Here is a 114304-nt window from a genome sequence, read left to right as displayed (position 1 = left end):
GTTCTTGGAATCCGGATCGACAAAGATTGGCGCAACGCCGCTGGACGTACCGGGCACTTTAACGGTATATTCCGTATCGATGCCATACTTCTCGAGGTTATTGATCGTGTTGTCGGCAAACAAATCATCCCCGACTTTTGTCACCATCATGACGCCGGAACCGAGCTTGGCCGCGGCTACCGCCTGGTTGCACCCTTTTCCTCCGCAGCCGATTTCAAAGTCCGGCGCTTCCAGTGTTTCTCCTTCTTTTGGCATTTTATCAATATACGAAATCAAATCCACCATGTTGGATCCAATCACTGCAATATCCATTGTTCTTCCTCCCTATTTCTTTCCGGTAACGACGGTAAAGGAACGTTCCTCTCCTGCACCAAGCTTGATCTGAGTTCCTGCCTTTTCTGCCGCTTTAAACCCTTCCGGCCGGCAGGTGGCTGGGAGCACGAAAGCTCCTACCTGCTGATCGCTGTTGTACAGAAGCCAGCGTGTGGCATAGTTAAGCTCGGCTGTTGAAAATCTCGTGAAAAAGGCCGTGCCGTCGGGGGATTGCATTTCAAATTCCACTTCTTCCCCGTATTGATCCAGTCGGTCAGCAAAAAAGACAATCTCCGGATCATACATGTCCGGCTGGTTCAGTACATTGAGCGTTTCTTCCCCGCTCAACAGCTTTTTGTTATATCCGAGCCATTGTTCCGTCGGCTTCACATGGGCTGGAATCGATTCCCGAAGTACGAATGCGTCATCTGGAATGCTTTGCTTCATAACCCCATTTTCCACATATGCATAGTTGGTATGACACATGTACTGCAGGGGCATCTCGCCACAGGAGAGGTTTTTCACCGTCATTCCGATCTCGATGAATGATTCTCCTCTGCCCATTTTAACACTCGGTGATGCCAAATAGTGATGGCCGAATCCTTTTACATATTCGGTTTCGCCGCCAACCTTGATTCCCTGGTGATTAATTTCAAGCCATGCACGGTCCATTTCGGCACATGCCATTTCCCCGTGCAGCTCGTGATCATCCTCCGGTCCCGGACAGCCATTGGCAATTAACCCTGAATGAAACGAAAAGCATCCGTACGTATCCACGATCTCTCGCACGTTCTTTGGCTGCGAAAACATATTTTTCATCTTCAGATCGATGCCATCAAACGCAAGGTCCCAGATGATCTGTCCCATATACGGCAGCACGACCATTACACCACGCGAGTTTGTCAGCTCGATGGCTTCCACTCCCGACGGATAGCGGAACAGGCTTACCGTAAACTCATCGTCACGATAGATCACTTTTTTGTTTTCTTTAAAAAATCCCCGCTGAAGTTCAATGATTCCACTCATGTCTAAGCATCCCTTTCCTGCTGATTAACCTCATCAAGGCAGCCAGGAAAAGGCTGCCTGTCAAGGTTTAATGGTTTATTGTGCCAACTCGATCGTTTTGTCTGTTTTTCTCACCACAGACTTTTTCATTTCGCCATAGAAGTAGATGCCGACATAGACGAAGCAAGCCATGGAAACCAGGAATGCCGTTTGCATGGAGCCGAACGCGTCCGACGCATAGCCTTGCAGAGCCGGAATTACCGCACCGCCGACAATCGCCATAACAAGGATTGCACCAGCAGTTTCGGTGTACTTCTTATCGACCACTTCAAGCGTTTCAGCATAAATCGTCGGCCAGCAAGGACCAAACAGCATGCTTACTCCAATTGCTGCATAAACCGCCGTCATGTTCGGTACGAGCACGACATACGCCAATAACGCGGATCCGATGATGGCATAGCTGAACAGAATCTTGGACGGAGAGAAGCGTGTCATCAGGAAGTTCGCAATGAATTTCCCAACGAAAAAGGCGATAAAGCTGTACACCATAAAGTTAGAGGCCGTACGTTCGTTAAAGTCCGGGTTCAAATCAAGCGCAAGACGGATGGTGAACGACCAGACCGTAACCTGCATGCCCACATATAAAAACTGAGCTGCAATTCCTTTTTTGAATCGTTTGTTGCCCGCCAAATACTTGAGCGTCTGACCGATTCCCGGAGCTTTTTCTCCTCCTTTAGCACGGTTGGTCACCGGCTTACAAATCGGAAACTTCGTAATCGCAAACAGAATAAACATGGCGATCAGAACAAATATGATGTACTTATAAGGCTGAAGGGTATGCTGAAGCATTTTCAATCCAAACGCCTGAGCTTCTGCCGGTGACATTTTGGCCATTTGTGACTCCAGGCTTGCCCCCTCTTGGAACACAAGATATTTTCCTAGCAGGATACCCGCGATGGATCCCAGTGGATAAAACGTCTGGGAAATGTTCAAACGAAGAATGCCGTATTTTTTCGGTCCAATCATTGAGCTGTAGGTGTTGGCCGCTGTTTCGAGAAAGCTCAGGCCAATCGCAATGGCAAAAATCGCGAACAGGAACATCGTGTACGTCCCCATGTGTGACGCCGGGTAAAACAACGAGCAGCCCACGATATAAAACAGAAGCCCTGTCATGATCGCAAACTTGTAGCTCATTTTCTTAATGACCATCGAGGCCGGAATCGCAACAACAAAGTAGCCGCCGTAAAACGCACTTTGCACGAAAGCGCTTGCGAAATCGCTGAGTTCAAACACATGTTTAAATTGCGCAATCAGAATGTCGTTCAGACTCGCCGCCACGGCCCATAATGGAAAAAGCAATGAGACCAGGATAAATTGAAAAATTGGTGTTTTGTTCAAATAGCCATCAGGCAGCTGAATCAGGTTGCTGTTCTTCATGTGTACATCCCCTTTTTTTAAATAGATTAGTAGTAAAGCGCTTACATATCGCGTTCCAGAAGAGGTACAGAATGACCAGTTCTGTACCTTGTTTACTTTTTAAGAGATTGTCCGTCAGGTGAATTCTTCGGATAGCGCAGCCGGCAGGATTCCCGGATGATGAGCTCCGGAGACAGCTTGTACTCGCGCTTCGGCACCGGATCTTTAAACTGGATCCGTTCATGCAGCAGCTGAAAGGCAAGCTCCCCTAACGCGTGCATGGGCCGTGAAACCACGCTGAGCTTTGGGTTCAAGAAGGTCGCAATGTCCACGTCATCAAACCCGAAAAACGAAATTTCCTCCCCGAGCTTCCAGTCCAGATCGCCAATCGCCTTCACACACCCGATGGTCATCAAGTTGTTGGATGAAAAAATGGCCGTCGGACGGTCGTCCAGTGAATACAGCTGGTGTGCCCCCTGATACCCGCTGCGCTCACCAAAGTCTCCCTGAAAAATGTAGCGCTCGTCCAGCTTCAGGTTGTAATCCTCGAGCGCTTTTTTGTAGCCGATAAAACGCTCACGACCCGGTGTGGTATTCTGCGGTCCGCAGATAATCGCAATCTTCTCATGCCCCTGCAAAATCATGTGCTGAACGGCCTGATAAGAGCCCTTTACGTTATCGACGAGCACCGTATCCACGTCATAGTACTGAATGCTCCGGTCGACCGCGACCATCGGAATGCCCTGCTCATGAACCTGCTTCAGGTGATCGCCATTTTCGTTGGCTGTCGTGATGATGACCCCGTCCACTCCCCGCTCGATGAAATTCTTCAGAATCTCCTGCTCGACCACCGGTGATTCGTTCGTGCTGCTCAGAATCGCGAAGTATCCTGTTTCCCGGGCCTTCTGTTCAATTCCGGCCATTACGGATGGAAAAAACGGGTTGTTGATGTCTGGCACAATGACACCGATCGTCTTCGTATCCTTGCTTTTCATCGTACGTGCTGCGGCATTACGGATATAGCCGAGCTCCTGAATGGCTTTCAGGATCCGCTCCTCCGTCTGCTTGCGCACGCCGCCCTGGTTATTGATGACCCGGGAGACTGTCGCAATCGATACATTCGCCCGTTTAGCCACATCCTGAATGTTTGCTTTCCCTTCCATTGGACAAAACTCCTAAAATGTAAACGTTTAGATTTTCTTACAAAAAAATAGATTTATGCCTGAAATCCCTGAGTCTGTTCTGAACAATTAATGTAAACGTTTAGATTTTTGTTCTTGGATATAATCTAGCATGAGAAAATAGAAAATGCAAGAAGTTTTTTGAAACCGCTTTCCTTACCCTTGCTTACCCCATTCAGAAGCCAGGATTCCCATAAAGTACGTATCGAGGTATTGACCGTCCACATAAGCGTGCTGCCTCAGTTTTCCCTCTATTGTAAAACCAATTTTTTTATAGAGTCCAATCGCTTGTTCATTGGTTCCTCTCGTTGTTAAGTAGATTTTGTTCAAACGCAGCTGTTTAAAGCCAACATCAATCATCTGCTCCATGGCAATTTTCCCATAGCCCTTCCCTCTGGCTTCAGGAGCGAGAAGGATTCCGATGCTCGCGCGCCCATGGCCATGATCGATATCTTTCAGAAATACCCATCCGACCAGCTGCTGTTCTTCATTTTCAATCCCCAGCAATAAATCGTTATTCCTTCGCTTCCCTTCTACTTCCTGGAGGACCTGTTCATACGTCAGCGGTGTTCTGCCCACCATTAAGATGGACCGGGAATCATTGGACCAGCGGTGAAGTTCCTTGATATCGGCTGTTTCGAATGATCTGAGTTTTATCATGGTTATCAACCTTTCTTTCAGAAATATTTACTTAATTCCCAATGGTTCTTATTCTTGTCTCGTCCCGGCTTTATACAAACATTATGGTCTCCAATCCACTTTCTACTTTCTTTTAATCCTGATTCTTCTTCAAGCTGGTTCGTAACAGGATTCAGTCTATACATTTATCCACCTCAATTTTAGAGTTTTAGTTCATATGTATATCTTACCTAACTATTTTAACACTCTCAGAAGGGGATTTAATCCATATCTTGAACTGTTATACTAACAACTTTTGAGGGGGATTCAGAATTGGATTTATACTCTATAAGAATAGAAGGTTATAGAAGACACATTGATACAACAGTTTTATTTTCAGATGCGACTTTTTTAATAGGAGAAAATAACAAAGGAAAAAGTTCCATTTTGCATGCTTTAAAGGTGTTATTAAATGATGAAAAGAAAATTCCAGAGGATGAGTTTTGCCATAAGCTTTCAGATGATGAAACACAGAATGAAAGAATATGTAATCAAGTCACACTCACAGCGGAGTTTAGAAATGTTCCGCCTGAAGCATTAAACTGGAAAGGATTTAAAGGAAGAGTATTAAAATATTCTACTAATGAGCAAGGACAAACTGGATATAAAATTCTCTACAGAAAAATTTTTGAACCAAATGTAAATTATAGAGTTCAAATGCGTGAATATAGAAAGAAAATAAAATCCATTTTTTCTGATTGTAATACCATAAACGACTTTATTGAAAAAGGCTTACCAATTGAGCTGATAAAGAATCTACTACCGAATGAGGAAAATAATAATAAAAAACTAACTGTTAGGCAACTTACACTATTACATCAATCAGAAGAAGTAAACGACATTGATGAGAGCGAAGAAATTTGGTTTGATAATCCCGGTGGAATACCAGCTATAGTATTACAAAAACTACCTAAGTTTTTACTAATACCAGCACAAGACAGAGCATCTGATCTTTCAGGCACTTCTGGAGCCCTATATGATACTTTAAATGAATTATTTAAAGACGTGAGAGACAATTCGAGCTATTTTACCAAAGCTCAAGAGTACTTAAACTTATTAGCTGCAGAACTAGATCCCGCAGATTCAAAGAGTGAATTTGGAAAGATGATGAATGATTTAAACAATGTTTTAGGAAACATTTTCCCTGACATAGGAATAAGAGCAGAGACAAAGCTTTCTGACGCAGATAAAACGATAAAGCCCAACTTTAAAATTAGTATGCAAAGCAATGTTTTAACATCTGTAAATTTACAAGGAACTGGTGTAATAAGGTCAGCTGTTTTTGCATTATTAAGATATAGAACTATGCGGGAAAACAAAAAGATAGGAACTGAAGAGAATGTACGCCCTTTAATTATTGGCTTTGAAGAGCCTGAAATCTATCTACATCCGAACGCTGCTAATCAAATGAGAAGTACAATTTATGAACTTGCAAGTTACAATTTCAATCAAATCGTATGCACGACACATTCCCCATACATGATAGACCTTAGCAAAAAACCGGCACAAACGCTAAATAACCTACTCATTGAAAAAACTAATATAAAAATCAAAGACAAGCATATTGAGGTTGATAAAATAATTTGTAATCCATTTAACACATCCCTGGCTTTCAAGAAGTTGCAAGGTGACGATAAGGATTATGTAAAAATGTTGTTAAAAATGGATGATTACATATCAAGGGCATTTTTTTCTAAGAACGTATTAATTGTTGAAGGAGATACAGAAGACATAGTATTAAGAGAAACCATTTCTTTAATGCCTGATAAAATAAGAGATGACATACTACACAATTGGCAAATTATTAAAGCTAGGGGTAAAGCATCAATAGTTTCTTTAGTAAAATACCTAAGTGCTGCAGGGATAGTTCCATACATTTTACACGATCGAGATCTTGGTACAGAAAGAGCTGAAATATTTAATGAACCTATTTTAAATTCTATCGGATTTCCTGAAAGAGTGTTCACATTAAATGAATGTATTGAGGACGTATTAGGGTATAATCCTCCTTCTTATGAAAAGCCATCTAAAGCGTATACCTTTATACAGCAGACGTGGAAAGGAGATTGGAATAACATTAGAGAGGAGTGGAGGAGAACTGTTGAATTAATATTTAAAACTTCATTTAACAAAGATATAAATTCAACCAACATACCTCTTGAAGAAATCTTAAAAGAACCAAAATAGTTCGTTTAAAAAATATTATTCATAAGGCTTATTTACCTTTAATTTTTTTATTAAATAATTAAATTTACTCTATTCATGCTTGAATGCAAATCTTAATAGGAGATACTCTATGCACATTGAGACACAGCAACTTATTATACGAAAATTGGAGGAAACCGATTGGCCGTCCTTACATGAATATACATCCAATCCTGCAGTGATGGAATACATTCCTGAAGGTATTTTTACAGAAGACGACGCCAAAGCATTTATTAAAGAAAATAGCGGAGACCTTCCTGAGAAATATGCAGTGGTGCTGCGGGACGAGAATCAATTAATCGGCCATATGGTATTTCACAAATACTTTGGCAATCATACCTACGAAATCGGCTGGGTGTTCAATCCGGCGTACCACAATAAGGGGTATGCTTCCGAAGCCGCACAAGCCGTCTTGGATTATGGTTTTAAAACCTTAAAGCTTCACCGAATTATCGCCACATGCCAGCCTGAAAACCCGGCGTCCTACCGGGTGATGGAGAAGATCGGGATGCGAAGAGAAGGCTATTTCAAAAAGTGTATCCCTCATGGAGACGGCTGGTGGGATGAATACTATTACGCCATTTTGGAGGAGGAGTGGCAAAATCAAAAAGGCATCTGAGCAGATGCCTTTTTTAATCGATTATATTTCATTGTTACCAGCCAATCTAATTACTACTTTTGCAATCTTAATTCATATGCTTTATCAATATAGCTAGTTATTTGGTTCAAAGAATCTACCCACTCTAACCTAATGTACACTTCACCAGGAGTTAGTTTCACTTGATCAGTTTCTTCGTATACATGGCCAAGCATTTCATCAATCTCTCTCTGCAATACCCTCGCTGTTTCTGTGTGCAGCTTTTTTCCCAGATGAAGAACAAAGCATACTTTCCTAGCTAAAGTTGTGGTTGCAAATTTATATGAACCTTTCTTACTTATATAACCTATGCAATCTGTTCGAATGCCATTTTTATAACGACCGTGGTAGTCCTCAACCTCGTCTTTGTACGAACTTTTTTTATAAATATAATTATCGATTTCTTTTGCCAGCACTCTGGCTTTCTCTGTTTTGAACAGGTTATAAAAGTACTCTTTTGATTTTACTCCTAACCTCTCATTAACCCATCCAAAATATAAATTTACTCCACTTAAATTTACTGGTCCGACAATCTCATCCTTTAGAGGAGATAGATTAAAAAGTTGAACAAAATCAGCATAGTCTTCAAACCATTTTCCCGTCTGACTAAATGAATGAACGAGCATTAATGAATGGTTAGCCATGACATTCTTTGCTTCGATTAGAGCAGATGCGGTTCTATGTATTAATTGATATCTTTTATCCAGGATGTCATCCTTCTCTAAACCTAGTAGCTTAAGTAAGTATTCCAATCTTTCTCCTTTGCCGCTACTTGGGTTTTCACCCAGCCAAGATGCCACAGTTTCTCCAAAGGGTTCAGACACTTTTCCTTCCACTATAATGGGTAAAAGCCCATTATTTGTTTTTGCCAAGACATAAAGATCGTTTTGTGAGCTTTTATTTCCTCCTGGTAAAGCAACTTTGTACTCTGGGAATCCATACAAAATTCTTACATCATTAAACAAAGGCAACTTACTCTGTTTTAAAATCCTTTCTACACTTAATGGGAAATTCTCAGCCTCTTCCCAACAATTAGCTAATTCATATGCAGAAAATCTTTCCTTCCATTGCTTTTTAGGATCTGCAAGGAATTCTTGCCATGATAAAGCTCCCTTTGAAGGAATAAAGAATTTACTCATTTTCTTCGCCCCTTAAGATATTTGTATAATGTACTCTACTACAGTGGCTCAATTAATAATTTTTTGAAGATAGATAGTGATCAATCGTCTTTAAATAAGTTTTCCAATCCCGATAGCTGTCTTGAACTCTCTGTTTCAAAGAAAAATCAATTTGTTGTTCTTCGACATAGATCCCATTCCGCCGCATGTTTTCTAACCTATTTAAATACTGTTTAACTGAAATATCCTTTAATTTTCTCTCACCTTTTTTTAACATGTGTTTCTGCTTTAAGTATTCTTCAAATTCCATTAATATCAGCCCTCCCCCTGCTTATCCTCTTCAATATGTAAACCCTTCGCCAAAATATCATTTCTTTTAATGATATCAGGAATTTATTGTAAATTAAACGTAAAAATATTGAATTAGATGTAACTGTTCTGTCTATAAAAAGTACAAATCTACATTGCAAAGCAACAATTATTCGAACCATGGGTTACAGCAGTGCTTTGATGGGTATTTCTTAAAAGAAAAATTTTTTCCATATCAAGCAGATGAATACAATTAAATCTTTTATTATGGTACAAAATGTAGAGGAAAGGAGTTGCGCATGGAATTTTTTCTCGTTATTTTGGTTCTGCTGGCCTTGATCGGCCTGGCCAGTTTCATCAATCATTTTATTCCATACATACCTGTTCCACTGATCCAAATTGCGCTTGGCGTGACGCTTTCAGTCCTGCCACTGGGCATAAAAGTCCCGATGAATCCGGAGCTGTTTTTTATCCTCTTTATCGCGCCGCTTCTCTTCCATGACGGACGGCATGCTTCAAGAGAAGAATTATGGAAGCTTCGAAAACCGATCCTTCTGCTTGCTCTTGGCCTTGTCTTTATGACCGTATTTGCCATCGGCAGTTTGATACATTGGCTCATCCCGTCCATTCCTTGGCCGGCAGCCTTTGCGCTTGCCGCGATCCTCTCGCCTACGGACGTGGTTGCCGTCAGTTCCATTTCCAGCCGGGTAAAAATGCCAGAACAAATCATGCACGTTCTTGAAGGCGAAGGGCTGATGAATGATGCCTCCGGATTGGTCGCATTTAAATTTGCGGTGGCTGCTACCGTAACCGGCGCCTTTTCCATTACAGAGGCAAGCGGAAGCTTCTTTATCATTTCAGTTGGCGGTTTTCTCGGCGGTGCCCTTTTGGCCCTGATTGTGATTCAACTGCGAACCTTTATTCGGCGTCTTGGCATGGATGATGTTACGATTCATATGCTTATCCAGCTTTTGACCCCATTTGTTATTTTTTTCGTGACTGAACATCTGGGCCTCTCCGGCATCCTTTCAGTAGTTGCCGCTGGAATTGTGCATGCCATTCACCAGGATCGCAAACGAATTCCCGCCGGATCACTTGAAATCGTTTCACGAAGTACATGGACTGTCCTCATTTATATTCTAAACGGTCTGGTGTTTGTCATTCTCGGATTACAGGTCCCTGGTGTACTCAATGAAATTTTCAAAAATCCGTTGTTTGATAATTGGCAGGTTACCCAGTATATCCTGATCATCTCAGTTGCTCTTCTGGTGCTTCGTTTTCTGTGGATTTCGGTCACCTGGCGAAAATGGAAAGAAAAAGGAATGCCCCATATGAAATCCCAAAGAGCCATTGCCATCCTGACAGTCTCAGGAGTGCGTGGTGCGGTTACTCTCGCTGGTGCATTTACCATTCCATTTGTCAATGAGGGCGGTGGCCCCTTTCCGGATCGTTCGCTTATCATTTTCATCGCAGCCGGCGTCATTCTGGTGACCTTGTTCCTCGCAAGCATTTTCTTGCCGATCCTGGCAAAAAGCGAAAACACCAATGCCCAGGAGCTAAGAGATGAAATGGAACGGAAGGCCAAACTGCGTACATTCGAGGCCGCTATCCATTCCGTTCAGAATTCCATGACAGAGGAGAACCGGGAAGCTGCCGTATCCATCATCAGCACCTACAACAATATGCGAAATGAGTTCAGTTCCAAAAGTTCCGAAAAAATTGAACGCCAGGAAAATGCGGTCAGGATGAAGGCGATTGAAGCCGAAAGCCTTTACTATACGAACTTGAAGAAAGCTGGGAAAGTGGATCGGGATACCGCCATTCTGGTCGAGGAACATCTGCAGCGAAGGCGTCTTGCTCAAACGAATCGCATACAATACCGCCGGCTGTTTGTTTGGATCCTTTTCAAGCGGAGTGCGTTTGCCCTGTTGCAGCTACTCCTGCCAAGGAACAGCAAACAGCGCAAACAAAACCGAACGCGAAGAAAGCGGCTGGTCGGCCTAAAGGTGAACATGGCCAAGGCTGCCATTCACTATTTAAAAACACACATGACACCTGAAAACCGGCACCTGTTTCTCGATGTCATGGGAGAATATAATCAGTTAATTGTCAAATACAACCTGGCTAAAAAAAGTGATGAATCCACTCACTTCGCCCGCATGCAGCGAGACCTTCAGATCCAGGCTTTCCAGGCGGAACGCGATGAAGTGCAGGATCTGTACGAAAAAGGCGATGTGACCATTGATGTGATCCGGGACATCCGCCGGCAGATTAATATTAGAGAAGCCTATTGGATGGAAGAGAACAGTGTGCATTTTCATTAATAAAAAGGAGTATGAGAACATAAATGCCTCTTACTCCTTTTTGAAATATAGTTATAAACTTTTGTAATAGTTGCGGATTTTTTGTGCCATAAGGCGCCTACGAATTAATAAGAATTCATCAAAATTGGTAAAATCCATTGTAAATATTGAAATTGGAATACAATTCACTTCTAGGTTTATCTCTAATTCCTGTTTGTTTGTTATTTCTCCTATTTTACTAGTCGTATTTAATTCACATTGTTCGCGAACTTGTCCCATATATATATTAGGTGCTTTTTGATTAATAGCTAAATTTACAATTTGTTCGGTATACACATAATTTGCAATTTGATTATACTTACCTCTGTTTTTAATACCACATTTCTGCAAATATTTTTTTGGAAATATATGATGTATATCTCCTCGCTCTTCAATTAGATGACTAACCTTTACAGACTTAGATAAAAAGGCATTATCGTTCCCATAAATCTGTGACATAACATACAGATTAAAATAAGGACTACTCGTCACAGATGTATCTAAATTATTTACTAAAATATTGGTCCAATAAGCTTCCGAAAGTTCACCCTCTTCAACATTGTTTAAATAATTTTCTGGATTACCATGTATATTGAACCTGCGAATATCAAATTCAAACATTGTTTCAGGAGATCCAGAATACCGTTCTGTTAGTATAGATAAAACCAACCACTTTCGAACAATATGATTAATTTTATTACCTTCTAAATTTTTATCTCTTAACAGTAAAAATAAAGTATATGCAAAATTTATTGCATTCTTTGATCTTATTAACTTAGGGGAAATAATCCCGGCTGATTTAACAATCATAATAAATCGTTTGAAATTTGTCTGATCGATAAATTGTAATACCCCATCGTTCAGCTTGGAAAAAGACGCCTCCGTTATCTCCTCTTTATATTCTCTAGTTTCAAAATCTCGTCCAGACAATAAACTAACTAAATTTGAAATTTTACCTCGCAAAAATTTATATGTGAAGGCCACTCTTAATAAATCAGAATAACTCGGTTCATAAATCGATGAGTTATAATCCTTAACCCATTTAATTCTGTTAAAGCTAGCCGAAGATGAAAAATCACTGTCATTATTTTTAATGTTGTCATAATCTGAAGGATTTTTTATCAGGTGACAAAAGTAATCAATTGTCTTGCGTATATTTGGTCCTTGATAAGATTCGTTGACCGTAATTTTTGACATGGCGAAATCAGCTTGGCTTAAAACAACGCCTTTTGAATTTATTCGTATAAAAATTTCAGTGACTGTTTCAATATCTAGATTGTGTGATAACTCAATCATCCCGATACTACTGTATTTTATCTGCTGTAATTTTTGAAGAATACGATTCAATTCATCCTGTTTAATCTCAGGGTTCCTCTCACAGTACTCATTGATATAAGTAAATAAATTAAATTCTGGAGAAAAGACTTCAGAAATATCATGTATCCATCTTGAATTTTTTAATATAGCAGGGTTCCTAACCTCAAATTTCTCTTCTATTGGATTAAAAGCAATTCTTATTCTCTTTTTTTTATAATTTGAATCTATTATTTCTTGACCTGTTATGGCAGCTGTTAAAGCCGTAATCCTCTGCTGTCCATCTATTAATATTTTCTTACCTGATGATACAGATCCATCTTTTAATTTTGTATCAGGATTTTGCCAAGTAATAATATAACCAACTGGGTAATTTTTATAAAGGGAATCTAATAAGTCCCTTACTTTAGTTGCATCCCATACAAATGGCCTTTGAATTTCAGGAATAGCAATCATTTTATTTTTTATCCAACTGATTATCGATTCTACGGTGCTATTATTCACATTATAATTTGACACTTAGACACTTCCTTTAACTTCGGTTTTTGGTCGTGTTAATTATACTGAATACTATTAATATTGTTAATTAAACTTTAATAATCCATTTCCCAAAAATAAAAGAAGGCAACCCTCCTTTCAAAGGAGTAGCTGCCTTCGTCATTCAACAGTTAATTGTTTTCCATCACCGCAAAATAATTCTCTTCATCATCCGAGAAGTTAAACACCCTGCCCGAAGGCATTTCTACAATTTCGCCGACTTTCACATTTTTGCTGGATAAGTTCTTGTATAATTCATCGAGATTTTCTGTGAAGAACATTAAGGAAGGTGTGCCGAGGTTTAGCTCAGGTGACATTTTCGCTACAACTTCCTTGTTGAACAAAACGATTGTAGTTTCTGAGTCTTTACTGGGAGCAATTGCAATCCATCTCATTGGACCACTTTCTCCCTCAGAGATGACAGTGAATCCTGCTTTTTCCGTCCAAAACTTCACTGCTTGATCCTGGTCATTGACATACAGCATCACTTCGCCTAATTTACCGAACATCGTCTTTTCCTCTCTCCCTTAGTTATTCATCATTAACAAGTTATTTATCTCTTCATCTTCCTCCCTTTTTCACAGACATAACTGATTTTTAGATTCAACTTATATCAAAGAAATCCTTTAAAAAATACAAAAAACACCCGAATCATCGGGTGTCAGTGCTGCATGCTTTCGCTGCGGATATGGCGTCTGACTTTCTTTCCATTCTGTGCAATTTTTGAGACAGCAGCCCAAAGCATTACACCCATCACAAGGAAGCCGGCGGTCATGCTGATGACGCCTCCCCAGCCAAAATCGCTCCAGAAGAATCCGGCGAGTGTTCCCCCTACGCTTGAGCCGGTGTAGTAAAGAAACAGATAGAGTGATGAGGCTTGTGCTCTATCATGAGTCGCTCGCTGTCCGACCCAGCTGCTGGCGATGGCATGGCTGCCAAAGAAACCGTACGTAAAGAATCCAAGTCCCAAAACTTTAACGAGCAAGTGAGAGTCCAGTGTCATCGCCACACCGACCAACGCAAGAACTAAATTGATGAAGAGTATTCGCTGCCTTCCATGACGGTCTACCCATTTTCCTGTCCAGACGGAACTGAACATTCCGATGATCATGATCAAAAAGATCCAGCCTACAATCGTTTGGCTGAGCGAATACGGCTTGCCGAGCAATACGTAGGCGATATAGTTAAACAGCGCCACATTGCTTCCCAATAGTAAAAATCCCATAAAGAACAGGCAAACTAATCCGGGATCTTTCAAATGGTCAACCATGGATTTCCCCAGCTTTCCAACCTGCAGCTTGCGGGCATTAAAGTTTTGTGATGCGGGGAGACTCTTCCAGAAAATAAGAGTGGCAACTAAACTGATGATGCCGATTCCTGCTATCGCTACATGCCAGCCAAAGAAATCGCTCATCAAACCAGAATAGACCCGGCCGAAAACCGCTCCGATGGAGTTACCGCAAATATAAAGCCCCATTGCTGCCCCAAGGCTCCTCGGTTCAATCTCTTCCCCAAGATACGCCATGGCAATGGAAGGCAATCCGGCCAAAGCGATTCCTTCCAGTGTTCGTAAAATCAAGAGAAAGTGAAAATTAGGACTAAAAGCGGTAAGAATACAAAACACAGAAGCCGCAAGCATGGAAATGACCATGATCGGTTTTCGTCCCCATACTTCCGACAACGAACCGAAAATAAGCATGCTTATAGCTAATACGATCGTGGTTACCGAAAGTGACAGACTTGCGGTTGTCGGTGAAATGCTGAACTCCTTAGAGAATTCGGGCATTAACGGTTGTACGCAATAAAGTATCGCAAATGTATTAAAACCAGCGGCAAAGAACGCCATACTGGTTTTTCGAAAAAGCGGTGTTCCTTTTTGAATGTAGCTCATTGTGTCATCATCCCATTAGCAGGACATTCATCTTGTTGCATCTCCATCATCCCTTAGAATCTATATTTTTCATATATCTATAGTACCACCGCCATCTTATGTTGTATAATTCATTATAATCATGTCTTTCATGCATATATGTAATAGAAAAACCAGAAGAAATGTGGTGCGGTCCATGGAATGGCAGCAATTTGAATATTTTAAAACACTGGCACAGATGCAGCACGTAACCCGTGCTTCAGAAGCGTTATCGATTACCCAGCCCGCTCTCAGCCGTTCGATTACCCGGTTCGAAAAGGAAATCGGGGTGCCTTTATTTGAACGTCAGGGGCGATCCATCCGTCTGAATAAATACGGCCAGCTCTTTTTACAACGTGTGGAAAATATCATGAGAGAATTTGAAGAAGGAAAACAGGAAATTCAGGATCTGCTTGATCCCAACCAGGGTGAAGTCTCCATCGGATTTTTACATACGTTAAGCACCGGCCGTATTCCCGACCTGCTTTCCGCTTTTCGCCAATCCTACCCAAAGGTAAATTTCCGGCTCGGACAAGGTCCTTCACATCAGCTCATTGCCAAGCTGCTGGCAGGAGAATTCGACCTTTGCCTCATCGCCTCCATGGAAAGCAAATCACCGATCGTATGGAAGCCGCTCTGGGATGAGGAACTGTATGTTATCGTGCCGAAAGACCACAAATATGCCAATCATGAATCCATCACGTTGGAACAGATCGCGGATGAATCATTTATCCACTTAAAAGAAGGATTTTCCCTGCGGATCACGGTCGAGCAGTTGTTTAAGGAAGCCGGCCTCACACCGAACATTACCTTTGAAGGCGAAGAGGCGGACACCGCTGCCGCACTGGTTGCTGCAGGTCTTGGCATCTCCATTCTACCTAACTTAAAAGGAACCGATCAAAGCAAGATCGCAAAGATCCCCATTCAAAACCCGCACTGTCAGCGGACCATCGGAATTGCCTGGGTGGAAGGCAGATATGTTTCTCCTGCCACGCAGAAATTTAAGCAGTTTGTGTTGGAGCATCCATAATGAAGAAACACGACCTCTATCATAAAAGTCGTGTTCTTCATTGTATATATTCCCGTTATGTATAAATAAGTTTACTTACGGTCATTAAAATAAATAGTATGAACAGCACAAGCCCTGCAAACCACAGAAAGACAGACCAGGCTCTAAAAGTTGTAAGGATGGGAAGTTCGAACAAAACAATGTCCCCCACTGTTTCAATAAAGGCCTGCCAGAATGATTCCCGTGCGTTTCCTTTTCTCCATAGGTAAATCCCCAATGAAATCAAAGCCACTGAGACCGTTAATATTATTCCTTCTTCTTTCAATACTATCTTCCTGTCCATTAGTTATTGAACTACTCCGTTCGCTTCATCATACCACTTTTTCCATATTATTGGAATATAACATAAACGTCAGCATAAAATGGGATGACTATGCTGGGGAGGCACATTATGAAGAAAAAGATTCTTTTTTTCTGTGACCCGGGAATTGATGATTCGCTGGCCATTATTTATAGCCTTTTGCATCCTGATCTTGAGCTTGTCGGGATTGTCACCAGCTACGGGAACGTGACAAAAGAAACGGCAACGGCAAACGCCTACTATTTAATTCAGTTGGCCGGCCATAAGAATATCCCCATTATTCCGGGTGCAGCCAATCCGGTTCAGCAGGAAGAAGTGACCTACTATCCCGAGATTCATGGCAAAGAGGGCATCGGTCCCATCCACCCGCCTAGTGATATGCAGTATCAGATTTATCCTTTTGATATGATCCGCTATCTGCTCAATCAGTATGGCAAAGACCTTATTATTGTGGATACCGGGCGATCCACCAGTTTGGCTACTGCATTTATTTTATTTAATCAGGAAATAAAAAAGGCGGGTGCTTTTTACCTCATGGGCGGGGCCTTTTTTGTTCCAGGCAATGTCACTGCACTGGCTGAAGCGAATTTTTATGGGGACCCCACTTCAAGCAATTACCTTCTAAAATTCTGCCACAATTTAACGATTACTCCTCTGAATGTCACAAAATACGCTATAATTACCGAATCCATGATTAAACGAATCATCCAGGAGGCAGACTCACCGTATGAATTTTTGCTGTCCCCAATATTTGAATATTATTTTGAGGCCTACAAAAAGTTGGTGCCCGGCATTCAAGGCGCTCCTATACACGACTTGCTTACCGTCATGGTTGTGGCCAATCCCTCCATTGTTGATTTTATCTATTACGATGCCAAGGTCATTGATGGAACCGTAGAAGGAAAAGGGTTATCGTATATCGATTTGAGGCCCAAAAGCCAAAAAGGAAAAACCCGCATCGCCATAAAGCTTCACTATGACCGGTTTGTTGAAGAATTTTTCAGAGTGATGCTGAATAAATAAACAAAAGGAGTTCAACTTACTGAACTCCTTTTACGTATTCTTTATAATTTTACTTTGCGTTTTGATCTGGTTGATGAATACCAAAGATATTCCCTTCAGGATCAAGGTAGTATCCTTGCCACGCCATTCCTGGAAGGGCATATTTAGGCAAGGCCACCCTACCGCCATTCTCCAGAATCTTCGCTTCGGTAGAATCGTAATCCGCTATTCCCATCGTACAAACAGACCCATTCAACGCCTGATTCGGCTCTGGCGGGGGGCCTTGCCGCTGCATTAACGCACCATTAATCCCCATTTCATCACTGTTGCCTGTCGTCGCTCCAAAGTAAGGCATTCCCGCGTATTCGCTCCAATCCTCGAACGTCCAGCCGAACACCTCTCCATAAAACTTCTTCGCCTGTTCCATGTCACTTACATGAACTTCGAAATGAACCACTTTTCCCATAATACCCTCCTTGTTTCTAAAAGAAATCAATCAAGAACTTATTCGGCGGGAACCTTATATTTTCCTATTAAATACGATAAAGAGAATACTAGTTTCTGTTTGTGGATAGATTGTCATCGGCCTTATGAATGTCCCTTTCCCCAAAGGGGGTAATTTAAAGCCCTTCAATCCATTCAGGAAATTAAAAGGGTTAGATATCAATAAAAATAACCCCTCCCATCTTTTGACCGGGAGGGGTTAAACAACCGTTTAAACAGATTTAGTGTATTGTTCCAAGCAGCTTGAATGCCTCTTCCTTGGAGGTTACCTTAATGAGATCCTCTCTAAATCCGTCATCCATTAGTTTTCGTGACAGCATTTGCAGGATCTTTAAATGTGCATCACCGGCTGCATGTTCAGGCACAGCGATCATAAAGATCAATTTTGCATCCGTCCCGTCCAGGCTGTTCCAGTCTACTCCGTCCCGCTTAATCCCGAAGGCTACTGCTGGCCGAGTGACCGCATTGGTTTTTCCGTGAGGGATTGCAATGTTCATTCCAAGTCCTGTTGAGCTTTGTTCTTCTCGTTTGAGAATCGCTTGTCTATACGTTTCTTTCGAGGATAGAATCCCCGCTCCATCAAGCTTCGCAATCAACTCATCAATGACATCGTCTCGTGTGCTGCCTGATAGATCTGTCTCAATCAATTCGAGGGTGGTAATATCGGTGAGTTGGCGAATTTCTTCGGCAGCAACCTCTTCCAATTTCTCCTTGCTTACAGGTGAAACTGCAGGCTGAGCAACCGTCTCTGCACCGGCTTTAAGCGTTGTACCTTCTACATTCTTCTTCAATAGCGTTACCAATAATGCTGTTACCGCGACACCAACAACCACAGCCACAAAGAACATCGCTACATTGTCAACTGCACCGAGTACAGCGACAATCGGTCCGCCGTGCGCCACCTTGTCTCCTACTCCAGACATCATGGCAATAACGGAACCTGTCATCGAACCGACAACGATACTCGGAATGACGCGCAGCGGATCTTGTGCCGCGAATGGTATGGCTCCTTCTGTAATCCCGAAGAGCCCCATCGTAAAGGATGCTTTTCCTGTTTCTCTTTCCATTTGCGAAAATTTACGCTTGCTGATAAACGTTGCCACTCCAAGTCCAATTGGTGGAATACAGATGGCAGCAGCAATTGGCCCCATAATCTCGTAGTTACCTTCTCCAATCATGGCTGATCCGAACAAGAACGCCACCTTGTTGAACGGACCGCCCATATCCACGGCAATCATCGCACCCAAGATCATCGCTAATACGATGGAACTTCCGCCTTGCATACCTGCAAGCCAGCTCGTTAAGGCTTCGAACACACCCGCAACAGGCTTTCCGATAACATATATGAATAGCAAGCCGACAATGGCACTTGATAATATCGGAATAAAAATGATAGGCATCACGGGCTGAACGGCTTTTGGCACCTTGATTTTCTTAATTCCAAGAGCTACATATCCAGCGAGAAATCCCGCAATAATTCCACCGATGAATCCTGCTCCAGCATCACTTCCATAAAAGCTTCCCGTAGCTGCGATATAACCACCGATCATACCTGGAACCAATCCCGGCCGATCGGCAATACTTACGGCAATAAAGCCGGATAGAATGGGAACCATAAACATGAAGGCAGTGCCGCCAAGACTTTCAATCTGCTTCCAGATGGTCCCGTCTGGAACCTTGATTCCGCCAGGTGTCTGCTCCCCGCCAAGTGTCAAAGCAATAGCGATCAATAATCCCCCGACAACAATGAAAGGAATCATGTACGAGACCCCGTTCATCAGATGCTTATAAATTTGGTTTTCTTTGGACGTACTCTTTTTCGAACTCTGATTGGAAGCAGATCCCGCTTTATAAACCGGTACATCCCCGCTCTTGACGCGCTTGATGAGCTCTTCCGGTTTGCGAATGCCATCTTGGACACCCGTGATCAAGACACGTTTTCCCGCAAAACGGTCTTTCGGCACCTCTTTGTCCGCGGCGATAATAATGCCGTCCGCTTCGGCAATATCTTGTTCAGTCAAAGCATTTTCTACCCCGATCGAACCTTGTGTTTCTACTTTTATATCAACACCCAGCGCTGCGCCCGCCTTTTGAAGATTTTCGGCGGCCATATACGTATGGGCAATTCCAACCGGGCAAGCTGTAATCGCTAAAATTTTCCCCATGCTGTTTCCTCCTGTTTAATGTAATCGCTTACCTATATAATAACGCTTACATTTCAGGTTAATCTCTTCAATTTTTACCGCAGCTTGTGGTAAAAAGAGAGGATTGAGTAAAAAAAAGCAGAACATGCTGTAAGCACATACTGCCTTTTACTTTACTTTCCGCTTTCAAGTATTCCGACAAACTCCTGATAATCTCTTGCTCCTGATAGCGCATAGACAGCAATCGGGTTCTCGCTTAATGAAGCGATCTCCCCCATGATTCCGCGGATGGCTCCATGATCTTTTTTGGCTATAGCCAGCATAAAGATGAGCGATACCTGTTCGTTTCCCCATTCCATTGGCTTGTCAAGAACAGCTACGGCAAGCACTGATTGCTTAACCGTTTCCGGGTTTCCGTGGGGGATGGCCACTCCCCCGCCAATAGCGGTAGCCGATTTCCGCTCTCTGTTCACCGCGCTATGAATATATTCCTTGCTCACATACTCGTGTTTGTAAAGAGCCCGTGCCATGGATTCTACCATCTCATATCGGTGTTCTTTTCGTACATTAAAAAATACAAGATCCTCATGCAAGAAAGGAGAAAAGGCGGAAGGGCCTGGATGGTCTGTTTTATTAGTTTCTAGCTCTTTAACAAATTGGCTTACCTTTTTCTTGTCCTCCTGCCCAAACAGCGGCGAAACAACAATGTGCTTCACTGCTATTTTTTCAAGTGGAATGGTCGAAATAATAAAATCAGGCTGCTCCTTATTTAAATAGTTGTCCAGCTCACCTTTGCCCACACAGGCAAGCACTTCGATGTCCTGATACTGCTGCTCTATTTTTGCCTCCAGCAGATGCGACATGCCAATCCCCATATGGCAGACAATGATGACCCTTTTCTTCGTTTCGCTTTTCTGCTCCAGCCTTTGGACCGCGGCCTGGAAGTGAAGTACAAGATAAGCAGCCTCGTCCTCCGGAACCTCAACGTCAAAAGGCTCCTTCATCTCCTCGAGCGCAAGCATGACCATATGAAACATATAAGGATACATCTTTTTAATATTCGCAAGCAGGGGATTGGTAATCGGGAAACCGAAGCTGAGGCGATTCAGCACTGAATGCAGATGAAGAGCAAGGCCATTCATGAGGATGTCATCATTCTCAAAGTGATAAGAAGTCAACCTCTCCATCTTTGCAGTCAAGGATGCAGCCAGATTTGAAGCTGCAGAATTCACTTGCAGATCTTGGTCGCTTCCCTCTTCCAACCGTTTACTGCTCATAAGGTGCCATGTAAAATACACCCGTTCCTCTTCCGGAAAAGACAAGCCGAATTCATTCTTCAGCAGATCAAATAAATAGCTCGTATACTCATATTCCCGCTGGCCAGCCGTCTCTTCCATTTCCGTTTCATGAACAAAAACGCGCGATCTCTGCCGTGTCCGTTTGATCATAATCAAGGCATGAACCAGCAGGCTTTCCATCGTTTCATCTGTAAAAGCAAAGGAAAACTTGGAGCTCATGCTTTGGAGCGCTTTTCTGACCAACATGATTTCATAAGGCAGAAACAGATCGAGCACCGCGTTCTTCCCATCCTGTTTCGACGAATCAAGCTGTGACAAGTGGGCAAGCGCATTTCGTTTCTTCAATTCGGTTCCTTCTATAACATGGCCAATCCTGGGTCTCGAAACGAGTTCCAGTTCATAACGCTGCAGCCAGTCCGTAATGATTTCCAGATCTTTTTTTACCGCCGCTTTTGGGACATAATAGCGATCAGCAAAATACTGCAGAGTCATCGCCTTTTCACTCATTAACAAAGCATAAGCGATCTCAAACAACCGCTCTTCATTCGTTTTCGATTCCGCCGACAGGAGTGTGCTTAACAATGCAGCACGGTCTTCCTCTGTACTCTCAATCGCAATGCCTAAGCCTGGCTTCCGTATCAGACGAGAATCAGCATATTCAGCACGTAAATACTCTTCGATTTTGTCCAGATCGTTCCGTACCGTTTTCTCTGAACACGACAATTGTTCCGCTAAATCCTTAATATGGAGGACTCCATCATGTTCAATGAGCAATACCTTAAGTAGTTCCTTTTGCCTAGCATTCATCTTCCGCACCTGCTCCATTATACTTATAGAGCTAGTTTAACGATATTTAGAGTGCGAATCAAATCACCATAAACGCAGTTGCATATTTGCTTTCGAATGCTTTCTGCTTATGATCTATAATTCATTTCCCGCAGCACTTCTTATACTTTTTCCCGCTCCCGCACGGACAAGGTTCATTTCGGCCTGTTTTGTCAGGGGCACGAAATGGGATCACATTTGAGCCATAATTTACATCCGCAGCAGCATCGGATGTTTCATGGCCCCTTCGCAGTCCTGCAGGAGAATTCCCCTTTAGGGCCCACTGAGGAGTCGTGTTGTATAGGTTCACAGCTTTATCAGCCATCTCCTGAAAAGCTATTTTATTCGGAAATTCGAATTCCCCTTGGATAAAATGAATGATATCGTTCAGGCTGCCGCCACTTTTAATCTCATCGCTCAGATCTCCAAGAATAACATCTGCTTCATCGGACGGGATATCATAATTGTATTGTATAAACCGCTTCATATCGTTCATTGCAGGTGTCCGCTCTATATATTCAGGCACTCCCGCCTTCAACAGTTGCTGTTTCGTATAGGGACAGAAATCAAGATCGGGACGCATTTCTTGCAGTTTTATCACTTCATCAGCATCTTCTATCACAAGGTCCTTAACTCCAAAGGACGTCATTTCAAGTTCTCCATAATAATCCTCTGAAGCACCCAAAACCCCAAAGTAGTCATCCACTTCCACTTCTTTTCCTGTAAGCTTCCGTAGGCTGTCGATAACATCCTTATGCGCCATAACACCGTAATAATAAAGTATGCCTTGAGTAAGGGTGATCCATTCCGTATTTCTTCGGATACACTCCTGTAATTCTGTTCCGTCCAATTCTTGAAAACGGTCCATCAGTTCGGCAGGCATAATAATAAACCTTTCGCCATCTTCCTCGATCGGAAAAGCCAGTCCGCGCTCCTTTAGCGAGGTCAGTTTATCAATCTCATACGGTGGTGCTGCCGGAATCCAACCGCCACTATTAATCAATTTTTTTAGAAAACTGTACCTCTCCTCATCCATCTTGTACAACATTTCGTCAAGATGAGCCGGAATCAGCTGTGCGAGTTCATGGGCAAGCTTTGTTTTATTCAGAGAGCTTAAGCCTTTAAAATCATAGAACTTACGAATCCTGTCCAGCTCCGCTTTCGTTAAAGCACTCAGCACCTTTTCGAGCGTACCGGTGTCCTCAATCTCTTTCCAAATGGCATTTCCTCTTTTTACTTCATACTGAATTAACTCCTCCAGTAACTTCTCCGGATCTTTTTTCATAGTTATCCCTTCTTTCCTTACGAACAGTCTCTTTGTTGTTGCCATTATAACATTGTGGATCAGGTACATTTTGATAGCATTGGAATTAAACAAAGATACAGCAAAAAAGACAACGTAACCGTGGTTAGTTGTCTTTTACAAGAATCTATTATACGGTCCTAAAACCCAACCTTCTCCAAATACAATCCTTCTGCTTCTGCCATTCGGCCAGTTTGAATTCTTTCTTTTGATTGAAGAATAGATGGTATGGAAGCCGCCTCGATTTCTCCTAGCCCCACTTCGATTAGCGTTCCCACGATTTTTCTTACCATATTGTAAAGGAACCCATTACCGCGGATCTTAATTTCAATGAAGCCTTCTTTTTCTTTAATATCGAGTGAGTAGATTTCACGCACCATGGACTTTTTCTTCCCCTTGGCATTGGAATAGGACGTAAAGTCATGCTCCCCTAAAAAGTGTTTAGCGGCTTCTTTCATCTTTTTCTGATCCAGCTTTTCTTCTACATGCATGCTGTATTTTCGCATGAACGGGTTTGGAAATGGCTTATTCCAGATTTTATAGGAGTAGGTTTTATCCTTCGCATTATAACGCGCATGGAAACGGTCTTGAACGAGCGCAACGTTCACCACGCTGATATCCTGAGGAAGGTATCGGTTTAAATACTTCATCACTTCCTCTTCGGTCATACGCTTTCGCATCTTGAAATTAGCGATTTGAGCAAGCGCGTGGGCACCCGCATCCGTTCTTCCCGATCCAATGATTTCAATCTCTTCTCCTGCCATTTCAGTTAGTACTTTCTCGATTTTACCCTGAATGGTATTTTCGGTATTCCCAAGTCGTTGCCAACCCTTGTATCGGCCGCCATCATATTGGATGGTTAATTTATAATTGTTCATGTTTATCTCCTTGTTTGCTTACTAAAAAAAATTTACCACTTAGATAGTGTAACGGTAATCATGCAGTGAATCAAACCGAACCAAAATAAACTGCACTAATAGGGATGAAAAGAACTCTACGATGGAACAAGTTGCATTGTAATCAAACTTTAACACTTCTCCCCATCTAGAACTGCCCTAGATATCGAAATATATAACTGAGCAAGCAAACACAACCTTTTTCAATCTCTAAAAAGGAATCCACAACCTAAACTCATGTAAAAAAGGCTCAGCGCACTAAGCTCTGAAGCCTTTTTTGCTTTATAAATATAAATTCTCCCTTGATCAAAAGAATGAGCCCCGAACCACCACCTTAAAGCATTCTGCTTTTCGGACGCAACGCCCACGAGGCAATATTTAGCGCAGCATATGAAAGTGGAAGGATAATATTAAAGCCGTAATTACCATAATCGCTAGCAAACGCATGAGATAAAGCAGCACCAGTCATCAAAAAGAAGATACCCGCGTGAACCCATTCTTTAAGCCGTGGAAAACCTGGCAAGACGAGAGCAATGGATCCAAGTACTTTCCATATCCCGAGGATGGTCAAGATGTACAATGGGTAACCAATTTTCTTCACGAGCTCGACGTTGCCCCCAAATTGCATCAGTTGACCGATACCACTTAACATAACAGCTGCAGCAAGTAGTAATGTGACTGACCAATAAGAAATTATTTTCCCCTGGGGCGATGATTCTACTTTCGCGGTTGTTTCCGTACCGATACTTTTACTCATTTGTTACCTCCTTAATATGGCATGGGATTACCTCAATGATCATCCAACTACTTTAGGCTTTATTTCTTTTAATATTCTCCCTTAATGACAAAGAACGAGCCCCGAATGGTTCCAGCGAGTTTAGACTTCTGTCTGGCAAACTTAAATTTACCTTCTAACTCCTTTGGTATCTCCATCCCTTCAGAAAGTTTAAAACCTACGGCCCGTTTCTTAGGGTTATCTACCGTATACATAACGTTGACCGAAAGACCATCCTCGTAAAAGACGTAGGCGAATTGGATGTTTTCCACTTGAAACCTTGAAGTTTCCAGCGGTTTGGCCGCAAACTCAATATCACGTTCTTCTTTTAGAATCCGGTTCACATAATCCAGAGTCTCCTGGCTTTCGCTCGCTGGTACGACCGTAAATTCGTGTTTGTATTTGTTCATAAAATAACGGGCTTCATTCGCACGTAAACCGGCAAGCGCTTCTGCTGCAGGGGAAGACTCCAGACCTGCTTCAGACACATTTTTAAAATCAACGGTATAGCTCATTGCCTTTCCTCCCTCTCTTTATTTGCGGATAACAGGAATCCACATTTCACCATAGATCAAGCCGTTGCGCTGCCCCATCTCAACCGATGCATTGGGCCCCCCAACATAGGCAACATTCGTTGCTTCTGGCAGGACTTCTCCAAAGGCTACGGCCGCAAGCTTGTTATTCAGATCATCAGCCGATTCCCCTTCCCCTTTGACCACGACGTATTCTCCTTTAGGAAATTGAATCACTCTTGCTTCTTCTGGCGCCTGTTCCTCTGTCATCACGCCGGCATAATGCATCATCTTGTTGTTCACCGCTTCATTCACCGCAAAAATGTAATCATTGGACGCCATGGATTTTAACGTATCCAGCCTTCCATCCTGATCAACCGCCTGCCAAAAGTCTGCCTTTTCCTTGTGAATGCCCGCATAGTCTGAGTAATCGCTCTTTAGCTCCGTTCCAAGTCCAATCACAGTAAAGCCTTCTTTTTCTTCCAAAGTGTAATTTGCCATGTTCAATACCTCTCTTCTCCATTTTTTTAATGAGTTGTATTCATCGCTTGATAGGTATATCATATCCTTAAATCATGTCAAAAAATGATACTGTTTAGGAGCCCCGATGAAAAAAGTTGAGCGGATCAATGTCATTATGCGTTACATCAACAATCGTGCCCACTTTACCATTTCTGAAATCATGCGGGAGTTTAACATCTCCCGTTCGACCGCCATTCGAGACATACGAGAAATTGAAGCCATGGGAATGCCCCTTGTCGCTGAGGTCGGAAGAGATGGGGGTTATTTTGTCATGCACAACTCTGTCCTGCCTGACGTCCGCTTTACTCATCATGAAGTCAAAGCCCTTTTTATTGCCTTTATGGCCACAAGAAATCAACAGCTCCCCTACCTGAAGAGCCGTCAATCTTTAGCTGAAAAATTACTGGGCCTGATATCTGAAAACCAACAGGATGACCTTGTTCTTTTAAATCAGATCTTGCTGTTTGAAGGAACCAACCCGCATAATCCTGATTTGCTTGATCTCTCTGACCTTCCCCATCCCATGTTGGAAACACTCATCCAAACCCTGCTTGTGGACCGCTATTTATCGATTACTATCAAGGAAGAAAAAATAAATAAGTCTTATTCAATTTATATCTTGCACCTTTACCGTGAAAAAAGCGCCTGGCTGATTGAAGGCTTTGATTTAAAGGAAGAAAGGAAAAAGATTATTCCTGTTGACCATCTCTCGGATGTTAAGCCCTACCCGGCGAAGAAAAGAGTCAGCAGGAAAAAGATTCTGGAAAAGTTGAGTAAGCAAGAGGAAGCGATCAACCTTGTCCTTGAACTAGGCCCAAAAGCCATAGCCCAGTTCAAAAAATACCACCCTTTAAAGGTGTCTATTTCCTATACCAATCCTTATCAGACGACAGCTTTACTACAGACTTTTATCGATGTTAATATGCCGGAAGAACTGACCGAGGTTACCAATTGGCTGTTATTTTTGGGTACAGATGTGAAAGTGAGGGAAATGCCAGGAAAAGTTTTGGAAGGTTTACAAGAAAGGCTATATTTATACCGACCATAACAGTTGCTATGGTTTTAGAATCCGAATGTACGCATGCCAAAATTAGCTTTTAATGATTTATATGTTTAGGTGTATCACACTGTTTTAATGCCTTCCTTTTTGAGTTGTTCCATTAGCTAAAATTCGTTCGTACCCGGTTAGGGTATGGCCATCAATTTTCTCTTCAATAATTCTGGGTATGGCAACTTATCCTTACTAATTTCTATTCCTATAATTTCACGTATCAATGGTAACTTTTTTGTTTTTTTATATTATATTGAAATCTTTCCATTCGCTTCTATAATTCCTAACTTAACGACGGAAATATCAAAAACATCTTTTCTCTAAGCATTTGAAGAATATTATCTAGAGAATAATGGATCTTGCGCTAATCCATTGGGTTCAATAATAGCCCTTATTGTATTTTTTCTACAATAGGTTGAACGATAATGGTATCTATAGAAATCATTATAACCGTTTAAGCAAGGGTCATTTGGGAAATGGACTATCTTCCAGGTATTCATCTGAGTTCATCAAAAGTAAATCCCTGAGAACGTTTCTGTTCTCAAGGAAAGTTTAGAGCCGCTTGTTTATATAGTTCATGGTTCCACCATTAAATTAGCGACTGCTTCAAAATTTATGTTCGGCTTCGTAACCTATCAAGCAGCACGGCAATAACAATAACTACCCCTTTTACAACTTGTTGCCAGTAATAATCGACGTTAAGCAAAGTCATTCCATTGGTTAATACAGCCACAATCAAAACGCCAATAATAGTTCCTTGTATACGGCCACGGCCTCCTACAAAACTAGTACCACCTAGTACGACAGCTGCTATCGCATCTAGCTCAAATGCGATTCCTACCATAGGCTGCCCTGAGAACAAACGGCCTGCCATCACAACGCCACTAACACCGGCCAATAAGCCACTGATGGAATATACATGAATCAGGGTGCGATTAACTTTAATCCCTGTAAGATGTGCAGCTTCTTCATTACCGCCAATAGCATAAACATGTCGTCCGAACATCGTATACTTTAAGACGATGAACATGATGATATAAACAATGGCCATGACATAGATAGGAGTAGGAATCCCCAGAATTTTTCCTGCTCCAATGAACTTGAACTGCTTTGAAGCCAAAACGACAGGATATCCACTAGTTAATACATAAGCCAATCCCCTTAGGTAGGTCATACTTCCAAGCGTCACGATAAAGGCAGGCAACTTAGGTACAGCCGTTAAAAATCCATTAACAGCTCCAGCAACATATCCTACAGCAGCTCCTGCTAACATAGCAATAACCGGGGGAGTTCCGGCATTAGAAAGTAAAACAGATATAACACCGCTCAACGCAAGGATTGAGCCTACCGATAAATCAATTCCTCCTGTTAAAATCACTACGGTCATCCCAGCTGCCAGGATGGCAGTGATTGAACTCTGCTTTAGTACATTTAAGATATTACTTGAGTCCGTGAAATTTGGTGCAACAATCATCATCACTATGATTAATAAGACAAGAATTATTAGCATGCCCAGTTGATTAAAAAACTGTTTTGACCGTTCCTTGAATGAAACTGCGGATGGAGTTGACATTTGTAAGTTTGTATTCATTGTTTAACCTCTCCTGTAGCATAGTACATAATTTTTTCCTGTGTAGCTTCATCACGAGATAGTTCCGCGCTTAATTTTCCCTCATGGATCACCAAAATCCGATCACTAACGGCTAATATTTCTGGTAATTCAGAAGAAATCATCAACACTGCAAGCCCTTGCTCTGCTAACTTACTTATGATTTTATGAATTTCAGTCTTTGCACCTATGTCTACACCACGGGTTGGTTCGTCAAGCAACAGAATTTTAGGGCCAATAGATAACCATTTAGCAATAACAACCTTTTGTTGATTACCTCCGCTAAGCCCCATAACATTTTGTTCCTTTGATGCTGCTTTTACTCCAAGTTCTTTAATGTATCGATCCGCATCACAATTCATTTGCTTATACTGCAATAGTTTAAATTTACGATAGGTTGGCAATTGTGCCATCAGTATATTTTCTTTTATTGATAAATTTGGTAATAAACCTTGTTCCTTCCTATTTTCAGGGACATGTGCAATGCCAAGTTTTATTGCGTCGATAGGACTTTTTATATGAACCTGCTGACCATCTAAAATTATTTGACCTTCTGACACTTCGGTTAGTCCAAAGATTGTTCTTACCAGCTCAGTCCGTCCCGCACCGACAAGACCGGCTAAGCCCACAATTTCACCGGGGTAGATTTTCAGGGATATCCCCTTTACAACCTTCTTGTCAGAGACATTGTTCAACTCAAGGACTGGTTTTTGTTCAGACCTAACAGCACTTTCGATTCTTTCTCTTACAAATAGCTCATTTAACTCTCTTCCTACCATAAGTTTTACGAGATTTTCAGGATTTGTATCCGAAATTGGTCCACTTGTAATCCAATGACCGTCTCTAAGAACTGTAAAGCGATTTGATATTTTAAAAATCTCATCCATTCGATGAGAAATATACACAATAGCTACTCCTTTTCTTCTTAATTCTTCAATAATGCCAAATAGCTTTTCTATTTCTTTTTCTGTCAGAGATGCTGTCGGTTCATCCATAATAAGAATCTCAGAATTAAGTGTTAAAGCTCGAGCAATTTCTACCATTTGTTGTTGGGCCACACTTAAGGTGGAAACATCCGCCCGGGGATCCAAGGACGATCCTATGGATTTTAAAACTCGGGCAGCCTTTTCATAAATATCATTCCATTTTATTAGGCCTACCCTATTTTTCTTAAATGATGTCCCCATCATAATATTCTCGCCAATGGACAAATTGGGTGAAAGGCTTATTTCTTGGTGAATTACACTGATCCCTTTATTTCTTGCTTCCATTGGATTATTCCAATGTACTTCTTGACTTTTATATTCAATCGTTCCTCCATCAGGCTGATACACGCCAGCCATGATTTTCATTAAAGTAGATTTTCCCGCACCATTTTCCCCCATCAAGGCATGAACTTCTCCTTTATGGAGTTCGATATTAACGTTTTGCAACACTTTGACACCGGAAAATCTCTTCGTAACCGCCTTCATCCTTAGGATGGGTAGCTGATTCTCTGGTGATCGACGATTTATTTGTTCTTGTACCTGAAATACTGCCATCAGTGCCACTCTCCTAATTCACCATATTGTTTTACCTCTTCTATAGGGGAACTAATTACCAGCCACTATAAGAATCAACATTATCTTTAGTGATGAATTTAGTTGGAATGAGAACTTTGGAGTCAACTTTCTTTCCATCAATGATTTTTAATGCTAAGGCCACGCCATCAATAACCATTTGATTCGGGAATTGTGCTGAAGTACCAGCAAAGCTTCCACCTTTTTTCAGCGCCTTAACTGCAGAAGGTGCACCGTCGACACTTACGACAAAGAATTCATTTTGTCTGCTAGCTTGCTCTTGAGCAATTTGTACTCCAACAGCCTCTTCATCATTTATTGTAAAAACTGCATCGATTTTCTTGTTGGCTGTTAGTGTACCTTCCATTACGGTAAGGGCCTTTTCACGATTACCCTCACCATTTTGTTTGGCAACCACCTTGATATTTGGATATTTTTTAATTACTTCGTTAAAACCTTTAATTCGGTCTGTTACTGCTGAAACAGGAGGTCCATCGATAATAGCAATATTACCTTTTCCATGGAGTTGTTTTACAAGGTGCTCGGCAGCTAGTTTACCTGCTTGAACGTTATCCGACATAACTACTGTATCGATACCACCTTCTGCAAATCCATCAAGAGCAATAACAGGAATACCTGCTGCTTTTGCCTCACTTACTGCACCGGCAATACCCGAAGAATCAAATGGACTTAATAATATTAAATCAACATTTTTTGTGATAAAGTCTTCAATTTGTGCTGTTTGTTTCGAAAGATCTTGATCCGCGCTTACAGTTGTTACTTCAGCATTATACTTAGAAGCCACTTCTTTAGCTCCTTTAGACATCGCTACAAAGAATGGATTACTTAAATTTGGAACTGTTAAACCAATCTTTAGCTTTTTTTCCGTATTAGCCTTTCCGCCCCCTCCGGAAGCGCTTTCATTATTGTTGCAAGCACTTAAAAAACATAAAGTTAAAATTAATAATACTATGTGAAACATTTTAAAGTTTTTCATGGTATGTAATTCCTCCCAAATATAGTTTTGTAAAGTAATCGATACTTCTAGCAAAACACAATACTTGTAAAAAAATCCGTAAGACCGTAGTATAAAAATGAGTGCTAAAATTTAGTATTAATTTTAGCTATACTCAGGCAGGGTTATGATTCTGGGCTTTTTCCATTTGGTCGTGGTTGCCCTGAATCGTAACCTTTTTTTAGTGTTTCTTTTCATTTTTCTCCCACAAAGAACAAGTTAATGAAAACGATAGAAATCTCTTCAATTTTTTTACAACTATAAGCATCACCTCCTATAAATGAAATTGGTATTTGTATAAAACGCTTTCATTTAAAACCTTAATTTTTTTGACTAAATCAGACTACGTTAACAAAAACTCCTGATTCCCCAATTCTGTTAAGGACGTTTTCTTGTGCGGCTCTATCAGTTATTAAATAATCTATCTCATGAATATCCCCAAACCTCGCAAAGCTTACCTGACCTATTTTGGTATGATCCGTCACGAGAATAACCTTTTCCGCGCATTCAATCATCTTTCTTTTGGTTGATGCCTCAATTAAATTTGGAGTGGTTAAGCCGTTTTCTATATCAACGCCATTCGTAGCAATAAACGATTTGTCTACACAAATTTGATTAAAGCTTAATTCAGCCAAAGGACCTACTAACGCAAGTGTTTCCCAACGCAGAGAACCACCGCACAATAAGACGTCAATTCCAGATACATCCTTTAATTCGTTGGCACACAATATTGAATTGGTAACCACCTGTAAGCTCGAAAAGTTTCTTAGTTCTTGAGCAAGGTAATAAGTTGTCGTACCCGAATCGAGCAAGATACTTTCACCGTTCTTAATAAGCTTAGCTGCCTCCTTTGCAATAGCCCTTTTCTCTTTTTGAAACTGCACCTCTTTCTCAATGTAAGTCGGTTCAAAGGTCACACTTTTGAACAATACAGCCCCCCCATGCGTTCTTTTTAACAACTGCGCTTCCTCTAGTTCCTTTAAGTCCCTACGAATTGTTGACTCAGACAAATCGAAGTGTTCACTTAATTCTTGTACATCCACTCTAGCATTCTTCTTTAGTAACTCTAATATGGCTGACTTTCTTTCTATACCGTACACAGAATCGTTTCCCTCCAATACATCTGGAATGAGATGACCGTTTTAGCTCATTTTTGATCGAATTTGTTTTTTTATGCTCATTTTTGATTATATGTGCTATTTTACCAATTTACAATATAAGTTTTAAGATAATTAGTAAAATTTAAAATAATGGCTAAATAAAGAACTATCGAAGATAAGAGAGAAATAGAAGTATCTTAAAAGTAAAACTAAATAAGAAAAAGGAGTTACTCCATTAGGGAGCAACTCCGAAAACTGAAATAGACGCTGCTTATTTGGTTGGTTTCTGCTTTTAGTTGTGTTTTTTCTTATAGGCCAATAATGAAATAAATAAGCAAAAACGTATTTTGCCTTTACAGTTCCCCTATTACATCAAGATTCTTTGAAACAAAGTGATCGAGCAAGGCCCGCACTTCATCTGTTGATTTTGTGTGGAATAATTGATTTCTTAATTCACCTGCTCCTCGGAATCCTTTGACATAGATCTTAAAAAAGCGATGAATAGCTGTGAACGGGCGCAGCTCCAACTCGGAGTATTGATCAAGAAGATCCAGATGCAATCTTAAGAGATCCAGCAATTCTTTACTGCTATGCTCTTTCGGCTCCTTTTCAAAGGCAAATGGATTATGGAAAATCCCACGCCCGATCATAACTCCATCCACACCATATTGTTCAGCGAGCTTCAAGCCCGTTTGACGGTCAGGAATGTCCCCATTGATCGTCAAAAGTGTATCAGGTGCTACCTCGTCACGGAGTTTCTTAATCTCCGGGATCAGTTCCCAATGCGCATCTACTTTGCTCATTTCATCCCTTGTACGCAGATGAATGGATAGATTGACAACGTCTTGTTTCAAGATGTGTGTCAGCCAATCCTTCCATTCATCTAGATCAGAAAATCCAAGCCTTGTTTTTACACTGACAGGTAATCCTCCTGCTTTTGCGGCTTGTATTAATTCTGCCGCCACTTCCGGACGACGGATCAGGCCGCTTCCCTTCCCATTCTGTGTCACATTCGGTACAGGACAGCCCATATTGATATCGATACCTTGAAAGCCCATTTCCGCCATACCGATACTCATTTGCCGAAAATTTTCTGGACTGTCTCCCCATATATGGGCCACCATCGGCTGTTCATCCTCAGTAAACGTCAAACGCCCCTTCACACTCTGAATCCCTTGTGGGTGACAATAACTATCACTGTTTGTGAACTCTGTAAAAAACACATCCGGTCTGCCTGCTTCACTCACTACATGACGGAAAACAACATCCGTCACTTCTTCCATTGGTGCTAATATAAAAAATGGTCGTGGTAACTCACGCCAAAAATTGTCTTTCATAATTCAAATCCAAATCCTCTCATGATGGGAAACTTCATGAACTCTTATCCCAAAATTAAAAAGCAAGATGTCCCTGCTTCCTTTACATTTATACCATGCTTAAACCCTTATTATCAAACGGATTCGTTCTACCTCTATTAACCAGTATTCCACTTTTTAAGGTAAAATAAAGATTTACCAGAAAAAGACCCCGAAATCGCAAAAGAATTTTTCGCGAAATCAGGGCCGGACCACAAGGTTTATTTTATTTAGATTGTTACAACTCCAAATTCGCCATACACTTCTCGTGCACCATTAGTAAGATCATGGCGTGAACAATTTCCACTGCCCTTCAGATACAACTTCGACCTCTCCATCAATCACTTTGATGGCGGTCTGATCATCCATTGCATACGCCGGCCCCTGCATCCCGGCTGCCCATTTCTCTGCATTAGCCATCGTGTTGTACGGCAGCATCTCGTGCTCCAGATGCGGAAACATTGCAAAATCGACCAGGTTCAGTGTTTCATCACCGCCGCTGGGTGGAGTCCAGTTAACGAAGAATTCTCCGATGTTCGGTGCCATCACCATGCTCCCGGCACTGAGTCCTACATAGACTGAATCCAGCGACGGCAAGAGTTCTGCCAGCCCGGACTGCTTCATCCAGTAATTCAAATACAATGGGTCACCGCCATCCACTAACAGAACGTCAGTCTCCTTGACCATCGGAACCCAATGCTCTTTACCGAGGCTTGGCAGCGCCGAGAGTTCCAGCACCCCCATAGACTTCCAGCCCACCTCACACATCGGTGCCCCGGATTGTCCATTCAAGAACTTCCATGCGTTCCATGCACCTCCGGGTATGGCGTACACCGCAGTGGGTATACAGAGAGCGTTGGACTCTTCAATCGGCTTGTCCAGCATGTCAACCAGCGCATCACGAATGCTTTTGTTACTAATGCCCCCAGATGTAAGAAGTAATTTCATAACACATCTCCCTCGTCTTTATGTGTCTTTAATTCTTCTGACTTATATTATGGGTATGCAGATTCATGTTCTATCTTAATGTTTATATGAGGGTGTAATCAGAGTCAAGGGATAATAGATTCAATTCAAATCTATTCAGCTTTACAAGAAACAAAAAGAAGGCAACACCCACTAGGGTTAGTTGCCTTCTTTTACTATAAGTTGCGCCACACACTCCACATATCTGGACTGTATGTGGCAACAATTGGGATGTTGGTGATTCATAAAAAACAAACGGATCCAGTGTCGCCTGCTTCTGTTGACGATATTTAATTTAGAATTCTGGAGCAATGCCGCACTTCATCTGTTGACTTTGCCGTCATTAATTAATTTCTTAATTCTTATCTTCACTGCTTTAAACGGTATTCAGCTGTTGTTTTCATTAATTGATCGGAACGGTTGACTGGTCTTATTTCACTAACAAATGTAGAGCCTAGTAGAAGTAAACCACCAAGCATCTGAACAAATGTCATCTTTTCTTGCAGGATTACTACAGAAATTAATATAGCTACAAATGGATCCACATAACTCAGCATAGCTATACTCTGTCCTTTTAAACCCTCCATACCAGAGAAAAATAACCAAAACCCAATCCCGGTATTTATAATCCCTAAAATTAAGATAAAAGGAATGGAAAAGCTTGATACTTCAAAGATACGAAAGCTGGAAGTCATGAAAATATAGAGAATTAAAAGCAAAGTGGATACTCCCAACTGAATGATGGTCAACTCTAACTTGCTCGTATCTTTAATAAATTTATTTAGAAGCAATAACGCAGCATAAAATCCAGCTGCAATTAATCCAAACAAAAGTCCAAGAAAATCATCTGTGCTGGATGCTTTCAGGCCAACTCCTACAGTCATTAACATTCCTATGATCGCTGCACCAATACACACAATTTTCTTGATAGGTAATGGTTCCCCAAGTACAACTGGTGAAAGAATCATCACAAAAACAGGCGCAAAGTAATAACCTAGCGTTGCATTAGCAATTGTTGTATGGTCATAAGATTGGTAAAGAAAAATCCAATTACCTCCCAATGCAATGCTTGAAAGGATCAAAATTAAAGCATTTGATCTAACTGGATTCCATGATATTTTTTTCTTAGTTGCGAAGAATATTAACAATAAAAATAAGCAGCCTATGGAACTGCCTAGTAAAGCTCTCTCGCTCGAACTTAGATCAATGTTTCGTGCAACTAAACCAATGGTACTGAAAATAACCATTGATAATATAAACTGAATTTTGGATTTCATCATTTACTCCTACGGATCCACGAAACAGCTTATCTTCGCAGATGCTTAATTAGTTTATATTTTGCATTTCGATTACTTTCGGAATGTGCTTTGCATAGGTTAGGAAGTTATTGACGATGAGCTCAGTTTTTACCTTCATATATCCGGTTGTCATTCCATCACTACATCCATACCACTCTTCTAAAAGAACATCCTTATCGAAAACCACTTGCACAAGATTTTTCTTGTCCATTAAAACACTGAATACAGTGGCTGCTCCAATTTTCACGCCAAGAATTTTTTCCATTAGTTCCGCAGGAGCAAAAGAAACACGTGATATGCCGAGCGTATTGCTGAAATTCTTTGCTTTGAACAGTTTATCTGCGGTGGTTATATATAAATAAAATTCAGTTTTTTTACTATTACAGAGAAACAGCGTTTTTACCATTTTCATATTCAATTTGTGATTAATCTCAATGCAGTCCTCCATTGAAATGGCTTCATCTGTATTCACACGCTCAAATGGAATCTGTAACTCTGCCAATGATTCATAGACCTTTTCTTGAAGATAAGACTTGTAGCTGTCCGGTGCTTTTCCCATAATATCACTCACAAAAAACATCGTTATACACCACTCCTTTCCTAACTTGAATAATGAATAGCAATAATGTATCATACCCACATCCATTACAAAAACGAATGTTTATCATGATGTCCATGATAAAACCAGATGGAATGAGGAAAGAGCTATGAATATCCAAAAATATATGGCATTTGTCAAAGCAGTAGAATTGGGCAGTTTTACAAAAGCTGCCGAAATATTGGACTATTCACAGTCCGGGATTAGCCGTATGATTAATGATTTAGAAAAGGAATGGGAGATTTTTCTTTTTGAAAGAGGACGTACGGGTATCAATTTAACCTCAGAGGGTTTAAAATTATTGCCTCAATTAAAGAGAATTTGCAATGAATACGAAATCTTAATGAAGCAAATTGGAGACTTGCATAATTTGGAATCCGGTATCATTCGCATTGGGACATTTTCCAGCGTAGCCTCTCATTGGCTTCCTAACATTCTTAATATTTTCAAGAAGGATTACCCAATGATTGATTTTGAATTTCTTCTTGGTGATTACACGGAAATTGAAAGCTGGATCCTTAATGGGCGTGTTGACTTTGGATTTGTGCGGCTGCCGACAACAGCAGAACTTGAAACTGTATTTTTGGAACAAGACCGTTTGCTGGTAGTGATCCCACACGATCATCCTCTTTCCAATTGCGAAAAGTTTCCCATCAACGGCTTACTGAACAGTCCATTTATGCTATTGGAAAAGGGAGCGAAAACAGAGATTTCCGAAATTTTTGAGAGACACCAAATCGCACCGCATGTTAATTTTACAACATGGGATGACTATGCCATTATGTCTATGGTGGAAAATGGGCTGGGAATCAGTATATTACCAGAATTGATATTACAGCGTATTCCCCACAAAATTATTGCTAAAGAGCTTGAAGTTCCTGCTTTTAGAAATATTGGTGTTGCTATGAGGGAACAAAAATCCCTTTCCCTTGCGTCCAATAAATTTTTAGAATATTTGTCATATAGGAACAGAGAGTAAATGAGTATGATGATTCAAAAACCAATGCGCAAATGAAATTTTGTTCTCAATCTTGGAGATAAGCTAAAAGAAGTCCCCAAACTCAAGGAACTCCCCAAGTTCCACATTCTCATTTATTAGTTGATAAAGTTACCTGTAAACAAGACGGCAGCATTTGTATCCAATACAGCTTCGTTAACCCATTCAAGAAACATAAAAAAAGGCAACGCCCATAAGGGTTAGTTGCCTTCTTTTACTATAAGTTGCGCGACACACTCCACATGGGTTGAGTGTTGGTCGCAGACACGTTTGATGTAGTGGTGTTTACCTTCAACCATTATGCTCGACTGTTAAATAGATTTTTTCTATCGAAAAGTATTGTTGTACTGTACTCTGCAAAAAATAGATCTGTTGTTTTTTCATAGTTCTTATTCAACATCGAACGTTATTTTGGCACTCTAATACTTTTGAATTTCATAAAGTTTCTTATGATTGGCATGACTGATGCACGCATCGTTATATCTCGAATCATTAATTTCCATTTGGACTCGGGGAAAAAGAAGCTTGCGAATTTACGAGCTGATTTCTGGATTTTAGTTACTTGGGGAACCATTAATGCGTTATACTCAGCTAGAGCTCCTTTAATATTACTTTTTGACTCACCTAAACAACGGGCTAATGAGTAGGCTCCTGCCATAGCTAACGATGAGCCTTGTCCTGCAACTAAAGATACACAACCGCAAGCGTCACCTACAAGTGCCACACGTCCTTTTGTCCATGTTGTCATTTCAGTTTGAGCAACGTCGTCAAAATAAAAGTCAGTTACCTTCTCACTTTCCTGAAGAATATCGGGGACTACCCAGCCCATATCTCCAAAGTGTTTCTTTAATTCTTTTATTCCCTCTTCATGTGAGTGGTGTTTTAGTGAGCCATCCTTATTTGAAAAAAGGAAAAATGCTGCTATTCGATTTCCCATTATAGGATATATACTTACTTGTCGCCCAGGCTCTGTAATCGTATCAAAAGTATGATCGGTTTTATTGTATTTAGATGTTTTATCAAATGTAAAAGCCACCGTTTGATAACCCATTGAATGAACATAATTTTCTTCTTCACCAAAAACAAGTTTTCGAACTTTTGAATGTATGCCGTCTGCTCCAACCAACAAATCACAGTTGAGTTTTGTTTCATTTGAAAGCTCTACAAGGATGCCCTCCTCATCTTGTTGCAGTGATTCAATTGTTGTACTGTATGTTACTGGTACTCGATCTTTTATGCGTTCATAAAGCACACGTTCGAGATCTCCCCGCATAAAATTAAAGTGGCGGTCATTTAATAATTGTCGTAGCGATTGATAGTTGAGTGAATATTTGGTTGTTCCGTCAGCTCGTTTTACTTTTAGAGCTTCAATTGGATAATGAATCTTTTCTAGTTCTTTGAGTAGACCCATTTTTTCAGCAACATCGTATCCGGCTCCAAAAAAGTCCATCATGTATCCCTCTGTTCTTAGTCCAGGAGCCTTCTCAATAATTTGAACGGAGTAGCCTTCACGATCTAATTGATCAGCTAATGTTAAGCCTGCAATACCCGCGCCTACAATAAGAATTTTCATTTTATATCCTCTTTTTTTATTATTCAAGTTTTAACCTTCTAATAATTTTCCTAAAAAAATAAATTCAATCTGATTTTCAAGTTGAATGAGAAATTGGTCATACGTCATTTGATCATCGTAAATATAAAGCATCACGAGCGTCATCGCAGCGCCATAGATAGCGGTGCTCGCTTCCTTACGGTCAACAGATACTCGAAAGCAATCCGAATGCGCTACAATGATGGTTTCTACCCAACTTATTATTTCCTGATCAAATCCAAATAAGCTTTTGCGAAGATGGCGTGTTTCATCCGTTTCTTCAGTCATAACATGAAAAATCTCTCGCCAAAAGGTTTTGGGAAATTGCTCAAAAACGAGTGTTGTTCTTTTCATAAACCCAGTGAGGAGTTCAATAATGTTCCCTTTGTTTACTTCAATTTCTTGATGACCTTCATCCTTTAATCGCTCCATAAAGTTTGAAAACACCGCGAGTAAAAGTACCCCTTTAGAGGAGTAGTAATTATAGATCGTTCCGACTCCCACTTGAGCTTGTTTAGCTATTTCAGAAATAGTCGTCTGTTGATAGCCTTTATTAGAAAAGAAATCACTCGCTACTTCAATAATCTTTTTTTGATTTTCGATCTTCCTTTGCTCTCTAAGATTTACCATCTTTTAACCTCCTTGCACATATGAATGCATTCATAATTGAATTCGCAAAAAATGAACGTATTCATATATGAACACGTTCATTTTAAATTTACATTTATTTATTGTCAAGAACTACTCTTGATGGACTAACAATCTAGATTTCATTAGACGTACAAAAAATACCTTAAAATAGATTGCTTTCTAATAAAAAGCACTACCCTTTAAGAAAGGAATAGCGCTGTTAACATTCTTTTTGAAAAATAGTATTGCGATTTTTTTAAAAAGAGTACATTCTTCAAAATGAATTTATTTGTTACACAGTATACGTCTACTATGTAATAAAAGAGTTACCCACAATCTGACGAAATTTTAGTTTACAAAAAAACAGAGACCATTATCTGTTCTCTGCATCCTTACTATTCAACTCTATCCTCGCGACCGCCTCGCAATGCGTCGTCTGCGGGAACATGTCTACTGGCTGCACTTCTAGCGTCTTGAACCCGCCATCCTCTAAAATCCTTAAATCCCTCGCCAGTGTGGATGGATTACAGCTCACATACACCACACGCTTTGGCTTCATTTCAATAATGGTTTGAAGCAGGGCTTCGTCACAGCCTTTGCGCGGCGGATCGACGACGATGACGTCTGGGGTGATTCCTTGCTCTTTCCATTTTGGAATGACGACTTCGGATTCTCCGACGGCGAACTCGGCGTTATCGAGGCCATTCAGTTCAGCATTTCGTTTCGCGTCTTCAATGGCTTCCGGCACGATTTCCACACCGTATACCTTTTTCGCTTTTTGCGCCAGGAAAAGAGAAATCGTCCCGATGCCGCAATAGGCATCAATTACGGTTTCGTCTCCTGTCAGCTCCGCATATTTCAGCGCCTGATCATACAGGACCTTTGTTTGCTCTGGGTTGATCTGGTAGAACGAACGGGCCGAGATGGCGAATTGGATGTCACCGATATAATCGTAGATGTATTCCGAGCCCCAGAGGACCTTCGTTTCATTGCCAAAAATAACGTTGGTTTTCTTCGTGTTAACGTTTTGCACTACCGACTTGAGCTGCGGCAGAGCGTTCACGATGTCTTCCACGATTTTTTTGCGGTTCGGCAGATCTTTTCCGTTGGTCACGAGGACTATCATAAGCTCGTTCGTTGTTTTTCCGAAACGGGCAATCACATGGCGGACCATGCCTTTATGGCGTTGTTCGTCATACGGCGTGATGCCATATTTGTTCAGGATCTCTTTGACCACCTGGATCGCTTCATCCGCGGTATCCCCTGTGATAATGCAGGTGTCCATTTCCACAATTTCATGACTGCGCTTTTGGTAGAACCCTGTGATGAGACGGCCTTCACGTTCACCAACTGGCACCTGGGCTTTGTTTCGGTAGCGCCACGGCTCGTCTCCCATGCCAAGTGTCGGGAGCACCGGCACGTTTTCGATCTTGCCGATGCGCTGAAGTACGTCTTTCACCTGCTTGCGCTTGAACTCGAGCTGTCCCGGATAGGACAGGTGCTGAATCTGGCAGCCGCCGCAGCCCTTTTTATAAACCGGGCATGGCGGGTCCACCCTGTCCGGACTCTCTTCTATCACTTCCATCAACCGGCCGAAGCCGTAACCTTTTTTCACACCGACCACCTTGACCATCGCACGCTCGCCCGGCAGGCCGTTTGGAACAAACATCGGAAATCCTTCTACCTTCGCCACACCGGAACCGTCATGGGTCAGGTCGGAGAATTCCACTTCATAGATTTCATTTTTTGAGACCGGCGCATTCGCCTTTGCCATTGTACATCGTTCCTTTTCCTTCAGTTCTTTCCTGATTGTAGCATACCTGGCTCTTCTTAAACGATCGTTTAAATGAAACGTTTGTTTAACTTACTCTCAAGTATACCCTTATGCCAAGTACCGTAACGGGCAAAAAGAAAAGATGAGACCCTCTTATAGAGTCCCATCCTCTGCAATTTGAACGCGTTCTTTTGGCACGAGCATCTGGAAGTGATGGCGAAGGTTAACGAATTCGCCCGGCAGAAGTCCGCCGAATTCACCATCCAGGTTAAGCTGCATTTTATCGGTTGGCCGAACCTTGACCCGGTTCGCTTTTGTGTAGATGACATGGTCGTCATTCACGTGCTCACCGCGCAGGGCAAGGGTTGCAATACGAACAAATTCAGCCAGGTTCGTTTTCTTCAAAATGATAAGATCAAACATACCGTCATTGAACTCCGACGTTGGCGCAAGTTTTTCAAAACCGCCGATGGAGTTTGTGTTAGCCACGAGAAACAGCATGATTTCACCCTGAAACAGCTTGCCGTCATATTCGATCTCAGCGTAGGTCGGACGGATGGATGGCAGCATCTCGATCCCTTTTAAGAAATACGCGAGCTGCCCGATCATCGTCTTCAGCCTGCTTGGCACTTCATACGTGAGCTCGGTAATGCGGCCGCCGCCGGCGATGTTGATAAAAAACTTATCATTCACTTTTCCGATATCCACAGGAATTTCCGCACCCTGGCAGAGAACGTCGCATGCGCCCTCAATCGTACGCGGAACACCCAGCGCACGGGCAAAGTCATTCGTCGTTCCAGCCGGAATAATGCCCAGCTTCGGACGCTCTTCCAGGTCCGCAAGACCGTTGACCACTTCATAGATGGTTCCGTCACCGCCAGCGGCAATGACAAGGTCGAATCCACGCTCACCGGCAAGCCTGGCCGCTTTTGTGGCAGAGCCTTCCTCGGGTGTCGTGGCATGGGTGGACGTTTCATAGCCTGCGATCTCCAAACGTTCTAAAATATACGGAAGCTGTTTTTTGATCGCTTCTCTTCCGGATGTGGGATTGTATATAAGTCGAGCACGTTTCATAGTTTCACCTGATTTGTTTTTTTCTAATGGTTTGTTTATTAACATGATATGCCTGAACCAGAAAAAACAGCCCATACTTGGACTGCTTAATACCATCTCTTATTATAGTGATTCCCCTTCAAAAAAGCAAAACCGAAAATAGGAAATATTTATGAAATAACTTTCAGCCCAATAGCTGCAGCAACGACCATCGCCATGAATAAAATCCGCTTCCAGTCCCGGGATTCTCCATAGAGAAACATGCCGACGAGCACTCCGCCAACTGTGCCGATCCCTGTCCAGACCGCATAGGCCGTTCCCATGGACAGACTTTGCATCGCCATTGAAAGAAACGAGAAACTGCACACGAATCCGAGGATAAGAACAAGGATGGACACGACGTTTTTCTTCTTGGCGATCCGGTTCATACCAATTACGCCCAGCACTTCAAACGATCCGGCAATAATGACATAGAGCCAGCCCATTACACTTCACTCCCTTTTGCTTCAGGTTCTCCGGTGACGGCTTTTAAGCCCATCACTCCCACAAGCAACAGCGCGATCAGTGAAACCTTCGCCCAGCTGAACGGCACGCCAAAGAACAGCATTTCTGCCAGCACGGTTCCCGCTGTCCCGAGACCGGTAAATACGGCATAAACCGTTCCGACCGGCAATTTATTTAAACAGGGAATCAATAGAAAGAAGCTGACAACGATCACAAGACCAGTTGCCGTCCACTCCAGCGGTGTGTCGGCATGCTTCAGTCCGCTGACCCAGAGCACTTCAAGCAATCCTCCCATTATCACCAAAAACCAATATCGATTCATTTTCCTTCACCTCTTAGTTGAATAACGCACGTTCATACATATACCACGACGACCGCAGCCGCTCTTCAGCCCGGTCGTTTCCGCCGTACAGCATCTCGACAAACACACCGTCTAAAAGCGCAATATACGCTTTTGCGGCCCGTTTGATGTCCAGGTTTTGCATTTTGGGATGCTGTGCCTTCGCTTCCACAAACTCCTGAAGCAGTAAGTCTTCCATCTGATCCAGATAGCGGTATACGTATTCAATGATCTGCTGCTGCAAATGTTCGGGCGGAAAAAATGACGTCCGGAGCCAGAACTTGGCCCGTTCATCTTGTTCGTAGCTTTCCTTTTGCAGCTTCAGGTAACCATACAGCCTTTCCTTAAAGGATTGGCCGCCCTTTTTTATATAATCGACCGCCTGCTCCCACTCGTTCTGGACTGCCTCTTCCGTTACCGCCAAAAACAATTCATCCTTGTTTTTAAAATGAGCATAGATGGAGGGTTTCTTGATTCCCACATCGGCCGCAATCATGGCGAGCGATGCCCCGCTGTATCCGTGATTGGCAAAATGAGTGAGCGCCACGGCTTTAATTTTATCTGCTGTCACATTTAGCACCTACCTACCGTTCGTTAGGTAAAATTTTCTCACAAACCTTCATTGGTGTCAAAGGAATCGGCTTCAGGAAGGTTTTAACAAAATAAGATAGAACATAAAGAAGGGAACTTAGTAAAGGAGAGAAAAATAATGACCACTATACATCTTACCTATCGTTTTTCCAACCGCTATGACTTTCCGCAGCTGACGGAGCTTGAAAACCTGGTATGGAACACAGAGAACACACCGGCCGAGATTCGCTACACCTCCACCGAAGAATATGCGCAGCACTGTCCGGAAGGCAGCCAGCTACTGGCGCTATCCGGTGACCGGGTGTGCGGGGCTTTTTCCTACCGCATCCCCACGCACCTTGAAAGCAACCAGCATGTCGCGGAGCTGGCTCTTGCCATCCACCCGGACTTTCAGGGTCAAGGCGTGGCCCTGGCACTCATGAAGGAAGGTGAAGAATGGATGAAACGCCTTGGCAAATCCAAGCTTTCGCTTCGGGTCATGGCTACCAACCCACGAGCGATCCGTTTTTATGAAAAATGCGGATTTATCCGTCAGGGAGTACTGGTGAACGAATTTCGCATTAACGGACAATATGTGGATGACGTCATGATGTATAAAATGCTCGATGACTAGGGCAGAACTGAATGTACAGCCGCCTGGTAGAGAAAAGAGTCTGTTTCTGAAGCTGCTCTGGCTGTATCCTGTTGTGTTTCTTATTCATGATGCCGAGGAAATTTTATCGATTAATCCGTTTCTGAACGTTCATAAAAACGAGGCTCCTTTCAACAGGCTGCCGGTCGAGCGCATTACTACGGGAACGTTTGCGGTCAGTGTGGGATTGATTTTCCTTGTGATTTTGGCGCTGTGCTTATATATCAGCAAAAACACAGGGGAACGACGGCCCGTTTTCCGACTGCTCGCTGCCGTACTGTTTATGAATGGAATCACCCATGTGCTGCAGGCGATTTATTTTACCGGGTACACACCCGGTGTGGTAACTTCAGTGCTTTTGATTTTTCCATATGCCTATTTCGTCTGGAAAAAAGATTCCGTAAAGGGCCGGATACTCGCGAAGTATCTCCTGGCGGGTTTTGTCGTTCAGATTCCGCTCGCGCTTGGTGCCGTCATTGCCGGCACGCTGCTTTTCCAATCGTGAACAATTTGCGGATGTTGAAGGCTTCCCCTTGTTTTAACAATAGGTAACCGATACTATTAATAGGTGAAAAGGCACTTATTTGGTTTTTTTGAAAAGGAGGAAATTTCGTTGTTCAATATTTTGTTGCAATCGCATTCCGGCTCATGGGCAATTCTGGTCATCTTATTTTTGATTACATATTTCACACGACAAAAGATCACACTCATGCTGCAGCGCCTCTTTTACCTCATCATGATCGTGACCGGCGTGGGGATGCTCGTACAGCTTCACTTCCCGCTTCATTACGTGTTAAAAGGAATCCTCGCCATTGTGCTGATCGGCGTCATGGAAATGATGGTTGCCCGCAAACGCAAAGGCAATCCGATGGCAGCGATGTGGATCGTCCTCATCATCCTGCTCGCGCTCGTTCTATTGCTTGCCTATAACGTTATTGGATAATCACAAAAAAATCCGGCTTCCTCTTACAGAGGGCCGGATTTTTGTTTGTAACTAAGCTTATCTTTTCAATTTTGTGATTTAATTATACCATCCCATCTTTTTGCATCCGACATATGAATGCCAAACTGATCCAATGCCCGGTATACAATATGATTCACTACATCATCAATGGTTTCTGGATGGTTATAAAATGCAGGCATTGGCGGGAAAATGATCGTTCCCATACGTGATAGGGACAGCATATTTTCAAGATGAATATCATTCAGAGGAGTCTCACGCGTTAACAGTAACAGCTTTTTTCGCTCCTTTAAAATGACGTCCGCTGCGCGTGTCACCAGGTTATCTGCCAGCCCCATACGGATTGACGCTAATGTTTTCATACTGCAAGGCGCCACAATCATCCCATCTACTTGAAAGGAGCCACTGGAAATTTTGGCTCCCAGATCTTTATATGAATACGTATAATCCGCCAGCTTCTCCACTTCCTGCGATGTATACGGCGTTTCTACCTTGATTGTCGCAGCTGCCCATGAAGACATAACCAAATGCGTTTCGACTTCTGTATCTTTAAGAAGCTCCAAGAGCCGGATTCCAAAAATGGCTCCTGTCGCTCCGGACATTCCCACAATTAACTTCATCTATAGTTCTCCTTCTTCTATTAGCGAGTCTATATATACCTTATCATGATCATTATACACACAGGCTTATTATAGTCATAATTGCGGGCAAATGACACCCCGTTTTAAAATGCAAAAAAGAGCGCATGCAGCGCCCTTTTTTAAAATTCAATCTGAAATCGGAAATTTACTGGCCAAGCCGTCATTAAACATATCTTATGGTCAAATTCCCAATGAAATTCCGAGTCGCTCCATTTTGAACACGAACGGTTTGTCCATTAGAAGGAACCGTAGTTTTAAATACATAATTAATGCGCTGATTAGGAAGTCCTCTCGTAACTGTTGGTCGTGGTCTCAATTGGAAAGTTGTAGTGTTAATCGTATAATCTGAGTACGTAATCGTTCTCAGAGATTGGAGATTTGTGCTTGAAGCACGTTCGTCCAGAATGCAGTGCCTTCTTTGGCCCGTCCAATAAAGATATCTTCCATTCCTGATGAACCATTGGTTTCCTTGTCTGTACCTAATACCCACGCATTCCCCGGGATAAATGATAGTAGGATTATTAGAATGGGGTGTATTTGGACAAGGTCCGGCATTCGGTATTAATCTCACATCCAGAAGACGGCTTCTTCTGAACCAAAGATACTGCTGGTTGACCTGTCCTGTAGTCCTGTTGATCGCCCAGTGACTAATAAGGATTCCGTCATAGGCACCTAAATTTGTATTAGAAATATTTCTTCTTACATTTAACGTATTCCCACTTCTGCTGACCACACCGCCAATAAACCTGCCATTATGAACACAATGACCTCCTGCACAATCAGCACCTTGGGAAGCTCTGTAGAGAACACCAACACATGAACCATTTTGAATGATTGCCAATCAAATCTTACCTCTTTTCTTCCTTTTTAACCCCTGAATTAACGGATTATAGAATGACTGCCGAGCCTGTTTTAAAGAATGACAGATTTGATTTATAGTATGTGAAGGAACTTATGTGAGTGAGGGCTTGTCACAAAAGAGGCTATAAGGGGAGCAATCATTCTTCGAAGGCGGCTCATATTATGTAAAAGCGGATTTTGGTATGTGTAATTCTAATAGGGGGGAAGTTTTTATTTCGGAGGGTAACAATTAAAGGGGTGGTTAGATAGATTACTGGGGCAATGTGCGTTATAAAAAAAACCATTCCAGTTAGGAGGACTTATTCGCTATTCTGTTTCTTTGCGGGACGTCTTCACTAATTTTTCCGATTGGTGGTGAAAAAGTTCACTTTTTAGATACAAAAAAAGGCATATATGCCCCTCATTGTCCTTTGAACTTTCTCATATTGGTTAATAAGGATTGAAACCTTTCATCTTCAAACACTTTCTCTCGACCGTTTTCAGGAATCTTCACATACTCATCTGTTATAATATCGTATAGCTTGTCCTCTTCATGGTCGAAGAAAAGCGTGTATAGAAGAAAATCTTTAATGTTCCCCGTCACAAGGATGCCGTCATTAAGATAAGTATGGATGAAATTCTCGCGTCTGATGACCTCAAATAATCCATTTTTCGCCCTTGAGGAACAATTAATCTGCCAAATTTACTTCGGGCATAATTACTAAAATCCCTAAGTTGGTACTCCAAGTCGACTGGAATTTCTGTTTCTTCTTTCTCAATGATTGAAAGCAGCCTATCAATGGGTTTATTTTCCTTCTTCATCTAATGTATGGGATTGAATCTTTAGCTCCTGTTCGACTTCATAACTGATCAATATCTCTGAACATTGGTTGTTTGCGTCCTCAAGTATTCTGTTCCACCTTGTTTGTACGCTCTCTTTAGCGCTTGTTCATCGTTTTCTACTTCCCCGTCCTCCATCTTCTTTACGATGTACGACCTATACCTAAAACAATTGGTATCGGGCATGTAAATTGGTATGCTTTTCTCCACCATCCGATTCTCCCCAAAATTTGATTAGATTTCTTCGTCAGCGATTTCCTCATTAATCATTTCTTTAGCAAGTCGAGCCACTTCTTTTGTTCTCTCGAATTTTTCTTGCCTTTTAGTTATGAATTCCATAAAGTTCGGCAGGTCACTGAATTGTTCTGTCTCTACATGCCAAGTTCCATTTTCGCTGGTTTGATACCCTTTGTATTTTTTATTGGCGCAGTGCCGTCTTACAATTTGCTGTGATTTACCTGTCAGAGCTGCAACCTCTCTGACATTAAGGTACTTAGGAACATTGAAATATTCGGATATCGATTGGATCTCATCTTTTTCAAGTCTTTGAGAGTACAATTCAATCTCTTTGTCTAGCTCTTGCTTCAGCTTAAGCATTTTCAAATAAGCCCTTGCAGCTTCGGATTTGACCATTTGCTTTTCCTTCTCCTCGAGCTGTACTTGGTCTAGTACATGACTCATATTAATCACCATCCTTACCACCACCTTACCACAAAATAGAAACTTTCGAAACATTTTAATAGCAACTTTCGCAACCTTTGTAACCATTCTATTCATCGGCGCGGATTTTAAACCTCCCTATAAAAAAGAGACGGTCAGGAACGTGTCCTGCCGCCTTCTTTTATTGGCTGAAATCGAAACTTTACTGGCCATCCTTCCTCTATTTGGAATCCAGTCGCTCCCCATTAGAGGCGATCACATCTTTATACCAGAAGAATGACTTCTTCCTTTTCCGTTCAAGGGTGCCGCTGCCGTCGTCCTGCTTGTCGACGTAAATCATTCCGTACCGCTTGGAAAACTCGCCGGAGGACGCACTCACCAGGTCGATGCAGCCCCAGCTCGTGTAGCCCATAACCTCGGCACCGTCTTCAATTGCTTCCCCCATCGCTTTGATGTGTTCCCGCAGGTAGTCGATGCGGTAGTCATCTTGGATGGAGCCGTCTTCTTCCACCTTGTCATAGGCACCCAAGCCGTTTTCCACAACGAACAGAGGAACCTGATAGCGGTCATAGAGTTTGTTCAGACTGATGCGAAGTCCTTCAGGGTCGATCTCCCATCCCCAGTCACTCGCTTTCAGGAATGGATTTTTCACGCCGCCAATGATGTTTCCTTCTGATGATTCCCCTCCGGTCTTCTCCTTCTTTTCCGTGCGGGACATGTAATAGCTGAAACCAATATAGTCCACGGTCCCTTCTTTTATGAGCTCAAGGTCGCCTTCCTGGATGTCCAGCTCGATGCCGTGATCTTTAAAATAACGCTTCATGTAGGAGGGATATTCCCCGCGTACCTGAACGTCTGCACAGAAGTAGTTAAACAAACGCTCTTCCTCATAGGCATACATCACATTTTCCGGGTTGCTGTCATAGGAATAGACCGGTGCAAATAGGATCATGTTGCCGATTTTGGCTTCCGGAATGATTTCGTGGCAGGCTTTAACCGCAATTGCGCTCGCCACAAACTGATGATGAAACGCCTGGAATGTCGGCAGGTATTTGTCCTCTTCCTTTTGGATCGCGAAACCAAGTCCCTGGATCGGCATGAACAGACCGCTGTTGATCTCGTTAAACGTCATCCAGTACTTCACTTTATTTTTATAACGGTTGAAAATTTCATTTACGTACCGCTCAAAGAAAGTGACGACTTGCCGGTTTCTCCAGCCGCCGTATTCAGTTACGAGATGAAGCGGCATCTCATAATGCGAGATGGTGACAACGGGTTCAATTCCATGCTTATGAAGCTCATCAAACACACGGTCATAGAACGCCAATCCTTCCTCATTAGGCTCAAACTCATTACCGTTTGGAAAAATGCGGGTCCAGGCAATCGACAGACGGAATACCTTGAAACCCATCTCGGCAAACAGCGCAATATCTTCCTTATAACGATGATAAAAATCAATCGCCTCATGGTTCGGATAGCTGTATTTAACCTGATGAACCTTAAAATCAAAACCGGGATTAAGCAAAATATCATACCGTTCTTTTCCGCCCGGAAGAACGTCCGCAATATTTAACCCTTTTCCGCCTTCACCAAAACCGCCTTCAATCTGATTGGCAGCTGTTGCTCCTCCCCATAAAAAACCTTCACGAAACGTGTATGTTTTCAAATGGATGACCTCCGTATCTATGGTTAACACTTGTTATGATGTGTTTTTTGCAGTCTTCAATACGCTTTATTAAAATCGTAACGTGATACGGCATGAAAATAAACGGGTGTTGGCTATTTGGTTTTGTTTCACATGGAGAGTCACTTGTGACCAGAATGTCACACAGTGTTACATAAGAAGCTATTGTGGTAGGATGTGGATAAAGGACATAAGGAGATTGGAAGCCATGTTATTTTCAAATGAAATGATTGCTTCGTTTAATGAGCTGGAAATGGCTCTGTATAACTATATTCCTCAGCACAGCGAAAAAGTGGTGTATATGCGAATCCGTGAGCTCGCGGATGAAACGCATGTCTCAACCGCCACTATTCTGCGCTTTTGCAAAAAATTAAACTGTGCGGGTTTTTCCGAGTTCAAAGTTAAGCTAAAAATGGAGTTGGACCAGACGAAAGCAACGAGGATCAATTGTCCCCAGCAATCCGTCGTGGAGTTTTTCGAGCGCACATTAAAGGGAGATCTCGATGAGAAAATAAAAGAGGCGGCAGAACTCGTGCTCGAGGCAGCTAATGTGATATTCATCGGAATCGGAAGTTCGGGAATTCTTGCCGAATACGGTGCACGCTACTTCTCCAGCCTGGGGAAATTTTCACTATACATCAAGGATCCCCACTTTCCCATTCATTCGAAGCTTACAGCTAACAGTGTAGCCATCGCCCTTTCCGTTTCTGGAGAGAACCCGTTTACGGTCACTCATCTTCACCAGTTGAAGCAAGAAGGCAGCAAAATCATCAGTATTACCAATCAAAAGCTCTCAACCGTGGCCAAACTCTCAGACCTCAACATTCCGTATTATGTCACCGAGGAATTTGTGGAGCAGTCCAATGTCACTACACAAGTGCCGGTAATCTATATCCTTGAATCGATCGCCCGCAAAATCCATAAACAGATCACATAAAGACAGCCTTACAAACCTTGCAAATGTGAAGTGCTGTTTGCAAATTTAATAATCTTCTTGTCTCGGTAATAATCAAGAAAGTGAATCCCCGTATAGTCCGTGTGAAACCATATATTATTTTCCATGGGCAAATCCAGAAAGCTTTCAATAATTTGAGTAATCATGCCGCCATGAGTAACTATCGCAATCCGGCCGAAATCCTCACTATTCCGGATATAGGATAAGACCTCTTGACCGCGCTTTCTGAATACCAATCTATTTTCCGTCTCCTGCATTTCAATTAGGTCGTCTAAATATTCCACCGAACACCCAGTGGTCTGAGATAACATTTTTGCCTGTCTTGCGCGTTTCAGCGTACTGCTCCATATTAATTCCGGAGGAAAATCGTTTAATACCCTTTGGGCCATTTTCTGTACTTGTAAGACTCCAAGTTCGGTTAAAGGTAAATCCGTGGAACCCTCATAATCCTCTTCTAAAAAGTCATCTTCAGCTTCCCCATGTCGAATTAATAGAATATGCATAAGAGGCCCTCCCTTTTCACCTACTAGTTTCTCTAACTATGGAAAGAAACCTTTTTTCACAGGCCCTAATCCAACGTCATAACAAACAACACCCTGTCGTGGTTTGGACCATCGTAATTCGAAAAGACGGATACACCATCCACTTCCTTGTCACCATGTTCAATATGAAATCCCATTTTCGTGTGATAAGCAATGGATGTCTTGTTGACCGGGGAAGTTACAGCACGAGCGACCTTCCTGCCATTCTTTTTTACCACCTTAAAAAATTCATGATAAAGTTGCTTTCCTACATTATTTTTACGATGCCGAGGATCTACTCCAACAAAATGGATGTATGCTGCATCCGGATAAGATTGAGACAAAAAACCGATCAAGAAACCGATGATCTTACCCTCTTTTTCAGCAATAAAACTGGTAGTGGTAAAATGGTCAAAGAATAGCTTAGGCAGCATATCGGACATTTGTCTACCACCCCACCATTCATTAATCAAAGGGGAAATCACGTAATAATCGGAACTTCTAACATTGAGTATTTCCACAACTCTACATCCTTTCTTTATAGGAATAAAACCATATGATCACGAGGAAAGAACCGCTCCTTATAAAGCAGTTCTTTTTCCCTTATCAATTTGCTTTCTTCTCCAGCAACATATCAACATGCGGAATGCCATCTTCCATATATACATCCGAAATCGTCTGGAATCCGAACGATCCATAAAACTTCTCCAGATAGTGTTGCCCCTGAATTTTGATCGTATCTTCCTTCAGTTCGTTCAATGTAAAATCAATGCCTCTTAGCAGAAGTTCCTGTGCAAGCCCCTGTCCTCTGTACTCTTTTTTAACGATGACTCGACCGAGAGAAGCTTCTTGGTAGGAAACACCCGCCGGCAAAATCCTCAAATAGGCGGCAATATCGCCATCCACTTCTTTATACAAATGATAGGAAGACAGATCTTTGCCATCTACTTCAAGGTAAGGACAGTTTTGCTCGACAACAAAGATTTCCGTCCGCTCTTTTAAAATGCTGTACAATTCACGGGTCGTTAACTCATCAAATGTTTTTAGTTTCCAGCTCATGATGCGTCTCCTTTATTGATTAATTAGTGAGGTTCCGAGATAAATGGCCGTCCCCCACATAACGAGGGCAGAGATTTTGTTCAGCAGCGCCATGACTCTCCCCGACTTGTCGATCTTCCCGAGCGCATTTCCGGCAATGCCGAGCCCCAAGAACCACAGCCAGGAAACCACGATACAGGACAGGCCGAACGCCAATTTTGCGGTTCCTCCATAGTTTAAAGAGCTTGTTCCGATTACGCCTACCGTGTCCAGAATCGCGTGCGGATTCAGCAGGGATACCGAGAGCGCGAAGGCCATTTGCTTTTTCGGTGTCAGTACGTTGATTTCCTCATCCTTCACCGGCCGTGGGTTGCTTCGCCATGTCACAACTCCCATATAGAGTAAAAAAAGGATTCCAAGGATGAACAAAACGGTTTTGATCCAAAAGGAACCGAGAACAACAACCGAAACCCCCGCAACAGCCAACGTGATCAATAGGGTATCACAAACAGAAGCTGTCAAAATGACCGGCAGCACCCGGCTAAATCTGGGCTGAACCGCCCCTTGGTTGAATACAAATATATTTTGCACGCCGAGCGGCAGAATGAGGCCAAATGCCAAAATAAAGCCATGAAGTGCTGCCTGTAACATTGCTCTCCTCCTAAAATAAGGTTACCTTTACTTTATAGGAAGTGGAGGCATTCGTCTCCAACCAATTGGAACGGTTTAGAACCAACCAATTTGCAACACACGACAAGGAGAAGTTAAACATGAGGGAAACACGCTGGCTGCCGGTGAAAGAATCGGGGACTCCCCTTCATCAGCAGATCTATGATCATATCAAACAAAAAATCGAAAACGGCGAGTGGTCCGTCGGTACCCGAATTCCGACACAAAGAGTACTCGCTGCCCAATTCAAGGTGAACCGGAGCACAATCGTCTATGCGCTGGATGAACTGACCGCCGACGGTCTGATCGAATCCAAAGTCGGAAAAGGGACCTTCGTCATCAACAACACGTGGAGTTTGCTCGCCTCTGCCCCACCACCCGATTGGAACAGCTATGTTAAATCCGGAGCGTATCAGCCGAACATCCAGACCATCCAGGATATCAACCAGGCGGAAGCAAATCCCCATATGATCCGGCTCGGCACCGGGGAATTGTCTCCTGACTTATTACCTGTTGAGCAGACAAAAGCCCTCTTTCAGAAAGAATCCACTTCTCCTTTTTCCATGGGATATCCGGAGCCAAAAGGCGATCCTTATTTAAGGCAATTAGTGAGTGAGTATTTAAGGAATAAGGGCATTGAAGTTTCACCATCATCCATCTTAATTGTATCCGGCGGACTTCAGGGACTGCAGCTGATTTCGTTAGGTTTGCTGCACCGAGGCTCCACCATTTTTCATGAAAACCCTTCGTATCTGAATTCTGTCCACGTCTTCCAGTCGGCGGGCATGAACCTGCATGGCATACCGGTGGATCATCAGGGAATGGTGAGCAGTTCAATCTCCCGGCTGAAAAAGATGTACAATGGGGCGCTGCTTTACACCACTCCTTCTTTTCATAATCCCACAGGAGTTCTGATGTCTGAAACCCGGCGAAACGAAGTGCTGAACATCTGTACGAGTGAAAAGCTGCCGATCATTGAGGATGATGTGTACGGAGATTTATATTTTGAAGAACCGCCACCCCCGCCGCTAAAATCGAAAGACAGTCAGGGACTGGTTGTATATATGGGCAGCATGTCCAAAACCTTGGGGCCAGGTCTTCGAATCGGATGGGTGGTCGGACCGGAGCCCGTAATTAACCGGCTGGCTGATATCAAAATGCAGACCGATTACGGTTCCTCCTCCCTCTCGCAATATGCGGTATCCCAGTGGCTCGCGAGCGGGCAGTATGAAGGCTACATCAAAGACATCCGCCAAAAACTGAAAAACCGACGGGATTTTACGCTCGAGATTTTAAACTTCCATTTCAAGGACATCGCCACCTGGACGGTTCCAACGGGAGGGTTCTTTATATGGCTGAGGCTGACGGCAAGCCTCTCAACGGAAAAACTATTTAAAAAGGCCCTGCAGGGGGGCATTTTGCTGAACCCCGGAAATGTGTATGACCGAAGTGACCAGCAGCACCTTCGCCTGTCGTATGCCTATGCTTCTCTTCCCCAATTGGAAAAGGGATTGGTGCGGGTGGCGGAGATGATCAAAGAAGGATAGGGAGCGATTGAATGATTCATGATTTAAAAGGTAAGCCTGAAATGGGGCCTGTTGTAGGAATGCTTTACGCCATGGTAGAGGGCAACTATCAACGGTTAACGTCCATTGTTGCCGGAATGACCCAGGAAGAACTGAATTACAAAGGACCAAAAAACGAGTATAACAGTACAGCCCAACTGCTAAAACATTTGGCTTATGTTGACCTGAACTGGATTTTTAGAATAAAGGGTGAAGCTATTCCATTGGAACTCGAAGAGCACTATGGACCTATGCTGGACGAGAACCGCCAATTGCCGCAAGTAAAAGGCATTGCCCTTGATGTACTAATTCGTAATTATGATGATGTAATGGCTATGATGAAATCCTTATGCTATGAGCTGACAGACAAAGGATTAACTCAAAGGGTTGAGTATGAAAATGCCAACGAAGCCACGATTAAATGGGGTATTTGGCACATTGCAGATCATAGCAGATATCATCAGGCACATATTAACCAATTGCGGAAATGGTTTAAAGAGAGTAGTAGGGTAAAATAAAAGGATTGCGGCTGCAATCCTTTTATCGTTTCTTTTACTTTAAGTTAAACATACCTTTTCCTGTGTTCATGTCTATTGGCAGCGAGGAATGTTCATGGGTGATTAACCAAGAGTCCTTTTCTTTTCGTAAGCCGAAGGTAAAGCGATTGGTGATTTGACGAAGCTTCTCTCCTGACTCCTCCTGGTGAGCCGCAAAAGTAACCGTACAATGGATGAATGCTAGATTAGAATTTTCCTCCACAACCAGATCGTTAAAATCAACGTTGAGGTAAACTCCATCAGCTGCTAAACCATTGAACCACTCGGTGACGCTTTCTTTCCATGGAGCAATCCCTCTGCTCTCCCATTTTCCCCAGCAATCATAAATAAGAACGTCTGGATCATAGCTGGATAGAAACCTCTCCACATCTTTTTCATAAACCGCCGATTTGTAATTGTCGAGAACGTCCTGAACAACACTCATACTCACTGTCATACATTCATCTCCTAAAAAGGCTATATTTATGTAATACTTTCGATATACTATCCTATAATCCTTTTGCCTATTGTTGACCTGTAGGCATCCTGTAAATCTTTAGCGACCCGCCGTCCGGTCCAAAAACTTCCCCATGTTGGGACCATCCATATCGTTCATAATAATATTGAAGATCCGTCGCGAGATAAAGATGAGAATAACCCTTTCGGCGCGTTTCTTTAACGCCGTGTTCAAGAAGCTGTGCGCCTAATTCTTTTCCTCTATATTCTGGTGATACATATAAACAAGCCAGCCAAGGGGTTAAATCCTGGCGGCTGTTGAGATCATTCCGCAGTAAAGCAACTGTCCCGACGATCTGATCATCGACTAACCCTATGTAGAATCTCGGCAAATCTTCCTCCGTCTTGCAGGAATGTTTGATGCAGTCCTGATAAAAAACAAAATTATCTTGATTGCCCCACTGCCCCCAATACGTGTTGACTGCACGATCAAACAAGTCCATCCGTTTTTGGACGTTAACGATTTCCATGGAACCACCTCCCAGCCATTTACATTCTGGAAAGTTGTTCAAATCCCTGCCATTTTCTCCTTTTGCAATTCAAGCGAAAATGCTATACGTTATGAATAGCTATTTACATAACAGGAAAGGGCGAAGCATCATTGAACGCGAAAAGAATTACAACAAATCAAGAGTTGGAGCAGGCATTCTCCATCCGAAAAAAGGTGTTTGTTGAAGAACAATGTGTTCCGTTGACGGACGAGTTTGATGAGTTTGACCAGTTGGACGGCCGCTGCGAGCATATCCTGGCTTACTATGAAGACCAGCCGGCAGGTACGGGACGCATCCGGTGGGTAGAAGGCGTCGGAAAGCTCGAGAGAATCTGCATTCTGGAATCCTTCCGTAAATTTGGACTAGGAAAAGTCATCATTAAGGCATTGGAAGATATCGCAGCTGAACAAGGATCCAGCCGGGTCAAGCTGCACGGCCAAACACAGGCCGAGGGCTTTTACCACAAACTCGGCTATCAGACGTCTTCTGATGTTTTTATGGAAGACGGCATTCCCCATCTTTTGATGACAAAGGAATTGATTTCAGGAGGTTCATTTGAGGGATAGAGGTTAATTGAAAGGAGGAAATGTATTGTGAGTGAGAAAGAAAAGATTATTTATGAACGCGGAACTGAGGAACTGAAATTAAAAACGACGGTTGCTCAAAAACTGGTACGGGAATTGAATCATTGTAACATCGAAGACGAGGAAAAGAAAGACGAAATCATAAGGGAATTGTTTGGCAGTGTCGGCGAGAAACCCAGCCTTGAAGCTAATTTTCAATGTGACCTTGGCTACAATATTCACGTTGGTGACCACTTCTATGCCGGTTATAACTGTACCATTCTAGATATGGCAGAAGTCAGAGTTGGCGACAACTGCATGATTGGTCCCAATGTGGGAATTTATACAGCAGGTCATTCCATAACACCCAAGGATCGGAACAAGACCGGCTTTGCCATTCCCATTACCATAGGGAATGATGTATGGATTGGCGGAAGCTGTGTGATCCTGGCTGGAGTGACGATTGGTGACCATTCCGTTGTGGCAGCAGGTTCTGTTGTGACAAAAGATGTTCGCCCAGATACGGTTGTAGCTGGTAATCCGGCAAGAGTAATTAAATCTATATAACAAAAAAGGCAGCGAAACGGCTGCCCTTTCCTTTAGTTTATTCACATTGAAATTCTTCTCTCAACAATCCCATCACGACAGTATCGTAATATTTCCCGTCAATATAGGAATGGTTCCTCAAGCGCCCTTCCACTTCAAAACCGCACTTCTCATAAGAGCGGATGGCTCTTGTGTTTCCGCTCCAGGTGTCCAGTTGAATGCGTTCCAAATTCATCGTTTGGAATAAGAAGCGGATCAGGATTTTCATCGCATCCGTCCCATATCCTTTGCCCCAGTATTCTTTGTGACCGACCCCGATCCCCACCGTGCAGCGCCTGGCAATCATGTTCAGTTCCCGGTAGCTAACGGATCCAATATGTTCCGGTATTTCTTCCAGAGTATAAATGGAAAACTCCCCAGTCTCCCGTTTATCCAATTTAATGATCGATTGCTCGTAGTCTGCTTCAATTTTTTCCATTGGCACATTGCTGAGGCGAAAGAAACCTGTACCTGCTTCGAACCTTGCCGTCTCCTCATCATTCCGCCAATCATAGGTTCGTTTATAATCGTCGAGTGACACCGGCCGCAGTTCGGCCTTTTGTCCAGTCATCATAAATAACATCCCGTCCTCTTAATTGTTTTTTACAAATGGTGATCGGGTCATAAACACAATACATGCGTACCATAAGCATCACATCCCTTCAGAAAAATAACTTTCCTATTTCTCATTCTAATTTCAGTAAAGATTCCCTGCTGTTTCTAAAAAGCGACTTCAAATTCATCCACTCTGACAGCTGTTCCGGTGATTTGGATTTCCATTCGGTCGGCCGTTTTCGTCACTTGCACCTTCACTCGGCCGTCCCTTTCGATTTCCTGTCCCTGTTCCACTAGCAGATGTAAAGGGCTTTCCGCTCTTTGATCTATGAAAGTTGCATAATAAGCTCCCATGACACCCGAAGCTGTTCCGGTCACAGGATCTTCAACCGTCCCGGAGTAAGGAGATGAAAAATGCCGGCCGTGCATGTCTGCGTCTGGATTAAAGGTCTCCAGGCAAAACGGGTGTACCGAGGCACGGGGCATTTCTTTTAAAATGGAAGGAAATCTTTCATTGTCCGGCTTCATTCTCTTGAATGCATCCAAGCGTTTGATCGGGACCAAAAGCGTCCAGTTCCCGGTGCTTCCGTATGTAACCGGCAGATTGGAGTCAATATCCTCACGTTCAATCCCCAGTGAATGGGCCAGCTCCTCGATCGAGCCGTTAAAATCCCTGAACTCAGGTGACGCTTGCTGCATCGTAATTGTAATGTCCTGCCCGTCAGAACTGAGTTGGAGCGCTAAAACACCCACATTCGTTTCCATCGCCAGATCGGTCTTGTCACCAAGCAGCCCCCTGGTTTTCAACGCAAAAAGAGTCGCCATCGTCGCATGGCCGCAAAGATCCGCTTCATGTCCCGGTGTAAAGAACCGCAGTTTCAAGTCTGCACTCTTTGAACGGACGGGAAAGGCGGTTTCGTTAAATCCTACTTTGTGTGCAATTTCCTGCATCTCTTCCTCAGTCAGCTCATCGCCGTTCAGTACAACGCCTGCCGGATTGCCTTTATATGGCACCTTGCTGAACGCTTCGTAATGATACACCTTAACTGTCTTCATGTTTTCGGTCCTCCTCTTAGTCCATAAACGAGCCGCAGGTCAAATTGGCAATGGTTCCGGTCATCGCACTGGCATGGTTGGAGGCCATCAAACAAGCAGCATTGGCTACTTCATTCAACTGTGGCAACCGCCCAAGTACTGTTCCGTCTTCCATATAGGCCTTCACGTTGGCTACATCACCGCTCCATGTTTCCGGGATGGCATCCGGCCGCAGACAAACAACACGCACACCCGCCGGGCCAACTTCTCCTGCCAGGCTGCGGGAAAATGCTTCTATCGCAGCACACGCGGTAGAGAAGCCTCCGGTCAAATGGTATCTGCGGTCGCGTCCTGACAGTACAGATGACGAAGAAGAAAGCGTCAAAATAACCCCGGATTTTTGCTGTACCATGTGGCGGGCCGCCGCTGTTCCTGTAAGGAAATGCGTTTTGATTCCTGTCAGAACAGGCACCGTAAAATCCTCCGCAGGCATATCCAGCAGCGGTGTCCCCTGCAGGTCGCCCCGAATCCATACGGCGTTAAATGAAATGTCAATCCGCCCTGCTTTTTGTACAACCTCATTCAAATGCTTCTCGATAGCCTCCTGATTCAGCGCATCAACTTGTGCCGCTTCAGCTGTTCCGCCTTCGCTTTTCATTTCTTCTGCCACTTTTTGAAGAGAACTGAGGGTTCGTCCGGCCAAAAATACTTGTGCTCCTTCCCTCGCAAAAGCCCTGGCAACCGCACGACCGATCGATCCGGCTGCCCCGTAAACCACTGCATTCTTGTTTTCGAGCAACATAATTAATCCTCCCGTTCAAACTTTTTCACATGAAGGTTAATCCTGATGTAATGAAGAAGAAAGCAAAGACAATAATGATGAAGAGATTGATAGGTGAAGTAAGGAAAGGAATCTCATGGGGTTAAAAGATCTAAGATTAGTATATCACTCCCGACAGGCTGCGGTAATGTGATGAAAGGTATTCTACGATTTCCATCGAACCTATACAGGAGGATACAAAAGGAGGCGGTAATATGTTAGTTGGCCACATCAAAGAACTGGTTCGCCATCCTGTGAAATCGTTCTTCGGCGAAAGCGTGCAGGAGACGCAGATCATGGATTATGGGTTGTATGGTGACCGCAGCCACGCCTTTTTGGATGAAACACGAAAGAACAAGTTTTTAACGATCACGCAATTTCCCGAGATGGTCCGGTACAAAGCAAGATTTTCAGGGGAAGGGTTCTTGGACCGCTATCCGAATGTCGAGATCACTACACCGGAGGGCAGGGTGACAGCGTGGGGAGATGAGAAGCTTATAAAGGAACTGGAAGAACGATCACAACGAAAGCTGTTACCCGTTTCCTATACTCCAACGCATGTCCCTTTAGGTCCGATTGAGGAAGAACATCTGCAATTGGTAACCGACGCTTCCCTGGACAAATTGAAGGAACTGGCTGGAAAACAGGAGGTAGAGCATCGGCGGTTTCGACCCAATCTATACCTATCACTAATAGAAAAAAATCCATTCGTTGAGGAAACCTGGTTTGGAAAACGAATGAAAATCGGAGACGACGTAGAAATTCAGTTACTGCGGCATTGTGAACGGTGTTCCATCATCACGTATCATCCTGAAAATGCCAAACGGGATGCTTCTTTACTAAAAACAGTAGCGAAAGAACGACAGAATCACTTTGGTGTTTATGCTTCTGTTATCAAAACTGGTAAAGTCCGTGTGGGTGATGGGGTTTATCTATTGGAGTTGTAAAGAGGGAATTTCTTAACCCTCCCTCTTTTACTCTGCTGTATTTTGAACTGATTTAAATTGATTCCATATCTGAGTGGAAATAAACATAATGAGAACAAAAGTTATGATATATAAAGCAACAGTTATTGAGGAGTGGCTTAAACTTTCACTCATAAAACTGTAGATTTCCACTAATGGCAAGTTGGCAAGCAACAGGGTAATCATATAACTCCCGTACTTAATGCCCGCTGTAGCGGATAAATAACAAACGGCATCACTTGGTGCAATCGGGCAGATGACACCCAAAATCAAAAATTTGACTTTATATTGTTCTACTAATCCTTTGATTTCAGGATTGGCATGATTTAAATAACGAGTAATAAATCCGAACGGAAACTTTTTTGCCACCATAAAAATCATACTTTCACTTAAAAGAATTCCTGTCATGGAAAGAACAAAAGCCTTAGTTGGATCAAATACGAAACCGCCAAGCACCATGAGCAAAACCCCCGGAAAGCAAACCGGTAGGCGAATCAACCAAAATAACAAAAATAAGATCTCTGCCTGATCGGAATATCTTTTTAGGACACCGGTGATATCATTTATGTTCAGGTAGATACCTCCTAATTTATTGATAGTAAGAATGGCAAGCAAAAGACAAATGAGCATCATTCCAATTTTTATGTTTTTCAAAGCAACTCCCTCCTACTTCTACTTTAGGAAAGAGACCTTAAGAAAAACTTAGGTTAATTCTTAACTTTTCTTAAGATTGGAAGTCTGACAAATAGAGTGAGCCGCTCCTTCTCTAATTCCGCATCTATTTGCCCTTGGTGAAGCTCAGTAATGGTTTTTGCGATCGCCAAACCGAGCCCTGAACTTGTTTCTTCATATCTTGACTTGTCTGTTCGGTAAAAACGTTCAAATAACCTTTCCATATCAGAAGGTTTGAGGTTTGCCGCTTTATTTTCAATAGAGAACAATACGCCTTCGTGATTTGTTTCAAGACGGACGTTGACCACCGAAGGCTTAATACTGTATTTCTTGGCATTTTCCAGGAGATTGTCAAATACACGTGCCATTTTTTCAACATCCACTGTCATCATGATGGATTCCTCAATATTCAACTCCAGGATCAATCCTTCTTTATCAAAAATGGATACATATTCTCCGCACATCTGTCTAATCATTGCGCTAAGGTCTACATCCGACTCGTTCAATTCTATATTCGTACTTGTAAGCCTCGTGTATTCAAACAGTTCATTAATCAAACTCATTAAGTTCATTGACTTGGAGTAAATGATTTCCGTATATTCGGATGCTTGTTCAGCGCTCTTATATTTTCCTTTTCTGAGCAAATCAACATAACCGGTGATTGACGTCAACGGTGTTCTTAAGTCATGCGAGACATTGGTGATCAGCTCGCTTTTTGTTTGCTCCAGTTGGCGCTCGTTCTTTAGCTTTTCCTTCAGACGATTGGACATTCCGTTAATATTGGCACTTAATTGTGCTAGTTCATCGTTTCCCCTGATTTCTATAACCGTTTCAAGGTTATCATCTGCCATAACATGGACTTTTTGGGTTATATGGTTAAGGTATCGAAGTTTCTTTCTAATCAAAAGTAAGAAAGAGATAACAAAACCTAAGACTGCCAACCCGACCATCGAAAGTGTAACCAGGTTATAACGCAACGGGGTGCTGTCTCCATTGATGTAATAATCCATCAACAACCTTGATAAAAGGGCTAGAATGATCAAGGAGATGATATAACTTAACGAGATTGCCAGAAGAAGTTTTACACTGAGTTTGTTCATTCTTCTCCATCTCATATTTTATATCCTACTCCCCAAACGGTTTTAATATAAATCGGATGTTTTGGATCGGCTTCAATTTTTTCTCGTATCTTTGTAATATGGACCATCACTGTATTGTCCGATTTGAAAGAATCTTCATTCCAGACCGCTTCATAAATTTTACTTACACTCATCACGATTCCTTTGTTGCGAGCAAGAAGCTCCAGGATATCGAATTCCTTGGGTGTCAGTCTTACTTCATTTCCTTGCACCCATACTTGACGAGTTTCTGTGCTGATTAACAAGCTGCCAATTTCTATTTCAGAAGTTGTAATGCCCCCTGTATTGTACTTGGTATATCTTCTGAGCTGAGACTTCACTCTTGCCATTAACTCCAAAGGATTGAAGGGCTTTGTTAAATAATCATCTGCTCCGGACGCAAGGCCTTGAATTTTATCCATATCTTCAGATTTTGCAGAGATCATGATGATCGGCATGTTTCTTTCTTCCCTTATTTTCATACAAGCCTGAATGCCATCCATTTCGGGCATCATAACATCCAAAAGTACTAAGTCATAGTGCTGCTTTTTCAACATTTTTAGAGCTTCCATTGCGCTTTCAGCTTTAACGGTGGTGAGCCCTTCATTATCCAAATAAATGGCAATTAAATTTCTGATTTTCTCATCATCGTCTACAATTAGGACTTTCCCTTCCATTTTCACACCTCATTTTTCACGCAACAAAACACATAGGCTGGTGGGAGGTTCCGAAGCTCCCTCGATACTTTTACCTTTGGAAAAAACGCTTCAATCATTCTTTTTTTCATGTTTGTATATTGAAACGTTATGAACTTCCCTTTATTACGCAAAGATTTTTGAACACCTTTTAAAATTTGATTGGACATTTCTTTTGGCAGGCTTGCGAATGGCAAACCTGATACTACAGCATCTGCATAGGGCAAGTGATAGTACTTCATATAATGATTTAAGTTTTCAGCAGATCCATGAACCACATAACAATTTTGAACATCTTGAAATTTTAATTTTAAATGCTCATAAAATGCCTCGTTGTATTCGATGACTAATATTATCGTTCCCTTTTTTCGTTTCTCAAGCAATTGATCGGTAAATACACCTGTTCCTGCTCCTAACTCAACAATATACGAAGAGGTAGAGAAATCTATATCTTTAACCATTTTAGCAGCTAAATATTTCGAACTTGGGAAGATCGCTCCAACGGTCCGAGGCTTAACAATATATTGTGAAACAAATGAAAAGTACACTGTAGCACACTCCACGGGTTTGACTTTATAATTAACCATAAATTTCAAACCTTAAGAATCCACTACAGAAAAGATTAAGATTTATTAAGATTTATTAAGATTGCCGATGTACATAGTTAAGAGCAAAAAAAATAGGAGCCTAATATGGCCCCTACTTGATTAAAAATCAAAGTTGTCCGGATCTGGTCCTACCCGCAGGTTTTCGTTCAACCCGTCAATTTGATTCATCTCTTCTGTTGTTAATTCAAAATCAAAGACTTGTGAGTTTTGAATAATGCGGTGTTCTTTTGTGGATTTCGGAATGGTGACTACCCCATTCTGAAGGTCCCATCTTAAAATCACTTGCGCCACGCTCTTTTGGTGGGCATCCGCAATTTCCTTCAGCACTGGATGATCCAGCAATTGTCCCTGCATAAGCGGAGACCACGCTTCCAGTTGAATGCCTTGAGACTTGCAGTACTCTTGAAGCTCTTTTTGGGTGAGTTTCGGATGATATTCCACCTGGTTGATCATCGGTTTGATCTCGGCATCCTTCATTAATTCTTGGAGATGGTGAATTTGAAAATTACTTACACCGATTGCTTTTACTTTGCCTTCTTTATAAAGCGTTTCAAGCGCTCTCCAGGCGTCCTTAAACTTGCCTTCCACCGGCCAGTGAATGAGGTACAGGTCTAAATATTCCAAGTTGAGCTTTCTCAAGCTTTCCTCGTACGCTGCGATTGTTTTTTCATATTCCAGTTCAGCGTTCCAAACCTTGGAGGTCACGAACAAATCCTCCCTGGAAAGTCCTGCTTCCGCAAGTCCTTCCTTGATCCCGGTTCCGACGCCTTCTTCATTTTCGTAAATCGCTGCAGTATCAATGCTGCGGTATCCGTTCTTGATGGCTGCTTTCACAGCATTCACAAGCTCCGGTCCTTCCTCCACTTTAAATACCCCAAGTCCGAACCAGGGCATTTTTACTCCATTATGCAAAGTGGTTGTATCCTGTAAATGATTGGCCACAATAATTCCTCCTATGCTTGAGCTTATCAAACAAGGTCTATTATTTCCCATAATGAAGGTATTGAGAAGTACGCACTTTTCAGTATCGTAGGCACCTAAAGGTTTTATGGGAACTTTTTAGTGCCTGTAGAAACAGCTTTAACAGGAAAATAGTTGCAGGTAATAAGAACCGGTTATAAAATGGAGTTACATACATAAAAAGGAAGTGTGCGAATGAAAAAAGTCAGCGCCGTTCTTTTAACCTGCGGGCTCGTTGTTAGTTTATCCAGTGGTCTGCCAGCAGAAGCGAAAACCTCTGTTGCCAAAGTAAAAACCTATAAAAACTGTACGGAGATGCACAAAGATTACAAAGGTGGAGTATCCCGCGCCAAGAACGTTAGGAACAAAGGCGGCAAAACAAAATACAAGCCGCATGTATCCAAGGCGCTTTATGATGCAAACAAAAAAAGCGACAGAGACAAAGATCTTATCGCTTGTGAACAATAAAAAAAACAGACTTTCAGAAATCCTGAAAGTCTGTTTTTACTTTATGCCGCTGTTTCTTCCCCAGTTTCATAATGCCGCCCCGTTCTAGCCACCTTATTCCAGGCCTTTCGGTTGAAGAAATAGTCCACCGTGCCAAAAATAACAGCAAACATAGTGATGAAGCGATAGAAGAAAATATCAAAGATAATCACCATCAGCAAAGGATACGTATCCTTTTCCTGAAAGGCATAGCCGTGCCTCTCACTCATGCCAATGGCGACCATGTCATAAACCAGGCCGACTCCAAAAATATAAGCCACATATAGTAAAAGGAAGGTCCATGAGAACAGCTTTCCGTCCAGACCATCCATAATCAATACACCTGTCATGATATAAACAGCCATGGTACCGGCAAAGAACCCTTCAAACAAATAGAAAAAAGACACAGGTTTGGTGAACAGCGTTTTAAGCAAAAATGGCCCAAAATGAAAAAGGCAATCCACAAATGCTTTTTGCCAGCGCACTCTTTGCTTGAAAAGGTCTTTCCAGTTCTCCGGCAGCTCCGTGTAACAAACCGCATCCCGTATAAGCAGCACTTTACTTTTCTTATGCTTGGCCATGTATTTGTGCATCTTCAAAGTAATATCTATATCCTCACCGACGGTTGATCGGTAGCCGCCCACATCAAGTAAGGCTTTCTTTGTAAAAATTCCAAAAGCACCGGATATGACAGCCAGTGCTTTAAAACGCGCCAATGAAACTTTATTGACATAAAATGCCTTCATAAAGTCCAGCGCCTGTGCACGAACCAGCATATTCGCGGCCTTGAGAGATAAACCATCCAAAGGCTTTTGGACTTTTGTTTGAAGCACGTGCACGACTCCGCCCGCGGCAATGACATTTTCATCCGAAAACGCCTGGTTTACTGCGGGTAACGCCTCATCCGTTAAGATCGTATCCGCATCAAGGGTAACGATCAGCGGCTGGCTGGAATATTCGATGCCAGCGTTCAATGCATCTGCCTTTCCTCCATTCACTTTATCCAGCACAAAGATGTGTGGAAAATATTCCGACTGGTATACACCTTTTACGTTCCTGTACTGTAAACGGTGAGTGTGAGCCTTCATGCACGGCGTTAAGGCTAACAAGGAATCCAGCTTAGCAAACGTCTCATCCGTAGAACCATCATTGATATAAAGAATTTCCGTCTTTGAATAGGACAGTGTCTTCATGCTGCTGACTGATGTTTCAATGATTCCCTCTTCGTTATAGCACGGGATCAGAATACTGGCTCCCTTGTCTTCGGTCGTTCTTCTTTTTCGTTCAAGGCTATTCCGTCTGAATATGGGCAGACAATGAACGGAGTGCAAAAAGGGAAATGCTATAGATATAAAAATTAAAAAATACCACAAATAGTCCAACTCAAATCCTCCTAAACCCATAAATTATAACGATATAACTATAGTAATTGGAACTTAAAAGGTTTTTTTAGAGGGTCGTTGAACGATTTGAGTAGATAGTCGTTATTTGTCGAACACAAACAATATACGGTATTACTATTAAGATATTGCGCAAAAGGCGAAAGACCCATGCTTGGTAAACACTTTGTAAGTAAAAGTTTAAGCATCTGCAAATCCTTTTAAAAATATATTAATTTCCTGCCTAAGTCTACAATTATTTCAAACGCAAACAATGGGTAGATTTGGGATATCTTGTTTCTTGGACAAACCCAAATGAAGTATAGAAAAGGTCACCTCGCTCTGTATCGGTATGCAGCACCAGCTTGTGAAAATGGTGGTTGGCCTCATGGATAATCCTTTTCAGCAAAAGCGTTCCTAGACCCATCCTTCGAAACTCACAGGCTACATAAAACCTTCTTAATCTCCCAACTGATGTCTCGTTTGCATAAGGGTCACGATTAAGCCCGCCAATGGCCACACATTGACCGTCGGGATCAAATACACCCCATAGGGACTCTCCCGGCCGGTCAAAGGTATTACTGCTGTTCTGATAATCATGCATTAGCCGGTCGAGAAAACGAAAGCCTTCCCGTTTACTCTCCTCAACCAAATGAGTGATATTCACTTCATTTAGGTTATCCATTTGTTTAACGGTGAATTGTTCCATTACTGTGCTGCTGGAATGGCTTGTTTTCGTATGCGTAGCGCTTCCGCTTCTTTTATGCTTTCAGCCAGCCAGATCGGCGTTTTAAGGTGATTTAGTATGTCCTCTTCTGTTAACCAATACAACGCCTCGACCTCATCCGGACTTTTCACAAAAGGCCTACAGTCATCCAGCTCACATAAGAAAACCACATCAATAACTTCGCGGCCGTCCTCAAGAGTAAACGACGTGCTGCGAACATACTGAATTTCGCCTTTTACTGTTGCCCCGACCTCTTCAAAAAGCTCTCTTTTTACGCTTTCCTCCAAGATATTGGTTGAATTCCCTGCTTCCGTATCCACCTTCCCCCCCACAAATGCAAGCAATCCTCCTGCATGGTCTTCTTTCAAACTGCGTTCAATGATTAGCCATTGATCATCTTTATATACTGCGGCTTCTACGTTTACGACAAACATCTAATTCTCCCCCTTAAACTTAATTCCAACTCTATTTATACTTCATAAAGCTGTTTTTTCCTTTTATTAGGACAAAAAAAGCCAGGCTAATGCCTGACTTTGCTGTTTTTATATAGTTTCTTGTTCCCATAATTTAACTTACTCTCAAAAAGTCTTCATTTATTCTCAAAAAAACATTTTTATTCTCGAACTAGGCCACTTTATTCTCAAATTCGGGTGAAATATTCTCAAACGGATTAATCCTAATGCATTTCGACGTATTCTTTTACTAGGATACGAGCGGTTCATCCATCGCTAGACCTATGTTAATTCGCTTCAGATGGCTGTTCTTCCATTTCACGTACCTGAATCTTTTTGATCTGGTGGCCATCCATTCCTACTACTTTAAATTCATATTTTTCATGCCGGACTATATCGCCTGTCTGAATGTCTGAGTTCATGGAAAGCATCCAGCCGCCGATTGTGTCCAGATCGGTTTCATCGATATCCAGGGCATACATATCATTAACGTCTTCGATCAGAACTTTGCCGTCAAGCATTCTCGTTTTGGCGTTCACATTCAGGATCATTGGGGATTCATCCTGGTCAAATTCATCCCGGATTTCACCGACCAGCTCTTCCAAAATATCCTCAATCGTGACCAGACCTGATGTTCCGCCGTACTCATCCATCAGGATGGCCATATGGGCGCGTTTCTTCTGCATTTTGGTTAACAGCTCTTGAATAGGAATGTTCTCAAACACGCTCAAAACCGGACGGGTATACTCCTCGAGCGGCACCGCCTGTTTTCCTTTCATGACGCCATGAAACAATTCCTTGGAGTTGATCATTCCCAAAATCTCGTCTTTATCCTCACCGACAACGGGATAGCGGGTAAATTGCTCCTGAATGATGGTTTCAAAAGCTTCGTCCAGGCTTTGGCCCGCCTGAAGAGTAACAATTTCCGTTCGGGGCACCATGATTTCTTTGGCGAGCCGATTATCAAACTCAAATACATTGTTCACATAGCTGAATTCTGATTTATTGATCTCTCCGCTTTTATAGCTTTCACTTAAAATGGAACGCAGTTCTTCTTCTGAGTGTGCCATTTCATGCTCCGAGGCTGCTTGAAATCCAAACAATTTTACAAACAGCTGGGCGCTACCGTTCAATGCCCAGATGAAAGGGTACATGATTTGGTAAAAGAAGAGAAGCGGACGGGATAACAGCAAACTGACACTTTCCGCTTTTTGAATGGCAATGGTTTTTGGCGCCAGCTCACCCAGTACCACATGCAAGAAGGTAATGGACGCAAACGCAATGATAAACGAGATGGTCTTCGCCAAAGCTGCTGAAATCTCCAGGTTCACAAACAAGGGGTGAAGCAAGTGTTCGACCGTTGGTTCACCGAGCCACCCCAGGCCGAGTGCCGTAATCGTAATCCCCAGCTGACAGGCTGACAGAGATCCATCAAGGTTGGTTATGACTTTTTTGGCTGCAACTGCATTTCGGTTCCCTTCCGCCACCAGCTGTTCAATCCGGGTAATACGCACACGGATGATCGAGAATTCTGCAGCTACGAAGAACGCAGTAAGAAGGATCAGTACCGCAACCATGAATAAATTAAATATGTCCAATAAGGTCCTCTCCATCCCAAAGGATAAAGAGGTTCCACCTCCCAGGTAAAAAATAATTGATCTTTTTCCTTTGTATTAAATTACGCTAATTGTCCGTTCTCAATACCATTTCATGAAATTGTTTCCTACATTTGATCTCCCCATAATCAAATTCTTCAGTCATCTCCATATCAAATACGAAACAAAGGCCGTGAAGTTTCAATATTTGTCTATCGTTCGTTAATTGGACACATAAAAGACGGCAGGCTCTTCGGCCGGCCGTCTTGTCCTGTTATTTTAAACATGCTTTGGTGCTTTATATGGTTTCGGAAGCTTAAACCCATGCTGGGCCATCACCTGGCGCAAACGGTCCGGATAGTCGGTAATCAAGCCGTCGACTCCGTCATTAATGAGCTTGTTCATGGTTGGCTTATCATCCACCGTCCAAGGAATGACCTTCATCCCTGCCTTATGGGCTTCATCTACCATTTGCTTGGTCACGTAGGGCTCATAGTTTTCATCGGTAATCTTTCCATCCTGCGGGAAACCATGAACAGGTGAGATCGCATCTGCCCCAAACGAGTGGGCGGCCGCCACAAGGTCACCATTATAGTCGTCAATATCAATGCCGCCAAGCCATGGGGAGGCGCCTGGCTGTCCAGGCTGCAGGAATTGCGGTCCGTTTGTAAGCGCCACAATCGGAAGACGGGGTTCGACTTCACGCATCCGCATAAGAGATCCCCAGTCAAAGCTTTGAATCGAAACACGGTTGAGCATTCCGGCTTCACGAACCTGGCGGGCGACGATTTGTACAAATTCTTCACGCGGAGCCGTCTCTTCCGGAGCACCGGCCTCTACTTTTGTTTCTATGTTCATCCATACCTTTTTCGCTTTGTACCGTTTCACAAGATCAAAAATATCCGTCAACAGCGGCATTTTGGCACCAGGGCTTGCTACCTGTCCTGGAAACTGCGGCAGTGTGGAAGAACCACAGTCCAAGGTCCGAATCTGACTCAGCGTCAGAGTTTTTATGTATTTGCCAACATACGGGTACTCCGGATCGCCTGCAAAAGCGGGCTTTGTATCCCGGCATTTGGCCCCCGAAATTTGCCGGTCATGCGTAACAACTGCCTGGTGGTCTTCTGTAATTTGCACATCCAGCTCCAGCGTGCTCACCCCAAGCTCCAGAGCACGGGAAAAGGAAGCGATGGTGGATTCCACCGTAAGCCCGATTCCTCCGCGGTGGGCTTCCAGATCAAAACCCCTTTGCCCAAAAGATTGATGGCCTTTATCAGCTGCTGAAACCGTTGGCCCCGCTCCAAAAACAGCCATTGAACTGATCATGATTGTTGAAATAACCGTCCCTATAACCTTCTTTTTCATCTGCTTTTCTCCCCTTAAACGCTATAGTAGAATACGTTTCAAGTATAAAGAGCCTTTATAAACCCTTCTTGAAGCAAATGTTAAGAAAACATATGGTTATAGTTTCATTGTCATAAACACACTGTTCGGATCGTTGGTATAGTCGGCAAACGGCTCACACACTTCAAATCTGAAACGAGTGTAAAGCCTTCTTGCCGGTTCAAAGGCTTCCATGGAGCCGGTCTCAAGACTCAGCCGCTCATAGCCCCGATGTTTCGCTTCGGCAATGATATGTTGGAGAAGCTTCTGCGCTACTCCCTTTCTCAAATGGGAGGTTGCCGTGCGCATGGACTTGATTTCTCCATGCTGGGCGTCCAGTTCCTTTAATACGCCACAGCCCATAAGCTCGCCGTCCGTCCATACACTCCAAAACGTGATATCCGGCTTCCGTAAGTCATCCAGATTCAAGGCATGGATGCTTTCCGGGGGCGAATGCAGCTGCATTCCCTGAAGGTGCTCCCCAATCAGTGACCTGATTTCGGTTCCTGTTAAATCGTCTTCTCTTATATCCACTTTCGATTCCTCCCCACTCAAAATCTATTTCTATTTAACGGTCTGATAATGTAATAACACATTGCCAGATTCAAACGCCTGGGTTCTTACCAGTGTCAGAGCCGTTTGTTTCATCCCCTGATACATCGCCTTCCCTTCGCCCGCAATGACAGGCGTCATAATCAGCATGTATTCATCAATTAGGTCTGCATTTCCCAACTGCTGCACGATTGATCCGCTTCCAAAAATCAAAATATTGGCACCTTCTTCCTGCTTAAACCTTGTAATTACCTCTACTGGGTCACTGCTGTACAGCTCGGTATTTTCCCATGTGGCTTTTTTAATCGTTGTTGAAAAAACAATTTTGGTATTATCAGTGAGTACCTGGGCAACATCCTTTAAATACTGCGGAGTGTTGGGATCGTTGAGCATGGGCACCCAGCTTCGTTCAAACCCTCTATACGTATCTGCACCGAAGATGAAGGCTGATACTTCTTCCTCATCACTCCGGACCGCTTTGTCCACTTCCGGATCCTGAATGAACCAATCCATTCCAAACGCGGCTTCATTCAGACTCGCAAAATACCCGTCCACCGATACTCGGTTCAGCACCGTAATTTTCCGCATCATTCATCATCCTTTCCAAGATATAAACACTGCCGCTACTGAAGTCGATTACGTATTTTATCATTCACCCCATTTTTTTGCCGAGGCCAAAAATGTATCATTGACCAGCTTTGCTTGTATTCATCTCTCCTATTTCTTCATCATGTTCAGCTGCCAGGAGACCCCATAGCGGTCCTCGACCCAGGAGAACTTTTCACTGATTGGTGTATCGGCAATCGGCATAAGCACCTTCCCATTATCCGACAGTTTCTGGTGCAGTTCCTCCGGCTCCTCACCGGAATCACATTCTATAAATAACGAAAGAGAGGGAGTGAACGTAAAACCATGCTCGATCATGCTGTCAATGGCCATCAGTTTTTGCCCTTTAATCGTAAACGTCGCATGCAGCACCATCCCATTTTCCTGGTATAGAATGTTTCCAACTTCCGAATCCTTGAACGTGGACGTATAAAAACGGATCGCCTCTTCCGCTTTTCCCTCAAACAACAAAAACGGAGTTACCTTCTGCACCGTACCCTCTCCTTTCTACATAAATAAATTTTCAAGAACAAGCCTGTATTTCCTTTTTCTACAAAGGTTATAATTGATTTTTAACCAATCGAAATGGTAGCGTAAAGACTAGAAAAGATGCAGAATACGAAAAAGGGGAAACAAAATTAATGATTTCCAGAGAAAGATTAGAAAACAACCAAGTTTGGCTGTATGTGATTGTACTGATCATCGCAGCCGGACTAGGATTAACCACTCCTGATGTTGGAGCAAAATTAGATGCCCCCATTTCTTTTGTCATCGCTATCCTGATGTATAGCATGTTTTCACAGATTCCATTTACTTCTTTAAAAGAGTCATTGGCAAATCGCCGTTTTATTTGGGCGTTATTAACGGTGAACTATCTCGCTGTTCCGATTGTGGTATGGCTTCTATCAAAGTTACTGCCCGACTATCCCCCGTTATTGCTTGGAGTTTATCTGGTATTACTTACACCTTGTATTGATTATGTGATTGTTTTTACCGCTCTGGGAAAAGGAAACGAAAAGATCATCCTTACTTCTACGCCTATACTCTTCATTACACAGATGCTGCTGTTGCCACTGTATTTATGGCTGTTGATTGGAAATGAGGCGGCTGAAATCGTAGACCCCCGTCCATTCCTTGAAGCCTTTATTGGTCTCATTGTTATCCCCTTAGGACTTGCTGTGATTCTGCAGCTATTTGCAAGAAAGTCACCTGTCGGGAATAAAATCATAGATTCATCAGCCTGGCTTCCTGTTCCCTTCATGGCTCTTACGCTTTTTGTTGTTGTATCTTCTCAAATCGGCAAATTATCAACCAATATGAACCTGATTATCAAAGTCATTCCTGTCTATATTGCTTTTATGATCATCATGCCGTTCATTTCCAGGTTAATGGTCAAGTGGTTCAAGCTTGATATTGGATCTGGCCGTGCCCTGATTTTCAGCGGTTCTACACGCAATTCGCTTGTCGTGCTTCCTCTGGCATTATCCCTACCGGGTCAATTGAGCACATTGGCAGCGGCCATCATCGTAACACAAACCATCGTTGAGCTTGCCGGTGAACTCATTTATATCCGCTTAGTGCCAAATATCCTTTTACGCGAACGTAAGGAAGCACCTTAATTTCAGATACAAAACAAAAAACCAACTCCTCAAAGTTGGTTTTTTTGTATTCAGTATTATTTTTTAAAACGGAACGGAACCGTAGCCACCACGACATCCCGCTTGAACAGCAGATAGGCCCGGATGAGCAGGCTCGACTGGTTATGCAGAATGTTATGCCAGTTCTTTTTGGTGATGAACTGCGGAATCAATACCGTTACCCGATAATTGTTTTCTTCCGCTTTGTTTTGAACTGTATCAATAAATTTCGTAAGCGGCATAATGATGCTTCGGTAGGAGGAATGCAGAGTAACGAGCCGCACATTTGGCTGCCACTTTTTCCATTTTTCTTCAAACGCATGTTCATCTTCCCGCTCAAACGCCACATAAACAGCAATAACCTGGTCGGTAAGGGAAGTGGCAAAGTTGACCGAGTTTTCCACGACCTTCGTAATTCCTGCTACCGGCACAATGATGACATTCCCCTCTACCAGCTTTGGCGGCTGATTAGGATTAATCCGCAGCTGTTCCCCGACTAGATCATAGTGCGTTTTAATTCGGTGAAACAGCAGGACAATCAGCGGCAAGAACACGAGCACCGGCCACACTTGCGGAAATTTGGTTAAAAAGAACATGATGGTGACGATGAAACTGATCAGCGCTCCGGTAGCATTGGTGATCAGTTTAGGCACCCAGCCTTGTGGCTTTTCCTTCATCCATTTCAAAATCATCCCTGTTTGGGACAGGGTAAACGGGATAAACACACCGACCGCATACAGCGGGATAAGATGCTCTGTCTTTCCGTTAAACACAAGAAGAAGAAGGATCGCTGCCACTCCAAGCGTAATGATGCCGTTCGAGTATCCGAGCCGGTCACCGCGAATCGTAAACATGCGCGGGATGAATTTATCCTTCGCCAGGTTAACGGCCAGCAGCGGAAAGGCCGAATAACCAGTATTTGCAGCCAAAACAAGGATTAATGCAGTTGTGCCTTGAATAAAGAAATACATAAACGTTCTGCCAAACGTGTGATCCGCAATCTGGGAGACGACCGTTTCCTTGGCGTTCGGGGTGATGCCGTAATAATAGGCAAGGAAAACAATCCCCGTGAACAGGATGGCCAATAGTCCTCCCATTGCCATAAGCGTTCGCGATGCATTCCTCGGAGCTGGATCCTTAAAGTTTGGAATCGCATTTGAAATCGCCTCAACACCAGTAAGGGCGGAACTACCTGAAGCAAAAGCCTTCAGCAGCAGGAAAAGGCTGATACCGGCCACCGGTGTTCCGACCGGTGTGTGCAAGTTTTCAGGCACATGACCGGTAACCGTGTTGTATACGCCAACCCCGATCATGATGATGAGGGCCACAACAAACAAGTAAACCGGATAAGCGAGCACAGAAGCTGATTCAGTGACTCCTCTCAAGTTCAGGGTAGTCAGAAACAGAACAAACACGATCGAGATTGGAAGATTGTATGGATGCAGGGCAGGAAACGCCGAGGTAATCGCATCCGCACCCGCGGATACACTAACAGCTACCGTTAAAATGTAATCCACCAGCAGCGATCCGCCGGCAACCAACCCTGGATTTTTCCCAAGATTGTCTCTGGAGACCACGTAGGCCCCTCCGCCATGTGGGTACGCATAGATAATTTGCCGATAAGATAAGATGAGAGCAGTAAGCAGAATGAGTACACCGATGGCAATCGGTACGGAATACCAGAAGGCAGCTGCACTTATGGTAAATAAAACAATTAAAATTTGTTCAGGCCCGTAGGCGACTGATGATAAAGCATCGGAAGAAAGGATGGCCAAAGCCTTCGTTTTATTCAGCTTCTGCTCACCCAGCTCAGTTGATTTGAGGGGTCTTCCGATTAATAACCTCTTCAGCGAAGTTAACATGTTGAATTCACCGCCACTTAAAATTGATCTCTTGATGACTAAAAAAAGGTATTAAAAAAGCCCACAAGCCGACGTAAATAGACCTGTGGACAGTATAATTTTAGTCGCACAAGCTTCACCTTCTTGCTCTAAAACGCTTACGAGGTTAGCTGTCGGATTCGGACCTTAAGAGTAGCCCTACCTTTAAAAGGATTCACCCCATGAATGGATTTATACATCCAGTTGGTTCCCCCGCACACTTAGGTTTCAGCGATTTAAGAAATTGAAACTTCGTATATCATACTCCTGCTTTGAGCAATTGTAAATAAAAAGATTAAAACCTTTAAACACAGGTAATCTTATTTATAAAAGCTTGGAAAACCGACCTACTTTTGATAGGAGGATGTATAATGAAGGAGAAAAAAGAGCCCCTTTTGACTGACGAATTTCTTGACCAGCTGGCAAAGGAAATTAATGAATTGTACGGCGGCCCTGCTTTTGAACAAGGCGATGCCTCTGAAAAAATGGAAGCAGAGTAAAAAAGCTCATGTTACTAGGTTGTACAAAGTAATACTTTCTAAAATAAAAAATACCATTAGCTTTTCACTAATGGTATTTATAATCGTATCGTTATTCTTTTTCGCCAACAACTGAAAAACGCTGGTTTTCATGCTGCGGATTTTCGATTTCATCAAGTACTGCAATCGCATAATCAGCATAGCTTATATAGCTCTCACCTTCAGAATTCAGGATCATCTGATCTTTCCCCTTTTGATAGGAACCAGTACGTTTGCCATTTGGATTGAAAAAGGCGGCGGGACTAAGATATGTCCAGCTGATCCCCTCTGAACCTTGCAATTCCTTCAAATTTTCAGCCGCCTTTGAAGCCGTTGGATAATACGCTTTCGGAAAAGCGGGGGTTTCCAACATGCGGGTCATTTGCGCCTCATCTACAAACAGGCTGCCTGCGCCTCCCACAACAAAAAGCTTGGTTTGTGGAGACCCTTTTAGAGCCTCGATTAAAAGATGGCCAACTTCAACGTGTTGATGCTCCTCCCCTGGTGGTGCATTAAACGCATTAACAACCACATCGAAGGCTTTTAAATCTTCCGTCTTCAGGTCGAAGATATTCTTTTCCAGTACTTCTGCTTTCTCATTTTTGACCTTGGCGGCATTCCGGACAATGGCCGTCGCCTCATGTCCCCTTTCTATCGCTTCATTGATAATAAGACTTCCAACTTTACCGGTCGCACCAATAACTCCAATTTTCATCATCTGTTCCCTCCATTACAAAATTAAGCTGTAATCATTTCGTTTACTTGTAATCATTGTAATTACATGTAACCATTTTGTCAACAGGCTTGATTTACGCTATACTAGTACTATAAGTTAAACGTTATCCGCTACTATAAGAAGGTGACCAATTTGTCCATCAGCAGCCGATTTTCTGTAGGCGTTCATATACTCTCTCTCTTAGAGATCTATAAAAATGAAACAAAATCATCTGAGTTTATCGCAGGAAGTGTAAATACCAATCCCGCGGTTATCCGAAAAATTATGGGAATGCTAAAAAATGCAGGGCTCGTCAACGTCCGGCCCGGAGTAGCTGGTGCAGAACTTGCGAAGAACCTCGATGAAATCACTCTTCTGGATGTGTATAAGGCCGTCAACGTCGTCCAGGAAAATGAACTGTTCAGTGTTCATGACCACCCTAATCCTGAGTGTATGGTTGGCCGCAATATTCAGGAAACCATCACTCCTATTCTCTCCATCGCTCAAAGCGCACTCGAAAAAGCATTGGGCAGCGTAACGATCGGGGATGTGGTAAAGGATATTGAAGAGAAAGAAAAAATAAACAGTAAATGATAAAAGGCATCCTGATAATGGATGCCTTTTAAATGGGTTTATCGTTCTGAAGAGCAGTGATTACCTTTTCAACCGTGTTATAAACGTCAGAAAGCCTATTATAAAGCTAAGTTTCCTCTTATAGATCTTCTGTCAACCGGTTGAGATACATTTCGAGTGCATCCTCATTGTCCTTCAGTACCGCAATGGTTTTGGGATGCGGAGCGGTATAAATAACCAGATAATCTTTTTCTCCCTGCTCCATTTGAACAGGAAAAGCCAGTTTTTCCTTATCGACGGAAAATTCCGCAGTCACTCCTTCTTTATTGCCTCTAGCGTCAAGGCGTATCCATTTCTTCATTGATGTTAGATAGACCCCGTTTAATGCATGTATGCAATATCCCTTTTCAGGTGTATCAAAAAGCATCAGCCGCTGATAGCAGAAGCCTGCAGGTATTCCTTCCCTTCTCAACAGTGCAGCCAATAGATTGGATTTGGCATAGCAAATTCCCTCTTTATGTGTAAGGACTTCAGACGCGGAACAGGTGATCCTCCTGCTTTGGATATCCCACGAGTGTGCAATCTCGTCCCGTATGTATTCAAAGCCCTTTTTTACCTTTTCCAGTTCAGATTGAGAGGTGTGAAAAAGCCTGTCGGCCAAAGTGGCAATAGCCTGATCGGAAAAGTCCACTTCTTCCGTTTCAACTAAATAATGGCCCAGTTGTTCTGACTCACAAATCATATTGCTCTCCTTATGTATAAATTTTTACGAGCTTTCCTATAATCCATACAAAAATCAAAGCCCAAACCAGCAGAATGAGTCCGCCTGCCATCCAATTCTTTGGCTTTTTCTGTCTGATTAGTTCTTCTGCCATTACCTCACAATCGATCAGAACATGTTTGGGTATCATTTTTAAAGCCAGCCAGATCCCGGCCGGTACAAGGATGATATCATCGATATACCCAAGAACCGGTATGAAGTCAGGAATAAGGTCAATCGGGCTGAAGGCATAGGCTACCACTATTGCTGTAAATACTTTCGCATACCAGGGGACCCGGTTATCTCTGCAGGCAAAGTATAAAATATAAATCTGCCGTTTCAGTTTTCTAGCCCAGGCTTTTAATTTATCCATAGGTCCTCCATACTCAGGTGATTTCCTATGCTTCTTCACTAGCTAGACCAAATCCTCTTTAAAATCAATACCAAACTCTTTTATATACAAAAAAACAGGCTGCTCATGGCAGCCTGCCCTACACTCATCTAGTTATTAATATACTTTTCAAATACATAGCCGTAATCTTTCACATGGTACTCTTTGCGGCTTTCCATTAGCCACGTAAAAGCGGCATCGTTCAACTGGTTGAAGCTTTCCACCAATTCATTCTCCTTGCTTTGGATGCGGCTGAGCGTCGTCGATGCCACATTGATGCTCTGCTGGGCATATTGCAGGGCAAACTCGTTCTCGTGAGCGATCTCCGCAATTTTACTAAGGGATTTATACAAATCTTTTAACTCTTCAATGTGTTTTTTGTGCACATCGATGGAAAATGGAACCGATCCAATTACAAACTTGATCTCCACGTCGAGGTCCACCGTTCCCGCAGTTTCCAAAGAAACGTTGGAAATCGTGTTCTCGCTGTAGCTGTACCGGTGGAGCATACGTTTTTTGCTGACGGCGCTTGTTCCATCCAGATGGATGAGCGCGCGGTTCGTAAAGCAGTATTCATCTGTTTTTGACTTGATCAGAAAATAAATCTTCTCATTGTCCTCATGAAAGACGTAATCATCGGCGTCCACCTTGTCGTAATCGGCCGGCTTGATCACACTCCCGACATCACTTAATCCCAATGCATCTGAAGCTAGGCGCTTTAACATGTTTTCTTCCTCTCCTTGTTACGGTCTATCCTATATACGATATCACATTTTATAAAGTTTCAGTGTTTAGTGGACACCGTTTTCCGGATTCCAGCTGCCCTGCTTTTTACGGGCGAACAAAATCTGGCCGGTATGATAGGCCACATGAATGGTCAGGTTAGCGATGACACTGCCCCATGCTGCTTCCCGGTTTCGATAGGCATTCTCTTCAAACCTCGCTTCGTCCGCCTCTTCCACTGCTTTATACCACTGCGCGGTAAGATTATTCAGCTTATCCACCGTCTGTTTCCAGTCCAGCTCTTCCTGATCCTGAAATGTATCATCATTCTCCAGGCTCACACCCGTTGCTGGTTCCGCACTGCGAAAGCGGTTTAAATAAAGTTCATTCCAATAAATGAGATGATTGGCGATTTCACGAATCGAATTGCTTTCCGCCGTTTCTTTCCACGCCGCCTGCTCATCGGTCAGCCCCACGAGCGAGTTTTTCAACGATACGAACCAGTGATTGTTTTCTAACGCATCCAGCTGTTCGAGCAGCACTTCTTTTGCATTCATTTTACGGCCTCCCTGGTAACTGATTTGGATGTTGTAAAGGTCTGATACCGAACCCGATCGGTTTCAGAAAACTGATCGGTAAATTCTCCGTTTGTATAGTCATCAATGATCCGGACCCAAAAGGATTGTGCCGGTTTATTCTTTGGAATCTGCGCCACATCCCATTTGCCCGGAAACCGGTCAAACGTAAGGAAAGCCGCTTGTCGGCCAATCCCCATTTTGCGGTACTTCTTCATAACAAAAAACTCAGCGATCACATACGTATCTCTGATTTTGCGGACAAGCACAAATCCCGCATACCGGTTGTCCACTTTTATAAAAAAGGGATAACGCCCTTCCTCTCGCCAGTATTCATCCAAATAGGCATAGCCATACTGACCGTTTTCATTTAGATCCGAGCTATCAAATTCACTAAAATCATAGCGGTACAGCTCCAGCATTTGCTTTAGTACATTCTTTTTTTCCAGAGTTGCTTTTTCAAGTATCAGTTCCATTGGGCATCCCTCCTCCGGGCGTCATATTTCCCCATCCATTACATTCTCTTCTGCTGTTTGGAATCCTTTTTTCACGCATGAAAAAAGACAGGCAGCAAAAAGCTGCCTGTCTGAAATCGTTTAACCGTTGACGACCATGCCGCCATTAATATGAATGACTTGTCCCGACATGTAAGAAGAATCTTCTGAAGCCAAAAGTACATAGCCCGGAGCCAGCTCTTCCGGCTGACCCACTCGTTTCATGGGAGTTTCCTGGCCAAAGGTATCTACCGTAGATCTTGGCTGACTCGCCGGAATAAGTGGTGTCCAAATCGGACCCGGCGAAATTCCATTTACCCGGATGCCCCGGTCGACAAGCTGAAGCGAGAGTGATCTCATAAAGCCAAGAACAGCCGCCTTGGAGGATGCATAATCCAACCCGTTCTTCTGCCCTTTGTAGGCTGAGTCGGAGGTCGTAAAGATGATGGTGCTGCCTTCTTTCAAATGAGGAACGGCCTCTTTGGTGATGTAGAAGGCGCCAAACACATTCGTTTCAAACGTGGTGACAAAGTCCTCACAATGAACATCCTCAATCTGGTCCTTCAAGATTGCTGTAGCGGCATTGCTGACGAGAATATCGAGCTTGCCGAATTTCTCGATTGTCTTCTGAACCGCTTCCTTCGCGAACGCTTCCTTCCGCAAATCTCCCGGAATAAGAAGACATTCTACTCCTTCCTTTTCTACCTCTTCCTTCGTAAACTCGGCATCCCTGTGCTCGTCGTAATACACGATCGCCACATGGGCGCCTTCCTTCGCATATAACGAAGCAACAGCCCGTCCGATCCCGCTGTCGCCTCCGGTAATCAGTGCCACTTTATCCTTTAATTTGCCTGATCCCTTATATTCCGCACGGTTAAACTGCGGGCGCAAATACATGTCCTCTTCAATGCCCGGCAGCTGGTTTTGCTGTTCGGGTGGTGTATCGGTTGGATAACGGTGTTGATCCTGGTCCATAATGTAGCCTCCCTGTCGGATTGGAAAATTTAACAATGTACTTTTTCCACATACTGCGGGGAGGTAAACCACAGTTCGTTATCTTCACTTGTTTTTTCTTCCATTATTTTTTAGTTTCGGTACATTCCCCGGTCATCTGACAATGTTTAATAGTCTTGTTTTGGTTACCATCCCCGCCCGTTCCAGCGTCTTTTTGGAGTTGGTATTGTAGTACCAGCAGCCGCAAATAGGAATCATGTGATGTTCATAGCACCATTGTTTCAAATGATTGATGATGGTTTGACCGACTCCCTGCTGACGATAAGATTCGTTAGTGAACATACCGATGCTGGCATATCCGTTGAGGAGCTTGCTGCGTTCAAAGACTCCGACTCTAAGCAGAGTATCGTCCTTCGTAAAGGTAAACAGTTCTTCTTTTTCTGCCATTTCATCTGCCTGCTGAAAAAAATCACCGGAAATCGCTATGATTCCAGGAACATCCTCTTCTCTTGCCAGCCGGAACTCTCCGCTGGAATAAAGACTTTCTGACGCTCTCTGTTGTTTACTGTCCTGAAAGAAATAAGCCTGCTTTTCGATCTTAAAATCCTGATCCAACGCCAAACCCAAAAAGAGTTCGTCACATGTTGGAACAAATAATGAACGAATAAAATAGCACTCCATCACTTGTTTAAACGTATCCTGCGCAAGATGAAGGTGTGATTGCCGGATATAAAACTGGGTCATCTTTTCGTTATTATGAATGGCAAAATACCCAATCATGAAGGAGCCGGTGTAAATCTGATAAAACTTCGAATTCAAAATATGATTTTCTAAAAAGGAATCGATGGGCGAGCTTAAAGTTTGTATGTATTCTTCCATTAACTCTTTTACATCATCCCTGTTGCATTCTTTAAAAGGATTCATGTTCTGCCTCCCTATCATCTTCTGCTGAATCCTTCTCCGGCTCTTACGGAATTCCTTTTCCGAGCTGAATGGAAAAAAAAAGAGCCGTTCAAGGACGGCCCTTATGCTACAGCACACTGTTCTTCACAGAGTTTGAATCGATGACATCCTGATCAGCCACCCAGATGATCGGCAGGTTAACGACGGTAAGGTCACCGTTATCCTCCCCGAATCCCTGATTGATTTTGTTTGAGCTGAACATGTCTAGCTGCTGGACCGGCCCAAAGGCAAGAGTGGCCGAGCGGTCCATTGCATTGACTTTAAACCCAAGCATGTTGACGACCATGGGTGAAAACAGCACCATGTGAACCTCCTGCTTTTTTGTCAGACCTTCTCAATCAGCGATGGAATTTCCCGCCCGTAGGATGATTGCGTGACCGGTGAATCGACGGCATCACGGTCATCCACTGAATTGTCGTTTCCAATAAACCTCGCATCATCCCCAAAGCTTTGGCCAAACCCCTGATTTTTTTTATCTGAATTGTGCCAGTCAGACAAGTAATTCTCTCCGATATTAACCGCCGACGCATTTTCAAAGGAATTAATTTTAAAAAGAAAAATATTTATAACAATAGAAGGTGAACCCACTAATTTCTCCCTCCCTTTCCCCTAAATATATGTTTGTTCCCTGTAAATATGTTTGCTTGAATCCGGAGGTGGCAACGAATGGACGTCGATAAACTGAAACAGTGGCTGGAGCTGGCGCAAAAGGTACAGGGAAACGATTTTTGGAACAGTATCTTTGATGGCCCGCCTGGCGGACAAATTGGCCAGGTCAATAACCAGCAGGATGCACGGCACCGGTATAACCATTACCAGCCCAACCAGAGTGCACCGTCCTCTCAGGCGGAATTTCCTAAGGTCGATATTTATACGAACAACCGGGAATGGATGGTTGTGGTTGATCTGCCCGGCATCCGGAAGGAAGATGTGAATCTCTCCATGTCTGCCAACAACCTGACGATCAAAGGAGTGCTTCACTCTCCCTACAAGGATGCTACAGTGATTAAAGCGGAACGGCCAACCGGTCATTTTGAGCGGACGATTCAACTTCCCGAGCTGATCAATGAGACCCGTACGGCCGCCCGATTTTTCAATGGGGTGCTGGAAGTAAGGATCATGCGCAACCTGGCCCCTGAACGGAATATCCGGATTGATTAGCGGTGATTGTTTTTCGCGTCACTATCGATCACATCATTATCGTTCGTTCTGTATGTCTCACCCGTATGCTGAGGAAAATCCCCATTGCTCTCGCCAAAAGCCGAATTCTTTTTCGTCGTATTATAGACCCGGCTTCGAACCGTCTGGCCAAACGAAAGCAAGCAATTGTTACCCATTTTGTTCAGATCGAGAAACCCAAGATTCAATTTAGATGAGGAAAATTTCATTTGTATCCTTCCTTTCTCTTTTTGGATAACGGAGAAAACAGACATGTTCTCCTTTTATATTCATAGACTAGAGTACAAGCCGATCATCAATGCTAACGGAAGCGCGGGGTAGCCTATGCCTTTTTTTAAAACCATACTCAACGCCATTACAAATCATGATAAAAACATGGAAGAAATTCACCTGCACCTTAAACAGCTGCAGGCCGAGCTTTCGGAATTAAAAAAGGACAACGACAGCACGCCGCCTGTTGTCATAGAACATATCAATATTGAAACCCTGAGAATTGATAAATACGACCTGACCAATAATTTTGCCAACCTTGGCATCAAGGATCTGAACGGCAAATTGAACATCGGGGCCAACTATGGCCAGGGAATGAGCCTGCAATCGGATAGTGACGAATCCAAAACCGCCCGGAACGTCATGAAAAAAAGGACCGAGAAAAAAGAAAAAGCCCAGCAAAAAAAGGACGGACCGAGCTATTCGATCAAAGGCCGTCCTTCACATAAAGGGACTGAATAGTCTTCGTGCTATTCAGTCCTTATTCATTTACTTAAATGCTTCGCAAAAAATCTTCGGCTTTTTCTGAGAATCCTCTGATAAAATAAGCAATCACATTTTCATTCAATGTCTTATAATGATTTGCTAAAAAATCGAGGGAAATCCAAAGTTTAGCGAGCACGATTTGTTTCTCCAATTCCGCAGCAGTATTTGGGAAGTCGACTCCTTTCTTCTCCCATAGAGAAAGGTATCTTTGAGCAATCTCTTTCTCCAGTGAGCCATCCACGCTTCCAAAACCCGGCATGGTGATCGCCAAATCGATCGCCGGATGGCCATATCCTATTTGTTCAAAATCAAACAACACCAAATCACCATTCTCTCTCATTGCCCAGTTGGTCGGATTTGGGTCACCTGACAGACAGCATAACGGCATGAACAGAGGTTTTACTTGCTCGTGCAGAACAGGAATAATCGTTGTTATTTTTTCAGGAAGAAGACTCTCAACTGTATGCATAAAAATCTCATTCCAATGATACTCGTACGGATGCTTAATATTTAATTTCCGGTTCCAGGAATTGAAATGCAAATGAAAGAGAATAGTGACCTGCTCTCGGTCTGCATACCACCGCTCTTTAGGAAATGCTTGCGGAATATCCTCAAGCACGACCCACATATCATCATCCCACATGCAACTAAAATAAAGTTTTGGAATGGGAATCTTGTTTTTTTCGAAAAAGGCTGCGTTTTTTGTGTAAACTTCAGCCTCTCTTCTATTTAAGCAATGTTTTATAATATATGTAGTTTTCGATGAGTGAGCACGGTAAGCATAAATTCCTCGATTGGGATTAACACCTCCCAGCTCTTCGAGGTTTTCAGTCCTAATGTCATGTTCAGCCAAAAAACATTCTAATTGATTAGGAATTTTCATAAGGAACTTCAATCCTTAACAGTTTCCTGTATCCGCTCAAATACGTCAGTATAATAATCCACTTGATCTACAAAATCCGTTTTGTTCACTCGCTTTTTCTGTTGAACTGGATAAACCTCAACAGCTTCGATTTCTGTTTTGTTGCCAGAAAATAGATTAACTCCATCTTGCAGCCTGATTTTATAAATGGCATCGACTTCTTCTTTTTGAATAGTAAAGGCCGGCATCCGGTCGCAATTGTACAAATAAACATGGCAAAATTCACGGTCCCACATAGCATCCTGTTTAATTTCCGTTTTAATGATTCCAAGTGGAATGAGCTCTTCAAAAGAAACGGAAACGCCAAGTTCCTCCTCGATCTCCCTTGTCCCATCGTGAACCCGTTCATCGGCCATTAAATGTCCGGCCGAAGTAATGTCCAACAGGTTCGGATAATCCTTTTTCACTTCTGCTCGTTTTTGGAGCAAAATATATCGCTCTGAACCTTCCAACAAAGTAAACCAGCAATGAAACGTTTCATGCCATACTCCGTCTCTATGTACATCTTCTCTTGTTTTCTGTCCAACACACTTCATCTGATCATCAAATATTCTTACAACCTCACTGCTCATATTTTATGGCTCCTTCAAAAGTGGTCTAGTATCCATTTCATTGTATCAGTTTATAACATTAAAAGACCGACTCCCAGAGAGCCAGCCTCATTTTCAGTCTTCTATATGAAATTTGTCTTTTAGTGACTTGCATGAAACAATCAAAACAGAGACTGCTCCCACCAATACCAGAAAACTTATCCATGGATTGGCTTCGGCTTCCCTCATAAAATTCCCCACCAGGCTGGCTTCTTGATATTTGTGTTCCCGGATGGCCTTTATATATTTTCCGCCAGGCTCCTGAATGGCAATCGCTTTGTCAGTGCTGATGCCTTTGATCTCGAAATACTTTGTTCCTTTTTTATATTGATTGGAGAAGTTTCCAGTGTATGCTCCTTCCTGGTCGGAATACTTTGTCACCTCACCGATCTCTTTCCCTACTTGATCCACATATTCCTCACTAATTGAATATGTGTAATGATCCCAGACCACAAAAGGATAGGCCCAGCTGGCTGAAACATGACTTCCTGAAAAAAATTGGACTGCCAGAAGCAAGGCAAAAATGAATGAAACACTTTTTAGCATTTTCATAAGCTGTCCCCTTCTATTCAATCGAATTCGCAATTCCCAAAAGCTCTTTTTTCAGCTGTTTTTGGGTGTATTCTGAGGCAAACATGTGCCGAAGATCATACTCCTCCCCATCCCGAACCCAAAACAGCTCGGCATAGTTTCCAAAGTAGGCAAAGTAGGCTTTTGTCCCATCAGCCAGCTTTAGCATTTCTTCATATTTTTTTTGCTTGATCAAATCACTCACTAAATTTTTATGGTTGAAAATTTTAATCGCAATAAAGCCTTTTTGCGTATTTTCTTCTTTCCTTATGTACTGCATCTCCAGCTGAAGTTTTTCTTTTTTTCCCCAATCGGTAATCACCACTTTGGGCTTTTTGTACTTGTATGGAATGTATTGTGGAAGGTGTGCCTTAAACGGTAGAACATCCTCGCTTTTATCAATGGAAACCGGTTTGTATGACCGTGGATAATGACCTTTCGAATGCGTGTCCAGCTTCAGTTCGCCATCCGCAAGCATGGAACCCTGACATGAAGTTAACACGGTTACAAGCAATGCCGCTGCAACTGCCCCTGCCTTTCTCAATGCCCCACCCCCGATTCTGTTACCTAAATCATACCATTTTTCCAGGGTCTTCCGGACAGACAATCGTACGCAAGTTTCGACGTTTTTTGTGCATGTAAAAAAGCCCTCTCACGCGTTGTGCGGAGAGAGTTTTAGTTGGTTTGTCGCTTTTTTCTAAAGAAGTTGGAGAAAATTAATAAAATGATTCCCGTGGGGAAGAAGGCTGAATTCTCGGTTATGCTCAATTCCGGCGGTTTTTCGCCCAATTAATTTAAATAATGCTCAATTAACACGACATTTCGCCCAATTAACCTCGATTCCCACCCAATTTCACCTTACCAGCCCCCTCAACGCCACAAAAAAGCTGCCGGAACACGTCCGGCAGCCCACTAATTAACGATTTTTCAATTCTTCAGCGATCAATTTGTTAACCAATGGAGGATTTGCCTTCCCTTTGGTCTCTTTCATGACCTGGCCAACGAGGAATCCGATGGCTTTGTCTTTTCCGTTCTTAAAGTCCTCGATGGACTGCGGGTTGCGGTCAAGAACAGCCACTACAAACTCGCGGATTGCGCCTTCGTCCGAAATCTGGACAAGGCCCTTCTCTTTAACGATCGTTTGCGGATCGCCGCCGTTTTCGATCATTTCCTTGAAGACTTTCTTGGCGATCTTGGAAGAGATTGTACCATCTTCAATAAGCTTGATCATTTTTGCCAGGTTATCTGGTGTTAATGGCGTTTCATCGATTTCTCTGGAGGCATTGTTCAAGTAGGCGCTCACTTCGCCCATGAGCCAGTTGGAAAGCATTTTCGGATCAGCTTTCTCCTCAACACCACGCTCAAAGAAATCAGCCATCTTGATGGATGCTGTCAGCACGCCTGCATCATAAGCCGGAAGTCCAAACTCAGAAACATAGCGTTCCTTACGCGCATCCGGAAGCTCTGGAATCTCGGCGCGCACACGCTCAATCCACTCTTCCGACACACTGAGCTGCACAAGGTCCGGATCCGGGAAGTAGCGGTAATCGTCGGAACCCTCTTTAACACGCATCAAAATGGTCTTATTCGTTTTCTCATCAAAACGGCGGGTTTCCTGAAGAATTTCACCACCGTTCAGAATTTCCTCTTCCTGGCGCTCTTCCTCATACTCCAGTCCTTTTTGCACAAAAGCAAACGAGTTCAGGTTCTTCAGCTCGGTTTTCGTACCAAATTCCTTCTGGCCGACAGGACGGATGGAGATATTGGCGTCACAGCGCAAGGATCCCTCTTCCATCTTACAGTCAGAAACCCCGGTGTATTGAATGATGGCTTTCAATTTTTCCAAATAGGCATACGCTTCTTCCGGTGTGCGGATGTCCGGCTCGGAAACGATCTCCATAAGCGGTGTGCCCTGACGGTTCAAGTCTACAAGAGAAGACCCGTCTGCCGCATGAGTCAATTTCCCTGCATCCTCTTCCAGATGAAGGCGCGTGATGCCAATTTTTTTCTTTTCGCCGTTTACTTCGATTTCGATCCAGCCGTGCTCACCGATCGGCTTGTCCAGCTGGGAAATCTGGTAAGCTTTCGGGTTGTCGGGGTAAAAGTAGTTTTTACGGTCGAAATATTGTTCGCGGTTGATTTCACAGTTCAACGCCATCGCCGCACGCATGGAAAATTCCACGGCCTGTTTGTTCAATACCGGCAGAACCCCGGGATGTCCAAGACATATCGGGCATGTATGGCTGTTGGGCGGTGCTCCAAAGTCGGTGGAGCAGCCGCAGAATATTTTAGAATTGGTTTTCAGTTCAACGTGGACTTCTAATCCAATGATCGTTTCAAAATTGCTCATCCCTGCACCTCCTACAATTGCGGTTTCGCTTTATGGTGTTCCGTTGCCTGTTCATAGACCGAAGCGACACGGTAAATCGTGCGTTCGTCAAAGTGTTTTCCGATGATCTGTAATCCGACCGGCAGACCGTTCGAGAAGCCGCACGGAACGGAAATGGCTGGCACACCCGCAAGGTTTACAGGAATGGTTAAAATATCGTTGGCATACATCGTTAACGGATCATCCGTCTTTTCACCGATTTTAAACGCAGTCGTCGGTGTAGTCGGCCCGATGATCACATCAAAGTCATTAAACACTTGTTCAAAATCGTTCTTGATCAGCGTGCGGACTTTTTGGGCTTTTTTATAATACGCATCATAGTAGCCCGAGCTGAGCGCGAATGTTCCGAGCATGATACGGCGCTTCACTTCATCCCCAAAGCCTTCGCTTCTGGAGTTTTTATAAAGCTCAAGAAGATTTTCCGCATTGTCTGAGCGAACGCCATAACGAACGCCGTCAAAACGGGAAAGGTTGGCAGATGCTTCAGATGAAGACAACAGATAGTACGTTGCTAATGCATACTTGGAATGCGGAAGAGATACTTCCTCCCAAGTTGCACCCTGTGCTTCAAGCACCTTCAAGGCTTCAATCACTTTTTCTTTTACCTCAGGATTCACTCCTTCTGACAAATATTCCTTAGGCACCGCTATACGCAGTCCTTTGATGCCCCCTGTCAATGAAGATAGATAATCAGGAACGTCAACGTTCGCTGAAGTGGAATCCATCGGGTCATGGCCGGCAATCGCTTGTAAAAGATAAGCGTTATCTTCGACTGTGCGAGTAATCGGTCCGATCTGGTCAAGAGAAGACGCGAATGCGATCAAGCCAAAGCGGGAAACAAGACCGTACGTTGGCTTCAGACCAACCACACCACAGTACGCCGCAGGCTGGCGAATGGATCCGCCGGTATCAGAACCTAAAGAAAACAGCACTTCGCTCGCTGCTACAGATGCCGCTGAGCCACCGCTGGATCCTCCAGGAACATAATCTGTGTTCCAAGGGTTTTTAGTCACATGAAATCCTGAGTTTTCATTGGAAGAACCCATCGCAAACTCATCCATGTTCAGTTTTCCGATCGTGACCGCCCCTGCTTCATACAGACGGTTAGCGACCGTTGCGTCATAAATAGGGTTGAAGTTATCGAGGATCTTGCTTCCGCTTGTGGTACGGAGTCCTTTTGTGGAAATGTTATCTTTCAAAGCAATCGGAAGTCCTGCCAGTATCCGCTCTCCGGGATACCCTGCAAGCACATCGTCCAGCTCTTTCGCCATACGGCGTGCTTGTTCCTCGTTCAGGCTAAGGAATGCCTGGACTTTGCCTTCCACCTGTGAAATTCGGTCATACGATGCATCAACCAGGTCCGTCACATTGATTTCTTTCTTATGTAACAGGTCGTGCAGTTCTGAGACTTTCTTCTCTAATAATGACATGTGCTGCCTCCTACTCTAAAACGTCTTCGGTACTTTAAACTGTCCATCGCGCTCGTCAGGAGCATTCTTTAATGCTTCTTCACGTGGTACGGATTCTCTTGCCTGATCGTCGCGCAGCACATTTTTCAGCTCCAGCACGTGGGTTGTTGGTTCGATATTTTCTGTATCCAGTTCATTCAATTGCTCGGCAAAACCGATAATCGCATCCAGCTGTTCCGTGAACATGTCCACTTCCTCTTCACTCAGTGAAAGGCGAGCCAGATTCGCCACGTGTTTTACCTCATCTTTTGAAATTTGAGACAAGCTTGCCACCTCCATAACAGTACGTTTCACAATATATAGATGATACCAAACATCAAGGCCCATGAGCAACAAAGCGGGGTTTTTTTTACGTTAAAGCAAAAAAGACCGACAAATCTGCCGGTCTTCTGCTCTTAATCCTTCCTGTAGCTCGTATCTTTAGTGGGATGCGTAAAAGGAACCCCCTTGGGCTTGATCTTCTTTTCGATTAATTCCCGGTTTTCTTCAGTGTTCCAGCCAATGTCATTTGTGGGATGCACCCACTGTTCTCCAGTCATAATGCTTGGGTCAGAGTCCTCGCTCCAATTATTGAGCGGCGAGTTTTCCGAGTTGTACAGGCTGTCTCCGATCACCACGCCATAATCGTTTACAAAAGGAACCTCCATTTTCATACCAGAGCCTTTAAAAGAGGGAGAGTTGGCTTGATGGGGCAGGGTTTCATCGAGAATGGGGGAATCCAGCTTCTCTTCTTTCTTCTTATCCGGCATTTGCACGTCCTCCAATCGCAAAAAACGTTTACTCCTAATTTCTCCATATCATCATTTTTTATGTTGCTTTACTTCCGTAAAAAAACCCTCCACCGATGCATGGAGGGTCTACCGTTGTTCATTCACTTTCAGCCGATTTTCCAATATATGAATCATATATAAGAAGTGGTCCGCTTCCCTAACCACATGATCGGCTAAAAGAGGGTTTATCACATTTCGAATCTGACAGGTTCTGATAAGATCCAAACCAGCTTGCTTAAAGGCGTTGGCTGCTTTTTGTAGAGCATGGATTCCACATCTCTTGCCTGGTTCAAAAGGGTCTCAAAATCATCTCCGAACTTTAATGCGGTCTTTACCAAATTCCTTTCCGATTGGTCCAGCAGTGATGCAATAAACCGGGAATGTTCCATCATGATTTTCAGCCAAAACACATTTTCATTGATAATCGCATCCTGAATCGGATCCAGAATTCCGGCAACTCCTCCCTTAACTTGGTTTTCCACTTTTCAATGTATTAAGGAGTGTTGTTTTATATTCCAGTGAGCGTCAACTACAATTAAAAAATCAATGTCTTGGAATAGGGTACAAACCATCTGAATAAAATGTTTTAAAAGATACTTTACAAAAGTAAGAGTTCATTATATAATACTAACATAAAGTAAGTAATTAACTAATTTTATACAAGGAGTGTTGGTCATTATGTTAGATTTAGGTCTTCTTATTATTCGTATTGTTGTAGGTCTGTTGTTCGTCGGCCACGGTGCTCAAAAGTTGTTTGGGTGGTTCGGGGGCCACGGTTTGAAAGGAACTGCCGGCTGGCTCGAGTCCATTGGCGTTAAACCCGGCTACACTATGGCTGTGTTCGCAGCAATAGCAGAGTTCGGCGGCGGCCTGTTGTTCGCAGCAGGACTTGTGACATGGCTTGGAGCTGCAGCGATTATTGTCACCATGCTGTTCGCCATTGTGAAAGTTCATGGTGCTAACGGCTTATGGTCTACTGCAGGAGGTTATGAGTATAACCTCGTCTTGATCGCCGTCGCACTTGGTGTAGCCTTCACAGGTGCAGGCGCTTACTCTCTTGATGCGCTTTGGTTCTAATCCAATACAGAAGAAAACAGGCAGGAACGCTTAGGTTCCTGCCTGTTTTTTATTGATTTTCCTTGAGCAGATCAATCGTGTGATAGAGAAGCGATTTCCCTCCCACATCTCCGTGCCCCGGTACAACGGTTCTTGCTTTTGGGTAGCGGTCAATGACGCGCTGCACAGAGGCCGGCCAGGCCTGAACATCTCCGTCAGCGGTGTTCCCGAGATTTTCCGCCTTCTGTTCTTTGATGAGACAGCCTCCGACAAGAAGCTTGTACTGAGGAAAATAAACGGTAATGTTATCCTCGGTGTGCCCCTTTCCAGGATAGAATGCTTCCACTTTCACATTGCCAAGCTTCAACTCCGTCAGCACCGGATCAAGCAGCCGGTCCGGCCCTTCATATCCATTTTGCATACCGAGTGTCGCTGTCATCTCCGTGGTATATACACGGATTCCTCTTTCCTTCAGCGTTTTGATCCCTCCCATCCGGTCAGAATGCCAATGGGTGATGATTGCATTCTTTATCGGTTTTTCAAAATGCTGATCAATGACATCCAGCAGTTCACCGGTCTTCGGATCATCCCATGAGGAATCGACAAGCAAAAGTCCTTTTGATGTTTCCACAAGAAGGCCGTTGGACGGGACCGCCACTCCGTTAAACTCTCCGATGGTTGTATGGACCCATACATGGGGCTTGATCTGGGTGAGGGTCACTGTCCCGCTTTCATTTGTGATTGTTTTTTGATGATGGCTGATTTCTGTTTTTGGAACTTGAGCGTGAGCTCCGGTTACGAACGGTGCAGCGAGCAGTCCCGCTGTCATCATTCCGCATACCAATGCTTTTCCAATTTTCCTTTTATTCATGACCATCCTACCTTTCATTCCTTGAATTTTCCTGCTATGGTATTGATGGTATTCTTTCTCACTCTTCTCATCAATGGAACAAGACTGACAATTCACTAATAAGTATCAGAAAATTCAAATAAATGAGGGTGAAGGAAAATGGACGTTTTGGAAAAGCGCCATTTATTGATTGAACGCGGCCAACCGTATGAAAGTGAATTTATTTATTTAAAGCGCAAATTATCCATCGGACGATTCGGAGCGAGTCCTGCCCCAGGGATTGCTTTTCATATTCCGCTCGTTTCCAGACAGCATTGTATCATCGACTGTGACTGCTCTGCGCCCCAATTGATGGACCTTGGAAGCAAGCATGGGACGTGTCTGAACGGCATTTCGCTCGTTCCAAATAAAAACTATTCGTTGAATCACGGGGATCAGATCACGCTTGTTAATGGCATGATTTCCATGAAGTATTTGGTGACCAACTCGTTTGAGACGCTCGATTATGATCCCGTAAAGCCGGTCAGCCGCCCTTCTTCCAACTTTATTGAGGTGTATGAGGTGCTGCAAAAGGTGCGTTGGAGGGAAACTGACATTCATTTCTCCCATAAGGAGTTTCAGTGCTTTCAGCTCCTTTATGCTTCTCTTGGACAGTTCGTATCAAAAGAAGAAATGAAACGGCACGTCTGGAATGAGCGCGCATGGATCGACGGCCGTGTGCCTGATGTAGGATCGGATGAACTGAATTCCCTGATTTACCGGGTACGGAAAAAGCTGTCCCCTTGGCTGCAAATTGAATCAGTTCTTCGTAAAGGCTTTGTGATGTCGGCTCCTGACGCTGATAATAATCTGTAAAGAAAGCCGCCGAGTTCCCGGACGGCTCTCTGACATGGTGCAAGGTGAGGTGATCGGAGTTTACTCACCGTTTTTACTGTGTTTACTCCCGCAAACAATCCGTTTACTCACGGTTCCGGGGACTTTACTCACGAAAATTGGGATGTTACTCACCATTTTTAAACAGTTACTCACCAAACACATCATTTTCTCAACAAAAAATCCCCCTTCGGCTAAAGCCAAAAGGGGGATTTTCTGTTTTATAGCAACTCTGAAGTTGTTTTTGCCTGCATGTGAAGAAGAAGGTAGTCAGGACCGCCCGCTTTAGAGTCGGTACCGGACATGTTGAATCCGCCAAACGGCTGGTATCCAACGATCGCTCCTGTACATCCGCGGTTGAAGTAAAGGTTTCCAACATGGAATTCTTCCTTCGCACGCTCGATGTGCTCACGGTTATTCGTAACAAGTGCACCTGTTAAGCCGTACTCTGTGTTGTTTGCGATTTCCATCATGTGGTCGAAGTCGCGTGCCTTGCAGAACGCCACAACCGGCCCGAAGATTTCTTCCTGCATTAAGCGTGCTTTTTCATCCACATCTGCCACAATCGTCGGCTGGATGAAGAAGCCTTTGGAGTCGTCGCCTTCTCCGCCTGTCACAACTTTTCCTTCTGTTCTTCCGATTTCGATGTAGCTCATGATTTTGTCAAAAGCAGCCTGGTCGATTACAGGGCCCATGTAGTTTCCGAAGTCTTCAGGATTTCCTACGCGAAGGGACTTGGTAAGGGCAACCGCCTTTTCAAGCACTTCATCGTATACGTCCTGATGCACTACCGCACGGGATCCGGCAGAACATTTTTGTCCGGAGAAACCAAACGCCGAGAATACAATTGCAGATGCCGCCATGTCTGTATCTACGTTGTTATCGATAACCATGGTGTCTTTTCCGCCCATTTCAGCGATTACACGCTTCAGCCAGATTTGACCAGGTTGTACTTTTGCTGCGCGCTCATAAATGCGGCAGCCCACTTCACGGGAACCTGTGAAAGATACAAAACGAGTTTTCGGATGGTCAACAAGATAGTCTCCCACTTCAGCTCCGCTTCCAGGGATGAAGTTCAGGACACCCTCAGGAAGTCCGGCTTGCTCCATAACCTCTGCAAATTTCGCTGCCACAACCGGTGTGTTGTTTGCCGGCTTAAGAAGAACAGTGTTTCCTCCCACAATCGCAGCCACTGTTGTACCTGCCATGATTGCAAGCGGGAAGTTGAATGGAGAGATAACAATTCCCACACCCAATGGGATGTAGTTGAACTGGTTGATCTCGCCTTCACGGCTTTTGACCGGTACGCCGTTTTTCAAAAGTTCCATTTGGCGCGCATAGAATTCAAGGAAGTCAATCGCTTCTGCCGTATCTGCATCTGCTTCCTTCCATGGCTTTCCGCCTTCTTTTACGAGATATGCCGAGAATTCATGCTTGCGGCGGCGCAAGATGGCAGCCGCGCGGTAAAGAATGTTGGCACGTGATTCTGGAGACCACTTTTTCCATGTTTCAAAGGTGGAAACTGCGGTTTGCATGGCTTTTTCAGCCAAATCTTTATTTGCTTTAGAAACCGTACCAATTACTTCTGTTTTATTGGCCGGATTGATAGAAACAATTTTTTCATCAGTCGTGATGCGCTCTCCGCCAATGACAAGAGGATACTCTTTGCCTAGCTGGGAATTAACAAGATCTAAAGCTTCCTCAAAAGCTTTCTTGTTTTCTTTAACTGAAAAATCCGTAAATGGTTCGTGTTTGTATTCTCGAATCATTTTGTCCCCTCCTATGCCCTTAAGCGTTTTCATTATGCAACATGTCTATTCTACCCTAAACTCGTGCCACAGTTCAAACTATGGAAAATAGTCGGAATTATTTGAAATAAATAAAAAACCCTTTGTTTGCAAGGGTTTTCATAAGTATGCAAATAGAAGAAGACAGACCCTTGAAGGTTCAAAGGTCTGTCTCATTAATTATCTATAAATATGCACGTTTGGTTCGCCGCTGCCATCATCCCGGACAATCAAAGCTTCCGGTTCATTGACGGCCGATTGAATGTTAATCGTCACCGGTACGTTTGGAAGTTCCTTCATTACGGAAGACGTTACATACTGTGTAAAGGAAATAACTTCGGCTTTTCCTTGGAACTGCATCGGAATATCGATATCCAGCCGGTCGAGGCTGCCATCATGGTAATGGGCCTTACCAATGACACCCACGTAGTTCGGGAAGTAATCCTGAATTTTGGATTTGAAGTTATTAAACTTCTCCGCATCATCCCGTTTATTCGCTGTGGCTTCTTTCGATGGGAACAGATAGTATTTCTCATCGATCTTGTCCCAGCTGCCCAACTGGGTGCTGCCTGCTCCAGCCTCCGCTTTTGCAAAAAAGTGTCCCGGAGTAACCGATTCCTTCTCGGCTTCCTGATAAAGAGCGATCGTGATCGGCACATTCTTCAGAGAACTATTTTGGCGCAGGCGTTTCAGCACCTGCTGACCCATTTGTCTTGCTTCCTGGGCAACATCGCTTGCCTGAAGTTTTTTGGATCCATTGTAAATCAAGCCGGAGCTGTCTGTTGCTTTGTAGTAATAGGTAGAGTTAAATGACAGACCTACCACCAGGCCGCCCAGCTTTACTTTGTCGTTCCCGCTTTGCACCAGATAGTTTTGTTCTAGAACGTAAGATAAGTATTTCGGATGCTTATCTTCAGCATCCAGCACTTGCTTGTACGGCGCATCCTTTTTCACGCCAAGGGCCGGGTTCAGACCTTTTTGCGTCATGTCCGTCTTGCTGTTTTTTTCCACTTTTTCATCAGCACGCTTCAGCCAGTTATTAACGGTTGTAGAAGACAGATACTGCCCTTCCTGATAATAATACTTGTCTGTGCTGAAATCATCCTGTGCGATCCGCATAAGACCCAATTCAAATTCGTTGATGTCCAGACGGTTGTCCACGCCATACTTGATCAGGCCGCGGGCCCCGCCGGGTTCAAAGGGCACGATGCTTCGGTAGTATTTTTCCCCGGTCTTGATTTCCCCAGTAATGATTGCTTTTTCTTCGGTCTTTCCTTTTTTCTTCACAACTTCCTCTTCCTTTTGCAGCTTGTCTCTGTTCAGACAGCCGGTCAGGAGCAAAAGGGAGCTTAACAGGATCAGACTGATCCGTTTTATCATGGTAAAACACTCCTCCATATAACTTGATGGAACAGAGCTATTCTTTATTTTTCAAGCTCCTCAATAAATCGCTGTTCCGTCCAAACCTCCACACCTAGGGATTGCGCTTTATCCAGTTTGGAGCCCGCGTCTTCCCCCGCAATTAGCAGGTCGGTATTCTTAGAAACGCTGCCGGTGACTTTTCCGCCGAGCGCTTCGAGTCTTTCTTTCGCTTCGTTCCGGTTCAAGATGGAAAGTTTTCCGGTCAGAACGATCGTTTTTCCTGCAAAAACCGAATCCACATCTTCCGCACGGATGACCCTCGGTCCCTTATATTCCATATTAACGCCATATTCCTTCAGCTCGGAGATGAGCTCTGCAACTTCCGGTTTATTAAAATACGTTTCAATGGAATCGGCCATTTTCTCGCCGACCTCATCAATCGCGATCAGTTCTTCCTTCGTGGCCGCCATTAAACGGTCCATCGTTTCAAACACCTGGGCGACCGTTTTGGCTGCTTTTGCTCCGACATGTCGGACGCCAAGGCCGAACAACAGCTTCTCGAGCGAATTCTCTTTCGATTTTTCTATAGCTTCAAGGAGGTTGTCAACCGACTTTTCACCCATTCTCTCAAGGTTCAGCAGTTCTTCCTTATTCAATGTATACAGATCGGCTACATCCTGGATCAGATTTTCCCTGAAAAGCTGGGCAATCACTTTTTCACCAAGCCCATCGATGTTCATGGCATTTCTGGAAACAAAGTGGATCAGCCCTTCACGGATCTGAGCCGGGCACTGCGGATTCAGGCAGCGCAGCGCAACCTCTCCGTCCAGCCGTTCCAGTTCGCTTTCACATTCGGGACAATGGGTCGGCATGTGGAAGTCCTTTTCCTCCCCGGTACGGCGGTCAACGATCACATTGACGACCTCAGGGATGATGTCTCCCGCTTTCTTCACAACCACAAAATCGCCGATCTTAATGTCCTTCTCGCGGATCAAGTCTTCGTTATGCAATGAAGCCCGTTTGACGGTTGTACCAGCAACCGTTACCGGAGATAAAAGAGCGGTCGGTGTAACCACACCGGTCCGTCCGACATTAAGCTCAATGCCTTCCAGCTGGGTGACAACCTCTTCTGCCGGAAACTTGTAGGCGATGGCCCAACGGGGACTTTTCGCTGTAAAACCAAGCTCCTCCTGCTGATGGAGAGAGTCAACCTTAATAACGATGCCGTCAATTTCATAGTCAAGATTCGGCCGCCGTTCTCCCCAGCCTCTGACAAACTCAACGACTTCATCGATATTTTGGCAGTGGTGCCATTCCGGATTGGTTTTGAAGCCAAGGCTCTGCAAAAATTTCAGACTCTCACTGTGGGAATCAACCGAATGGCCTGAAAGCTGACCAATACCGTAAACGAAAATGGACAGATTCCTCTTGCCGGCTATGTTTGGATCCAGCTGACGGAGAGAGCCTGCTGCTGCATTCCGCGGATTGGCGAAAAGCTCCTGTCCCTCTTCCTGGCGAGATTCGTTCAGCTTTTGAAAGGAGCGCTTCGGCATGTAAGCTTCCCCGCGCACCTCAAGGGACACATCCTTGTCCTTGATGCGCAGAGGAATGGCCCGAATCGTTTTCAGGTTATTCGTGATATCTTCACCCGTCGTTCCATCGCCGCGGGTCGCGCCCAGCACAAAGCGCCCCTGTTCATACGTCAGGGACACAGCAAGGCCATCGATCTTCAGCTCGGCAACATAAGTAACATTGTCGCCGACGCCATTTCGCACCCTTCGGTCAAAGTCGCGTAAATCTTCTTCATTAAAGGCATTGGCAAGGCTGAGCATTGGCACCTTGTGCTGCACTTTTCTGAAATAGTCAAGAACCTGACCTCCCACCCGGACAGTCGGGGAATGCTCATCCCGAAGCTCCGGATGGTTGTTTTCAAGTTCAATCAGTTCCTTCAGCAGCCTGTCATACTCGGAATCGGGCACGGTTGGCTTGTCGAGGACGTAATATTCATAACTGTATGTTTCAAGGAGCTCACGTAATTCATTCACGCGTTGGCTGGCATGCTCTTCGTTCAAATCCTTCAACTCCTTCAATCTTTCACGTTAAACTCTAAACTTTTTCAATTGGTGCGAACTTGGCAAGCAGACGCTTAAGCCCCACCGGCTGAGGAAATGCGATATCCAGTTCAATAGAGTCGCCTTCGCCCTTCATGCTGACGACAACTCCGGTTCCCCATTTGCGGTGTTTTACCTTGTCGCTAACTTTCCAGTCTGCATTTTCACTGCCGGGTGATGTAAAGACCGGTGATATTTTCTTCACTCCCGGCTGCTGTCTCATGAAGGACGGTGCCGCATGGGAACGTGAAGGTCTGCCCCAGCTTGGAGATGCCTCTTTTTCCTTTTGCTCAGATTCCAAGAGTTCTTCCGGAATTTCACCGATAAAGCGGGAAACCGGGTTCATGTTCGTACGGCCGAAGAGCGTGCGCATCCGTGCGTTGGTCATAAACAGCTCCTCCTCGGCACGGGTAATTCCCACGTAAGCCAGACGGCGCTCTTCTTCCATTTCGCTTTCTTCAAACAGCGCCCGGCTGTGAGGGAAAACTCCTTCTTCCAGACCCATCAGGAACACGACCGGAAACTCCAGCCCTTTGGCAGAGTGAAGGGTCATAAGCACAACGGATTCCTTCGGTTTGTCGCCTTCATCCTCATCCAGACGGTCAATGTCCGCTACGAGGGCAAGATCCGTCAGGAAGGCCACAAGGCTTTTGTCGTCCTGATTCTTTTCAAAATCCTGGGTAACGGAAAGAAATTCGTCGATGTTCTCCAGGCGGCTCTCTGCTTCAAGCGATTTATCCGCCTTCAGCATGTCGCGGTAGCCAGTTTTATCGATAACTTCTTCCACAAGCTCGGTTACGGAAAGGAATTCCTGCATCCGGTTCCAGTTCGTAATCAGCTCGGAAAACTCACGCAATACATTGGTAAAGCGAGGTGACAGGCCGATCTGCTCCACTTCCTGAAGCGCCTGGTACATAGAAAGGTCGTTAACTGCACCATAATGCAAAATTTTATCAACGGTCGATGCACCAATTCCGCGTTTTGGAACATTGATGATCCGCATCATGCTGATGTCATCATCAGGATTTGCGATCAGCCGCAGGTACGCAAGGATATCCTTGATTTCTTTTCTGTCATAGAACTTGATGCCGCCGACGATATTATAAGGAATATTCGACTTGATCAAAATTTCCTCCATTACACGGGACTGTGCGTTCGTCCGATAGAGAATAGCGATGTCCGAGCATTTGCGCGGGCCGCCAGCTGTCATTTCACGGATTTTCCCAGCAATATAATGGCCTTCATCGTGCTCATTATCCCCCTGGTAGTATGTGATATTCCGGCCCCCGGTTTTATCGGTCCACAGATTCTTGGGTTTGCGGTTAAAGTTGTTTTCGATCACCTTGTTCGCCGCATCAAGAATGGTTTTCGTGGATCTGTAGTTTTGTTCAAGAAGAATGACCTTGGCGTCGTTATAATCCTTTTCAAAGGAAAGAATGTTGGCGATGTCCGCGCCACGCCAGCCGTAAATGGACTGGTCGGAGTCTCCGACCACACAAAGGTTGCGGAACCGGTCAGCCAGCATATTCACGAGCATATACTGCGCACGGTTCGTATCCTGATACTCATCCACATGAATGTATTGGAATTTGCGCTGATAGAATTGCAGCACTTCCGGCACACGCTTGAATAAATGAATCGTTGTCATAATTAAATCATCAAAATCGAGAGCAGAGTTCTTTTTCAAACGTTTTTCATATTCTTTGTATACCTCATGCACCACTGTGTCATACGGTCCGTTCATCGTTTTTGCAAAATCGCCGCTCGTCATCAATTCATTTTTCAATGATGAAATGGAGCCCAGAATGCTTCGAGGCTCAAACTTTTTCGGATCAATGTTCTTGTCTTTTAAAATATTTTTGATCACCGAAAGCTGATCGGTAGAATCAAGAATCGAGAAGTTCCGGCTGATGCCGATCCGGTCGATGTCACGGCGCAAGATCCGCACACACATGGAGTGGAACGTGGAAATCCAGATGTCCTCCGCGACCGGTCCGGTAATGGCCGCCACCCTGTCCTTCATCTCACGCGCTGCCTTGTTCGTAAACGTGATCGCAAGAATGTTCCACGGCGCCACTTCTTTATCCATCATTAAATACGCAATGCGGTGGGTCAGCACCCGCGTCTTTCCGCTTCCCGCTCCCGCCATAATCAATAGTGGTCCTTCTGTATGTTTTACAGCTGCCTTTTGTTCAGGATTAAGCCCTGTCAGCAACTGTTCTATCATTTGATGCATACTCATTTATACTTCACCTGCCCAAACATTTGTTCTTATTTCTATCATAAAGGATTCCCAAGCTGTATTCAATTATCCTTTTGCAGCTTTTACCGTTTCTATTGCTGCCTGTACATTATCATAAATAATGTTTCCAACCACAACGGTATCGGCAAACATGGCCATTTCCCTGGCCTGCCCGGCGCTTTGAATGCCGCCTCCATAATAAAACCTCGTGCGGTCGAGAACTTTTCTGACCTCTTTTACCACTTCGATATCTCCGTATGTTCCGCTGTACTCAAGATAAAAGATGGGAAGCCGGAACATTTTTTCCGACATGCGCGCATAAGCTACAACATCTTCCAATGAAAGACTGGCCTTGGCGTTTGAATAGTCAGCAGCTTTGCAATCGGGATTGGCAATGCAATAGCCTTCTGTCACAACCTCATCCCAGTTCATCAGATCGCCGTATTCCTTCACAGCGTCATGCTGAAGGCCAACAATAAAGCTCGCATCCTTGCTATTTAATACGGTAGGAATGTAATACAGATCAAAGCCCGGTGTGAGGGATTCAATCGTGCTCACTTCCAGGACACAGGGAACAGCATACTTGCGCACACGGGACATCAGATCAAGAGTATTATCAAGTGTTACTCCGTCACTCCCGCCCACAAAAATGGCATCTGTACCCGACTCGCAGATCGCTTCAAGATCCGCATCGGAAATTTCCTTATTGGGATCCAGCTTAAACACATGCTTCCAAACCCGATAATCAAAATTCATAAATCCTCCTAGTTAACTAAAGCTGAAGCAGCCGTTCAGGGCCGAAAAGCGTTGGAACTCTTACACAGCAACACGATTTTTGTGTTGAGGTGGAAGAGTGAAACGATCGAGGCACTGGCTGCTGAAGCTGGATGATGACTAAAGCTGAAGTGTCCGTTTAGTCCCGACAAGCGCTGGAACTCTTGAACTTCAACACGCTTTTTGTGTTGAGGTGAGAGAGTGAAGCGACCTCGAGGGACTGGACACTGAAGCTGGATGATGACTAAAGCTGAAGCAGCCGTTCAGGGCCGAAAAGCGTTGGAACTCTTACACAGCAACACGATTTTTGTGTTGAGGTGGAAGAGTGAAACGATCGAGGCTCTGGCTGCTGAAGCTGGATGATGACTAAAGCTGAAGCAGCCGTTCAGGGCCGAAAAGCGTTGGAACTCTTACACAGCAACACGATTTTTGTGTTGAGGTGGAAGAGTGAAACGATCGAGGCTCTGGCTGCTGAAGCTGGATGATGACTAAAGCTGAAGCAGCCGTTCAGGGCCGAAAAGCGTTGGAACTCTTACACAGCAACACGATTTTTGTGTTGAGGTGGAAGAGTGAAACGATCGAGGCACTGGCTGCTGAAGCTGGCTGATACCAAACCAAAACTACTCTATTTCTACGACCGGATCTCTCCGGCTGGTTTTCTCTCTTTATACCTTTTGCCATTATATCAAAAATTATAGGGCTACTCATCTTTCACACTGTGAAACAACGCTTACACGAAAATTAAATCTTACGCTTCGCTATGACACGCAATGAACAGGAGAATGTGTATGTTTTTTTTACAAGTCGATGAGGAAATTTCCTTAAAGCTGCTCGAAAAAAGAGATGCCCAGCTCCTCTTTCAGCTCACGGAACATTCCAGGGATCATCTCCGGAACTGGCTGGGCTGGGTTGATTACTCGCGAACGCTCAAGGATACCAAAACATTCATCAAGCTTGCCAATCAAAAATACGCCGATTCCACGGATCTCGTAACCATGATCTGGTACCGCGGCATTCCGGCGGGTTCCCTGGCTCTGTATGATATCAAGTGGAATAATTATTCTGCAAACATTGGCTATTGGCTGGGCAAGGACTTTGAAGGGAAGGGAATTATGGTCCGTTCGTGCGGTGCTATGGTGGATTATTCGTTTGGCACGCTCAGTTTGAACCGCCTGGAATTAAAGGCAGCACTGGCAAACAAAAGAAGCCGCTCGGTGGCCGAACGGCTTGGGTTTAAGCAGGAAGGAGAGCTCCGGCAGGCCGAATGGCTGTACGATCACTTTGTGGATGTCGCGCTGTACGGCATGCTGGCAGAGGACTGGGCATTTTCCAAAACTTAAATCTTGGGTTCGGTCTGAATGTTGCTGCCCGGTTCCTCCGGTCCTTTTTTCTTCTCATGATAGTTATAGATTTTGACTGAAATGAATACAAATCCTGCTGTGATCAGGGCGCCAAAAATCCAGCCCGAAATCTTCATCGCAAATAAAATAAAGTCATACTTTTTCACGCCGTATTCCATCAGCAGGTAGGATTTTAACCCGGCCTGAAACAGACTGCGAAATGCAAACAGGGCCGTCAGCCAGACAAAGTGCTTGTAAAACTCCGGCTTCCGGTACAACGCCTGGGTTTCGTTGCGCGGCTCCCCCTGAAGGTAGGCGATGTCCACGGCAAAGTGCATGCCGAGCGGCTGTTTAATGAAAATGGTTGAGAAAATAAGCAGTGCCATGAAGATACCGAAGAACACCTGGTTCCAGAGCATTCTTCCAGCCGATCCGGACAAGAGGTCAATCGTTGTTCCGGCAAAAAGGGAAAACAGGATAAACATCCCTGTGACATTGAACTGCTTTTCCTTCACAAACCGGTAAATGGTATAGATAAAACCTGGAACTGACGAAAGAAGAATGGCGTAATAGTCGCCAAGCATGTCTCTTCCCTGGTTCCAGATCAGGTACGGTATAATCAAATAAAACAGCAAATCAAAAACGACGATACTTTTCTTCAAGTTTTTCACTTCCCGTTTTGAATTGGTTCGTTCTTTTGCCATTGAGGGTCATCCTTCTGGCAATCCTTGACTATAGTGTTCGGCCGTTCCACGTCCTTTTCGGACATGCTATTGAAATGATACCACGATTGGAAAATATTATCATCTTTTGCGTAAAAAACTGATTTTGAGAGCCACTCGAGTCCCTGGGCGGCTTTTTTTAATGTCGCTGGCAGGTATGATTGGCGTTTTCTCTCGGTTTTTTCGTGTTTACTCACGGGAATCTTCTGTTTACTCACCGTTTTATGGGCTTTACTCACGGAAAAACGCACTTTACTCACCGTTTTTGAACAGTTTCTCACCAAACACATCATTTTCATAAACAACCATACAAAAACCCGCACCACCCCAGGCGGTACAGGCTCTTATCAACGATACGTGCCGATGGCCTCTCCGTATTTCAGATGAGCATCGGGCTGTATTTTATCACTCAATAAAATGTGATCTTTTTCAAACAACAGGACGACGGTGGAACCAAATTCGAACAACCCGACTTCTTCCCCTTTTTCAAAAGGAACATCCGGAAGCTCGGTGGAATAGGCACGCCCGTTTTTTACATTGGTCGAGTGCTCGCCATAAGGCACACGCACGCTTCCGACCACGAACGCGCCGACTTTTACGAGCACCATTTCACCCGCCGGTGTATCAGCATACGTGATGAGCCTCTCGTTTTTGGTAAACAGGCCTTGGACGTGCTCCACCCCGATCCGGTTCACCGGAAACAACCGGCCTGGCAGGTAAGTCGCCTTGGTCAGCTTGCCCGGCAAAGGCATGTGGATACGGTGATAGTCACTCGGGCTGAGATAGATGGTGAGGAACGTGCCTCCTTCATACTTATCCGAGATCTCGGACGTGCATCCCAAGAGCTGCTCAACCGTATAATTGATGCCTTTAGCCTGAATAAGTGCTCCTTCTGTAATGGTGCCAAACTGTGCCACTTTTCCATCGACAGGGCTGACTAGTGTATCGATGCCCGATGAGATCGGACGTGCGTCCTCTTTCAGCTTTCTTGTGAAAAACGCGGTAAACGTCGGGTATTCTTCCAGAGGTTTCTCGATCTCTTCTTTGTCGATTTTATATAGCGCGCTGTAAGGTTTAATGATGTGCCGGCTGAAGGACGAATGCCCCCATTTCCCCGCCGTTCGGGAAATTGCATTTTGCGGCAAAAGCCTGATTACATGCTTTAGTACAGAGTTTATCATGTTTATTCTACAATCCTTTCACGACTGACACATCCTGCAGTCACGGTGTTCTAAGCTTCTTCCAGCACCACAGCAATAGAAGAACTGCCATGACGGTAGCCACAAGCTTTCCTTCCCATGTCCATTGGATGAGCTGGTAAACCGAATATCCTTCGATTAAAATCGCAGGAACTTTTCCGATGGAGCTGGCCAGCACAAACAGCAAAAGCGAGGATTTGCCGACAGCCGCCACAAATGTAACTACACCCGAAGGCATGAAGGGCAAAATCCGGAGCGCCAAAATCAGCATAAACGCCTCTTTTCCCCTTGCTTCAAGCAATTGTTTTATTTTGGGATGATGCATAGCCTTCCATTCCGTTGCATTCCGGAACCCTTTTCTGTACAGAACAAAGGACACGACGGCACCGATTGCTTCTCCCGCAAACGATACAGCCATGCCTGGCCAGAGGCCGAAAACAGCCAGGTTGGCAGCAGTCAAAAATACACTCGGTACGATTCCGAGCACACTGATCACAACATTCAAAAAGATGCTGAGGATAACGGCGACCTGCCCGTAAGATACCAGCCAATCGATGACGGTATCCTTTAGCACCGTCATTGGATATGAACCTTTTTATTCATGGGTGATGGCCTTTTTCTCCTCCGTAACGATGGTATGGAGTTTTTCGGCAATGTCCCTTAATTGCTTTGTTTCTTCTACTGTCAATTGGGAAAAGAACCTATCGATCACAAACTGGTCTATCTGATCGTATTCATCATAATATTCATTTCCCTTTTCTCCAAGCGTCAAAAAAATTTCTCGCCGGTTTTGGGGATTTATGCTTCGAACAACATAGCTTTCCTGTTCGAGCTTGCTGACAAGCTGGCTCGTGGAGCTCATCGAAAAGTTCAGCTGCTCGGCGATCGTCTGTACCTTTACCGGCTGATGCTTATGTACCCGGTCCAGGATTAAAAATTGCTTTGGAGTAATCTCATAATCTAACGATGAGAAATAATGCTTCAATAAATGGGCATTCACTTTATCAAAAAAGTCGTATGCCTCTTTTATATAATCGCCTTGCTCCACTTCTTTCACCTCGTTTATCCACTTAAACAGTTTAACAAGATAAACTATACTATCCTTCCAACGTTCCGTCAATAAAAACAAGCATACGAAAAACCCGAATAACGGACGCTTAGCCAAGAGTCCATGATTCGGGCCGCACTCACAAAAGGTGATTGTGAGTTTATTTTGTTTCTTCTTGACCATGTACACGGTCAAGTGCCATTTGATAGGCGTCGTTTCCAAAGTTCAGACAGCGTTTGACACGTGAAATAGTCGCCGTGCTCGCGCCGGTTTCAGACTCAATTTTGTGATAGGTCTTTCCTTCCCGAAGCATGCGTGCCACTTCGAGACGCTGTGCCAGCGATTGAATTTCGTTCATTGTGCACAGATCATCAAAGAACATGTAGCACTCTTCAAGGTCTTTCAGCGAAAGGACCGCTTCAAACAGCTGATCCAGCGCTTTACCCCTTAATTTATCAATTTGCATAGATTTAGCACTCCTTCTGCTCTATTCAATAGAAACACTCTTGCTGATTCCTGGCTGCGTCGGAATTATGTTGATCCAGGTTTTTCCCGGAACAAATCCGGTGCCTGACGGAATAATTCTGCCGTTTTTGTTTTTCCAGGTCACTTCTCTCACTTTTCCCTGCTGTAGGAGAAGGCCCTTGCCGCCTGATGTAAGATCAATGGCTCTGCGGCCATAGCTATCGATAATCCTGTGCTTCATCTCCACGATAAACACATTATTCACCTCGACCGGTTTCTTCGTTTCAAGATCGGTTGTCGGCGTTCCGTTGCTTGACCGGGCATAGCGTTTCGTAGACGGGTTATATTTGTAACCAACTTTCTCATTTTGACTGTATGTTATCAGAATTTGATCCGCTTTGTCACCGGTAAGCCCTTTAACCTCTTCTGGTTTCAAAAAAGGAAGCGGCTTTATTTTATCTTTATCGTCATACCCTTTCTTCTTTAAACCTGTCATCAGGTCCTCGTAGGTGATGTACGAATTGTGAGGCGCTTGCCGGAATGTTGCCCGGTGAAAAAGCGTCCCGTCATAATAAAGTCCGTTCAGCGAGTCCACCTTGCTGTTTTTCCCTGAAAGCATCTTCTTTGCATCAGGGCTCCAGCCATGATGGACATAAAACGAATGATATCCCTGGCTGAGCTCGATAAAATAATCACGTGCACTGCGTACCGGTCCGATCACGTTCGGTTTTTCACTCTGGAAAACAGCAAGGAACCGCGTGATTTCTCCTTCTGCGAGCACCTCATACACAAGGTCAGCCTTATAAACGCCGGACTGCGGCCGCGCCCGCTGATGATTATTTACCATCACTGAAAACACTCTGGCATCGGTCGGTTTCTTTGTTTTTATTCCCGTCAGCGGGAACGTATTTAAGTGTTCTTTTTTTTCTTCCTTTTTCTCCGGCTTTTCCGCCGGCTGCGCAGGCTTCGTTTCCTGCGCCGTTGGTTTTTCTTCCTTTTGGCACCCGGTTCCTCCAAGAATCAAGAACGCAGCACAAATACCAAGCATCCATTTTCTCATTAGGCACCCCTGCCCCCTATGGCCCCCCGGCCTGAAGTGATCAAACACTTTACTTCTTTAGTTTAACGCATAATCGAAGGAAAGAGTATGACTTTCTTTTTCACATCATATAATCCAAGCTGTGTAATGCGGATATACGGAAGATGTGTAGATGAAAAAAACAGCAGGCTGTAGATTGGATCTTCAAACGCATAGCCGCGTTTTCGGAGTTCTGATGTTAATTTTTTCTCTTCCTCTATCAGTGCTTCGACCGCAAGCGGAGACATTCCTCCCGCGATGGGGAGCTTGATCTCACTGACAACGCTTTGATCTTCAACTAGAACGATGCCGCCTTTCATTTCCTTGATGCGATTGAACGCTGCAAGCATATCACGCTTGCTTTTTCCGATTAAAAGGATGTCTCCTGTGCTGGAGTACGAGCTTGCAAATCCCGATACACTCGTGGCAAATCCTTTGAGAAGCGTGTTCACTCTCCATTTGCCCTTTTTGTCCACCAGCATGAAAAAGCACTCATCATGATCATCATCGAGCTTTTCCGCCGTTGGATTGAGAGAAATATGATACGGCTTCGTAATAACAGAGTTCACCATATCAATTCCGGCCAGTGAGCTGAACTGAAAATCCTTCAGCGTTAAATCCCAGTTCAAATCAAGAGGACCCATTCCATAATCGTTCCATGGGAATGAAGATCTCTCCTTCACAGCTTTGCCGTCCCGCTTGATCCATTGTCCTTTCGCCAGCACGGCCTCAGGATTTGGATGCTGCACAGCGTCCAGAATGTTAAGATGAGCCACTCTTCCCGGTGCGACCATTCCGAGTATATGCTCCTTGCCGTAATATCTTGCTATGTTATAGGATGCCATCTTATACGCATCAATCGGGTCAATTCCTTCTTCAAGCGCAATGGAAATCATTTTATCCGTCACACCCTCTTCATAAAAAGCAGGTGTGGAGCCATCTGTTGTAAAAATCACACGGTCAAAATGAGCCGCACCAATCTCGTTCATTCCCCTTAAGATTTGACGAAGATCCGGGCGAATGGATGAATACCTTAGTGACGTGGTCAGCCCGAGATTCAGTCTCATCATGGCCTCTTCCCCGGTCATCGCCTCATGGTCACAATCCACTCCGAGAAGAGCCATTTGCGTGAGGGTTTTCTCAGAAGCTCCCGGCAGATGCCCTTCCACCCTTTTTCCTGCTCTTCGGGTTTCACGCATGTAATGCAGCAGGTTGTCATCTCCCTGGATGACTTTAGGCCAGCTGGTTAGTTCTCCCCCCTGAATGACATACGGAGAAGACAGCATTTTTTTCACATTGCTCAATGAGAAGAGCGCATCTTCATTAAACAGCTCGGACTGTGAATCAAACCGGCACCACCAATAATAGGTATAAGGCAGTTTATTCATGTCCTCCATAAGAGAAAGCGCTTTCGTAATTGGCGTTGATAAAAAAAGTTTGAGGTTGTCGCAGATGAATGTGGTTGTGCCGCGAACCGACGCATAATCACCCAACGTCTGGGGATTATATAATTGAAACGGGTGTGCATGCGGTTCAATATATCCGGGTACAACATATTTTCCGTCCAGCTCCACCATTTCTGTGCCGGTGGTCTCCTGGGGCAGGTTGTCCCCCACATATACAATGCGGTTATCGTAGATCCATATATTTGCTTTAGTCCAGCAATGCCGGGCAGTATTTAAATACGTTGCATTCTTCAGTACCATGGTGGGAGCCAATTCGCCGAGAATAACGGCCTGATGACGGCGCAATTCCACCTTTGACCAAAATAAAAACTGGGTAGACATGTGCTTGTTTCACCTTTTTCTCTGTAAGTTACATTTTCTAAAGGATACCACACATTTGCGCTGAATGTGTGTCATAACTCCAAACACTTGAAATTCATTACAGAAAGGAAAATTACTGCCATGAAACAGAATATCGGAATTTTCAACGCCATGATCCGCATCGTCTGCGGGTTAACCATGCTTGCCATGTTAACTGCCAAATACACCCGTAAACCATGGAAAGGTTCGTACGTATTCATGATGACCCTTGCCGCCATGAAAGTCGCCGAGGGCATTCTCCGCTATTGTCCGGTCACCGAAATAATCAAACAAGGCTCCGAGCTGAAAGACATGGACCTCAATGACATCACAAAAGAAGGCAACCCGATTAACCCGAGCTAAGAACTTACATTTTTTAAAATTGCCGCTTAGAGGGCCTTGCAAAGAGACTTCTTAGCAGAGTTGATTGTAGTGCAAGGTGCGAGACTCCTGCAGGGGAAGCGTGACAGGTGAGACCAATGAGGCGCTTGCGCCGACGGGCTCACCGCACGCCCTGCGGAAAGCGAGCATCCTGGAACGGAAATCAACCACCGTCATAAACCAGAATCAAACCATACACGAAAAAAACTCCCCATCAAGGGGAGTTTTCTGTAAGGAGGGACTAGCTATGAAAGAATTTTTAATGGATACGATTTTTGTATATGCCACGCTCATTGGCGGGATCATTGCCATACTTTTTGCTGTGGTTAAAAAGCGGCGCGTGAAATAGCTTTTGAACCGATGTCTGTCCGGTAAAAGGACTGGCTGCAGCTGATTTTCTGCATTTCTGTATACACGTTTTCCTGAGCGCTGGCCAAGTCTGTTCCTTTTACAGCCGCCAGGAGAATGCGTCCGCCATCCGTCACTAGCTGGTCTCCTGCCAGTTTCGTTCCGGCATGGAATAACAGTGTAGACTCATCAAGGTTTTCAATCCCGTTGATGGCGATGCCTTTCTCATATTGATCAGGATAGCCGCCAGAAGCGAGAACCACACCGATGACCGCTTCGTCACTCCAGTTCAATTCCACTTCTTCTTTTCGTAAAATGCCAAGCAGGATCTGGGCAAAATCACCCTGCAGCCTTGGCAGTACGACCTGTGTTTCCGGATCGCCAAATCGTGCATTGAACTCAATGACCTTCGGACCGTCTGCCGTCAGCATGAGACCTGCGTACAAAATCCCTGTAAATGAACGGCCTTCCTTCACCATCGCTTGGGCAGCAGGATCAAGAACCGTTTTTCTTGCTTCCTCCACCACGGTTTGCGGAATCTGCGGTACCGGTGAGTAAGCACCCATTCCTCCGGTGTTTGGCCCTTTATCGCCTGTGAAGGCACGTTTATGGTCCTGAGCAATCACCATCGGGTACACGTTCTCTTCGTTCACAAACGCCATGAAGGAAAATTCTTCGCCTTCCAGATACTCTTCCATCACGACAGAAGCGCTCGCTTCTCCAAAACGGGCCTGGTTCAGCATTTCATCAAGGCCTTTTTCTGCTTCATCTTCGGTCATGGCCACAATTACACCTTTACCTGCCGCAAGTCCGTCCGCTTTTAAAACGATCGGTGCTCCCTGCTCCTTCAAATACGCTCTTGCTTCCTCATAGGAAGTAAACGTTTTTGATTTCGCTGTCGGGATGCCGTGCTTGTCCATAAGATCCTTCGCAAATGATTTACTTCCCTCGATCAATGCGGCTTCCTTTGACGGACCGAAAATAGACAGCCCTTCTTGTTGAAAATCATTGACGATTCCGTTTAAAAGAGGGACTTCAGCTCCCACGAAGGTAAGCGCGATGTCATTTTCCTTGGCAAACGCGATAAGACCTTCATGATCGCTTTCCTCGATGTTTACGCATTCTGCCACATCTGCCATTCCCGGATTGCCTGGCGCGGCGTACACTTTTGTTACACTCGGGCTGTTCGCAAAACGCCATACGATGGCATGCTCACGGCCGCCCTTTCCTACTACCAAAACGTTCATGCTGTCTCCTCCTTGGTACAGATTTTAATGTTTGAAGTGGCGTACGCCGGTAAATACCATGGCGATGCCGTATTCGTCTGCCTTTTTGATGGAATCTTCATCTTTAACCGATCCGCCCGGCTGGATGATGGCAGTGATTCCTGCTTTGGCTGCCGCTTCGACGGTATCGTCCATTGGGAAAAAGGCATCTGATCCAAGGGCGCTTCCCTGTGCTTTTTCTCCTGCTTGTTCAATCGCAATATTTGCCGCGCCGACACGGTTCATCTGTCCGGCACCGACACCGATGGTCATTTGATCCTTTGTTAGAACAATCGCATTGGATTTAATGTGCTTAACCACTTTCCATGCGAGTTTCAAATCTTCCCATTCTTTTTCGGTCGGCTCACGCTTCGTTGGCACGGAGATGTTGGCTTGATCCAGACCGTAAGCATCCTCGTCCTGAACAAGAAGGCCGCCGCGGACGGTAGTCAGCTTTTTCTCCTGCTTTTTATCTTCACCAAGCTCCAATGTAAGGAGACGGATATTTTTCTTTTTCGTTAAAATCTCTTTCGCTTCTGTGCTGAACGATGGTGCAATGATGATTTCAAGGAAAATCTCGCTCATCTTTTGTGCTGCCGCTGCGTTGATTTCCACGTTGGATGCGATGATGCCGCCAAAAATAGAGACCGGATCGGCTTCAAACGCTCTCGCGAACGCTTCTTCTACAGAGCTGCCTGTGCCGACTCCGCACGGATTCATGTGTTTAACAGCCACAACAGCCGGATCTGTGAATTCGCGAACGATTTGAAGTGCTGCATCCGCATCATTGATGTTGTTGTAGGAAAGCTCTTTTCCATGAAGCTGTTCAGCCTGGGCAATCGATGTTTTCGTGCCAAGCGGCGCTTTGTAAAATGCCGCCTTTTGGTGCGGGTTCTCTCCATAGCGAAGATCCTGTTTCTTTTCGTAGGTAACCGTGAAAGATTCCGGGTTCTCCTCTTCCACCATGTTGGTGAGGTATTCTGCGATCAGCGCGTCGTAAGCAGCTGTGTGACGGAATGTCTTCGCCGCAAGCTTTTTGCGTGTTTCATCGGACACCTGATTGTTTTGCTGAACTTCTTCCAGCACTTTGGAGTAATCTGCAGGATCTACGACAACCGTTACATACGCATGATTTTTCGCAGCCGAGCGAAGCATGCTTGGCCCACCGATATCAATATTTTCAATGGCATCTTCAAACGCTACATTTTCCTTTGCGATGGTTTCTTTAAACGGATAAAGGTTAACCACAACAAGATCAATCGGGGAGATGCCGTTCTCCTCCATTTGCTGAACGTGGCTCTCATTGTCGCGAACCGCAAGAAGGCCGCCGTGAATCATCGGATGAAGTGTTTTTACACGTCCGTCCATGATTTCCGGAAAGCCTGTTACTTCAGATATACCGGTTACCTTTACACCAGCTTCCTGCAATGCCTTGCTTGTTCCCCCAGTGGAGATGATTTCCACGCCTTGTTCGGCCAGCGCCTGAACAAAAGGAACCAACCCTTCTTTATTGGAAACTGACACTAATGCTCGTTTGATGCTCAAAATGATACGCCTCCTACTTTCTCTTGGTTGAATAGCTGTTGCAGCACACTTGGAAACAATTGATGCTCGACCTGCTGAATCCGCTCCTGCAGTGTCTCTCTTGTATCCTCTTTTTTAATCGCCACCGTTTTCTGTGCGATGATTGGACCTGTATCCATACCGCTGTCCACGTAATGTACGGTAACACCGGTTACTTCTGCCTTTGCGTCGAGTGCCTGTCCGACCGCATCCTTGCCCGGAAAAGCCGGCAAGAGCGAAGGATGGATGTTAACGATACGCCCTTCATATTCAGACAGCAATGTAGAACCAATCAGACGCATGTAACCCGCAAGCACGATAAATTCTATGTTTCTGTCTTTCAGCTGCTTTAAAATTTCCGTTTCGAACGCTGTTTTTGTTTCATACTCTTTTGGATAAAACGCAAACGTTTCCGTTCCTGACTGTTCAGCACGCTCCACTACGCGCGCGCCGGGCTTGTCGCAAACCAGAAGCGAGACGTTCGCTTCCAGTTTCTTTTCATTTATGGCGTCGATGATCGCCTGGAAATTCGAGCCGCTTCCTGATGCGAAGATAGCGATTTTCTTCATTTCAGCTCACCGCCGCCAAAGTGGACACCTTCGCCCGTTTTCACGCGGCCGATGACAAACGCCTTTTCCCCGTCATTTTCGAGTGACTTGATCACATCAAAAGATTCCTCATAATCGACAGCAAGCACCATCCCAATCCCCATGTTGAACGTAGTGAACATTTCTTTTCTTCCGATGTTTCCTGTTTGT

Annotated in this window: 127 protein-coding genes, 1 pseudogene and 1 riboswitch (2 of these 129 only partly in view); of the genes and pseudogenes, 30 read left to right on the top strand and 98 right to left on the bottom strand. The window is 43.8% G+C overall.

What is annotated here, in order from left to right:
* From rbsK to QNH15_RS02770, 6 genes are all read right to left on the bottom strand, one after another.
* Window positions 1–312 carry the start of a ribokinase gene (gene rbsK / locus QNH15_RS02795; RefSeq protein WP_283892407.1) on the bottom strand. 609 nt of this gene lie to the left of the window's left edge, so only the first 312 of its 921 coding nucleotides appear in the window; the start codon lies at window positions 310–312; the stop codon falls past the left edge of the window.
* Window positions 313–324: 12 nt separating this feature from the next.
* Window positions 325–1338 carry an aldose 1-epimerase family protein gene (locus QNH15_RS02790; RefSeq protein WP_283892406.1) on the bottom strand — a complete coding sequence of 338 codons (1014 nt, stop codon included), beginning with the start codon at window positions 1336–1338 and terminating at the stop codon, window positions 325–327.
* Between the two features lie 75 nt (window positions 1339–1413).
* A complete protein-coding gene (gene fucP, locus QNH15_RS02785; protein WP_283892405.1) occupies window positions 1414–2754 on the bottom strand; it encodes an L-fucose:H+ symporter permease in 1341 nt (446 codons plus the stop codon).
* Window positions 2755–2846: 92 nt separating this feature from the next.
* Complete coding sequence (locus QNH15_RS02780) at window positions 2847–3896, bottom strand: LacI family DNA-binding transcriptional regulator (protein WP_283892404.1); 1050 nt, start codon at window positions 3894–3896, stop codon at window positions 2847–2849.
* 174 nt (window positions 3897–4070) lie between these two features.
* Window positions 4071–4574, bottom strand: coding sequence for a GNAT family N-acetyltransferase (locus QNH15_RS02775; RefSeq protein WP_283892403.1), 504 nt, complete (start codon window positions 4572–4574; stop codon window positions 4071–4073).
* A 17-nt stretch (window positions 4575–4591) separates the two neighbouring features.
* Window positions 4592–4738, bottom strand: coding sequence for a hypothetical protein (locus QNH15_RS02770; RefSeq protein WP_283892402.1), 147 nt, complete (start codon window positions 4736–4738; stop codon window positions 4592–4594).
* Between the two features lie 127 nt (window positions 4739–4865).
* Here QNH15_RS02770 and QNH15_RS02765 point away from each other — a divergent pair, with 127 nt between their 5' ends.
* Window positions 4866–6779: an AAA family ATPase gene (locus tag QNH15_RS02765; RefSeq protein WP_283892401.1), complete on the top strand. Its 1914-nt coding sequence runs from the start codon at window positions 4866–4868 to the stop codon at window positions 6777–6779.
* Window positions 6780–6888: 109 nt separating this feature from the next.
* A complete protein-coding gene (locus QNH15_RS02760) occupies window positions 6889–7416 on the top strand; it encodes a GNAT family N-acetyltransferase (RefSeq protein ID WP_283892400.1) in 528 nt (175 codons plus the stop codon).
* A 53-nt stretch (window positions 7417–7469) separates the two neighbouring features.
* Here the strand turns inward: QNH15_RS02760 and QNH15_RS02755 are convergent, their stop codons facing one another.
* Together QNH15_RS02755 and QNH15_RS02750 are read right to left on the bottom strand one after the other, a co-directional pair.
* Complete coding sequence (locus QNH15_RS02755) at window positions 7470–8573, bottom strand: DUF6946 family protein (protein ID WP_283892399.1); 1104 nt, start codon at window positions 8571–8573, stop codon at window positions 7470–7472.
* A 52-nt stretch (window positions 8574–8625) separates the two neighbouring features.
* A complete protein-coding gene (locus QNH15_RS02750; protein WP_283892398.1) occupies window positions 8626–8862 on the bottom strand; it encodes a hypothetical protein in 237 nt (78 codons plus the stop codon).
* A gap of 298 nt (window positions 8863–9160) precedes the next feature.
* Here QNH15_RS02750 and QNH15_RS02745 point away from each other — a divergent pair, with 298 nt between their 5' ends.
* Window positions 9161–11185 carry a Na+/H+ antiporter gene (locus QNH15_RS02745; protein WP_283892397.1) on the top strand — a complete coding sequence of 675 codons (2025 nt, stop codon included), beginning with the start codon at window positions 9161–9163 and terminating at the stop codon, window positions 11183–11185.
* 51 nt (window positions 11186–11236) lie between these two features.
* Here the strand turns inward: QNH15_RS02745 and QNH15_RS02740 are convergent, their stop codons facing one another.
* From QNH15_RS02740 to QNH15_RS02730, 3 genes are all read right to left on the bottom strand, one after another.
* A complete protein-coding gene (locus QNH15_RS02740; RefSeq protein WP_283892395.1) occupies window positions 11237–13036 on the bottom strand; it encodes a GmrSD restriction endonuclease domain-containing protein in 1800 nt (599 codons plus the stop codon).
* Window positions 13037–13185: 149 nt separating this feature from the next.
* Window positions 13186–13563 (bottom strand): VOC family protein, encoded by a 378-nt coding sequence (locus tag QNH15_RS02735; RefSeq protein ID WP_283892394.1) that lies wholly within the window; start codon window positions 13561–13563, stop codon window positions 13186–13188.
* Window positions 13564–13715: 152 nt separating this feature from the next.
* Window positions 13716–14945: an MFS transporter gene (locus QNH15_RS02730; RefSeq protein ID WP_283892392.1), complete on the bottom strand. Its 1230-nt coding sequence runs from the start codon at window positions 14943–14945 to the stop codon at window positions 13716–13718.
* 175 nt (window positions 14946–15120) lie between these two features.
* On the opposite strand from QNH15_RS02730, the gene QNH15_RS02725 reads away from it, so the two are divergent.
* A complete protein-coding gene (locus tag QNH15_RS02725) occupies window positions 15121–15993 on the top strand; it encodes a LysR family transcriptional regulator (RefSeq protein ID WP_283892390.1) in 873 nt (290 codons plus the stop codon).
* A 55-nt stretch (window positions 15994–16048) separates the two neighbouring features.
* Here QNH15_RS02725 and QNH15_RS02720 read toward each other — a convergent pair whose 3' ends face one another.
* The gene (locus QNH15_RS02720) at window positions 16049–16297 is read right to left on the bottom strand and encodes a hypothetical protein (protein ID WP_283892388.1); all 249 of its coding nucleotides are present in this window, start codon (window positions 16295–16297) and stop codon (window positions 16049–16051) included.
* A gap of 126 nt (window positions 16298–16423) precedes the next feature.
* Here QNH15_RS02720 and QNH15_RS02715 point away from each other — a divergent pair, with 126 nt between their 5' ends.
* Complete coding sequence (locus QNH15_RS02715) at window positions 16424–17356, top strand: nucleoside hydrolase (RefSeq protein WP_283892386.1); 933 nt, start codon at window positions 16424–16426, stop codon at window positions 17354–17356.
* 49 nt (window positions 17357–17405) lie between these two features.
* Here the strand turns inward: QNH15_RS02715 and QNH15_RS02710 are convergent, their stop codons facing one another.
* The 8 genes from QNH15_RS02710 to QNH15_RS02675 all read right to left on the bottom strand — a co-directional run bounded on the left by QNH15_RS02710 (window position 17406) and on the right by QNH15_RS02675 (window position 26093).
* Entirely contained in the window at window positions 17406–17801 is a 396-nt protein-coding gene (locus tag QNH15_RS02710) for a VOC family protein (protein WP_283892384.1), read from the bottom strand.
* 259 nt (window positions 17802–18060) lie between these two features.
* The gene (locus QNH15_RS02705; protein ID WP_283892382.1) at window positions 18061–20004 is read right to left on the bottom strand and encodes a PTS fructose transporter subunit IIABC; all 1944 of its coding nucleotides are present in this window, start codon (window positions 20002–20004) and stop codon (window positions 18061–18063) included.
* A gap of 152 nt (window positions 20005–20156) precedes the next feature.
* Window positions 20157–22088 (bottom strand): BglG family transcription antiterminator, encoded by a 1932-nt coding sequence (locus QNH15_RS02700; protein ID WP_283892380.1) that lies wholly within the window; start codon window positions 22086–22088, stop codon window positions 20157–20159.
* 121 nt (window positions 22089–22209) lie between these two features.
* On the bottom strand, window positions 22210–23391 hold the full coding sequence (locus QNH15_RS02695; RefSeq protein WP_283892378.1) for a YecA family protein: 1182 nt from the start codon (window positions 23389–23391) through the stop codon (window positions 22210–22212).
* A 158-nt stretch (window positions 23392–23549) separates the two neighbouring features.
* Window positions 23550–24287 (bottom strand): tRNA pseudouridine(38-40) synthase TruA, encoded by a 738-nt coding sequence (truA, locus tag QNH15_RS02690; RefSeq protein ID WP_283892376.1) that lies wholly within the window; start codon window positions 24285–24287, stop codon window positions 23550–23552.
* Window positions 24288–24639: 352 nt separating this feature from the next.
* A complete protein-coding gene (locus QNH15_RS02685) occupies window positions 24640–25062 on the bottom strand; it encodes a DoxX family protein (RefSeq protein WP_283892374.1) in 423 nt (140 codons plus the stop codon).
* A gap of 68 nt (window positions 25063–25130) precedes the next feature.
* Window positions 25131–25595, bottom strand: coding sequence for a hypothetical protein (locus QNH15_RS02680; RefSeq protein ID WP_061974829.1), 465 nt, complete (start codon window positions 25593–25595; stop codon window positions 25131–25133).
* 18 nt (window positions 25596–25613) lie between these two features.
* On the bottom strand, window positions 25614–26093 hold the full coding sequence (locus QNH15_RS02675) for a GyrI-like domain-containing protein (protein ID WP_283892371.1): 480 nt from the start codon (window positions 26091–26093) through the stop codon (window positions 25614–25616).
* Window positions 26094–26199: 106 nt separating this feature from the next.
* Here QNH15_RS02675 and QNH15_RS02670 point away from each other — a divergent pair, with 106 nt between their 5' ends.
* The gene (locus QNH15_RS02670) at window positions 26200–27162 is read left to right on the top strand and encodes a helix-turn-helix transcriptional regulator (protein WP_283892369.1); all 963 of its coding nucleotides are present in this window, start codon (window positions 26200–26202) and stop codon (window positions 27160–27162) included.
* Window positions 27163–27778: 616 nt separating this feature from the next.
* Here the strand turns inward: QNH15_RS02670 and QNH15_RS02665 are convergent.
* The 8 genes from QNH15_RS02665 to QNH15_RS02630 all read right to left on the bottom strand — a co-directional run bounded on the left by QNH15_RS02665 (window position 27779) and on the right by QNH15_RS02630 (window position 36647).
* Entirely contained in the window at window positions 27779–28756 is a 978-nt protein-coding gene (locus QNH15_RS02665) for an ABC transporter permease (RefSeq protein ID WP_283892367.1), read from the bottom strand.
* The gene (locus QNH15_RS02660) at window positions 28753–30315 is read right to left on the bottom strand and encodes a sugar ABC transporter ATP-binding protein (RefSeq protein WP_283892365.1); all 1563 of its coding nucleotides are present in this window, start codon (window positions 30313–30315) and stop codon (window positions 28753–28755) included. The genes QNH15_RS02665 and QNH15_RS02660 overlap by 4 nt, the downstream gene beginning before the upstream one ends.
* Before the next feature lie 55 nt (window positions 30316–30370).
* Window positions 30371–31330, bottom strand: a complete 960-nt coding sequence (locus tag QNH15_RS02655; protein ID WP_283892363.1) for an ABC transporter substrate-binding protein — start codon at window positions 31328–31330, stop codon at window positions 30371–30373.
* 356 nt (window positions 31331–31686) lie between these two features.
* Window positions 31687–32448 (bottom strand): DeoR/GlpR family DNA-binding transcription regulator, encoded by a 762-nt coding sequence (locus tag QNH15_RS02650; protein ID WP_283892361.1) that lies wholly within the window; start codon window positions 32446–32448, stop codon window positions 31687–31689.
* 353 nt (window positions 32449–32801) lie between these two features.
* On the bottom strand, window positions 32802–33785 hold the full coding sequence (locus QNH15_RS02645) for a tRNA dihydrouridine synthase (RefSeq protein WP_283892359.1): 984 nt from the start codon (window positions 33783–33785) through the stop codon (window positions 32802–32804).
* Between the two features lie 303 nt (window positions 33786–34088).
* The gene (locus QNH15_RS02640) at window positions 34089–34751 is read right to left on the bottom strand and encodes a Type 1 glutamine amidotransferase-like domain-containing protein (protein WP_283892358.1); all 663 of its coding nucleotides are present in this window, start codon (window positions 34749–34751) and stop codon (window positions 34089–34091) included.
* 386 nt (window positions 34752–35137) lie between these two features.
* The gene (locus QNH15_RS02635) at window positions 35138–36046 is read right to left on the bottom strand and encodes a DMT family transporter (RefSeq protein WP_283895404.1); all 909 of its coding nucleotides are present in this window, start codon (window positions 36044–36046) and stop codon (window positions 35138–35140) included.
* A gap of 49 nt (window positions 36047–36095) precedes the next feature.
* Window positions 36096–36647, bottom strand: coding sequence for a prolyl-tRNA synthetase associated domain-containing protein (locus QNH15_RS02630; RefSeq protein ID WP_283892356.1), 552 nt, complete (start codon window positions 36645–36647; stop codon window positions 36096–36098).
* A 127-nt stretch (window positions 36648–36774) separates the two neighbouring features.
* Between QNH15_RS02630 and QNH15_RS02625 the strand changes: the two genes are divergently transcribed.
* Window positions 36775–37644 carry a LysR family transcriptional regulator gene (locus QNH15_RS02625; RefSeq protein ID WP_283892354.1) on the top strand — a complete coding sequence of 290 codons (870 nt, stop codon included), beginning with the start codon at window positions 36775–36777 and terminating at the stop codon, window positions 37642–37644.
* 424 nt (window positions 37645–38068) lie between these two features.
* Here the strand turns inward: QNH15_RS02625 and QNH15_RS02620 are convergent, their stop codons facing one another.
* From QNH15_RS02620 to QNH15_RS02590, 7 genes are all read right to left on the bottom strand, one after another.
* Window positions 38069–39262, bottom strand: coding sequence for an FAD-dependent monooxygenase (locus tag QNH15_RS02620; RefSeq protein ID WP_283892352.1), 1194 nt, complete (start codon window positions 39260–39262; stop codon window positions 38069–38071).
* A 3-nt stretch (window positions 39263–39265) separates the two neighbouring features.
* Window positions 39266–39883 carry a TetR/AcrR family transcriptional regulator gene (locus QNH15_RS02615; RefSeq protein ID WP_283892350.1) on the bottom strand — a complete coding sequence of 206 codons (618 nt, stop codon included), beginning with the start codon at window positions 39881–39883 and terminating at the stop codon, window positions 39266–39268.
* A 373-nt stretch (window positions 39884–40256) separates the two neighbouring features.
* The gene (rlmD, locus tag QNH15_RS02610) at window positions 40257–41657 is read right to left on the bottom strand and encodes a 23S rRNA (uracil(1939)-C(5))-methyltransferase RlmD (RefSeq protein WP_283892348.1); all 1401 of its coding nucleotides are present in this window, start codon (window positions 41655–41657) and stop codon (window positions 40257–40259) included.
* A 153-nt stretch (window positions 41658–41810) separates the two neighbouring features.
* The gene (locus QNH15_RS02605; RefSeq protein ID WP_129478090.1) at window positions 41811–42731 is read right to left on the bottom strand and encodes a diacylglycerol kinase; all 921 of its coding nucleotides are present in this window, start codon (window positions 42729–42731) and stop codon (window positions 41811–41813) included.
* 149 nt (window positions 42732–42880) lie between these two features.
* The gene (locus QNH15_RS02600; RefSeq protein WP_283892346.1) at window positions 42881–43195 is read right to left on the bottom strand and encodes a DMT family transporter; all 315 of its coding nucleotides are present in this window, start codon (window positions 43193–43195) and stop codon (window positions 42881–42883) included.
* A complete protein-coding gene (locus QNH15_RS02595) occupies window positions 43195–43536 on the bottom strand; it encodes a DMT family transporter (protein ID WP_061974862.1) in 342 nt (113 codons plus the stop codon). Before QNH15_RS02595 ends, QNH15_RS02600 begins: the two co-directional genes overlap by 1 nt.
* A gap of 13 nt (window positions 43537–43549) precedes the next feature.
* Window positions 43550–44125, bottom strand: a complete 576-nt coding sequence (locus tag QNH15_RS02590; RefSeq protein WP_283892343.1) for a TetR/AcrR family transcriptional regulator — start codon at window positions 44123–44125, stop codon at window positions 43550–43552.
* Window positions 44126–44263: 138 nt separating this feature from the next.
* Between QNH15_RS02590 and QNH15_RS02585 the strand changes: the two genes are divergently transcribed.
* From QNH15_RS02585 to QNH15_RS02575, 3 genes are all read left to right on the top strand, one after another.
* Entirely contained in the window at window positions 44264–44758 is a 495-nt protein-coding gene (locus QNH15_RS02585; RefSeq protein ID WP_283892341.1) for a GNAT family N-acetyltransferase, read from the top strand.
* Window positions 44751–45281, top strand: a complete 531-nt coding sequence (locus tag QNH15_RS02580) for an HXXEE domain-containing protein (RefSeq protein WP_283892340.1) — start codon at window positions 44751–44753, stop codon at window positions 45279–45281. The genes QNH15_RS02585 and QNH15_RS02580 overlap by 8 nt, the downstream gene beginning before the upstream one ends.
* A gap of 108 nt (window positions 45282–45389) precedes the next feature.
* On the top strand, window positions 45390–45719 hold the full coding sequence (locus tag QNH15_RS02575; RefSeq protein WP_283892339.1) for a DUF1516 family protein: 330 nt from the start codon (window positions 45390–45392) through the stop codon (window positions 45717–45719).
* 65 nt (window positions 45720–45784) lie between these two features.
* Here the strand turns inward: QNH15_RS02575 and QNH15_RS02570 are convergent, their stop codons facing one another.
* From QNH15_RS02570 to QNH15_RS02560, 3 genes are all read right to left on the bottom strand, one after another.
* Window positions 45785–46357 carry a non-oxidative hydroxyarylic acid decarboxylases subunit B gene (locus tag QNH15_RS02570; protein WP_283892337.1) on the bottom strand — a complete coding sequence of 191 codons (573 nt, stop codon included), beginning with the start codon at window positions 46355–46357 and terminating at the stop codon, window positions 45785–45787.
* Between the two features lie 1935 nt (window positions 46358–48292).
* Window positions 48293–48751, bottom strand: coding sequence for a hypothetical protein (locus QNH15_RS02565; protein WP_283892335.1), 459 nt, complete (start codon window positions 48749–48751; stop codon window positions 48293–48295).
* Between the two features lie 187 nt (window positions 48752–48938).
* Window positions 48939–50384 carry a glycoside hydrolase family 1 protein gene (locus QNH15_RS02560; protein ID WP_283892333.1) on the bottom strand — a complete coding sequence of 482 codons (1446 nt, stop codon included), beginning with the start codon at window positions 50382–50384 and terminating at the stop codon, window positions 48939–48941.
* A gap of 226 nt (window positions 50385–50610) precedes the next feature.
* Between QNH15_RS02560 and QNH15_RS02555 the strand changes: the two genes are divergently transcribed.
* Window positions 50611–51339, top strand: coding sequence for a MurR/RpiR family transcriptional regulator (locus QNH15_RS02555; RefSeq protein ID WP_283892331.1), 729 nt, complete (start codon window positions 50611–50613; stop codon window positions 51337–51339).
* An 8-nt stretch (window positions 51340–51347) separates the two neighbouring features.
* On the opposite strand, the gene QNH15_RS02550 is transcribed toward QNH15_RS02555, so the two are convergent.
* The 4 genes from QNH15_RS02550 to QNH15_RS02535 form a co-directional block, all read right to left on the bottom strand.
* A complete protein-coding gene (locus QNH15_RS02550) occupies window positions 51348–51860 on the bottom strand; it encodes a histidine phosphatase family protein (protein WP_283892329.1) in 513 nt (170 codons plus the stop codon).
* A gap of 65 nt (window positions 51861–51925) precedes the next feature.
* Complete coding sequence (locus QNH15_RS02545; protein ID WP_283892327.1) at window positions 51926–52399, bottom strand: GNAT family N-acetyltransferase; 474 nt, start codon at window positions 52397–52399, stop codon at window positions 51926–51928.
* Between the two features lie 85 nt (window positions 52400–52484).
* The gene (locus QNH15_RS02540; protein WP_283892325.1) at window positions 52485–52937 is read right to left on the bottom strand and encodes a GNAT family N-acetyltransferase; all 453 of its coding nucleotides are present in this window, start codon (window positions 52935–52937) and stop codon (window positions 52485–52487) included.
* A 12-nt stretch (window positions 52938–52949) separates the two neighbouring features.
* Window positions 52950–53567, bottom strand: a complete 618-nt coding sequence (locus tag QNH15_RS02535) for a LysE/ArgO family amino acid transporter (protein ID WP_283892323.1) — start codon at window positions 53565–53567, stop codon at window positions 52950–52952.
* Window positions 53568–53686: 119 nt separating this feature from the next.
* Between QNH15_RS02535 and pdxR the strand changes: the two genes are divergently transcribed.
* On the top strand, window positions 53687–55132 hold the full coding sequence (gene pdxR, locus QNH15_RS02530; protein WP_283892322.1) for a MocR-like pyridoxine biosynthesis transcription factor PdxR: 1446 nt from the start codon (window positions 53687–53689) through the stop codon (window positions 55130–55132).
* An 11-nt stretch (window positions 55133–55143) separates the two neighbouring features.
* A complete protein-coding gene (locus tag QNH15_RS02525; protein ID WP_283892321.1) occupies window positions 55144–55668 on the top strand; it encodes a DinB family protein in 525 nt (174 codons plus the stop codon).
* 34 nt (window positions 55669–55702) lie between these two features.
* Here the strand turns inward: QNH15_RS02525 and QNH15_RS02520 are convergent, their stop codons facing one another.
* Window positions 55703–56143: a YybH family protein gene (locus QNH15_RS02520; protein ID WP_283892320.1), complete on the bottom strand. Its 441-nt coding sequence runs from the start codon at window positions 56141–56143 to the stop codon at window positions 55703–55705.
* A 67-nt stretch (window positions 56144–56210) separates the two neighbouring features.
* Window positions 56211–56672, bottom strand: coding sequence for a GNAT family N-acetyltransferase (locus tag QNH15_RS02515; RefSeq protein WP_283892318.1), 462 nt, complete (start codon window positions 56670–56672; stop codon window positions 56211–56213).
* A 131-nt stretch (window positions 56673–56803) separates the two neighbouring features.
* Here QNH15_RS02515 and QNH15_RS02510 point away from each other — a divergent pair, with 131 nt between their 5' ends.
* Both QNH15_RS02510 and QNH15_RS02505 read left to right on the top strand, forming a co-directional pair.
* The gene (locus QNH15_RS02510) at window positions 56804–57259 is read left to right on the top strand and encodes a GNAT family N-acetyltransferase (protein ID WP_283892317.1); all 456 of its coding nucleotides are present in this window, start codon (window positions 56804–56806) and stop codon (window positions 57257–57259) included.
* Window positions 57260–57286: 27 nt separating this feature from the next.
* A complete protein-coding gene (locus tag QNH15_RS02505) occupies window positions 57287–57823 on the top strand; it encodes a sugar O-acetyltransferase (RefSeq protein WP_283892316.1) in 537 nt (178 codons plus the stop codon).
* Window positions 57824–57860: 37 nt separating this feature from the next.
* On the opposite strand, the gene QNH15_RS02500 is transcribed toward QNH15_RS02505, so the two are convergent.
* The 3 genes from QNH15_RS02500 to QNH15_RS02490 form a co-directional block, all read right to left on the bottom strand.
* A complete protein-coding gene (locus QNH15_RS02500; protein ID WP_283892314.1) occupies window positions 57861–58415 on the bottom strand; it encodes a GNAT family N-acetyltransferase in 555 nt (184 codons plus the stop codon).
* A gap of 146 nt (window positions 58416–58561) precedes the next feature.
* The gene (locus QNH15_RS02495; protein WP_283892312.1) at window positions 58562–59452 is read right to left on the bottom strand and encodes a PhzF family phenazine biosynthesis protein; all 891 of its coding nucleotides are present in this window, start codon (window positions 59450–59452) and stop codon (window positions 58562–58564) included.
* Between the two features lie 16 nt (window positions 59453–59468).
* Entirely contained in the window at window positions 59469–60233 is a 765-nt protein-coding gene (locus QNH15_RS02490) for an SDR family NAD(P)-dependent oxidoreductase (protein WP_283892310.1), read from the bottom strand.
* A 233-nt stretch (window positions 60234–60466) separates the two neighbouring features.
* Here QNH15_RS02490 and QNH15_RS02485 point away from each other — a divergent pair, with 233 nt between their 5' ends.
* Complete coding sequence (locus tag QNH15_RS02485) at window positions 60467–61198, top strand: MOSC domain-containing protein (protein WP_283892308.1); 732 nt, start codon at window positions 60467–60469, stop codon at window positions 61196–61198.
* Between the two features lie 27 nt (window positions 61199–61225).
* On the opposite strand, the gene QNH15_RS02480 is transcribed toward QNH15_RS02485, so the two are convergent.
* The 5 genes from QNH15_RS02480 to QNH15_RS02460 form a co-directional block, all read right to left on the bottom strand.
* Entirely contained in the window at window positions 61226–61870 is a 645-nt protein-coding gene (locus QNH15_RS02480; RefSeq protein WP_283892306.1) for a TVP38/TMEM64 family protein, read from the bottom strand.
* A 53-nt stretch (window positions 61871–61923) separates the two neighbouring features.
* A complete protein-coding gene (locus QNH15_RS02475; protein ID WP_283892304.1) occupies window positions 61924–62988 on the bottom strand; it encodes a sensor histidine kinase in 1065 nt (354 codons plus the stop codon).
* Between the two features lie 11 nt (window positions 62989–62999).
* Window positions 63000–63683: a response regulator transcription factor gene (locus QNH15_RS02470; protein WP_283892302.1), complete on the bottom strand. Its 684-nt coding sequence runs from the start codon at window positions 63681–63683 to the stop codon at window positions 63000–63002.
* A gap of 2 nt (window positions 63684–63685) precedes the next feature.
* Window positions 63686–64288: a class I SAM-dependent methyltransferase gene (locus QNH15_RS02465; protein WP_283892300.1), complete on the bottom strand. Its 603-nt coding sequence runs from the start codon at window positions 64286–64288 to the stop codon at window positions 63686–63688.
* A 120-nt stretch (window positions 64289–64408) separates the two neighbouring features.
* Window positions 64409–65251 (bottom strand): aldo/keto reductase, encoded by an 843-nt coding sequence (locus QNH15_RS02460; protein ID WP_283892298.1) that lies wholly within the window; start codon window positions 65249–65251, stop codon window positions 64409–64411.
* Window positions 65252–65464: 213 nt separating this feature from the next.
* On the opposite strand from QNH15_RS02460, the gene QNH15_RS02455 reads away from it, so the two are divergent.
* A complete protein-coding gene (locus QNH15_RS02455) occupies window positions 65465–65737 on the top strand; it encodes an excalibur calcium-binding domain-containing protein (protein ID WP_283892297.1) in 273 nt (90 codons plus the stop codon).
* A 41-nt stretch (window positions 65738–65778) separates the two neighbouring features.
* On the opposite strand, the gene QNH15_RS02450 is transcribed toward QNH15_RS02455, so the two are convergent.
* The 8 genes from QNH15_RS02450 to QNH15_RS02415 form a co-directional block, all read right to left on the bottom strand.
* Window positions 65779–67137 carry a glycosyltransferase family 2 protein gene (locus tag QNH15_RS02450; protein ID WP_283892295.1) on the bottom strand — a complete coding sequence of 453 codons (1359 nt, stop codon included), beginning with the start codon at window positions 67135–67137 and terminating at the stop codon, window positions 65779–65781.
* 253 nt (window positions 67138–67390) lie between these two features.
* Window positions 67391–67843 carry a GNAT family N-acetyltransferase gene (locus QNH15_RS02445; protein WP_283892294.1) on the bottom strand — a complete coding sequence of 151 codons (453 nt, stop codon included), beginning with the start codon at window positions 67841–67843 and terminating at the stop codon, window positions 67391–67393.
* On the bottom strand, window positions 67843–68295 hold the full coding sequence (locus QNH15_RS02440; RefSeq protein ID WP_283892293.1) for an NUDIX domain-containing protein: 453 nt from the start codon (window positions 68293–68295) through the stop codon (window positions 67843–67845). Before QNH15_RS02440 ends, QNH15_RS02445 begins: the two co-directional genes overlap by 1 nt.
* A 305-nt stretch (window positions 68296–68600) precedes the next feature.
* On the bottom strand, window positions 68601–69911 hold the full coding sequence (locus QNH15_RS02435) for a hemolysin family protein (RefSeq protein ID WP_283892292.1): 1311 nt from the start codon (window positions 69909–69911) through the stop codon (window positions 68601–68603).
* Between the two features lie 276 nt (window positions 69912–70187).
* A complete protein-coding gene (locus tag QNH15_RS02430) occupies window positions 70188–71273 on the bottom strand; it encodes a glycerophosphodiester phosphodiesterase (protein WP_283892290.1) in 1086 nt (361 codons plus the stop codon).
* 96 nt (window positions 71274–71369) lie between these two features.
* Window positions 71370–71825 carry a GNAT family N-acetyltransferase gene (locus QNH15_RS02425; protein ID WP_283892288.1) on the bottom strand — a complete coding sequence of 152 codons (456 nt, stop codon included), beginning with the start codon at window positions 71823–71825 and terminating at the stop codon, window positions 71370–71372.
* A gap of 30 nt (window positions 71826–71855) precedes the next feature.
* A complete protein-coding gene (locus tag QNH15_RS02420; RefSeq protein ID WP_283892286.1) occupies window positions 71856–72434 on the bottom strand; it encodes a dihydrofolate reductase family protein in 579 nt (192 codons plus the stop codon).
* Between the two features lie 126 nt (window positions 72435–72560).
* Window positions 72561–72941 carry a VOC family protein gene (locus tag QNH15_RS02415; RefSeq protein WP_283892285.1) on the bottom strand — a complete coding sequence of 127 codons (381 nt, stop codon included), beginning with the start codon at window positions 72939–72941 and terminating at the stop codon, window positions 72561–72563.
* Between the two features lie 149 nt (window positions 72942–73090).
* On the opposite strand from QNH15_RS02415, the gene QNH15_RS02410 reads away from it, so the two are divergent.
* On the top strand, window positions 73091–74068 hold the full coding sequence (locus QNH15_RS02410; protein WP_283892283.1) for an arsenic resistance protein: 978 nt from the start codon (window positions 73091–73093) through the stop codon (window positions 74066–74068).
* A 56-nt stretch (window positions 74069–74124) separates the two neighbouring features.
* On the opposite strand, the gene QNH15_RS02405 is transcribed toward QNH15_RS02410, so the two are convergent.
* Window positions 74125–75948, bottom strand: coding sequence for an APC family permease (locus tag QNH15_RS02405; protein WP_283892282.1), 1824 nt, complete (start codon window positions 75946–75948; stop codon window positions 74125–74127).
* Between the two features lie 119 nt (window positions 75949–76067).
* Window positions 76068–76210: riboswitch (cyclic di-AMP (ydaO/yuaA leader) on the bottom strand.
* Between the two features lie 127 nt (window positions 76211–76337).
* Between QNH15_RS02405 and QNH15_RS02400 the strand changes: the two genes are divergently transcribed.
* The gene (locus tag QNH15_RS02400) at window positions 76338–76466 is read left to right on the top strand and encodes a bacitracin ABC transporter ATP-binding protein (RefSeq protein WP_283892280.1); all 129 of its coding nucleotides are present in this window, start codon (window positions 76338–76340) and stop codon (window positions 76464–76466) included.
* A gap of 91 nt (window positions 76467–76557) precedes the next feature.
* Here QNH15_RS02400 and QNH15_RS02395 read toward each other — a convergent pair whose 3' ends face one another.
* Complete coding sequence (locus tag QNH15_RS02395; RefSeq protein ID WP_283895402.1) at window positions 76558–77199, bottom strand: NAD(P)-dependent oxidoreductase; 642 nt, start codon at window positions 77197–77199, stop codon at window positions 76558–76560.
* 153 nt (window positions 77200–77352) lie between these two features.
* Between QNH15_RS02395 and QNH15_RS02390 the strand changes: the two genes are divergently transcribed.
* Window positions 77353–77793 carry an Rrf2 family transcriptional regulator gene (locus tag QNH15_RS02390; protein ID WP_283892279.1) on the top strand — a complete coding sequence of 147 codons (441 nt, stop codon included), beginning with the start codon at window positions 77353–77355 and terminating at the stop codon, window positions 77791–77793.
* 118 nt (window positions 77794–77911) lie between these two features.
* Here QNH15_RS02390 and QNH15_RS02385 read toward each other — a convergent pair whose 3' ends face one another.
* The 9 genes from QNH15_RS02385 to QNH15_RS02345 all read right to left on the bottom strand — a co-directional run bounded on the left by QNH15_RS02385 (window position 77912) and on the right by QNH15_RS02345 (window position 83220).
* Window positions 77912–78514: a transglutaminase-like domain-containing protein gene (locus QNH15_RS02385; protein WP_283892277.1), complete on the bottom strand. Its 603-nt coding sequence runs from the start codon at window positions 78512–78514 to the stop codon at window positions 77912–77914.
* Between the two features lie 10 nt (window positions 78515–78524).
* Window positions 78525–78905, bottom strand: a complete 381-nt coding sequence (locus QNH15_RS02380) for a YkvA family protein (RefSeq protein WP_283892275.1) — start codon at window positions 78903–78905, stop codon at window positions 78525–78527.
* Window positions 78906–79033: 128 nt separating this feature from the next.
* Window positions 79034–79648: a PH domain-containing protein gene (locus QNH15_RS02375; RefSeq protein ID WP_283892273.1), complete on the bottom strand. Its 615-nt coding sequence runs from the start codon at window positions 79646–79648 to the stop codon at window positions 79034–79036.
* Between the two features lie 66 nt (window positions 79649–79714).
* Window positions 79715–80203 (bottom strand): DinB family protein, encoded by a 489-nt coding sequence (locus tag QNH15_RS02370; protein ID WP_283892271.1) that lies wholly within the window; start codon window positions 80201–80203, stop codon window positions 79715–79717.
* Window positions 80200–80697 (bottom strand): GNAT family N-acetyltransferase, encoded by a 498-nt coding sequence (locus tag QNH15_RS02365; RefSeq protein ID WP_283892269.1) that lies wholly within the window; start codon window positions 80695–80697, stop codon window positions 80200–80202. The genes QNH15_RS02370 and QNH15_RS02365 overlap by 4 nt, the downstream gene beginning before the upstream one ends.
* Before the next feature lie 120 nt (window positions 80698–80817).
* On the bottom strand, window positions 80818–81690 hold the full coding sequence (locus tag QNH15_RS02360; protein ID WP_283892267.1) for an SDR family oxidoreductase: 873 nt from the start codon (window positions 81688–81690) through the stop codon (window positions 80818–80820).
* Window positions 81691–81822: 132 nt separating this feature from the next.
* Window positions 81823–82593, bottom strand: coding sequence for a GNAT family N-acetyltransferase (locus QNH15_RS02355; protein ID WP_283892265.1), 771 nt, complete (start codon window positions 82591–82593; stop codon window positions 81823–81825).
* Between the two features lie 106 nt (window positions 82594–82699).
* Window positions 82700–82933: a hypothetical protein gene (locus QNH15_RS02350; RefSeq protein WP_283895401.1), complete on the bottom strand. Its 234-nt coding sequence runs from the start codon at window positions 82931–82933 to the stop codon at window positions 82700–82702.
* Window positions 82934–82956: 23 nt separating this feature from the next.
* Window positions 82957–83220 carry a hypothetical protein gene (locus QNH15_RS02345; protein WP_061974938.1) on the bottom strand — a complete coding sequence of 88 codons (264 nt, stop codon included), beginning with the start codon at window positions 83218–83220 and terminating at the stop codon, window positions 82957–82959.
* 78 nt (window positions 83221–83298) lie between these two features.
* On the opposite strand from QNH15_RS02345, the gene QNH15_RS02340 reads away from it, so the two are divergent.
* Window positions 83299–83793, top strand: a complete 495-nt coding sequence (locus QNH15_RS02340) for an Hsp20/alpha crystallin family protein (RefSeq protein ID WP_283892263.1) — start codon at window positions 83299–83301, stop codon at window positions 83791–83793.
* Here QNH15_RS02340 and QNH15_RS02335 read toward each other — a convergent pair.
* Window positions 83790–84020, bottom strand: coding sequence for a hypothetical protein (locus QNH15_RS02335; RefSeq protein WP_283892261.1), 231 nt, complete (start codon window positions 84018–84020; stop codon window positions 83790–83792). The genes QNH15_RS02340 and QNH15_RS02335 overlap by 4 nt on opposite strands.
* A gap of 115 nt (window positions 84021–84135) precedes the next feature.
* On the opposite strand from QNH15_RS02335, the gene QNH15_RS02330 reads away from it, so the two are divergent.
* Window positions 84136–84543, top strand: coding sequence for a hypothetical protein (locus QNH15_RS02330; protein ID WP_283892259.1), 408 nt, complete (start codon window positions 84136–84138; stop codon window positions 84541–84543).
* A gap of 31 nt (window positions 84544–84574) precedes the next feature.
* On the opposite strand, the gene QNH15_RS02325 is transcribed toward QNH15_RS02330, so the two are convergent.
* From QNH15_RS02325 to QNH15_RS02285, 9 genes and pseudogenes are all read right to left on the bottom strand, one after another.
* Window positions 84575–85195, bottom strand: a complete 621-nt coding sequence (locus tag QNH15_RS02325; RefSeq protein ID WP_283892258.1) for a phosphotransferase family protein — start codon at window positions 85193–85195, stop codon at window positions 84575–84577.
* A 263-nt stretch (window positions 85196–85458) separates the two neighbouring features.
* The gene (locus QNH15_RS02320) at window positions 85459–86061 is read right to left on the bottom strand and encodes an NUDIX hydrolase (RefSeq protein WP_283892256.1); all 603 of its coding nucleotides are present in this window, start codon (window positions 86059–86061) and stop codon (window positions 85459–85461) included.
* A gap of 93 nt (window positions 86062–86154) precedes the next feature.
* Window positions 86155–86631, bottom strand: coding sequence for a hypothetical protein (locus QNH15_RS02315; protein ID WP_283892255.1), 477 nt, complete (start codon window positions 86629–86631; stop codon window positions 86155–86157).
* A gap of 13 nt (window positions 86632–86644) precedes the next feature.
* Window positions 86645–87193, bottom strand: coding sequence for a hypothetical protein (locus QNH15_RS02310; RefSeq protein ID WP_283892253.1), 549 nt, complete (start codon window positions 87191–87193; stop codon window positions 86645–86647).
* A 372-nt stretch (window positions 87194–87565) separates the two neighbouring features.
* Window positions 87566–88999: an Asp-tRNA(Asn)/Glu-tRNA(Gln) amidotransferase subunit GatB gene (gene gatB / locus QNH15_RS02305; protein ID WP_283892251.1), complete on the bottom strand. Its 1434-nt coding sequence runs from the start codon at window positions 88997–88999 to the stop codon at window positions 87566–87568.
* A gap of 11 nt (window positions 89000–89010) precedes the next feature.
* Complete coding sequence (gene gatA / locus QNH15_RS02300) at window positions 89011–90468, bottom strand: Asp-tRNA(Asn)/Glu-tRNA(Gln) amidotransferase subunit GatA (RefSeq protein ID WP_283892249.1); 1458 nt, start codon at window positions 90466–90468, stop codon at window positions 89011–89013.
* Window positions 90469–90483: 15 nt separating this feature from the next.
* On the bottom strand, window positions 90484–90771 hold the full coding sequence (gene gatC / locus QNH15_RS02295) for an Asp-tRNA(Asn)/Glu-tRNA(Gln) amidotransferase subunit GatC (protein WP_061974955.1): 288 nt from the start codon (window positions 90769–90771) through the stop codon (window positions 90484–90486).
* A 131-nt stretch (window positions 90772–90902) separates the two neighbouring features.
* Window positions 90903–91256, bottom strand: coding sequence for a DUF3905 domain-containing protein (locus QNH15_RS02290; protein ID WP_283892248.1), 354 nt, complete (start codon window positions 91254–91256; stop codon window positions 90903–90905).
* 108 nt (window positions 91257–91364) lie between these two features.
* Window positions 91365–91666: pseudogene (locus QNH15_RS02285) on the bottom strand (DUF2935 domain-containing protein).
* Between the two features lie 289 nt (window positions 91667–91955).
* On the opposite strand from QNH15_RS02285, the gene QNH15_RS02280 reads away from it, so the two are divergent.
* Window positions 91956–92354, top strand: a complete 399-nt coding sequence (locus tag QNH15_RS02280; RefSeq protein WP_283892246.1) for a DoxX family protein — start codon at window positions 91956–91958, stop codon at window positions 92352–92354.
* 49 nt (window positions 92355–92403) lie between these two features.
* Here the strand turns inward: QNH15_RS02280 and bla are convergent, their stop codons facing one another.
* A complete protein-coding gene (gene bla / locus QNH15_RS02275) occupies window positions 92404–93204 on the bottom strand; it encodes a subclass B1 metallo-beta-lactamase (RefSeq protein WP_283892244.1) in 801 nt (266 codons plus the stop codon).
* 138 nt (window positions 93205–93342) lie between these two features.
* Here bla and QNH15_RS02270 point away from each other — a divergent pair, with 138 nt between their 5' ends.
* Window positions 93343–94038 (top strand): FHA domain-containing protein, encoded by a 696-nt coding sequence (locus QNH15_RS02270; protein ID WP_283892242.1) that lies wholly within the window; start codon window positions 93343–93345, stop codon window positions 94036–94038.
* A 239-nt stretch (window positions 94039–94277) separates the two neighbouring features.
* Here the strand turns inward: QNH15_RS02270 and pruA are convergent, their stop codons facing one another.
* The 5 genes from pruA to pcrB all read right to left on the bottom strand — a co-directional run bounded on the left by pruA (window position 94278) and on the right by pcrB (window position 102314).
* Window positions 94278–95825, bottom strand: a complete 1548-nt coding sequence (pruA, locus tag QNH15_RS02265; RefSeq protein WP_061974964.1) for an L-glutamate gamma-semialdehyde dehydrogenase — start codon at window positions 95823–95825, stop codon at window positions 94278–94280.
* A 198-nt stretch (window positions 95826–96023) separates the two neighbouring features.
* Window positions 96024–97223 (bottom strand): CamS family sex pheromone protein, encoded by a 1200-nt coding sequence (locus QNH15_RS02260; protein ID WP_283892240.1) that lies wholly within the window; start codon window positions 97221–97223, stop codon window positions 96024–96026.
* A gap of 44 nt (window positions 97224–97267) precedes the next feature.
* Window positions 97268–99277 (bottom strand): NAD-dependent DNA ligase LigA, encoded by a 2010-nt coding sequence (ligA, locus tag QNH15_RS02255; protein ID WP_283892238.1) that lies wholly within the window; start codon window positions 99275–99277, stop codon window positions 97268–97270.
* 34 nt (window positions 99278–99311) lie between these two features.
* Window positions 99312–101552 (bottom strand): DNA helicase PcrA, encoded by a 2241-nt coding sequence (gene pcrA / locus QNH15_RS02250; RefSeq protein WP_283895400.1) that lies wholly within the window; start codon window positions 101550–101552, stop codon window positions 99312–99314.
* A gap of 72 nt (window positions 101553–101624) precedes the next feature.
* Window positions 101625–102314, bottom strand: coding sequence for a heptaprenylglyceryl phosphate synthase (gene pcrB, locus QNH15_RS02245; RefSeq protein ID WP_283892236.1), 690 nt, complete (start codon window positions 102312–102314; stop codon window positions 101625–101627).
* A gap of 255 nt (window positions 102315–102569) precedes the next feature.
* On the opposite strand from pcrB, the gene QNH15_RS02240 reads away from it, so the two are divergent.
* The 4 genes from QNH15_RS02240 (at window position 102570) to QNH15_RS02225 (ending at window position 103672) form a co-directional block, all read left to right on the top strand.
* Window positions 102570–102695, top strand: coding sequence for a hypothetical protein (locus QNH15_RS02240; protein ID WP_283892234.1), 126 nt, complete (start codon window positions 102570–102572; stop codon window positions 102693–102695).
* Window positions 102692–102817 (top strand): hypothetical protein, encoded by a 126-nt coding sequence (locus tag QNH15_RS02235; RefSeq protein WP_283892234.1) that lies wholly within the window; start codon window positions 102692–102694, stop codon window positions 102815–102817. Before QNH15_RS02240 ends, QNH15_RS02235 begins: the two co-directional genes overlap by 4 nt.
* Window positions 102814–102939, top strand: coding sequence for a hypothetical protein (locus QNH15_RS02230; protein ID WP_283892234.1), 126 nt, complete (start codon window positions 102814–102816; stop codon window positions 102937–102939). Before QNH15_RS02235 ends, QNH15_RS02230 begins: the two co-directional genes overlap by 4 nt.
* Window positions 102940–103120: 181 nt before the next feature.
* Window positions 103121–103672, top strand: coding sequence for a GNAT family N-acetyltransferase (locus tag QNH15_RS02225; RefSeq protein ID WP_283892233.1), 552 nt, complete (start codon window positions 103121–103123; stop codon window positions 103670–103672).
* Here the strand turns inward: QNH15_RS02225 and QNH15_RS02220 are convergent.
* From QNH15_RS02220 to QNH15_RS02190, 7 genes are all read right to left on the bottom strand, one after another.
* Window positions 103669–104376, bottom strand: a complete 708-nt coding sequence (locus tag QNH15_RS02220; protein ID WP_283892231.1) for a VC0807 family protein — start codon at window positions 104374–104376, stop codon at window positions 103669–103671. The two genes, QNH15_RS02225 and QNH15_RS02220, sit on opposite strands and share 4 nt — an antisense overlap.
* A 365-nt stretch (window positions 104377–104741) precedes the next feature.
* Complete coding sequence (asd, locus tag QNH15_RS02215) at window positions 104742–105575, bottom strand: archaetidylserine decarboxylase (protein ID WP_283892229.1); 834 nt, start codon at window positions 105573–105575, stop codon at window positions 104742–104744.
* 40 nt (window positions 105576–105615) lie between these two features.
* On the bottom strand, window positions 105616–106173 hold the full coding sequence (locus tag QNH15_RS02210; RefSeq protein ID WP_283892227.1) for a TVP38/TMEM64 family protein: 558 nt from the start codon (window positions 106171–106173) through the stop codon (window positions 105616–105618).
* A 15-nt stretch (window positions 106174–106188) separates the two neighbouring features.
* Window positions 106189–106650 carry a MarR family winged helix-turn-helix transcriptional regulator gene (locus QNH15_RS02205; protein WP_164988930.1) on the bottom strand — a complete coding sequence of 154 codons (462 nt, stop codon included), beginning with the start codon at window positions 106648–106650 and terminating at the stop codon, window positions 106189–106191.
* Between the two features lie 151 nt (window positions 106651–106801).
* Complete coding sequence (locus tag QNH15_RS02200; RefSeq protein ID WP_090239925.1) at window positions 106802–107107, bottom strand: YerC/YecD family TrpR-related protein; 306 nt, start codon at window positions 107105–107107, stop codon at window positions 106802–106804.
* Between the two features lie 21 nt (window positions 107108–107128).
* Window positions 107129–108166, bottom strand: a complete 1038-nt coding sequence (locus QNH15_RS02195; RefSeq protein ID WP_283892226.1) for a DUF3048 domain-containing protein — start codon at window positions 108164–108166, stop codon at window positions 107129–107131.
* A gap of 62 nt (window positions 108167–108228) precedes the next feature.
* Window positions 108229–109971, bottom strand: a complete 1743-nt coding sequence (locus tag QNH15_RS02190) for an adenine deaminase C-terminal domain-containing protein (RefSeq protein ID WP_283892225.1) — start codon at window positions 109969–109971, stop codon at window positions 108229–108231.
* A gap of 120 nt (window positions 109972–110091) precedes the next feature.
* Here QNH15_RS02190 and QNH15_RS02185 point away from each other — a divergent pair, with 120 nt between their 5' ends.
* Complete coding sequence (locus tag QNH15_RS02185; protein ID WP_283892224.1) at window positions 110092–110352, top strand: YgaP family membrane protein; 261 nt, start codon at window positions 110092–110094, stop codon at window positions 110350–110352.
* A gap of 265 nt (window positions 110353–110617) precedes the next feature.
* Window positions 110618–110719, top strand: coding sequence for an EYxxD motif small membrane protein (locus QNH15_RS26120; protein WP_338082342.1), 102 nt, complete (start codon window positions 110618–110620; stop codon window positions 110717–110719).
* Here the strand turns inward: QNH15_RS26120 and purD are convergent.
* The 4 genes in view from purD to purM are tightly spaced (at most 24 nt apart) and all read right to left on the bottom strand, a layout consistent with a single transcriptional unit that may run on beyond the window.
* Window positions 110697–111965 carry a phosphoribosylamine--glycine ligase gene (purD, locus tag QNH15_RS02180; protein ID WP_283892222.1) on the bottom strand — a complete coding sequence of 423 codons (1269 nt, stop codon included), beginning with the start codon at window positions 111963–111965 and terminating at the stop codon, window positions 110697–110699. The genes QNH15_RS26120 and purD overlap by 23 nt on opposite strands.
* Before the next feature lie 24 nt (window positions 111966–111989).
* Window positions 111990–113528 (bottom strand): bifunctional phosphoribosylaminoimidazolecarboxamide formyltransferase/IMP cyclohydrolase, encoded by a 1539-nt coding sequence (purH, locus tag QNH15_RS02175; RefSeq protein WP_283892220.1) that lies wholly within the window; start codon window positions 113526–113528, stop codon window positions 111990–111992.
* Window positions 113525–114115: a phosphoribosylglycinamide formyltransferase gene (gene purN / locus QNH15_RS02170; RefSeq protein ID WP_283892218.1), complete on the bottom strand. Its 591-nt coding sequence runs from the start codon at window positions 114113–114115 to the stop codon at window positions 113525–113527. The genes purH and purN overlap by 4 nt, the downstream gene beginning before the upstream one ends.
* Window positions 114112–114304 carry the 3' portion of a phosphoribosylformylglycinamidine cyclo-ligase gene (gene purM, locus QNH15_RS02165; RefSeq protein ID WP_061974997.1) on the bottom strand. It continues 848 nt past the right edge of the window, so only the last 193 of its 1041 coding nucleotides appear in the window; its start codon lies beyond the right edge, outside the window; the stop codon is at window positions 114112–114114. Before purM ends, purN begins: the two co-directional genes overlap by 4 nt.

This window comes from Fictibacillus enclensis, assembly GCF_030123385.1.
GTDB lineage: Bacteria > Bacillota > Bacilli > Bacillales > Fictibacillaceae > Fictibacillus_C > Fictibacillus_C enclensis.
Note: the sequence above shows the minus strand (reverse complement) of the source record. Positions and strands in the feature narration are given on the sequence as shown.

Coding starts and splice junctions, on each gene's coding strand:
- QNH15_RS02790 (WP_283892406.1), bottom strand. CDS start 1,338: ATGAGTGGAATCATTGAACTTCAGCGGGGATTTTTTAAAGAAAACAAA.
- fucP (WP_283892405.1), bottom strand. CDS start 2,754: ATGAAGAACAGCAACCTGATTCAGCTGCCTGATGGCTATTTGAACAAA.
- QNH15_RS02780 (WP_283892404.1), bottom strand. CDS start 3,896: ATGGAAGGGAAAGCAAACATTCAGGATGTGGCTAAACGGGCGAATGTA.
- QNH15_RS02775 (WP_283892403.1), bottom strand. CDS start 4,574: ATGATAAAACTCAGATCATTCGAAACAGCCGATATCAAGGAACTTCAC.
- QNH15_RS02770 (WP_283892402.1), bottom strand. CDS start 4,738: ATGTATAGACTGAATCCTGTTACGAACCAGCTTGAAGAAGAATCAGGA.
- QNH15_RS02760 (WP_283892400.1), top strand. CDS start 6,889: ATGCACATTGAGACACAGCAACTTATTATACGAAAATTGGAGGAAACC.
- QNH15_RS02755 (WP_283892399.1), bottom strand. CDS start 8,573: ATGAGTAAATTCTTTATTCCTTCAAAGGGAGCTTTATCATGGCAAGAA.
- QNH15_RS02750 (WP_283892398.1), bottom strand. CDS start 8,862: ATGGAATTTGAAGAATACTTAAAGCAGAAACACATGTTAAAAAAAGGT.
- QNH15_RS02745 (WP_283892397.1), top strand. CDS start 9,161: ATGGAATTTTTTCTCGTTATTTTGGTTCTGCTGGCCTTGATCGGCCTG.
- QNH15_RS02735 (WP_283892394.1), bottom strand. CDS start 13,563: ATGTTCGGTAAATTAGGCGAAGTGATGCTGTATGTCAATGACCAGGAT.
- QNH15_RS02730 (WP_283892392.1), bottom strand. CDS start 14,945: ATGAGCTACATTCAAAAAGGAACACCGCTTTTTCGAAAAACCAGTATG.
- QNH15_RS02725 (WP_283892390.1), top strand. CDS start 15,121: ATGGAATGGCAGCAATTTGAATATTTTAAAACACTGGCACAGATGCAG.
- QNH15_RS02715 (WP_283892386.1), top strand. CDS start 16,424: ATGAAGAAAAAGATTCTTTTTTTCTGTGACCCGGGAATTGATGATTCG.
- QNH15_RS02710 (WP_283892384.1), bottom strand. CDS start 17,801: ATGGGAAAAGTGGTTCATTTCGAAGTTCATGTAAGTGACATGGAACAG.
- QNH15_RS02705 (WP_283892382.1), bottom strand. CDS start 20,004: ATGGGGAAAATTTTAGCGATTACAGCTTGCCCGGTTGGAATTGCCCAT.
- QNH15_RS02700 (WP_283892380.1), bottom strand. CDS start 22,088: ATGAATGCTAGGCAAAAGGAACTACTTAAGGTATTGCTCATTGAACAT.
- QNH15_RS02695 (WP_283892378.1), bottom strand. CDS start 23,391: ATGAAAAAAGATCCGGAGAAGTTACTGGAGGAGTTAATTCAGTATGAA.
- truA (WP_283892376.1), bottom strand. CDS start 24,287: ATGAACAATTATAAATTAACCATCCAATATGATGGCGGCCGATACAAG.
- QNH15_RS02685 (WP_283892374.1), bottom strand. CDS start 25,062: ATGAGTAAAAGTATCGGTACGGAAACAACCGCGAAAGTAGAATCATCG.
- QNH15_RS02680 (WP_061974829.1), bottom strand. CDS start 25,595: ATGAGCTATACCGTTGATTTTAAAAATGTGTCTGAAGCAGGTCTGGAG.
- QNH15_RS02675 (WP_283892371.1), bottom strand. CDS start 26,093: ATGGCAAATTACACTTTGGAAGAAAAAGAAGGCTTTACTGTGATTGGA.
- QNH15_RS02670 (WP_283892369.1), top strand. CDS start 26,200: ATGAAAAAAGTTGAGCGGATCAATGTCATTATGCGTTACATCAACAAT.
- QNH15_RS02665 (WP_283892367.1), bottom strand. CDS start 28,756: ATGAATACAAACTTACAAATGTCAACTCCATCCGCAGTTTCATTCAAG.
- QNH15_RS02660 (WP_283892365.1), bottom strand. CDS start 30,315: ATGGCAGTATTTCAGGTACAAGAACAAATAAATCGTCGATCACCAGAG.
- QNH15_RS02655 (WP_283892363.1), bottom strand. CDS start 31,330: ATGAAAAACTTTAAAATGTTTCACATAGTATTATTAATTTTAACTTTA.
- QNH15_RS02645 (WP_283892359.1), bottom strand. CDS start 33,785: ATGAAAGACAATTTTTGGCGTGAGTTACCACGACCATTTTTTATATTA.
- QNH15_RS02640 (WP_283892358.1), bottom strand. CDS start 34,751: ATGAAATTACTTCTTACATCTGGGGGCATTAGTAACAAAAGCATTCGT.
- QNH15_RS02635 (WP_283895404.1), bottom strand. CDS start 36,046: ATGAAATCCAAAATTCAGTTTATATTATCAATGGTTATTTTCAGTACC.
- QNH15_RS02630 (WP_283892356.1), bottom strand. CDS start 36,647: ATGTTTTTTGTGAGTGATATTATGGGAAAAGCACCGGACAGCTACAAG.
- QNH15_RS02625 (WP_283892354.1), top strand. CDS start 36,775: ATGAATATCCAAAAATATATGGCATTTGTCAAAGCAGTAGAATTGGGC.
- QNH15_RS02615 (WP_283892350.1), bottom strand. CDS start 39,883: ATGGTAAATCTTAGAGAGCAAAGGAAGATCGAAAATCAAAAAAAGATT.
- rlmD (WP_283892348.1), bottom strand. CDS start 41,657: ATGGCAAAGGCGAATGCGCCGGTCTCAAAAAATGAAATCTATGAAGTG.
- QNH15_RS02605 (WP_129478090.1), bottom strand. CDS start 42,731: ATGAAACGTGCTCGACTTATATACAATCCCACATCCGGAAGAGAAGCG.
- QNH15_RS02600 (WP_283892346.1), bottom strand. CDS start 43,195: ATGGGCTGGCTCTATGTCATTATTGCCGGATCGTTTGAAGTGCTGGGC.
- QNH15_RS02595 (WP_061974862.1), bottom strand. CDS start 43,536: ATGAATCGATATTGGTTTTTGGTGATAATGGGAGGATTGCTTGAAGTG.
- QNH15_RS02585 (WP_283892341.1), top strand. CDS start 44,264: ATGACCACTATACATCTTACCTATCGTTTTTCCAACCGCTATGACTTT.
- QNH15_RS02580 (WP_283892340.1), top strand. CDS start 44,751: ATGACTAGGGCAGAACTGAATGTACAGCCGCCTGGTAGAGAAAAGAGT.
- QNH15_RS02570 (WP_283892337.1), bottom strand. CDS start 46,357: ATGAAGTTAATTGTGGGAATGTCCGGAGCGACAGGAGCCATTTTTGGA.
- QNH15_RS02565 (WP_283892335.1), bottom strand. CDS start 48,751: ATGGTGATTAATATGAGTCATGTACTAGACCAAGTACAGCTCGAGGAG.
- QNH15_RS02555 (WP_283892331.1), top strand. CDS start 50,611: ATGTTATTTTCAAATGAAATGATTGCTTCGTTTAATGAGCTGGAAATG.
- QNH15_RS02550 (WP_283892329.1), bottom strand. CDS start 51,860: ATGCATATTCTATTAATTCGACATGGGGAAGCTGAAGATGACTTTTTA.
- QNH15_RS02540 (WP_283892325.1), bottom strand. CDS start 52,937: ATGAGCTGGAAACTAAAAACATTTGATGAGTTAACGACCCGTGAATTG.
- QNH15_RS02535 (WP_283892323.1), bottom strand. CDS start 53,567: ATGTTACAGGCAGCACTTCATGGCTTTATTTTGGCATTTGGCCTCATT.
- pdxR (WP_283892322.1), top strand. CDS start 53,687: ATGAGGGAAACACGCTGGCTGCCGGTGAAAGAATCGGGGACTCCCCTT.
- QNH15_RS02525 (WP_283892321.1), top strand. CDS start 55,144: ATGATTCATGATTTAAAAGGTAAGCCTGAAATGGGGCCTGTTGTAGGA.
- QNH15_RS02520 (WP_283892320.1), bottom strand. CDS start 56,143: ATGACAGTGAGTATGAGTGTTGTTCAGGACGTTCTCGACAATTACAAA.
- QNH15_RS02515 (WP_283892318.1), bottom strand. CDS start 56,672: ATGGAAATCGTTAACGTCCAAAAACGGATGGACTTGTTTGATCGTGCA.
- QNH15_RS02500 (WP_283892314.1), bottom strand. CDS start 58,415: ATGATGACTGGACAAAAGGCCGAACTGCGGCCGGTGTCACTCGACGAT.
- QNH15_RS02495 (WP_283892312.1), bottom strand. CDS start 59,452: ATGAAGACAGTTAAGGTGTATCATTACGAAGCGTTCAGCAAGGTGCCA.
- QNH15_RS02490 (WP_283892310.1), bottom strand. CDS start 60,233: ATGTTGCTCGAAAACAAGAATGCAGTGGTTTACGGGGCAGCCGGATCG.
- QNH15_RS02485 (WP_283892308.1), top strand. CDS start 60,467: ATGTTAGTTGGCCACATCAAAGAACTGGTTCGCCATCCTGTGAAATCG.
- QNH15_RS02475 (WP_283892304.1), bottom strand. CDS start 62,988: ATGAACAAACTCAGTGTAAAACTTCTTCTGGCAATCTCGTTAAGTTAT.
- QNH15_RS02470 (WP_283892302.1), bottom strand. CDS start 63,683: ATGGAAGGGAAAGTCCTAATTGTAGACGATGATGAGAAAATCAGAAAT.
- QNH15_RS02465 (WP_283892300.1), bottom strand. CDS start 64,288: ATGGTTAATTATAAAGTCAAACCCGTGGAGTGTGCTACAGTGTACTTT.
- QNH15_RS02455 (WP_283892297.1), top strand. CDS start 65,465: ATGAAAAAAGTCAGCGCCGTTCTTTTAACCTGCGGGCTCGTTGTTAGT.
- QNH15_RS02445 (WP_283892294.1), bottom strand. CDS start 67,843: ATGGAACAATTCACCGTTAAACAAATGGATAACCTAAATGAAGTGAAT.
- QNH15_RS02440 (WP_283892293.1), bottom strand. CDS start 68,295: ATGTTTGTCGTAAACGTAGAAGCCGCAGTATATAAAGATGATCAATGG.
- QNH15_RS02430 (WP_283892290.1), bottom strand. CDS start 71,273: ATGAAAAAGAAGGTTATAGGGACGGTTATTTCAACAATCATGATCAGT.
- QNH15_RS02420 (WP_283892286.1), bottom strand. CDS start 72,434: ATGATGCGGAAAATTACGGTGCTGAACCGAGTATCGGTGGACGGGTAT.
- QNH15_RS02410 (WP_283892283.1), top strand. CDS start 73,091: ATGATTTCCAGAGAAAGATTAGAAAACAACCAAGTTTGGCTGTATGTG.
- QNH15_RS02405 (WP_283892282.1), bottom strand. CDS start 75,948: ATGTTAACTTCGCTGAAGAGGTTATTAATCGGAAGACCCCTCAAATCA.
- QNH15_RS02400 (WP_283892280.1), top strand. CDS start 76,338: ATGAAGGAGAAAAAAGAGCCCCTTTTGACTGACGAATTTCTTGACCAG.
- QNH15_RS02395 (WP_283895402.1), bottom strand. CDS start 77,199: ATGAAAATTGGAGTTATTGGTGCGACCGGTAAAGTTGGAAGTCTTATT.
- QNH15_RS02385 (WP_283892277.1), bottom strand. CDS start 78,514: ATGATTTGTGAGTCAGAACAACTGGGCCATTATTTAGTTGAAACGGAA.
- QNH15_RS02380 (WP_283892275.1), bottom strand. CDS start 78,905: ATGGATAAATTAAAAGCCTGGGCTAGAAAACTGAAACGGCAGATTTAT.
- QNH15_RS02375 (WP_283892273.1), bottom strand. CDS start 79,648: ATGTTAAAGCGCCTAGCTTCAGATGCATTGGGATTAAGTGATGTCGGG.
- QNH15_RS02370 (WP_283892271.1), bottom strand. CDS start 80,203: ATGAATGCAAAAGAAGTGCTGCTCGAACAGCTGGATGCGTTAGAAAAC.
- QNH15_RS02365 (WP_283892269.1), bottom strand. CDS start 80,697: ATGGAACTGATACTTGAAAAAGCAACTCTGGAAAAAAAGAATGTACTA.
- QNH15_RS02360 (WP_283892267.1), bottom strand. CDS start 81,690: ATGGACCAGGATCAACACCGTTATCCAACCGATACACCACCCGAACAG.
- QNH15_RS02355 (WP_283892265.1), bottom strand. CDS start 82,593: ATGAATCCTTTTAAAGAATGCAACAGGGATGATGTAAAAGAGTTAATG.
- QNH15_RS02340 (WP_283892263.1), top strand. CDS start 83,299: ATGGACGTCGATAAACTGAAACAGTGGCTGGAGCTGGCGCAAAAGGTA.
- QNH15_RS02335 (WP_283892261.1), bottom strand. CDS start 84,020: ATGAAATTTTCCTCATCTAAATTGAATCTTGGGTTTCTCGATCTGAAC.
- QNH15_RS02330 (WP_283892259.1), top strand. CDS start 84,136: ATGCCTTTTTTTAAAACCATACTCAACGCCATTACAAATCATGATAAA.
- QNH15_RS02325 (WP_283892258.1), bottom strand. CDS start 85,195: ATGTGGGTCGTGCTTGAGGATATTCCGCAAGCATTTCCTAAAGAGCGG.
- QNH15_RS02320 (WP_283892256.1), bottom strand. CDS start 86,061: ATGAGCAGTGAGGTTGTAAGAATATTTGATGATCAGATGAAGTGTGTT.
- QNH15_RS02315 (WP_283892255.1), bottom strand. CDS start 86,631: ATGAAAATGCTAAAAAGTGTTTCATTCATTTTTGCCTTGCTTCTGGCA.
- gatB (WP_283892251.1), bottom strand. CDS start 88,999: ATGAGCAATTTTGAAACGATCATTGGATTAGAAGTCCACGTTGAACTG.
- gatA (WP_283892249.1), bottom strand. CDS start 90,468: ATGTCATTATTAGAGAAGAAAGTCTCAGAACTGCACGACCTGTTACAT.
- QNH15_RS02290 (WP_283892248.1), bottom strand. CDS start 91,256: ATGCCGGATAAGAAGAAAGAAGAGAAGCTGGATTCCCCCATTCTCGAT.
- QNH15_RS02280 (WP_283892246.1), top strand. CDS start 91,956: ATGTTAGATTTAGGTCTTCTTATTATTCGTATTGTTGTAGGTCTGTTG.
- bla (WP_283892244.1), bottom strand. CDS start 93,204: ATGAATAAAAGGAAAATTGGAAAAGCATTGGTATGCGGAATGATGACA.
- QNH15_RS02270 (WP_283892242.1), top strand. CDS start 93,343: ATGGACGTTTTGGAAAAGCGCCATTTATTGATTGAACGCGGCCAACCG.
- pruA (WP_061974964.1), bottom strand. CDS start 95,825: ATGATTCGAGAATACAAACACGAACCATTTACGGATTTTTCAGTTAAA.
- QNH15_RS02260 (WP_283892240.1), bottom strand. CDS start 97,223: ATGATAAAACGGATCAGTCTGATCCTGTTAAGCTCCCTTTTGCTCCTG.
- pcrA (WP_283895400.1), bottom strand. CDS start 101,552: ATGCATCAAATGATAGAACAGTTGCTGACAGGGCTTAATCCTGAACAA.
- pcrB (WP_283892236.1), bottom strand. CDS start 102,314: ATGAATTTTGATTATCGGGTTTGGAAGCATGTGTTTAAGCTGGATCCC.
- QNH15_RS02240 (WP_283892234.1), top strand. CDS start 102,570: ATGATGACTAAAGCTGAAGCAGCCGTTCAGGGCCGAAAAGCGTTGGAA.
- QNH15_RS02235 (WP_283892234.1), top strand. CDS start 102,692: ATGATGACTAAAGCTGAAGCAGCCGTTCAGGGCCGAAAAGCGTTGGAA.
- QNH15_RS02230 (WP_283892234.1), top strand. CDS start 102,814: ATGATGACTAAAGCTGAAGCAGCCGTTCAGGGCCGAAAAGCGTTGGAA.
- QNH15_RS02225 (WP_283892233.1), top strand. CDS start 103,121: ATGTTTTTTTTACAAGTCGATGAGGAAATTTCCTTAAAGCTGCTCGAA.
- QNH15_RS02220 (WP_283892231.1), bottom strand. CDS start 104,376: ATGGCAAAAGAACGAACCAATTCAAAACGGGAAGTGAAAAACTTGAAG.
- asd (WP_283892229.1), bottom strand. CDS start 105,575: ATGATAAACTCTGTACTAAAGCATGTAATCAGGCTTTTGCCGCAAAAT.
- QNH15_RS02210 (WP_283892227.1), bottom strand. CDS start 106,173: ATGACGGTGCTAAAGGATACCGTCATCGATTGGCTGGTATCTTACGGG.
- QNH15_RS02200 (WP_090239925.1), bottom strand. CDS start 107,107: ATGCAAATTGATAAATTAAGGGGTAAAGCGCTGGATCAGCTGTTTGAA.
- QNH15_RS02195 (WP_283892226.1), bottom strand. CDS start 108,166: ATGAGAAAATGGATGCTTGGTATTTGTGCTGCGTTCTTGATTCTTGGA.
- QNH15_RS02190 (WP_283892225.1), bottom strand. CDS start 109,971: ATGTCTACCCAGTTTTTATTTTGGTCAAAGGTGGAATTGCGCCGTCAT.
- QNH15_RS02185 (WP_283892224.1), top strand. CDS start 110,092: ATGAAACAGAATATCGGAATTTTCAACGCCATGATCCGCATCGTCTGC.
- QNH15_RS26120 (WP_338082342.1), top strand. CDS start 110,618: ATGAAAGAATTTTTAATGGATACGATTTTTGTATATGCCACGCTCATT.
- purD (WP_283892222.1), bottom strand. CDS start 111,965: ATGAACGTTTTGGTAGTAGGAAAGGGCGGCCGTGAGCATGCCATCGTA.
- purN (WP_283892218.1), bottom strand. CDS start 114,115: ATGAAGAAAATCGCTATCTTCGCATCAGGAAGCGGCTCGAATTTCCAG.